Here is a 114,985-nt window from a genome sequence, read left to right as displayed (position 1 = left end):
CACTTTTACCTGCCATCGTCCGTGAAAGCAATCCGGGAAAGGCATCTGATGCCGCGGTGATCTGGCTCCATGGCCTGGGCGCCGACGGCAATGATTTCGCCGGCCTGGTTCCGGAGCTGCATCTGCCGGCAGAGCTGGCTGTTCGTTTTATCTTTCCGCATGCGCCGTCAATACCGGTAACCATTAACCAGGGTTATATCATGCCGGCCTGGTACGACATTGTGGAAATGGACGTGCAGCGCCGTGTTGATGAAAAACAGTTGCGTGACTCTGCGGCGGCTGTGCATGCCTTTGTTGCACAGCAGGTGGCCGCCGGAATCGATAGTCGACGCATTGTTCTGGCAGGATTCTCGCAAGGCGGTGCGGTTGTACTGGAGGCGGGCTTGAGCTGTCCACAGCCATTGGCCGGTTTGCTGTCGCTGTCGAGTTATTTTCCGACGGCAGACAGCGTTCACATAAACGACGCTAACCGGCAATTGCCGATTCGGGTCTGTCACGGCACAGCCGACCCGGTGGTCAACGAGGCGCTGGGCAAGCACAGTGTCAGTGTACTCGAAACTCTGGGGTTCCAGCCGCAATACAGCAGCTACCCGATGCAGCACAGTGTCTGTCTGGAAGAAATTCGTGATATATCACAATGGTTGCAGACGGTGCTGGCCCCGACGCAGACAGATCAGTAGCCGATGCCCCGGGCCATCAGGTAGGCAAGTACAGGGACGATAAGCAATAGTGGAAATGTACTTTTCTGCAGCCGGAGCACAGAAGCAGGCATTGGTTGTGGTGGGCGTGGGCGGCACAAATACCATGCCGGGTAGATCAGCGTCGCCAGCATGACCAGCACGAGAGCGATCTTGGCATGGAACACCGGGTTGTTACTGAAGAATGCAGCCGGTTTGCCAACGACAAGCCATAACATCAGGCCGGCGCCAACTGAGAGCATTACTGCGGCTGCGGTTAAGCCATAAATTTTACGAAACAGCGCAGCCGGATCAGCAGCATCAAGATTGTCACGGTCTGCATTCATACTGCTGGCTGCCAGCGCCGCGACCAGGATGCCCGCGGCCATACCCAGCGCGCCAAGCAGGTGTAGTGAGCGGAACAGAACTTCAGCCATCGCGGTCTCCGGATGTCAGGGTTGGCTGATTGTAACGCCCTGGTTGGCCAGCAGGCTTTGCAGGCGACCAGCACGCGCCGCCGCCTGGGTTTCGGTATAACCACCAATATTCTCACTACCGACAAACACCTGCGGCAGGGTCTGGCTGCCGCTCAGTTGCCTCAGCTCCGCACGGATCTGCTGGTGTACATGGGTGTCAAGGTAAATGCCTGAGTCCAGCTCAATAGTCTGATGAGGCACCCGCATGCTGTCCAGCAGGCTCTTGACGGCATGACAGTACGAACACCAGGACAGTGAGAACACGGTGACTGGTTTCCCGCCGTGTTGCAGAATTGCCTGAGCGCTGGTGTGAGGTGCTTGAGTCGCTGCCATGAATGCCACCTTTGAGAAAATTTGCGCTATTGTGCCATATCCGACTGTGTTAATCTTTAGTGTTGGATGACAAAAGCAGCCTGGTGGTAGTGTGATATATGGCAGCATGTTGTCATTATATTGAGCTCGATGTGACAGAGCATTTTGTCGGAAACAGAAATCCAGCAGGGTTGTAGAAAGCATGGCCGGTGACAATACAGTGCAAACAAATCAGATTAACGATGAGCCTGACCTGGCGTCCATGGGGCTCAGAGAGCGCAAGAAACTGATTCGACTGCAGCGCATCGTGGCTGCTGCACGCCTTCTTTTCATCGACAAGGGTTTTAACACCACAACAATTCAGGATATCGCCGCGGAGGCTGATGTCGGCCTGGGGACCCTGTACCTTTATGCCAAAAGCAAAGAAGATCTGCTGGTCCTGGTGTTCAAGGATGATATTCTGAAAATGATCGATGAATCGTATGCTGCGATTTCCCCTGGCGCGCCATTAATGGACCAGTTGATGGCGTTTTTTGATTGCCATATCAACTATCACCTGAAAGATCAGGCACTGTCGCGAATAGTTCTCAAGGAATTGTCATTTTCCACAACGGAACAGCGTCGCCGGGATATTGATCAGATCATGAACAGCACCTACGCCAAGTTGATGAAGCTTATCGAACGCGCTCGCCGGGACGGGCGTCTCGATAAAGAGATGTATACCGGCACCATGGCCTGGAGCACATTTGCTCTGTACTACCATCTGCTGCAGGGCTTTTTGTGCGGATTCCATACCGAAGAAGAGTTCCGCAAGAGTCTGCGCAATGCGCTGGCAGCGCTGTTGACCTGAGTCCCTCACCGCCCGCTGCACCGTGACCCATACACATACGGCAACCGGCTGTCGCACGCCATCGGCATCCTGTCGCAGCGCCTCAGTATCTGTCTGATTGCGTTTGACTTTGCTTTCCATAGTGATACGATTCGAAACATGAATGGGCTCATTTTTAGCTGAGTACAGTCTCGTGTCTCATTTTTGGGGGCACAAGGCCGTCAGTAGACAGCAAATAAGAAAGCCAGGACATTTTGTTAGTTCAAGGCATCAGTACTTAATTGTTGGAGGGTACAATGATCAGTTGGTTTCAGAACAAGAGTAAGGCCACGGCCTGTGCAGCGCTGACAGCGCTGTCCCTGGCAGTGGGCGCTGGCACAAGCCAGGCCGCCGATGAGCGTGTGGGCGATTTCGCGCTGCTGGACCATGAGGGTTATTTCCACCACATGGCCTGGTATGACAACAACAAGGCGGTGGTATTTCTGGTACAGGGTAATGGCGCAGCGGAAACCCGAGATGCGTTGTCAGCCTACAGCGAGCTGCAGGCACGCTACGCAGACCAGGGTCTGAAGTTCATGATGATCAACCCGCTGGGCGAAGACCGTGCCGCGGTTGCGGCTGACGTTGCCGCCATGGGCGTAGACATGCCCGTGCTGATTGATGATGTACAGGCAGTGTCAGAGTCTATCGGCATCGAAAATATTGGCGAAGCCGTTATTTTCGACCCCAAGTCTTTCCGTGTGGTTTACCGCGGTGCAGTAGGCTCGGAATTTGCTGAAGCCGTCGCCAGCGTCGCCGCTGGTGAAGCAGTAGCGACTCAGTATGTCGCTGCCGAGGGTACCGAAGTGCAGTATCCCGAGCGGGACATCACCGACGTTTCCTATGAAAAAGACGTGGCACCCATCATTGCCGAAAACTGTGCCAGTTGTCACCGCGAAGGCGGTATTGCACCGTTCGCATTGAACAACCATGCCATGGTACAGGGCTGGTCGCCGATGATTCGTGAAGTTCTGATGACCAAGCGCATGCCGCCAGGTCAGATCGATCCGCACATCAACGAATTCCGCAACAGCTATGTCGTGCCTTTTGATGACCAGCGCAAAGTGCTGGACTGGATTGCCGCCGGTTCGCAGAAAGATGGCAGCACTGATCCGCTGGCCATGCTGGAATGGCCACCAACCGAGTGGGCGTTTGGTGAACCTGATTACGTGATCGAAGTGCCCGAGCAGGCAGTTCCTGCTACCGGTGTACTGGATTATCGCTATGAGTTCATCCCCATCAACCTGCCCGATGGCAAAGATCGTTATGTCAAGGCAAGTCAGTATATGGCGGGCGACCGCACTGTTCTGCACCATACGCTGAATGCGTTGTTTGGCCCTGGCGTGCGTCCAAGTGGTAATGGTTTTGTTGCTACGCCCGATCCAAATATGGCCTACATTACGCCGTACATCCCCGGCGCGGCGCCTTATGTTGAAGAGCCAAACACGGGTGGTCTGCTGGAAGATGGTTCTACTATTGCGATTCAGCTGCACTACACAACGACCGGTCGTGAGACTTCCGATGCCAGCCGTATTGGTCTGTGGTTCTACGACGACGATGAAATTCCGGAAGAGCGCATGACGGGCGAGTGTGCCTGTATCTTCACGCCAACCTGGACTGAAATCCCGGCCTATGATCCGAACTTTGAAATGTCGGCTCAGATCGAGATTCCGGCTGATGCCTATCTGCATAGTTTCCTGCCGCACATGCACTTCCGCGGCAAGTACATGCGTTTTGACGCGCATCTGCCAGATGGTACCGTGAAGCCTCTGATTAACATCGCCAACTATAACTATAACTGGCAGATGGAGTACAAGCTGGAAGAATCCATGCTGGTGCCTGCTGGTACGCGTATTGTGGCGACGGGTGCATTTGACAACTCTGAGCAGAACAAGGCCAACCCGGATCCGTCGCGGAATGTGCCTTGGGGTGACCAGAGCTGGGACGAAATGTTCTTCGGTCAGGTTTACTACAAACTGGCTGACCAAAGTGTCTACGCAGCCACTGAAGATGAATCAGCGGACGCCAATCTGGTGAGCGCGGCTCAGTGATTCGTTGATCCTGATTTCGAAGGCAGTATTGCTTCGGGATAAGCGGGGTTAAAAACGATGATGGAAAAGGGAAGCAGCAATGCTTCCCTTTTTTTATGGCGCTTGTATCACCGATCCGGCTGGTGTAAAACAATGCCATGTCTGGCTCCGGGTGTTGAAATTATCATGAACTTATTTGTTATCCGCCGTGTCTACAAGGCTGTGCTCACGTCAGTGAGTATGGCGGTTGCGATGAGTGTGACCGGACCGGTGTTGGCACTGCCACGGGCCGAGCCCGAAGCTTCCGGATTCTCACCGGCGCGGCTGGCACTGATCACCGAAACCTTACAGCACTATGTCGATGCCGGGCATATACCGGGTATCGTGGCCGGCATTGCCCGTCATGGGCAGATCGTTTATCTGGAAAGTATGGGCTGGCAGGATGTGGAACAACAGATCCCCATGCGTCCCGATGCCATGTTCCAGATTCGCTCCATGAGCAAACCCATCGTGTCGCTGGCGGCCATGCAGTTGATTGAGGACGGCCAGCTGAGTCTGCAGGATCCGGTTGCCCGCTATATTCCGGTCTTTTCAGGCATGACGGTATCTGACAACGCGGCCGACCCTGATGCCGTCACGCGAGCGTCCTCGCGGCAGATCACCATCGCTGATCTTTTGCTTCATACCAGCGGTCTGAGTCATCGCAACAGCAGCCTGTATCGGGAGCGTGGCGTGCGTTCGCGTGCAGACACCCTGGCTCAGCTGGCAGAAAAAGTGGCGCAAGTGCCGCTAATCGCAGAGCCGGGGATTTTGTGGAATTACAGTATCTCGACCACCATACTGGGGCGGGTAGTCGAAATAGCCTCCGGGCAGCCGCTGGATGATTATCTGCAGACAGCAATTTTCATCCCCGTGGGCATGCGCGACACTGGCTTTTATGTGCCCGATGATAAAATCGACCAGTTGGTGCAGGTTTATGGGTTAGGCTCCCAGGGCATGCAGCGGCAACCTGACATGAGCGTTCCGATCACGCGCGACCCGCCATTGCTTGAAGGTGCGGCGGGTCTGGTCAGCACGGTGCCGGATTACCTGCGGTTTCTGCAGGTGTTCATGAACGACGGTACACTCGACGGACAGCGAGTGCTCGGCAATGCCGGCGTCGAGCTGATGACCACCAATCAGCTGCCCGCCGACCTGCTGCCAATCGCATTGAATCCGCAACGTCCCATGCGGGATCTGGGTTGGGGGTATGGGTTCAGCGTCGTCATCGATAACACCGAAAGCGGTTTTGCCCGCAACAACGGGGAATTTGGCTGGAATGGCTCTCTGGGGACATTCTCCTGGGCGGACCCTGAAACTGGCACCGTTGCCGTGCTGATGATGCAGATAGAGCCGTCAGGCGCATTTAATTTGTCAGCATTGTTCAAGTCTTTGCTGTCTCAGTCGATAACCCGATAAATTCCGGGAATCAGTCTAATGGTCAGTGTCGTTCGCGCAGCGCAGTTCATCTTCGGCCTGCTGCTGTGGGCGTTGCTCGCAGCCGGGCAAGTGAACGCACAGGCGTTGCCCGCCGTCGACATTAACTTGCAAGATGCAACGCGGTTGGTCGGAATAGCTGAGTTCTCGGTCAGCGACGCTGCGGTGTCGTTAGAGGAAGCCCGGCGTCTGGGTTTCCAGACCTTGTGGCCGACTGACATTTCCCGCGGTCTGACAAATAAAGTGCATTGGCTCCGGTTCAGTGTTGTCAACAGTGCCAGCCAGTCGATGGGCTGGGTATTTCACGGGGACAGTAACTATCTGGATAACATGCAGGTGTATTTTCGTGATCGCGGGGATACCGGCGTTGCCCGCGCTGTCCCTGAGTTCGGCAGTCGTCTGCTGACTGATCAACAGCCTTTCTCGTCCAGAATGCTGGACTATCGCAAACTGGCCTTTGAGCACGACACGCCCGCAGGGGCGGTCACAGACGTTTATGTCGCGCTGAGCTACGAGCAGGCAGATGCCATGAGGCTTGAGTTCTCGATTTATGAGCGACGCTATTTTGATGATCGCAGTCGCGCTGAGTATCTGCTGTTTGGTGCCTGGTATGGCGTATTGTCCGTATTGTTGCTGGGATCACTGATGCTGGCGCTGATCATGCGCCAGCCAAGTGCCGCCTACTACGCGGCGTTTGTTGGCAGCACAATGTTGATGTGGGGCCTGCTCAATGGCGTGGGCTTCCAGTATTTGTGGTCAGATAATGTGTATTTGCAGAACCAGGGGTTCCACCTGGCCTATCTGTTATTTGCGTTCTGCGCCTTTCAGTTTTCGCGACATTTTCTGCGCCTGTCAGATGTAATGCCGCGTATCAACCGTGCGATGTGGTACGCGCAGGCGTTGATGGTGGCGGCTGCTGCGCTGCGTCTGCTTGGCAGTCATGACATTGTGTTGATGCTGTCTTATCTGGCGCTGGCATCGACGTTGTCATTACCCATCGTGGGCCTGCGGGCCTGGCAGCGTGGTGTGAGGCATGCGCGCTGGTTTTGTGTTGCCTGGTTGATGTATTCACTGACGCTGACGCTGGCTGTACTCAATGCGGCGACATCGTTTCCGGGCTGGAGCATGGACGCTGTGTTGGCAATGGTACAGGTCAGCACGTCGGTTGAAGTGCTGTTGTTGATGGTGGCCATTGGCGAGCGCGTCATGCAGATAGACAAAGAGCGGCGCGAGGCGCTGAATCTGGCGCACAGGGACCCGTTAACGGGTCTGGGCAACCGGCGTCTGTTAGTGGAAACGTACCAGCGTCTGGTCAGGCGCTTTGAACAGACCGGTGTGCCGGTTTTTCTGGGGCTGATCGATCTGGATGAATTCAAGAGTGTCAATGATCGATACGGTCATGATGCCGGTGATGTTGTTCTGTGCCGGCTAGCGGATATTCTGCAGCAGCATAGTCGCGGCGATGACACCTGCATTCGCTATGGTGGGGACGAGTTTGTGCTGTTGCTGCAGGCCGACAACGTAGAAACCGTGGAGCAGATTGTTGAACGAATCCGAATCCGCTTCTCCGAGCGGCCGACTCTGTTTGGCGGGCAGATGATTCGTCATACTTTGAGTGCGGGCGTCATAACAGCGATCGATCAGAATGTCAGGTTGTCACCTGCAGAAATCCTGATGAAAGTTGACCTGGCACTTTACGAGGCAAAAGACGCGGGTCGCAACCGGACCATCGTGCGCGCCTGAGGGTTGCTAAACGATTTCCTGAACTGCCTTATTCTGCCTCTTGCTGCTTTGTAATGCCATGGTCTGTCCAGTAAACGCCATTTTTTGCATTTTCCAGACGCAGTGATTTATTTGCCTTCACGGTGGCCGGGTCTTTGTAACCGCGCTTATGATCCAGGTGGATAACAATGGCGTTATAGCGCACGTGTTTGGGCTTGATGCCGAGGTTGATCAGTCGTACACCGAACTCCCGATCGAGTCCTCCCCAGGCCATGCGCTCATCAAAACCATTGATGTCGAGCACATCCTGGCGCCACGCTGAACCGTTGGAGCCTTTGAAGTTGCATCGGGTCGGCGTTAAACGATTGAACCACCTGGCGCGTTTCGGGCCGGCAGTCAGTTTGCTGTTCTTGTAGCTTGCAGGCAGGTCGTGCTGCTTCAGCCATGACAGGTCAAAACAACGGCCACTGAGCACGTCATCGCGGTTGATGCGAGTGCTGGTAGACATGGGGAGCTTGTGATAGCCGCCGGAAAGGTAGTAACCCGGTTCAGCTTCACGGGCGTGTACTGCGAGGAAATCGCAGCGTGGAATACAGTCCCCGTCAGAAAACACCAGATAGTCACCGCTGGCACTGGCGATGGCCTTGTTCAGAATGGCGCATTTACGAAAACCTTCGTCTTGCTGCCAGATATGTTTGATATCCAGGCCGGTTTCAGAGCGCAGCTGGTCCAGCAGGGCGCGAGTCTCAGGTCCTGACCCATCATCTCCGATAATCAGTTCGAAATCCGTGTGAGTCTGCACACTGTAGCCCCAAATGACCTTCTCCAGCCAGGCCGGGGAGTTGTAGGTCGTGACAATAACGGACAGCTTCATGAGTTTTCTCTCTCAGGGTCTGCGGCGATACCGGGCGCCTCTCCGGGTGTCTGCGTTGTCGGTTGAGTCGATAACAAAAAGGCGGAATTCATCCGGTTATGCAGTATACGCCGGTAGCCTCGCTGTTTCAGCAGGGCAAAAATATCTTCCTGCCACAAATGCGGCGAATTTTCGATGATGATGAGTTTTGCCAGTAGCGCAGCGGGGGCATCTCTAAGATAAGGGCACATGGCCTTGTCTTCGGCACCCTCGATATCGATTTTAATAACATCAATGGCATTGATCTGCTGCTCCTGCAGTACGCTTAACAGGGGCTTGCAGTTGATGGTCACCTCAGTCCTGCGCGAATCAGCGTTCCCCAGGCGTGAGCGGTTGTTATTGGTGATGCTGCTGGCGCCCAGATTACTGCTGTCCAGTTGCAATACAAACTGACTGTCAGCGTCAGCGATGCCTATGTCCAGGACAGTCAGAGCGGTGGCATTGGCAGGCGATTTATTTGCTGCGGTATTGAATAATAGGCGTTGTCGCGTCGCCGGGTTGGGTTCAAATGCCAGAACACGGCCGGCTGCACCGATGACCTGCATGGCGCTGAGTGTGTACAGTCCGATATTGGCGCCGATGTCCAGGAAAACGCCATTGGCTGGCAGGCTGTCCTGTAACAGCCTGCGCTCCTGACGGTCGTAGCGCCACGGCGTGAAAACGAATTTTTTCTCGGAATAGTTGTCGGTGAATTGACATCGCAGCTTCATTCCGCCGACGCAGATGTCGACAGGCAATGGCGTCAGTTTTGTCATGATTTTTCGTAGTACGGGTGCCAGCAACCGGCTGCTGCGCGGGCCGTGTTCGCGGTGACACAACGCCAGCAACCAGCCCAATACGGGGTTCGGTCGATAACTGCCGAATGGCTTCAGGTCCTGTCTGACGGGGCTGTTTTCTTGTGTCGGGGTCATCCGGTTTGGCTCTTGTGGTCTGGCCTTGTGGTTTGTTCTGGATAGGGTTCGCGCCAGAGCGGTGTCAATCATGTCAGTGCGCGCTGATATAGTCCAGTTCAGGACAAGTCAGCGCTTGCCTTTGCTCGCCAGTGACTTTAGAGTTTCCCTTTGCGGCGAATTCAACCAGAAGCGGGTCTTGGCGAGGACATTATGCGAGTACAGCGGTACAGTATGTCATTCAAGTTTGTCCTGGTTCTGATTTCTGTGGTGGGCCTGGCGGCGTGCAGCGGCACAGCAGGTTATCTGGCACCGCCGGCAGATGAGCGTCTGGTGCCAGAAATCACTACCGAAGGCACCAAATTTTTTATCCTGCAGCGTGATTATTTGCGACCGGACCAGGGCCGTGGTGCTGCCAGCATGGATCGTACACGCGGGCGGGACGATGATCTGTTGATGGGGGAGCGCTACATCGAACAGCGACTCACGCTGATCATGGAAAGAACAGCGTATTGCCGGGAAGGGTTCTTTGAACTGTACCGGGAACAGACCCTGAACAGCTTTTCGGTAAGGGGAGAGTGCCGGGAAGATGCCACGGAGGCTGATCGGGAGCGTTTCTCGTCGGGCCCCATCCCTCTTTAAATACACGGAATAGACGGAACATGTGATGAGCTTCAGGCGACCCGACAAACAGATTGTGTCCGCATTCATGCTATCAGTGCTATTGCTGACAGCGCCGCAATTGTGGGCGCAGCCAGTGCCGGCGGAACGACCCGCAGGCCTGCAGACCGTGTCCTTTTTCAGTCCGGCAGTGGCGCGGCAAATGAAGTTTGATATCGTGTTGCCACCCGATTACAGCGAATCTGATTCCCGGTATCCGGTTTTGTATCTGCTGCACGGGTATATGCAGAATTACACCGTCTGGGGGCGTAATCTTGGCGCCGCTTTTTATGCGCGTAATTTTTCGGATCTGATCGTGGTGATGCCTGATGCTGGCAATAGCTGGTATATCAACTACGCCAGTAGTGAAGGCCGTCAACGCAACAACTGGGAAGATCATATCGTGCAGGATGTGATTGGCTATGTGGACAGTAATTTTCGCACCCGGGCCCAGCGCGAAGGCAGAGCTATCGCAGGGCTCTCCATGGGCGGGTATGGCGCCATCATGTTGGGGCTTCGTCACCCACAACTGTTTGTGTCGATGGCCAGCACCAGTGGCGCGCTGGCACACGCCCGCAATCGCGCCACCGCGATAGAGGAAGGCCAGCCAGCGCCAGTGCCGCGCAGTGTTGATTCATCGCCGGAGCTGGCGCAGGCCGATGCATTCATTTCGCAAATCATTGATATACCGGGTTTCAGCAGCCAGGACGAGCGGCACCCGCAGGGGCGAGACTTCGAAACTGTCGAGCAGGCCCAGGCCTATGATCCGTTCCATATTATCTACGACGTTGCCAAAAGCCAGCTACCACATATTTATCTGGACAGCGGTACTGATGACAATCTGATCGAGCAGGCGCGGGAGTTTATGCAGATCCTGCTAATCAATGACGTTCCCTTTGACTACATGCAGGCGCGCGGACGTCACAACTCGGAATACTGGCGGCGCTCTGTTGGTCATCTGATGTCAGTACAATATGAAGTCATGCAGCGGGCGCTGGGAAACCGGCCCTGAGCGTCTGGTGCGCGGCTCCATTACCGAAGCGCGCACCTGCTTAGACCTCCTCCCCTTTTTAAAAAGACATTGCCGTGTGGCTTTTCACCGGAATTGCGCCAAAAACGCTACCAGGGAGCACCGGTGATACTGCTGTCGCCGGGCATGAATTGTTTGGCGCTGTCAGGGACCTGATAAAAGCGGGTCAGCATCAACAACACACCCGGTACATCCAGCAATTCGTTCTCTGACAGCACCAGCTTGCCGCGAATGCGCTCGCGCTGCATGAACATGCGACCGTCTTGAGTGTAGACGATGGCCTGGAACGATTCGCCGTCCACGCCCCAGTGCGAGGAAATCATTTCCTGCCCAACCTGGCCATCCAGGCGGGCGAACGGGTAGAACCAGCGTTCATCACGGGCGCCGGCCAGATAGGTGATGATGTGCCCGTCCGGGTAGTACCAGGCTTCATTGATTGTTCTGAAGCTGAAGGTGGCGGGGTTGCCATTGGGCCAATACAGTGTTTGTCCGCCGAGTGCCCAACGGAAAGCCATGACCTGACCGTTGGGATAGTATACGGTGGTATCGCGACCCGGACGCGCGACAAATAACTGCCCGTTGGGGAAATACCAGGCATTGTCGTAGAGGTCCGTCGACACCGCACGCCCATTGCCATAACGACTGCTGAAGCGGGTGTTCTCTGTCAACAGCACCGGCTGGCAGGCCAGGCGATTCAGCTCCTGAAGTGAGACCTGCATATCTGCCATCTGGTGCGGGTTATCGTAATTGGCGGGCAGGGTAGCGTTTACCGCCAGCATCTTGGCCATGAATTCCAGTGTCGCGCACGAGCTGCTGACTGCATCGTTGTCTGCCGCTGCCATGCTGCTGGCGGTAGCCAGTATTGTTGCCAACACAATGTTAAACAGGTGTTTATGGGTCATGTCATCGTCCCTCTGATCCCGGCGCTAACTGAATCCGGTTTGGTGATTGTCAGAGTCAGCGTACGATGCTGTGAATGAACATCTGCTTAACAGGTTCTGCCTTAGCTGCTTCTCCAGCGCAACACGCCGCCGTGAATATTGGCGACCTTGTCGTGGCCAGCCTCCTTGAGCATGCTCACTGCCAGAGACGAACGCTTGCCTGAGCGGCACAACGTCACCACCGGTCTGTCTCTGGGGACTTCGGCAATGCGTTGGCGCAGTTCGCTCAGCGGGATGCTCAGCGCATTGTTCAGAGGCTCCAGACGTTCTTCCTGCTCATCATCCTCTCTGACATCAAGGATGGTCACCGAAGGCTGATTCTGTATCACCCATTCAGGTTCAACTTCGGCGATGCCGGCGAAGGTTGTCCGTATATCGGCCCAGTCCGGTTCGTCGGGCAGGTGGCCATCTTCCGGCATACCGCTGCGCATGTTGGCAGGCAGGGCAGCGTCTATTTTTTTCGGGTGTGGCAACTGCATGGCCTTCATGTATTGCACAAAATCCCTTTCATTGGCACCACCGCCCACACGCGGGTTGAATGCCTTTTCCTCGGCGACGGACGAGCGAGTGCGGCCATGATAATCATGCGCAGGATAGATCGCGCAATCGTCAGGCAGGGTGAAAATCTGTTCGGTGATGGAGCGGTACAGTTGAGCCGGGTCGCCCTGTTGAAAATCACTGCGCCCGCACCCCCGTATCAGCAGCGTGTCTCCGGTAAATGCCATGCTGAGATCGGCAAGCACATATGTAGTGCAGCCGTTGGTGTGTCCCGGCGTCGAGCGCACCTGCAGAATAATGTTGTTGACGCCAAATTCATCGCCGTGCTGCAAGGGAAGGTCAACATGACTGGCGGCGATGGCAGCGGACGAGGCGATACGGCACCCGGTCTTCTGTTTGAGAAGCCAGGCGGCGGTGATGTGGTCAGCATGGGCATGGGTGTCAGCAACAATTTTCAGGGCAAGATTCAGCTCCTGTAGCAGCGCCAGATCGCGTCTGGATTGCTCGAATACCGGATCAATCAATATCGCCTGCCGTGTTTTTTCATCTGCCAACAGATATGTGTAGGTCGAAGACACTGCGTCATACAACTGTCTCAAAATCATGATTTGCTTCCTCTTTTTTGGATTCTGCAGTCTCTGTCGACGAATACGAATTCTTCGTAAGTCATTGATAAATAGTAGTTAAGGCGTGAGGGCAAAAAATTCATTTTTATCCGGTGCTGTCACGATTCTGACATGATCGCTGATCAACAATATCGCACCGCGGTAGTCCGGACCTGGTTAATTTGGATTTTCGGCAGCAAATACCGCTCAGATTTCGATTCGACAGCGACTCGATTGTAAAAACCAATTTCTGGTGCAGGACCATAAAAAGGAGCGATTGTGAACATGAACATCAAGACAATTTTCAGCATCAGCCTGCTGGCAGCGGCCGTAACCGCTTGTGACGGCGGCGGTGTAACACTGGCACCCTCAACCACTGTGTCCAATTCCAACAATACCACCAATGATGGTGGTGGCAACAGCGGTACAACCAATCCCTGCGCCAGCTACACAACATCCGGTCAGACGCTGCAAGGCAGCTTCGATGGCACCAACTGCACCTATTCTTCAACGTTTGTGGCCGACACCCGCCCTCTGACCACTGATCTGGTTATCAACGATCTGCCCAATGATGGCCTGCACATCTTCGAAGACAGCCTGTTTGTGGGTCGCGATGTCAACGCCAACTCCGCCGCTCAGGGCGTACGTATTCCGCAGGATGGTGAAGGTCCCACGCTGACCATTGGTGCTGGTGCCGAGCTTGCGTTCTTTAGCTCCCAGGACTACGTGGTGATTACCCGCGGCGCCCGCATCATTGCGGAAGGCACGCGTGATCGTCCGATTATTTTCAGCGCCGTCGCTGACCTGCGTGATGGCCAGGGTACTCTGTCAGACCGCGGTCTGTGGGGTGGTGTACAGATCAACGGTAACGGTATAACCAACAAGTGCACAGACGCTGATCGTCAGTCCTCTTCCAGTAATCCGCATAACTGCCACGTGGCTGCTGAAGGCAAGCCGAACACTTATGGCGGCAACAACAACGCAGAAAACTCAGGCGTGCTTCGCTACGTGCAGATCCGCCATGCCGGTTTCGAAGTTGTTGACGGTGATGAAGTTAACGGCCTGACTTTCAACGCGGTAGGTTCTGGTACAACAGTAGAGTACGTACAGACTTACACTACGCTGGATGACGGTTTTGAAATGTTCGGCGGTGCGGTCAATCTCAAGTACATTGTCGGCGTGAACGTTGGCGATGATGCCTTCGATTATTCAGAAGGTTGGGCGGGCAACATGCAGTTTGGTCTGTTTGTTTCTCCTCCCGGCACTGGTGGCAACCGCTGCATCGAGGCCGACAACACTGGCGATTCCCGTCCTGATGATATTGGTCCCTTCACCAAAGGCCGTGTATCCAACATGACGTGTATTACTAACGCTGTTGATACTAACCAGGGCACTGCCCCAAGCTCCAAAGGTGATTCAGAAGGTCCTCTGTACCGTGAAGGTACTTACTTCGAAATGTACAACTCCATCATTACGTCCAACGCTGACGGCATGTCCAGCAACGAATGTGTGGAACTTGACAGCGACCAGACGTTTGCCGGCATCAACTCAGGCATTTCTGTTGCAAGCGGCAACGTTGCTGCCTGCTCTGAGTCTCTGAAAGCCAGCGGTTTCGACATTCGCAACTGGTGGGTTAACAGCGGCAACGCGGTAATTGATGAATCTGCCAATCTGCCTGCCAATGTCATTACCGGTCTGGGTTCTGCAAACCCGACTGCGTATGTCACTGCATCCAACATGACAGACGCTAACGGTGCTGCGATCAACGTCACAGTGTTCGACGTGACTCGCCTCAACGACAGCTTCAACGCAGCAGCGGCACCGTCACTGGGTAGCGCAGGAAGCAGCTCTTTCTTTACCGCAGTCGACTTCGTTGGTGCAGTGAAAGAAGGCAATGACTGGGTGTCTGGCTGGACAACCGGTCTGTAACACGCCGATTGTGTCCGCCTCGCGGATGCAGACTCACGGGGATAAGGCCGATGTCGGACTTATCCCCGTTCGGGCTTAAAGATGCTGACAAAATTACAGGTTACGATCATGAAGAAACAAATGGTTTGGCAGAAACGGCAACTGGCACTGGCCGTTGCACTGGCGGTGACAGGTTTCACGGCCGTGCCAGAAACGATGGCGCAGTCCGGTTCTGCGGTGCCGCCACCGCAGATTGAGGAAATTGTTGTCTCCGGGCGACTTCGGGATGCTGCTCGGTCTCTGATTATGGAGCGTATTGAACAACCGTTCGCCGCCGAAGTGGTTGGTGTTGAGCAGATATCGCGCGCAGGTGACTCTGATGTCGCATCAGCGCTGCGTCGGGTGACCGGTCTGACTCTTGTAGACGGGAAATTCATCTACGTGCGTGGTCTGGGCGAGCGCTATTCCAGCGCAACGCTCAATGGCGCCGAGATTCCCTCACCGGAGCTGAGCCGTAACGTCATACCATTGGATTATATTCCTGCGTCTATTCTTGAGTCGGTTAAAATCAGCAAAGCCTATTCCGCTGACCAGCCAGCAGCCTTTGGCGGCGGTAACGTCAATATCCGTACCCGTGGCACGCCAGACGACCTGGTGTTCGACGTCAGTGTCGGCACCGGCTGGAATACCGAAAACTCAGGCAAAGGCCTGCCCAACCTGGGTGATCAGGGATCTCTGCCCGCATCCATCACGCAGGCGCTGAACAAGTATCAGGGTGATATCAGCCCCGCCAATATTACCCGCTTTGAATTCCCGGGTTCAGGTACACCAACGGCCGCGCAACAGGCTGCCGGTGTTGCCATCAACCGCGATCTGATGCTCGACCTGAATCGCAACATCGATATTGATCGGGAGACCGATCTTGATCCGGATACCAACATATCCGTAACCGCCGGCAACGCCTGGGATATCAATAACGATCTGTCTTTTGGTGCGCTGGCCAACGTCTCGATTGGTGAGTCCAGCCGCAACTCAGATCAGTTTGAACAGAACTTCACTGATCCTGATGAATCATTCCGCAACATCCAGCGTACATTCAGCAATGAAAGTACGACGGCGGCGGTAAACTTTAGCCTGAACTATCAAGATCGTCACAAGATCGGCACTAACAGCTATCTGCTTCAGGATGATGAGGATCAATCCTCCATCGTGCTGGGATACAACGGTGACTTTCAGCAGGCTAACGGACGTCAACGCAAGACCAACATCACACGTCTGGAAAAGCGGGAGTTGAAAGTAAACCAGGTAACGGGTGAGCATACGCTGGAGCGTTACGACCTCGATTTTCTGACCATTCCTGCCGTGTTCGATTTCATTACCAGCCTGGACGTTAACTGGTTCTATTCAGACGCGCGTGCCAGCACCGAAGTGCCTAACGCGTCGTCGGTGCAGTCCATTAACCAGCGTGATCCCAGTACAGATGCGCTGCTGGCGACACAGGTGAATACCGGTGCCTCCGCGCAGTTCAGCTTCCTGAACCTGGAAGACCAGGTAGAAAGCTGGGGTTATCAGATTGATGCGCCGTATGATCTCGGCTTTGCCGACGGCACCATCAGTGGCGGCTATAATCGCAGCCGAAAGTCGCGCGACTACCGGGGCTACACCGCCAATATTGTGATGGGTGCGCTAGGCCGTGATGGTACGCCCGCTCAGGTATTCAGCGACGACAACCTGGCCAATCTGGACAACGGTTTCTTCCTGGATATGGGATCAAACTTCGGTACGGAGAGCTATCTGGCCGGTGAAACCAAAGCGGCCGCATTTGGCTCTGTTGATGCCTTCTTCATGGACAACTGGCGTGCCACGGTAGGCGTACGCTGGGAAGATTTCAGCCGCGGTGTTCTGCCGCTGGATCTGCTGGATTACACGGGTCAATCGCTGGACGGCATTATTGAAAACATGCGTGACCCCGATCAGACATTCACTGTCCGAGACGACGACTTTTATCCAGCTGCGGCGCTGACCTACATGCAGGACGGCTTCCTGGGAACGGAGAATTTCCAGGTTCGTCTGGGCTACGGCAAAACAGTGGTTCGACCCGACCTGCGCGAATACGCCAATATCCAGTTTATCGACCCGGAATTAAACGACCGTGTTGCCGGCAACCCCAACCTGAAGTTCTCGGATATCGAGCACATCGATCTGCGTACCGAGCTGTTCTTTGATAATGGTGACAACATCACGGTGTCACTGTTCTACAAGGACATCACTGACCCGATCGAACGCGTTGAGCGTCCGGGGCCGCAGGATGCTCGCCTGCTCAGTTTCGAAAACGCTGAGAGCGGTGAGATATACGGCATTGAATTCGAAGGCCTGAAAGTTATTGGTGGCGGCTTCTTTGTCAGTGGTAACGTGGTACTGAGTGACTCCGAACTGACCTTTACTGAAGCCAGTTCGCAGACCAGTCTGACGCGTCGTCTGACCGGCCACTCGGAGTACGTGGTGAACACCCAGTTGGGATATGACTCCGAAAACGCCAAACATTCAGCGTCACTGCTGTACAACGTGTTCGGCGATCGTGTGTTCTTTGGTGGGCGTTCGCCGTCACCGGATGCGTTCGAAGATCCGTTCCACTCACTGGACCTGACTTACTCGTATTTCCCGACCGACAGCCTGACGCTGCGTTTGCGCGCACAGAACCTGTTGAACGAGAACCGCGAATTCTACCGTGATGATGTACGTATCATCGATGTGGAAAGTGGTGCCAGACTGCGACTTGATCTGCAATGGAACCTGTAACTGTAACACCTGCTCCGTAACCCTACGGAGCAGTCAGACATATCTGAGCGCGATCAGCATATTTGGGAGAGTATACTGAACACGATCTTTCACAAAACTCGACAGAGTTTGGTCTCTGTGCTGCGTCCGGGTCTCACCGCGATAATCATTGTCGCGATGTTGGCCTGGGCCGGACACAGCCTGGCACGACTTTTCTGGTTATTCAATTCCCCGCAACCCTCGGCAGCTGCCGGTCCGGTGGTGCCTGTCGCATCGCCTGTGGCGCGCAATGGGCTGCAGGCGGAGCGGATTGATATTGCCTATCTGCAGGAGAACTTCCGGCTCAGTAATGGTCGTGGTGATCTTGGCCAGAGCACGGGCAATGGCGACCTGCAACAGGCAGCCAATACCCGTTTAAGTCTGGTCCTGCGAGGTTCGATTGCCGGCAGTTCGGCGGCGAACTCCTCAGCCATCATCGCCAGCGGTGACCGGCAGCAGGTTTATTCGGTCAACGACGAACTGGCGCTCACCACCCCCGGCGTCACCCTTGACAGCGTGCATCCCCGATATGTGGTGTTGAACAACAATGGCCGCCTGGAAACGCTGTGGATGTACGACCCCCAGGATTCAACTGATGCGCCGCCGCCAAGAGCTGATGGTTCACGCGCGAACAACGCTGCAGCGCCTCAGGTCAATGGGCAGGTACAGGTCCGGATCTATCGCGAGAACGGCAATGTTCGTGGTTTACAGATCAGGCAAGACAGCGACGCTGGCATGCTGCGGGCGGCCGGGTTGCAGGCTGGAGACATTATCACTGCCGTTGATGGCGTTGCCGTCGATCAGGGCGGCGATCTTTCGGCGCTGACCCGGGAGCTGCAAAACCGCGATCGGATAGATCTGGAACTGATTCGTAACAGCAACACCATGACGGTGACGGTCCGCCGTGATGCCTTTGCATTCTGACGACAATAGCAGGAACCTTTTTTGATGAAACAGCAGGCCATGATGAACAAGCAATCCTTTTCCGGCTCCGCCTGGTGTCGCCTGCTGGGCGTGGCTGTGATGGCACTTGCATTAACCAGTAATGCACTGGCACAGGCACAGAGCTGGACGCCTAACTTTCGCGAGAGCGATATTCTGGAAGTCATACGCGCGGTGCAGGATGTCACCGGCAAAACCATGATCATCGATCCGCGCGTGCGCGGCCAGATCACCGTGATGAGCAGTCAGCCAGTTGATGCGCAGGGCTACTACAGTATCTTCCTGCGCGCGCTGGATATCAACGGCTTTACCGCGGTGGAATCCAGCGACAACATGGTCAGCATCCTGCCAACCCAGGAAGCACGCTCCGCGCCACTGCCGTTCTCCAATTACAATGCGGCGGACAGCAACCGGTATGTCACCGAAGCCATTCAGCTTGATAACGTGTCGGTGGCTGAAGTGCTGCCGGTGCTGCGGCCGCTGGTATCACAGAGCAACGGCCAGATGTCCGCGTACCCGAATGGCAACATGATTGTTCTGGTAGACACGGTCGCCAATATCGAACGTATCCGCCAGATTCTGGAACGTATTGATCAGACATCTATTCCTGAAACCGAAGTGGTACGACTGGAGTTTGCTGAGGCAGCCACCGTAGTCACGCTGCTGCGGGAAATGAACGAAAACCCCGAAGTCGCTGACCAGGAACCCGTTGCTACACGCCTGCAGATCAGTGCCGACCCGCGTACCAATTCGGTGCTGATTACCGGGGGGCAGCGGCAGCGTGACAACATACGGGGTCTGGTCCGCCTGCTGGATCAGCCGCGGGAGCAAAGCGGCAACACGCGGGTGATCTACCTTGAATACGCCGATGCCGAACGTATTGCTGAGGTGCTCAGCTCTGTTGTGCGCAATATGTATGGGCTTAGCGAAAGCGACGATGGCGACAGTCAGACTGCCAGACGCGCGACCATTGAAGCGGACCCGGACAACAATGCGCTGATCATTACCGCGGGTCTGGATATCATCGATTCGTTGATGGACATTGTACAGCGCCTGGATATTCAGCGGGCACAGGTGCTGGTGGAAGCGGTTATTGTCGAGATCAATGATGACGTGGGCCAGAACCTGGGCATACAGTGGCTGTTCCGTGATGAAAGTGGTGCCTTCGCCAGCAGCTTTGACGCTGGCAACAATCTTCAGCAGTTGGGTCTGGTTGTGGATGGCGCGCTAAATGAGGATCGCACCGCCGCTTTGACCAGCCTTGCTGCCGGTCTCGCCGGCAGTGCTGGTCAGACAATCGGTCTGGGTCGGCTCGGTGGCAGCACCGATTTGTTGGCGCTGATCGATATGTTGCAGGCCAACTCCGGCGCCAACATCCTGTCGACGCCAAACATCCTGACCACGGATAACACCGAAGCGGTGATCACGGTCGGTGAAAGTGTGCCGTTTCTGACCGGCTCCTTTACCACCCCAGGTGGCAGTGGCGGTGTCGAAAACCCATTCCAGACCATCAACCGGCAGAATGTGGGTACTACCCTGAAAGTGACGCCACATGTCAATCGGGGTGACCGCGTGGCGCTGGATATCAGCCAGGAGATTTCCAGCATATCACCCAAGGCCGGCGCCGTGGACCTGATTACCAATGAACGCAAGATCGAAACGCGGGTCACTGTTGCGGATGGTGAAACCGTCGTGCTCGGCGGCCTGATTCGTGACAACGTGGTGCAGAGCGAAACCCGCGTGCCATTGCTGGGCAGCGTGCCGGGCATCGGTCACCTGTTCCGCTCGCGCAGCAGTTCAGTGCAGAAAACAAATTTGCTGGTGTTTATCCGCCCCACCATTCTGCGCACCGACGATGCGCTGCGCGGTGCCACCGCAGAAAAATATGAATTGATACGAGACCAGCAGCTGCAACAGACGCCTTTGCACGGTTTCCTGTTCGACGCCGGCGAACTGCCGGTGTTGCCGCCATGGGAAAGCATGTCACGTGGCGCTGCAACAGACTCAGCGAGTGAGGAAACGCCGTGAACGAACAGGCTGTTGCGGACAATGGGTTTGCCATGCTGCCCTATGACTTTGCCGATGCCCACGGTGTCATTGTGGAGGAGGGCGTGGTTTATCATCGCCCTGGACTGACAGTGCCGGTGCTGCTGGAGTTACGCAGAGTGCTGGGTTGTGCGTTTTCGCCGGTCAGCCTGGATGCTGAGACTTTTCAGCAACGCCTGACGCGCCTGTATCAGAGTGGCGCTGACGCCGCTCAGCGTGCTGCTGATGAGCTTGGCGATGATTTTGATCTCGGGGCACTGGTGGATGATATTCCCAAGAACAGCGATCTGATGTCGGGCGCTGATAATGCGCCGGTGATCCGGTTGATCAATGCGGTACTGTCGCAGGCGGTACGCGAAAAAGCCTCTGATATCCATATCGAACCGTTCGAGCACCGGGTCTCGGTCCGCTTTCGGGTTGATGGCGTGTTGCGCGATGTACTGGCCCCCAAAGCCGAACTGGGTCCGGTGCTGGTATCACGGTTGAAAGTGATGGCACGGCTGGATATTGCCGAGAAACGCTTACCGCAGGACGGCCGCATCAGTGTCCGTCTGGCCGGGCACGCGGTTGATATCCGGGTATCGACGATACCATCGTCTTTCGGTGAGCGTGTGGTATTGCGACTGCTGGACCAGGCCGCCGGGCAACTGAACCTGGAGCAACTGGCAATGCCGGCTCAGGTCTTCGAGGCTTTCAGTCGCGCGCTGCAAAAACCTCACGGCATTATTCTGGTGACCGGTCCCACCGGGTCGGGCAAGACCACAACCCTGTATGCAGGGTTGCATCATATCAACAATCGCCATCGCAATATTCTGACCATTGAGGACCCGGTGGAATACCTGTTGCCCGGCATCGGCCAGACCCAGGTTAACGCCAAAGTCGACATGACGTTTGCGCGGGGATTGCGTGCCATCCTGCGGCAGGATCCGGATGTGGTGATGGTCGGTGAAATACGCGATCAGGAAACCGCGGCGATCGCCGTGCAGGCATCGCTGACCGGCCATCTGGTGTTGTCAACGCTACACACCAATACCGCCATCGGTGCTGTCACGCGGCTGCAGGATATGGGCATAGAACCGTTCCTGTTGTCATCCAGTCTTGAGGCGATACTGGCGCAGCGTCTGGTGCGCTGTCTGTGCCAGCAGTGTCGTCAACCTGTCGAGGCAGACCTCAGTGAACAGCAGCGCTTTGGCCTGCCATCAGGCTCGGTAGTTTATCGTGCGCACGGTTGTGATGCCTGTAACCAGAGTGGATATAAAGGCCGGACCGGTATTTATGAATTGATCGAAGTGGATGAAGCGTTGCGCCGGTTGATTCACGACGGCGCCGGTGAGCAGACCATGCTGGCGCATCTGCGTGCTAGCAGTCCGGCCATTGATGAACATGGACGGCAACGGGTGCTGGCCGGTGAAACCAGCCTGGAAGAAGTATTACGGGTAACCACATGGGCATGATTATCAACGTCCACGTGACGGCAGCTGAGGCAGCTTAGTTATGGCCTCATTCACCTATCAGGCGCTGGATGCCGACGGCAAACGGGTCACCGGGGTTATCGAAGGTGACGGTGAACGTCATGTGCGGGCGCAGTTGCGGGCACAGAACGTCAGGCCTCTGGTCATCAGCTCCGGTAAGGCGCCGGCTTCCGCCGCGGGGTTTGCCAGTCTGTTCCGGCGTCAACGTCGTCTGTCGGTAGCAGAATTGTCCCTGGTCAGCCGACAGCTGGCGTCGTTAATCCAGTCGGGTTTACCTCTGGATGAGGCGCTGCAGATCAGCGCCCGTCAAAGCCGCAATATCCGGGTCAAAACCCTGCTGTCACAGGTGCGTTCGCGGGTACTGGAAGGCCACACGCTGGCGCAGGCCATGAGCGAGCATCCGGCGGCGTTCGATCGCATGTATTGCGCCATGGTGCGTGCCGGGGAATCGGCCGGTTATCTGGGTGAGGTGATGGAGCGGCTGGCTGAGTATACCGAGACCGGTCAGCAGTCCCGGCAAAAGTTGCAAATGGCGCTTGTTTACCCGATGGCGCTACTCGGGGTCAGCGTGCTGGTGGTGAGCCTGCTCATGACCTTTGTCGTGCCGCGGCTGGTGAGCATGTTTGCCAGTTCCAGCCGGGAATTGCCGGGGCTGACGCGAGCCCTGATTGTGGTCAGTGATTTCATGGCGTCGGGCTGGGCGTTGTTGCTGTTATTCACGACAGTTGCTGCCGTCATCGGCTTTCGCTGGCGTCTGCGCGACCTAGATGCCCGCAGGCGCTGGCACCAGTTTCTGCTGCATGTCCCCTTGCTCAGCGACATGCTTCGACAAATGGACAGCGCCCGCTTTGCATCAACATTGGCCATCCTGCTCAGTAGCGGTGTGCCTTTGCTGGAGTCGGTGCGGATTGCGGCGCAGGTACTGGATAACGAAGTGATGCGTACAGCGACTGAACAACTGGCGGTACGCGTACAGGAAGGGGGCAGCTTCAGTAAAAGCATGCGGCAGGCAGACGTGTTTCCGCCTTTGCTGGTGCAGATGGCAGCTAACGGCGAAGCCAATGGCACGCTGGCCAGGCAGCTGGCCTACGCTGCTGATAATCAGGAGCGCGAGTTACAGATGCGCCTGGGTACCACCATGGCGTTGCTGGAGCCGCTGACCATCGTTCTGATGGGCGGTCTGGTAACCCTGATCATGCTGGCGGTGCTGTTGCCGATTTTTGATATTAACACACTGATCTGAGCCGGCGGCGACGCCCGATAACTTGTTAACGAGGAAGTGGATATTATGCAAATGCAACAACAACCAGGGCCGGCTAAAACCAGCCAGCGAGGCTTCAGTCTGATCGAAATTCTGGTCGTGCTGGTTATCATGGGCTTGCTGATCAGTATCATCGCGCCCAATGTGCTGGGTCGCGCCGATGAAGCCCGGGTACAAAAAGTGTTCGCTGATTTCAGTGCCATTGAAACGGCGCTGCGCATGTATCGGCTTGACAACTATGCCTACCCCAGCAGTGAGCAGGGACTCAATGCGCTGGTGGAGCGGCCGACGTTGGCGCCGATGCCTGCGAACTGGAAAAGCGATGGTTATCTGGAGTCGCTGCCGGTTGATCCCTGGGGTAATCCCTATCTCTACCTGAGTCCGGGCCAGAATGGTGACTACGATATTTTCACCTATGGCGCTGACGGCACTCGCGGTGGTGACGGGCAGAACCAGGATTATGGCAATTGGCAGGACGCGGAGTAAGTTTCTGGTGCGTGGCAGGGCGCAGGGTTTCAGTCTGATCGAGATGCTGGTGGTGATGGCCATTATGGGACTTATTGTCAGCGTGGTGACGTTGTCGACAGGGTCACTGTCTGCTGTCTTTGGTGGCGGCAATCGCGTTTCGCCGGAATCTGTCTCAGAAGAGTTGATGGTACTAATGGCAGCGGCTTCGTCACAGGCGATACTCAGCGGCGAGCCTGTGGCCCTGGGGTTTACCTCTTCATCGACAGCGCAAGAAGACGGTATTGCCGTTACCTGGTTGCGTTATGGCCGCACCTCGGGTGGCCTGGTTCGCAATCGTCAGGCGACCTGGCAGCCAGTGTCGGCGCACAGTGATCTGCAGGATCTGAATCTGTCACCAGGCCTTGCCAGTAATCTGATGATTGAAGGTGAAAGAGTCAATACCCAGGCACTGACAGTGGACCCTGGTATGCCAGCAGTGGTGTTCTATCCGACCGGAGAAAGCACGGCGTTTGAGTGGTCATTGTCACAGGATGAGCAGGTGGTGACGCTGAGCAACACAACAACCGGTGAAGTGGAAAGGCGGCAGCGATGACAACCGGATTAACAGCAAAAGCACAAGGCTTCACCCTGGTTGAAGTGATGGTGGCGCTGTTTGTTGTAGCGGTGGCGCTGCCTGCGCTGATGTTTCAATTGAGCACCCAGTTGACCAGCACCGGGGTGCTTGAAGAAAAGACACTGGCTTCCTGGGTGGCTCAGGATCAACTGGCTCTTTATGCGTTGCAGACGCCTGACCGGTTGCAGACCGTTGATGGTTCTCAAAGTGAACTACAGGGCGAACGTCTGTTGGCAGGGCGGCAATGGCTCTGGTTATTGTCCACGGAAGCGACACCTGTGCCGGGTATGGTAAGGCAGACGCTGAGTGTCTATCCCGATGCGATAGCGCGACAGCAACAACGTGATGCCTTCGTCGAAATAATGGTATATGCGCGCACAGCGACAGCCAGTGGAGTACGCTGACATGCCTGCACATAATAACCAACGCGGTTTTACTCTGATCGAGCTGCTGATTGCGATGGCCCTGACCGTTTTGATAGGTGCCATGTCGTACCGATTTCTGGATACAGCCATGGCTGTGTCGGAACAGGGCACAGATGTTCTGCAGCAGATCAATGAACTTGAACGTGTCTGGTTGTTGTTTTCGGCTGACCTGCAACAGGCCAGCACCCGGATGGCGGCGAAACCCGCCACCGGCGTTGATAGTCTGGCGGCTACCGATTTTCTGCCCCGCGGCCGCCCTGCCATGCTGAGTCAGGGCGGTGCGGGTCTGTTCCTGCCGGCTTTACTGCAACGGCCGGGCGCGCAGCTATGGTTCGTGCGCACCGGTTGGAGCAACCCCTTACAACAGCAGCGGTCCGGGCTGCAACGAGTGGCTTATCGGGTGGTTGACGGGGACCTGTATCGTGACTATTGGCCGGAACGCAATCAGGGGCTGACCGAGGCTCCTGCCGGCAGTCTGCGGCTGCTGCAGGGTATCGAGACTCTGCGTTTTCGGTTCCTACCGGTTAACGCAGAATCCGTTGCAGAGGCCTGGGCTAGCGAATGGCCAATAGTCATGAACAACAGCTCGGGCGCAGACACAGCAGGCGATGAGGTGCCAGCAGCGCAGGCGATGATAGAGAGGCTGCCAGCGGCCGTAGAAGTGCAATTGCAGATGAGAAATGGCACGCTGGGCACGGTCAGCCGTGTGTTTCTGTTATCGGGGGCGCCATGACACACAGACATGGAAACAGTTTAACCAGGCCGACGCGCAGTCGCGGCAGTGCCTTGATACTGGCGCTACTGGTTGCCGGCCTGGTGGCGGTGCTGGCGATGCAGTTTGGTCAGGCGTTTGTACTGCAGGCCAATCGCACTGAAAATGGACTGCTGCAGGCGCGATTTAACGCTTACCTGCAGGGTGCTGAAGCGCTGGCTGCGCAAGTACTGGCAACAGATGGTGCGGAGTCGCAACTGGATCATCTGCAGGAAGCCTGGGCCACGCAATTACCGCCATTTCCAACCGATGACGGTTGGCTGGAGGTTCAGCTGATTGATGCTCAGGGTTTGTACAATATCAACAATCTGACAGTGAAGGGCCAGTATCATGATGACCTGTCAGCGCCACCGGCACAGCGCTTCAGTGAACAGCAAAAACATTTTATACGGCTGTTACAGAGCTTCAGCGATTACCCGCTGAGTGAGGCGCAGGCGATAGAGATCACGGAAGCGATTATCGACTGGGTGGATGAAGATGATCAGCCTGCTGGCCCGGGTGGCGCCGAGTCGCTGTATTACAGCTCTGAGCCGAGAGTGCTGAATGCTGCCAACCAGGTGATTTTTGATGTCAGCGAACTGACGTTGGTGCGGCACATGACTCCTGAGTTGCTGACAAGGTTGACACCCCTGATCACTGCACTGCCGGTATCCACAGCGCTCAATATCAATACCGCGGTACCGCGGGTCATGGGCATGATCAATGCAACAAATGATCTGACCCCATTGCCAGCGGAGTCGGTGTCGGCATTGGCGCAGTATCGTGAACAGACCCTGTTTAGCGAAACCGCGGAGCTGGCAACGGCACCGGTTCTGCAGGGCATCGGCGACAAAATTGCGTTCAACGAAAACGCTGGTGGCAGTTCAGGAGACGGTTCCGGTGGTACTACTGAAGACACTTCCGGAGACAGCAAGGTCGCGCAGAACCGGCCCTACGGTGTCGCCAGTGAGTACTTTATTGTCCATGCCAGTGCAACCATCGGCGAACGGTCGCGATACATGATGGCCTTGTTGTTTCGTGACGAGAATGGCGTGCGAACGCTATCCAGAAATTTTGCTTTATAGCTTAACAGGAATACACGATGACTGATTTATGGGTCAGACAGATCAGTGGCGATACAGAACAACCGCACTACCGTTGGTTTGTCAGCCAATCCGGTGAGCAGGGTAGCGGTGAGCTGTCAGTGATGGCAGCCCGCTGGCCGGAGGCAACTTTGACGCTGCTGATTTCTGGTGCTGACTGCCCCAGTCGACGCATTAAATTCAAATCCCAGGAAAAAAGGCATTTGGCCCGTCTTGTCCCGTATGAGCTGGAATCCGATCTGGCGCAGGATGTGGCAGGGCTGCATGTTGCGCTGGGATCGCCAATACAGGGCGGAAGCAGCGAGAACCAACCGAACGCTGGCACCACTGCCGAGTCCGACGTAGACGAACCGGCGCTGGTGGCATCGTATATCGACAAACGTGAACTGGCTGACCGGATCCGGGTGCTGGAAGCGATCGGTTTTGATGTCAGGCATTGTTACGCTGAACCCTTGTTGCTGCCAGCCTCTGTCGACAGTTGGGTGCTGCGACTGACAGACGGTCAGGTGGACGTAGCCTGGGGAACCGGCGCTGCCGCCAGTGTCGACCTGTCGATGCTGGGCATATTGCTGGACGCCATGCTGCATTCACCTGCAGCGGCCTCGGTGACGCCACCGAGAGAGCTGCAATTGCAGGCTGTGACACAACCTGAACTGGATGTTCTCGCCGCCCAGGTAAATGCCAGTGCTCTGGTGCAGAGCTGGCAACCCGAGGTCGCCAGTGCCTTGTTGTCAGGGGCCTGGCACGGGATATGCCACACCGGCGCGGGCAGCCACAACAATAAAGTATCGTCAACGATTCCGGATCTGCGGCAGGGAGAGTTTGCCCGGCCGGTACGCTGGCAGAAAGCCTGGCGTCCGGCGCGCCTGCCACTCATCGCTGCATGCTTCGCCGCTGTCACCTTTGCTTTCGTGGCAGTACTGGAAATACAGTTCAATAATCAGCGTTTTCGATCGCTGCAGCAGGACATCGAGTCGGCCTATCGTGAGGTCGTGCCGGCAGGCGTGCTGGTGGATGCCGAACAGCAGTTGAGCTCACAGTTGCGGCAGTTGCGCGGCGACGCCAGCGGCGGCAGTGTGTTGGGTCTGCTTGACCAACTGACACCACAACTGGTGCGGAGTTCGCAGATCAGTATAAACCGACTGAGTTATAACGGCAGCAGCTCGGCGACCGGTCTGGGTGAGCTGCAACTCAGTCTGGAGGCCGCCAGCAACACCGATATCCTGCAATTCAGTGAACAGCTCAATAACGCGGGCCTGCAGGCCCGCGCCCAGAACATGACTCAGTCAGGGAGCCGGCAGCAGGCCAGCCTGATGATTACGGAGACGGTACCATGAGGGACTATAGCGATGAGGGGCAGCAGCAATGAGGATTAAGAGCTGGTTGCTGCAGAAAACTCCCAGAGAACAACTGATACTGCTTGCCGGGCTCGCCGTGGTGCTGATGGTTCTGGTCTGGCAGCTGGCATGGCAACCCATGTTGCAGGCAAGGACATTGTCGGCGCAACGTGTGAGCAATGCTGAACAGTCGCTGCTCGCAGTGCGATCGCTGTCGCAGGAACTTGCCGCTGCGCGTGCAGCGGCAGGCTCGCAAACCAGCGGTACTGGCAATCTGGCGCAATCCCTGGATGAGTCGGCGTCAGCGCTGGGGCTGCGCATCGCCTCGCTGGAGCCGGCAGCGGATAATTCATCGGTCGCGGTGCGACTCAATGACGTCGGCATGGCGTCTGTACTGACCTGGCTGAATGGCATTGAAAGCAGCGGCTCGATGAGCATTGACTCACTGACGTTGTCTCCGGTCACGACACCGGGCAATGTCAGCGTCAGCCTGCGACTGCGCGGACGCTGAGCCATGGTCAGGTGGAAAAAAACCAGGATGACTCTGCTGGTATTGGTGCTCACTCTGGTCTGGATCGTTGTGTTGGCGCCTGCCACGCTGGTAATCAGATTCCTGCCCGTGAACAGCCCGCTGGTGCTGCAGGGGCTGTCCGGTTCGCTCTGGTCCGGCGCGGCGACACAGGCGACATTGGCACCGGCCGGTCAGGCTCTGCTGCACGGTCGGCTGACATGGCGGATCAGGCCGCTGTCAGTGCTGCAGCTGTCTCCCTGCGTCGAACTCGGCTTTGACGGTAGCGGCGTGTCATCCAGGCGCTCGCCAGAACAGCCAGCGACCGTGGCGGGCGTTGCCTGCCTGTCTGTGGCAGGCGAGGTCGGCTTGCGTGACCTGAGCTTTGATCTGCCAGCGGGGATCTTTCTGCGCTCTGCCGACGTGACACTGGGTGGCGATATTTCCGGTCAACTGACAAACCTGACATGGCAGGGCGGAAAGTTGCAGGCGTTAAGCGGACGAGGTCTCTGGAGTGATGCCAGAATTCTGTCTGACGAGCTCAATCTGTCCCTGCAAACGCTGCCATTCACTGTTGGTCGCGAAAGTGACAACAGTCTGACGGTGGAGCTGGACAATGGTGATCTGCTGGCGCAACAGACGGATACTCCCTTACATGTTGCCATGCGTTCGACAGTATCTCTCAACGGCAGCTTTCATACCCGGGCGCAATTGGCCCTGCAGTCACAAGCACCGGATTCAGTTGTTGAACTGCTGGACATCATCGCCGAGCCGCAGGGCGGGGGGCTCTATACGCTGGAAGTGCGCAGCCAGCCCTGAGTCAGAGGTCATGGTTGAACGTTTTAAAGGCAGGCGCGGATTTGAATGCCGGCTTCGTTCAGGCGGTTGTGCAGCGTTCTGGCAAACTTCAACGCTTGCGGCGTGTCACCGTGGATGCAGAGCGTATCAGCAGAAATCGTGATCTGAGAACCATCGTTGGCCATCACGCGTTGCCCGGTGATGATGCTCAACGCCTGTTGCATGGCCTGTTCGGTATCTTCGATGACGGCGCCCGTTTGCGCGCGTGGCACCAGGTTACCGTCAGCCTGGTAGGCGCGATCAACAAAAGCCTCGGCGCAGACGTCCAGTCCGGCCTCTCGACCGGCGTCTAGCAATTGGCTGCCGGCCAGCCCGACAAGTGTTAACGAATCATCGAATGATCGAATGATGTCAGCGATCTGTCTGGCCAGGGTCAGGTCCCGGGCGGCCTGGTTGTAGAGCGCGCCGTGGGGTTTAACAAAACGGATGGCGACCGAGACTTCACTGGCCAGGTTCTGTAGCGACGTTAATTGCTCCAGCAATGACAGTTGTAATTGTTTTGCCGTCATGGCCATGACCTTGCGGCCCATGTTGTTGCGATCCGGATAGGAGGGGTGGGCGCCGATGCGCACGCCGTACTGCTTTGCGGTCAGCAAGGCGGCACGGATGTCGGTAGCGCTGCCAGCATGGGCGCCGCAGCTGATATTGGCTGATGAGACCAGCGTCAGCAGCTCCTGGTCAAAGTCGCCGCCTTCGCCAAGGTCGGCATTCAGGTCAATCTGCATTTCAGATGTCATTGAAGGCCCGCTTCCGGCAAACGACGCTCAAGACTGTCTTCGTAAACTATGCTCAAGGCTGACTCCGTAAACTACGCTCAAGGCTGTGCCCGCCAACGACGCTCAAGGCTGTGCCCGCAAACGACGCTCAAGGCTTTCTCCGCAAAAGACGCTCAAGGCTGTCTCCGCAAAAGACGCTCAAGGCTGTCTCCAGCCAAGCCATAGTTCCAGTTGTTTCAGTTTCAGTGACTGTGTCGCCGCCAGTGCCAGCGCTTCGTCAATGCTAATCTGCATGAAGTTGATAACCGTGCCGGGAGACAGGTAGGCCAGCTGCCAGAGATCGGCCGCGATCACGCTGCCCAACTGCGGATAACCGCCTGTGGTCTGGCCGTCGTTGCCCAGAATGATGGGCTGTCCATCAGGCGGCACCTGAATCGCACCAGGCAACACGCCGCTTGAATGTCGGTCTATATTCTGTTGCAGCTTCAGGCTCTCGCCATTCAGCCGCAGGCCCATGCGATTACTAAGAGGCGTCACTTGCCACTCGGTGTGCCAGAACGCAGACTGGCTGCGATCGGTAAACGCATCGTACTCCGGACCCGGTACAGTCCGCAACGTCATGCTGGCTTCAGCCTGCCTGATACCATGCGACTTGGCACCCTGGCTGGATTGTCGTGCCGAAGCAGCGACCGGTAACATGTCGCCAGCGCGCAGGGTCCGGCCCTGATAACCACCGAAACCGTTGTTCAGATCTGTGCTGCGCGAGCCCATGACCAATGGCACGTCGATGCCACCGGCGACAGCAAGACAGCTACGCTGGCCCGGCTCGGCTGCTGCCTGGCAATGGATGCGGTGGCTGGCAGGGATATCGTGAATGAAACCGGGGGTAAGGTATTTGACAACCTCATGCTTGCCATCCGGCGTCATCAGGCGCGCCCGCATGTCTGCCCCCATCAGCACGATCTGGATGTCCTGATGGGCTTTGAGCCAGGTCGGGCCAAAACTCACTTCGAGCCCGGCCGCGTCAGCTGAGTTGCCCAGCAACAGATTGGCTGCCATCAGCGCCGGCGTATCCATCATGCCTGTCAGTGGCACGCCCAGGTGGCGCAGCCCGGGTCGACCGGTATCCTGCACCGTCAGTAGCGGTGATGCCCGCAATACTTCCATCATGACAGTGTCTCCACGGCAACAAAGCGAAGTCGGTCTCCGGGTCTGAGCAGGCATGGAGGGCTTGCCAGCGGGTCAAACAGCCGGCTTCGGGTCTGGCCTATGATGTGCCAGCCACCCGGCGTGGCAGAGGGGTAAATACCTGTATAAAGCCCGCCAATGGCAACAGAGCCCGCGGGGATACGGGCCGCTGGCGTTTTCTTGCGGGCAATGGCAAGACTCGGGTCCAGTCCGCCAAGATAGGCGAAACCCGCCATGAAACCCAGACACTGAACCAGGTATTCGGGGGCGCAGTGGCGGTCAATGATGTCGTTCACGTCCAGGCCTGTATGACGTGACAGTTGTGGTAGATCGGGTCCGCCTTTGCCGCCATAACAGACCGGAATTTCAATCAGGGCAGGTGTTTCCCGGGTCTGCTCAAGGTCCAGCCATAACGCTTCCGCCTGCTGCAGCACCTGCTCGGCGATCACCTCGCGTTGCATGACCAGCAGCAGATTGCCTGGGCCCGGGACGACTTCCAGCAGCATTTGAGCACTTCCCGGAGCACCGCGCAGCGCCTGGGCCAGCTGACAGATTCGAATCTGCAGGGACTGGTCCGGCTGCGCTGCCTCGCCGGCTTGTCCGGGGGCGCCAAAGCTCAATAGAATTGCGCTCTCGTTGACATAACTTATGCTGGGTTCTGGTATGCTCATAGGGTCACTCTAATCCAGCTTCAGGGGTAATCACAAATGACAAATGAGAAATTTTCACCGGTTGTCAGAATTTTTGTTGTCCTGCTTGTCAGCGTCATGGCGCTGGTCTCTCTATCGGTCTCTTCATCCGTCTATGCACAGCAGTCACTTCTGCCAGCGGGGCAGACCCTGGTCACACTGTCGGTAACTGAACGCGTCAGTGTGGAACAGGATCTTGTTATCGCCAGTTTACGGATCGAGGTTGAAGATGCTGATGCGACGGTGGTCCAGAATCGTATCAATACCGACATGGCAGAGGCGCTGGAACAGGCCCGTGGTGTCGATACGGTCAGTCAGAGCACAGGCTACTACAATGTTTATCAATACGAGCGGCAACCGGAAGGTGGGCGGGCGCAAACGCTGTGGCGCGGATCACAGAGCCTGACGCTGGAAAGCAGGGACGCGCAGGCGTTACTGGCACTGGCCGGCGAACTGCAGGCCATGGGCTTTGTCATGAATCAGGTGTCTTACCAGTTGAGCACAGAGCGTGCCGATGAGGTCAGGGACTCACTGATGGAGGCCGCCATCGTCCGTGCGACAGAGAAAGCGGAGCGCGCCGCAGCTGCTCTCGGCAAGTCGCGTGTCGACATAGCGGTACTGGAGGTGGATACGTCGTCCGGCGCTTCTCAACCGAGAATGATGCGTGCGATGGCGGATACCGGCAGCAGGGAAATGACGCCACCGAGTGCGGAAGCGGGTGAGACCGAGGTGACGCTGACAGTGCGTGTTGAGGCCGTGGCACAATAAAGCAGTAAACCACGCTGACCGAACGGGTGCTCTTCCGTGCTTGCGCTGGGGTCTGTGGCTGTTTATGCTCATGTCGGTGACAGACCATGCCATAACAAACAGAATAACAGGAATAAAGTTTATGCGTATTAAGACCCGGGTTCACACGCCCGCCCGCCGCTTTTTTGTTAACCGTGCCTTGTTTGGCCTGATTGCTGCTGGTTTGCTGGCCGCCTGTTCGGGAGAGCAGGACGCCGCTGTGTCTTCTCCCACCATGACAGACCGGGAGATGACAGCCGGCAGTGAGGCCAGTCGCACGTTTCAGCCGGTTGATCGCGCCCGTGTCGTCAACGCTGCCGGTAACAACAGTGATTGGCTGACGCATGGTCGCACTTACGCAGAAGATCGCAACAGTCCGTTATCACAGATCAATCGCGACACGGTAACAGACCTGGGTATGGCCTGGGATTTTGAACTGGATACCGACCGTGGCCAGGAGGCAACGCCTCTTGTTATTGACGGCGTAATTTACCTGACGTCGGCCTGGAGCAAGGCGTTTGCTCTGGATGCACGCACCGGCGAAGAACTGTGGCGCTACGACCCGGAAGTGCCTCGCGAGTACGCGGTTAATGCCTGTTGTGACGTGGTCAACCGGGGCATGGCAGCCTGGGGTGACAACGTCTATTTCGGTGCGCTTGATGGCCGCCTGATCGCCCTGGACCGGGAAACCGGTGATGTTGCCTGGTCAACCGTCACTGCAGACCCGGAACAGCGTTACACCATTACCGGCGCTCCGCGCATTGTTGATGGCAAGGTCATCATCGGCAATGGTGGCGGCGAGCTGGGCGTGCGCGGTTATGTTTCGGCTTATGATGCTGAAACCGGGGATCAGGTTTGGCGTTTTTATACCGTGCCAGGTAACCCCGCAGACGGTTTTGAGAATGATGCCATGGCCATGGCTGCGGAAACCTGGGCTGGTGAATGGTGGCAGATTGGTGGCGGCGGCACGGCCTGGGATTCCATGGCCTATGACCCGGAGCTGGACCTGCTCTACATTGGTGTCGGTAACGGCAGCCCGTGGAACCATGAAATCCGCTCCGACGGTCAGGGTGATAACCTGTTCCTGTCGTCAATCGTGGCGTTGCGCCCTGATACCGGTGAGTACGTCTGGCATTTTCAGACCACGCCAGCCGAATCCTGGGATTACACGGCAACCCAGCACATGATTCTGGCTGACCTGGAGATAGACGGTCAGATGCGCGAAGTCATCATGCAGGCTCCCAAAAATGGTTTCTTTTATGTGATTGATCGCGCCACCGGCGAGTTCATCTCCGGTGAGAACTACGTTGAAATCAACTGGGCCAGCGGCCTGGATGCCGTCACCGGCCGTCCCATCGAAGCCGAAGTGGTACGTTATCAGCGCGACCCGGCGGTTGTTATTCCCGGCCCGCTGGGTGGTCACAACTGGTACCCGATGTCTTTCGACGCCGACACCGGCCTGGTTTACATCCCGACCCAGAACACCTCATATGTTTACTCCAATCCGGCCGAATTTGTTGAACAGTCAGTTGGTTGGAATCTTGGGCAGGATGCGGCACCAGGCGAACCAGTCAATCCTGAAGAAGCCGAACGGGTACTGCAGATGTCACCGTCGGCCCTGCTGGCATGGGACCCTGTGGAGCAGCGTGAGGTGTGGCGCGTGAATTATCCGGTGTATGGCAACAGTGGGTTGTTATCAACCGGTGGCGGTCTGGTATTCCAGGGCTCGGCAGATGGCTTTTTCCACGCATATACCACCGATACCGGTGAACATCTGTGGTCGCATGAAGTCGGGGATGCCATCCTGGGCGGACCGGTCACCTATGAGCTGGACGGGGAACAGTACGTGCTTGCACTGGCGGGTCAGGGCGGTGCCATACCGTTGACCATGGGGCGTCTGTCAGGCAATTATCCACGTGAGCGAAATGGTCGCTTGATGGCATTCAAGTTGGGTGCTGACATGCAAAGCCCGACAGTAGCGATTACGCCGCTCGAACCACTGGACGTGTCCGCTGCCAGTAGTGAAGGCGATGCCGATTATGGCGCTATCATGTATAACGCCTACTGTTCTGTGTGTCATGGCCCGTTTGGCATGACATCGGGCCCGATTCCTGATCTGCGCTATACTCCAATGTTGTTGACCGAAGCAGGCTTCGCCAGCATCGTACTCGAAGGCAGTCTGGTAGACCGCGGTATGCCAGGGTTTGCTGCTGACATTGGGCCGGCAGAGGCCGAAGGCATTCGCGCTTACCTGCTGGAACTGGCGGCGTCGGTGGCAAACTGAGAGAACAGGCGCGCGAGGTAGTGTCCGGTATGGGATGCTGTTGAGCGCGCCACGTCTTCCGGCGTGCCCTCGGCGACTATCTGGCCGCCACCGTTGCCTCCCTCGGGCCCAAGATCGACAATCCAGTCAGCAGTCTTGATGACGTCCAGATTGTGTTCAATGACCACAATGGTGTTGCCCTGGTCGCGCAGCTTGTGCAGCACGGCCAGTAGCTGACGTATATCCTCAAAATGCAGGCCGGTGGTGGGCTCGTCCAGAATGTACAGCGTCTGGCCGGTATCGCGCTTGGACAATTCCTTGGCCAGTTTTACACGTTGGGCTTCGCCGCCTGACAGTGTTGTCGCAGCCTGGCCCAGGCAGATGTAGGATAGCCCCACATCCATCAACGTCTGCAGTTTGCGGGCAATCGCGGGCACCGGGTCAAAGAATTCCCGGGCGTCTTCAATGGTCATGCCCAGCACTTCACTGATGTTCTTGCCTTTATATTTCACTTCCAGGGTTTCGCGGTTGTAACGTTTGCCGTGACAGATGTCGCAGGACACGTAGACATCGGGCAGGAAGTGCATTTCTACTTTGACCATGCCGTCACCCTGACAGGCTTCGCATCGACCGCCCTTGACATTGAAACTGAAACGGCCCGGATTGTAGCCCCGGGTCCGGGCTTCCTGAGTGCCAGCAAACAGCTCTCGCACCGGCGTGAAAATGCCGGTATAGGTAGCCGGGTTGGATCGGGGTGTTCGCCCAATCGGACTCTGGTCGATGTCGACAACCTTGTCCATCAGCTCCAGGCCTTCGATACTTGCGTGCGGCGCCGCTTCCAGTGTGGTGGCACCATTAAGCCGGGTCGCCGCCACCGGATACAGCGTGTTGTTGATCAATGTCGACTTGCCGGACCCGGAAACCCCGGTGATGCAGGTGAACAGGCCCAGTGGTATTTTTAAAGTTACGTTCTGTAAGTTGTTGCCGCTGGCATCTGTCAGGGTCAGCATTTTTTTGCCGTCAGGTTTATTTCGCTCAGTCGGTATTTCGATGCGGCGCTTGCCTGACAGATACTGGCCTGTCAGTGAATTTTCGGCGGCGACAATATCGACGACCTGGCCTTGTGCCACAATCCGGCCACCGTGCACACCCGCACCGGGACCAATATCAATGACGTGATCGGCGCTGCGGATGGCGTCCTCATCATGCTCAACCACAATCACGGTATTGCCAATGTCGCGCAAATGAAACAGCGTCGACAGCAGGCGATCATTGTCGCGTTGATGCAGGCCAATGGAGGGTTCATCCAGAATATACATGACCCCAACCAGGCCGGCACCAATCTGACTGGCCAGCCGAATCCGCTGCGCCTCTCCACCGGAAAGGGTGTCGGCGCTGCGGCTCAGCGTAAGATAGTTCAACCCAACATCAATCAGAAACTGCAGGCGCTGTTCCAGTTCACGCAGGATTTTGTCAGCAATGGCTGCGCGCGAACCCTGCAATTCAAGATCATGGAAATAGTCAAACGCCTGCACAATGGTCATGCAAGTGATGTCAGGCAGCGTGGTGCCTTCGATATAGACATGACGGGCATCACTGCACAGCCGGGTGCCTTCGCAATCGGGGCAGGCGTGTGAACTGAGGTATTTCGCCAGGTCGTCGCGTACCGTCTGTGATTCGGTTTCGCGGTAGCGTCGTTCCATATTGGGCAGAATGCCTTCAAAGGCATGGCGTCGGACCGTGCTGTCGCCGCGGTCGTTCATGAAACGGAAATCGATGTCTTCGCCATCGCTGCCGTGCAGGACAATAGTCTGCTGGCGCTTGCTCAACTCTTCAAACGGGGTGTCTACTGCAAACCCGTAATGTGCCGCCAGCGAGTTGAGCATCTGGAAGTAGTAAAAATTGCGTCTGTCCCAGCCGCGAATGGCGCCTTCGGCCAGCGACAGCGAGGTATCAGTCATGATGCGTTGGGCATCAAAGAACTGTTTTACCCCCAGTCCATCGCAGCTGTTGCAGGCACCGGCGGGGTTGTTGAAGGAGAACATGCGCGGTTCCAGCTCGGTGATGCTGTGGCCGCACACCGGGCAGGCAAAGCGAGAGGAAAAGGTCAGCTCGTCCTGTGCTGCGTCCTCATCCATGAACGCTATGCTGACCAGGCCATCGGTCAGTTGCAGTGCGGTCTCCAGGCTTTCTGCCAGCCGCGTCTGAATATCCGCACGCACCTTGAGGCGGTCGATAACGGCATCAATCCTGTGTTTCTTGTTCTTCTCCAGTGTCGGAGGGTAGTCCAGTTCAGTAACCGTACCATCCACGCGTGCGCGGATAAAACCGCCGCCGAGCAGCTCCTTGAACACGTGAAGATGCTCGCCTTTGCGATCACGCACCACTGGCGCCAGGATCATGATTTTGCTGCCCTCTGGCAACGCCAGAATCTGGTCGACCATCTGACTGACGGTCTGTGCCTGCAGTTTCTTGTGATGGGTGGGGCAGAAAGGCTCCCCGGCACGGGCAAACAGCAGGCGCAAGTAGTCGTAAATTTCGGTGATGGTGCCGACAGTGGAGCGCGGGTTGTGGGAGGTTGATTTCTGTTCGATGGAAATGGCGGGGGAGAGCCCTTCGATGTGGTCGATGTCGGGTTTATCCATCATCGACAGGAACTGACGCGCGTAGGTCGACAGTGATTCGACATAACGCCGCTGACCTTCCGCGTACAGTGTGTCAAATGCCAGTGATGATTTACCGGACCCTGACAGGCCGGTGATGACCACCAGCCTGTTGCGAGGGATGGTCAGATTCACATTCTTCAAGTTATGGGTTCTGGCACCCCGGATCGTGATCTTGTCCATGTCTTTCCCGCATTTCCCCGCGCCATTGGCGCAACAACAAAACAGGCAATTATGGGCAATATTGGATCATATCGCAAAGCGGATTATGCTTTGTCAGCATTTTGTTGCGATGTCGGCGAAAACGCCGGATTCATGCTATGCTTCAGACACAAGCTCAGTACAACCGGACAGGAGGACAGCACAAGGTGGCAAGTCGCGGCGTAAACAAAGTGATATTGGTAGGCAATGTAGGCAAGGATCCGGAAACCCGCTATTTGCCCAGCGGTGGCGCGGTCACCAATGTGGCGCTGGCCACCAGCGACACCTGGAAGGACAAGAACACCGGGCAGCCGCAGGAAAAGACAGAATGGCACCGTATAGTGTTCTTCAACCGTCTGGCTGAAATCGTTAATGAATATGTGCGCAAGGGCAGCAAGCTTTATATTGAGGGCCGATTGCAGACCCGCAGCTGGGAGCAGGATGGTATTACCCGCTACGCCACTGAAATTGTTGCCAATGAGATGCAGATGCTGGATTCGCGCGGCGGCGCCAGCCAGAATGACCAGTTTGGTCAGGACAGCCGCCAGGAGCCGCAATCCAGCTACGGTGGCTCATCATCAGGTGGTAATGCAGGGCCGGCCCGAGGCGGGCAGCCGCAGCAACCGGCCGGCAACAATCCGTCGCGGCCGGCAGATTTTGATAACTTTGATGACGACATACCGTTCTGACAGGCGGGCCGGAGCAGACACCGCAGGTGAAGCTATTAATTATTGGTGCCGACAGTGGTGTCGGTGTGGAACTAGGCAAACTTCTGGATGAGCGCCAGATCAACTGGGTAGCGCCGGACTCCGCTGCCATGCTGGCAAAAGATCCGCTCAGTGTGGCCAAGGTGATTACTCAGGCAGCGCCGGACCAGGTGATTAACCTGGCCGCTTTTGCTGCCGGCAGTCAACATGCGGTGGTCGAAGCCGAGAATCACAAAGATCAGTGTGAGCTGATCAATGTGAAGCAGGCAGAGCTGGTCGCTCAGGTGTGTGACCACCTGCATATCCCGATGATCCACCTGTCAACGGCGCATGTGTTTGGTGGCGACAAAAAGCTGGCCTACAATGAGCAGGATCTGCCCAAGCCCCTGGGCACGTATGGGCAAACCGCGCTCGCGGCCGAACAGGCCATCGCGTCTACCATCAAGCAGCACATTATTGTCCGTGCCGGCTGGCTGTTCGGCCGCAATCAGGATGAAGTGCTGCGGCATTGGCTGGAAGAGTTGAAGAAAGGCGATGGCAGTGTCACTGTCAATCGCCGCAAATTTGCGCCGACCCCGATAGAAGACCTGGCCAGGGTTCTGCTGGCAGTATGCCAACAGGTTGACTGTAATGCCGACGTCTGGGGTATCTATCACTATGCTGCGCTTGAGCCGCTGCGAGAAAGCGAGTTTGTCCAGCAACTGGTAAAATTTGCCGCTCAGCATGACGAAGCGGTGTATCGGCTGCTGGATCACCTTACGATCAATCTTAGCCGGTCAGAGCCCCCCCAGATTGCCAATGCCACCTTGGCGACCAAAAAGATTTTCGAGACCTTTGGTATCAAGCCGCGGCCCTGGCACGGCAGCCTGCAGCGATTGGTAAAGTCCTGGTACAAGGCGCGTGGTGATGCCTGAGTCAGCAGCCAGTGCACTCATGCCCATCGATGTAGCGCTGACGCAGTTACTGCATGACGCCAGGCAGAGAATTGCCGGTGAGACCGTTGCCCTGTCGCAGGCTGACGGACGCATCGCGCTCGATGCGGTATCGGCAGCCTGCGATGTGCCACCCTGGAATAACAGTGCGATGGACGGGTATGCCGTTGACAGCGCCTGTCTCGAACCTGAAGTGCCTTTATTTGTCAGTCAGCGAGTACCGGCGGGCATAGCGCCAGACAGGCTGCGCGCGGGCACGGTCGCTCGTATCTTCACCGGAGCACCCATGCCCGAGGGCGCTGACGCAGTTGTGATGCAGGAGAACTGCGAGCGTGACGGCGAAAATATCAAGGTCATCAAACCGGTAATCGCGGGAGAAAATGTACGGAACAGAGGCGCTGATGTGCAACAGGGCAGCGTATTGCTGCCAGCCGGGCATCGTCTGCGACCACAGGACATTGGTCTGCTGGCTGCCACCGGGCAGCCAGCAGTCGTTGTCGGCCGGCGTCCCCGGGTTGTGTTGATGGCGACTGGCGATGAACTGGTGGAACCAGGTTCGGCGCTGCGTCCGGGACAAATTTATAACAGTAACGTCTATACTCTGGCAGCGTTGTTGCGAGTGCTCGGCATCGAGCCATTGATTGTCGGCCGACTACCGGATTCACTGGCGGAGACAGAGGCAGCACTGCGCAGCGCAGCAGCCCAGGCTGACTGCATCATCACCAGTGGTGGGGTGTCTGCCGGTGAGGAGGACCATGTGCGGACTGCGTTGCAACGCTGTGGTCAGCTGGCGATCTGGAAACTGGCGTTGAAGCCAGGCAAACCTTTTGCCTATGGCAAGATCAACAACGCCGTACTGTTTGGTCTGCCGGGTAACCCGGTGTCGGCATTTGTCACGTTTCTGTTGCTGGTACGACCTGCGTTGCTGGCGATGATGGGCGCGTCACACTGCAGCCTGCCAGAGCGTCATGAAAAGGCCGGCTTCGCATTGCCCGAGTCAGGAGAGCGGCAGGCGTATTTGCGGGCATGTTTGCACACCGGGGACGGGGACAGGCACCTGCAGTTGCTACCCGATCAGAGCTCGGGTGTGTTGAGCTCGGTTTCCCGGGCTGACGGGCTGGCAATCATACCGGCATTCACGTCGGTTGCCCCTGGCGATCAGTTGAGATTCCTGTCCTTTAGTGACATAGTTTGAATAGATGATTTATTGCACGGCCCCTGTGAGCAACGGTTAAATGAAAATCCGCGAACGCTTTGATGTCAGGTTTATTTTGACCGCCATGCGCCTGTTAACGACGGCGAGCCTGACGCTGGTCCTCGTTAGCTGTGAGTTGGCTCCGCCAGAACGCGAGACCGGCGCCACCGTCGTAGCGGAGTCAGAAACACCGGAAACCATTTCGATTGCCGAGCAGCTCGCTGCCGAAGCCGAGCGCGAAGACGCTGAGCGGCAACGCCGTTATATTGCCGATATTCTTTATGATGGCATGCGGGCATTACGCACTGACAGGCTGATGACACCGGCTGAAGACAGTGCCTATCATTATTTCAGTCGCGTGCTGGCATTTGAACCTGAGAATACGGTCGCCCGTGACGGTATGCGCGATATTGCCCTGCGTTACGTTCAACTGGCAGACACCGCGTCCCGACAGGGTCAGTTCGACAATGCCGAAACCTTCCTGCGGCGCGCCAACAGTGTTGATCCCGAACTGCCTGCCATTGCTGCTGCCCGGCAAACGCTGGCGGCGGCTCGGGCCCAGACACACAGTGTGCACAGGCTAAACAACCGTGAACTGTCGCAGAGACAGCCCGCGGTTGTGCAGCAGCTGGAAGAAATTGCCAGACTGGTGGCCGCGAACAATACCTTTGTTCTCATCACCGCCCCCAATGATGAGCTGGGCAGATGGATCTATGCGCAGCTGCAGACGTCGATGGCACAGGCGCGCCTGCGGGCCGATATAGAAATTGGCGAGCAGGCCTCTGTTCGCCTGGTGTTGCCGCGGTCTTCATGACAGAAAACTGTTGATGAAAAACCTGATCAGGCTTCATCAATCTGACATATTAAACCGTTAAAGTACTCACTATCGGCAGCAAGCGAGGGTCGAGTGACAGGGTAATGACTCTTCGTGGAAGGTGAGTGATTAGCAACGTCAGTTCTTTACCGATTGTAAGTAGTGGTTTTCTTCATATTAGACCGGAATGCGCTGTACTACGGCATTCCGGCTTTTTTTTGCCCGTGCTTTTTGTTCTTGTTAGGAGCCGTTCCTACTTCAGGCGCTTCCTGGTGCGATCAGGCCGGAATATGATCATGAGGTCGCACCCAGTTTTCTGATGCCGGCCAGAATCTGGCGGCAGGTAATCTGTCCGACCAGTTGATTGTTGTCCGACACAACGGGCCTGCGGCGCTGTCCTTTTGCCAGCATGTCGGTGGCGACGTTGATGATATCGTCGCTGATGCGAGCTGAATTGATATTCTCCGAGACCATGTGTTCCCGTACCAGTCCCACAGTGCCCTGACTGTAGGTGGCATCCAGAATGCCGCGAAGGCAGTCCAGCTCTGACAAGATGCCTAGCAGAAAGCCTTCTTCATTGATGACACACAACCCCGACACCCGGCTCGCGGTGATCCGGTCTACAGCCTCCAGCAAGGAAGCCTCGGGCGATATGGTTACCGGTTTCTCCAGCATGTAATCTTTAAGGTCGACGGAACGCAGCATGATTTGTTCTCTTTATGCTCTGTAACTATCTTTGTTATTTTTGATGAAGCGTTTCGCAAAGTGTGGTCAGGGAGGTCAGAATTTGATTGCTTCTGGCAATCTCAGTGTAACCGCCAGTCGGCGCCGATTCAACAATGCCTTTATTTATATGCTGATGGAAGTTCACAGGCGCCGACATCTGGCAGGTGTCCATCATTGGCATAAGCCAAACCGGCTGCTGTCCAGGTGGAAATGATTGGCATGAGCCGCATTGTATTCAGGGCCCAGTGTTGCACCAAAATAACCACAGGCAGCCTCATGAGAGGCGCGCAGGAAAGCCGCTTTAGCAGCAGCGGAGTCACTGTCCCAATCGCGCAGGACATTAACGTCATCGCCGTTTTCCATAGTGAAGCCTGCAACATCCAGTGCTGATGCTGTCGCGTGTTCGCTGCGTCTGCCGGTCTCCCGGCCGTAGACATTGCGACAGGCGAACGTGCCCAGGTGCGCGACACTATCAATTGCGCTGTCCAGATGCGTCAGGGCGAGGGGTTGCAATGCCTGATACTCATACATACTCCAGCGAACCAGCAACGGACATGCGATCGTGACGGGGGAGCTGAACTCAATGCCGGTTCGGGTGATTCGGACAACGTTTCTCAAGGGGCAGTTCTCTACGGGCGTGTAGTCTTCCAGGGGAAGGTAATCCAGGAAGTTGTCGGGCGCAGAGGCCAATACCTCAAGACAGCGCTGTGGAGAATCGTTCAGGCGAGCCAGTTTCCACTTGGTCACCGGGTTCATAGGGTGAGTCAGCGATAGCGGCGACGCCGGGTTCCAGTGGTCAGGAAGATGCTGCCAGGGCTTTAGTACAGTGATCGCGGCTGACAATGTTAAAGCAACCGCCCCGGTAAGCAGCAATCGACGCACTGCCATGATCTGCTCCTGTTGTGAGCTCCCATTATGCCTGTCAGTCGCCTGGTTTTGCGTCTATTTCGTGGACTTTAACATCGCTGGCGTGGTGATTTTTCAGAGTCTCGAGAATATCGCGCTCTCGTGATGCATCAAGTAGCCGGACGAAAAGCAGAATATGACCTTCGTCAATTTGTTGCTGTAAAAAGTCGGCGTCACTTTGATGAATTATTTTACTGGCCAGGGCACCGACCAGACCAACGGCAACAACACCGCTGAGGGCCGCCAGTAAGGCGCCACCAAAAACTGCTGAAGACGCCACAACAGCGCCGGCAGCACCGGTTGTGCCGGCAAAGAAAAGGCTGCCGCCGAGAGAATCCTGCTGTTCATTGGCGGCGTTCTTATCAACAAAAGCGGTTACCGGCGCTTTGTCCGGTTCATGGCTATTGTTGGTGAAGGTATAGAATTCTTCGAGCGACTCGCGAACGGAATGCTCAGTTGCCAACAAGCCCAGCTGTTCACGACTGACGCCTGATGCCAGTAGCGCTCTGACCGCCTGTTTAAGGTTATCCGGGTCAATAAAAACGGCGATAGCTTCTCGAACTTTTGCTTTGTCGTCAGTGTTAGTCATAAGGTTCCTTGTCCTTGGCGGGCACAGAAGGTGACCGACTGCCAAATGGGAATGTGCTTATTTCTTCAACAACAATCTGAAAGCATAACCAGTATGATCGCAAAAATCCAGCCACGTCCAGCTTAGCGGCCGTTGTCCCGGATCAGAAACAGAACGACCCCGAAGTGGCAGCGTTGCTGCCGGCTGTCGGGGTCGTCATAGCGTGGCACTAGCGTGCCACCCATCAGTAATCTTTAAGATATTCGTCGACGTCTTTCTGGGCCTGCTCTTTGTCCTTGCCATAACGCTCCTGAACCATGCCCACCAGACGTTCACGATTGCCGTCGATGCGGTCAAGATCGTTGTCGGTGAATTTGCCCCAGCGCGCTTGCATGGAACCTTTCATCTGCTTCCATTTGCCTTCCAGAATGTCACCGTTCATAACTGAATCCTTTTTAACAGAATTGAAACTTTCAGGCTGTGGCGGCACACCGATGTGTGCCGCTACAGAGACTGTTGCCGACCAACATTTATTCAATGCTGGTGATGGCGTTGTTGCTCATTTTTTCGTCAACAGCATCAACAATCTGCTGGTACTGCTCTTCACCAATGGGTTCAGCGTTAACCACATCTTCATCAGAGAAGTCGGCTTCCGGCAGAACCTGTTTGACGTCTGCAGTGGTGACGGTTTCAGTCGCTGTTTCCTGAAGCTCAAGTGCTGGCAGCGCAGCTTTCAACTCACGCATATCCAGAGTGCCGTTGCTGTCCATATCAGCTTCGCTGAATGAAGGATGGTCGTCGGCGACAGCAAAGGCTGACAGGGAAAACAGGAAAGTTGATGCAATCATAAGTGACTTTTTCATCTTTATATCCTCGCGGTTTTCAGTGGTTGAAATCTGGCTCTACGAACATCTTCTGTTTTAGAGCCTTGCAGGAAGATACGTTGCACAGGGCGTGCCAGTTTTTATAAATACAATAAAAACAAACACTTGTGTGTTTTTCCATCAAGACGAGTGTTGGCAATCTGTCGGGGGCGCAGGACATTTGTCCTGGCCTGTGACCAAGTGCCTGATTTTACGGTGATTGGGTGTATTGCAGACCCAACACCCGACTGACGCTGACGTCTGCCGGGGTGTGGGCGTTGATCAGCGGGTCATGTGTGCAATGGGTCCGGGGTCTGATTTTGCCCCTGATCCGGATACTGGTTCTGGGTAGATTTGCCTTTCACCAATGCGGTCAGGTCTTCCAGAATCAGGTAGAGGGAGGGAATCAGGAACAGTGTCAGTACTGTGCCGAAGGCTATGCCAAAGCCCAGTGACAGTGTCATCGGAATCACCATCTGTGCCTGCATGCTGGTTTCAAACATGATTGGAAACAGGCCCAGGAATGTGGTCAGGGAAGTCAGCAGAATGGCGCGAAATCGACTGGTACCCGCATCTACCACGGCATCCAGCATGGACATGCCATCACGTCGGGCGCGATTGACAAAATCGACCAGAATCAGACTGTCGTTAACAATGACACCGGCCAGCGCGACCAGGCCAAACAGTGACATCATGCTGAGTGTGGTGTCGAACACAATGTGTCCGATCAACGCGCCTATCATGCCAAACGGAATAACCGCCATGACAATGAAAGGCTGCATATACGACTTGAGCGGGATCGCCAGCAAGGCATAGATCAGAAACAGTGCGGCGACAAAACAAATGGCGATTCGGGCGATCAGCTCAGCCTGTTCCTGACTGGCGCCACCCAGGCCGAAGGTTACATCGGGATAGGTAGCGGTCAATTCGGGCACATAATTCTGCATGATGTCCCGTATGACGGCCGCCGATTGCGCAACTTCAGGGTCAACATCCGCCGTGACAGATACGGTTCGTTGCCGATCTATTCGGTTGATGGTTGAAAAGCCTTCGCCAATGGATGCATCTGCGACCTCGGAGAATGGAACTTCGTTGCCATCGCTGGTTCTGATGCGCATGCCCTGCAGGCTGGCAATTGATTCCCGGTCAGCTTCCGGGTAGCGCACCATGACTTTGAGCTCATCTCTGCCACGAAGCAGACGCTGAGCCTCTTCGCCGTAGAATGCCTGACGTACCTGAGTGCCCAGGGTTGATGCGTTCAGTCCCAGTTGCTCGGCATTGGGTTTTATCTGCAGGCGAATTTCTTCGCCACCACGGCTGTACGAATTGGTGACATCGAAGACACCGGTATAACTACCCAGCTTTCTTTCGAGATCGTTGGCAGCCATCTCCAGCTGTGAATAGTTGGCGCCCATCAGTCGCAGGTTAATCGCCGAACCGCCACCTGCGCTGGTGCTGGAGAAAAACCGCAGATCGCGTGCGCCAGGTATTGTTGCCACTCGGGCGCGCCAGCGTTGCTCAATCTCCAGAGCCGTCACCGAGCGCTCTTCAGACTTGGTGAGCTCGACAAGGACCTCGCCACCGCTGTCACCGTTAGTGAAAACCATGACATGATCAACCGGGTTCTCGTCCGGGTATTCTTCATTCAGCGTCAGTATGGCCTGCTCCATTTGTGCCAGGGCATTATTTCTGGCTTCGAAAGAAGAGCCTTCGTTCATGCTGACACTGGCCTGGATGAAGTCGCTGGGTATGTTGGGGAAAAACTCGAAGCGGACCAGGCCGCCTATGATCAGGCCGGCACAAAGAATCAGTGCGGTGATGAATCCGGCGACGGTGGCATAACGATTAGAGACCGCTTTGATCAATGCCGGTTTGTAGGCATCGTTAATGAAACGCGACAGACCACGCGCCACCCATTGCTGATAGCGCTCCAGCGGGCTGGCTTTCTTTGGCTTTATCTTCTTCAGGCGTGTGTGCGCCAGGTGAGCTGGTAGAATCAGTTTGGATTCGATCAGGGAGAAAAGCAGGCACAGAATGACCACCATGCCAATCGCTTCAAAGAAGGGGGCGACCTGACCACCGACCAGCAACATGGGGGCAAACGCCGCGATGGTTGTCAGGACACCGAAGGTCGCCGGTACGGCAACACGTTTTACGCCACTGATGACATTGTCCAGGCTGTGGCCATTCTTGCTGACCTCGGAATGCACGCTCTCTGCGGTGATGATGGCATCGTCAACCACGATACCCAGGACCAGAATCAGACCAAACAGGCTGAGCATGTTTATATCAACAGGGAAGGGACCCATTGGCATCAGAAATACGGCGCCAAAGAAACTGATTGGAATTCCAACCATTACCCACAGGGCAATTTTCAGGCGCAGGAATGTGGTCAGCACCAGAAAAACCAGCATGGCACCCATCAGCAGATTACCCAGCATCATGTTGAGCTGTGCTTTCAGGTAAAAGGCGTTGCTGCCCCAGCTATCTATGCTGACACCGGGCGGGAACCTGCTTTGGTTTTGTGAGATATATTCAGAAACAGCGCGATCGATATCAAGAACGTTTTGTTCCGGCGTTGCCATGACCTGGATGTTGAGCGAGCGATTACCGTCAAATCGGGAAAAATTTTCGGTTTCGACAAAGCCATCAACAATGGTGGCGATATCTTTGACCAGCAGGCGGCTGCCATCAGGGTTGGTGCGCAGTACGATATTGCCGAACTGCTCGCCGGTATATGATTGCTCCTGGGTGCGTAGCTGGATGCGACCGGTATCGGTGCGAATGGAACCGCCGGGGACATCAACTGACGCGTTGCGAATTGCAGCCGCCACCTGACCCATGGTCAGGCTGTATTTGCGCAAGGTGTTTTCTGATACTTCGATGGCTATTTCGTAGTCGCGGTCACCCTGAATCTGGGCCTGACTGACTTCCGGCAAGAGCAGAATATCGTCGCGAATGTCCTGTGCCAGCGTTTTCAGGGCGCGATCATCAAGATTGCCGAAGATGGAGACCTGCAACACTGGCTGGGTGATTTCAATTTCCCTGACCACCGGGCGCTCTGCATCGTCCGGGAATGTTGAAATGCGATCAATCCGGCTCTTTACCTCATTGAGTAGTTCAGCGACGTCATAACTGCCAGAGACTTCCATCATCATGCTGCCAGAGCTTTCGCGCGCCGTGGAGTTGATGCGATTGATACCGCTGAGGCCCTGTATGGCTTCTTCCATCGGCACCACGATGGCGAGCTCCACTTCTTCCGGAGCCGCACCGGGATACGCCATGCTGGCCGTGATCATGCGGGTTTCAAATTCCGGAAACACCTGCACCTTGATAAAGAACACCGATGCTATGCCGGCGCCGATGATGAACAGCATGAGCAGGTTGGCAGCAACCGAGTTGGTGCTGAACCAGGCGATCAAGCCTTTGTGTTTGGTGCGTGGAATGGCTTTCATGATTGGCCTGCATCTGGATTGACGCGCATACCCTCAATGGGGATGGGAACGGGTGACACGATCACTCTGTCGTTGTCGTTAAGCCCGTCGTTGATGTATACCCGATTGGCATCGCTGCGAATGACATTGACCTGACGCTGGCGCAAACGCTGCTCCATATCCATGACCAGCACCTGATCGCCATTGCGCAGGGCCTCGAGCGGAATGTCGAATACACCGGTGATCCGGTTGCCTTCGATCTCGGCATTAACAAAGGATCCCGCCGGCAGTGGCGGTAGATCGCTACCTCCCTGCATGCCATAGGGATCTACCACGCGTGCCACGGCATAATGCATCCGGCTATTGCTGTCGACGACACCTTCGGTGCGCACAATCTCTGCCTGCCAACGATGTTTTTTACCGGCTACGGTTGTGTGTAGCGTAACCTGGGTGGCATTGACAGGCGCCAGTTGTCCCGGCTCCGGAAGTGTCAGCCAGCGACGGTCGCTGTCGCTCAGAGGTAGTCTGATTTCCGCGTAGTCGGTGGCAAAGAGGTTGGCAATCTGTGCGCCAGTACCCAGGTATTGACCGATCTCTGCTGATTTTTCACGTACCAGGGCATCGTAGGGGGCCCGCACGGTGGTGCGATCCAGTTGCCGCTGAGCCCGGCTCAGTTCCGATTCCGAATACAGGACACGGGCTTCCGCCTCGCGCAGGAAAGGGGTGCGCAGCGCCAGGACAGGGGCGTTTTCGCGAGGGCGTCCGGACAGATCCCATTCTCGTGCAGCCTGATCAGCCTGGGCCTGCTGTTGTGCCAGCTGAGCCTCGGCGGTCAGCAGGTTGGCCCGTGCCTGTTCGACCGCGACTTCGTAGTCTGCAGGATCTATGACCAGCATGACTTCGCCGGCACTGAAGAAACCACCGGTGACCAGTTTGTCGGAAACGGAAATGACGCGGCCCGAGACTTCGGCGACGATGGTTGTCTGCGTTCGTGGCGCCACTGTGCCCTGTGAATTGATATTAATATTCATGTCCCTGCTGATGACGGTCAGCGTTTGCACAGGAACGACACGCTCTGCCGTCGGCGTGCTGGGAGGCTGGGGCCTGAACATGATCATGGCGGCGGTCGCGGCGCTGCCAACAGCGATGATGAGAAATGGCAGTAACCACTGTCGACTTTTTTGCCAGAGTCTGGATTTCATGAGGGTTCCTTGATCATGCTGTTGTTCGGATCAGTCTGTTGCCAACGTTGTTTGCTGGTGGTTTCAGACAATCGGGTTATCAATGACTCATTACTCACTGCTGCTTCGCGATAAAAATGTTGCATCTCCTGCAGGCGTTCCTTGGTCTCGCTCAGACTGTCAGGGATGTTCCTGTCAGCGGTTTCAACAATGCTCTGTATATGGCGCATGCGCTGCAGATAAACACTGATCATGCGCAGGAACGGCGTCTTGCTAAGCTGGTAATAATCCTGACGATCACCCGGCATGCTGATTTTTTCAATGAATCCTACGCTAGCCAGTTTGCGGGCATTGGTGCTGATACTGCCGCGACTGACTTTCAATTCTTCGGCCAGCTGGGCAAAGCTCACTGGACCACCATGAATAATAAAATAACCCGCGATGCGGCCGGCAATTCTGGGCATGCCATCTGTCTGCGCGTTGAGGCCCATCTGTTCGACAAAATAATTGATGCCATCAAGGTCGTCATCCTGTCTTGCGGATTGCTGAGACTGGTTGTGGTGGCGCGGGCTTGTGTCTGTCTGCATGCTAAGGTTCGGTAGTGTTTAATTGTGACTGAATAGAATGAATGTTACCTGAATACACACTTCTGTGTCATAAATTGCATGAATGGATGCGATAAACGGCGGCATTGACCGGTCAGTCGGATCGGTTTGAGTTCTCGAATGAGGTTCTGGTGCGCCCGGCCTGGCCTGTTTGAGCAAAAATGCGTGCAAGTCGGCACACAGCGCTGAATTGAATGTGTTAGCGCGCTACAATAACGCCTGCTAACGCGCATAATGGTCGAAAAGACCGGCTTTTTGCCGGCAAACATGGAGTTGAATATGACAGCAAAGCAAGTGACAGACGAATTTTCGGTTGCAGAACAATTGACTGCCGATGATGTAGATGTAATGGCGGCAGCCGGCTACAAGACCATTATCTGCAATCGGCCGGATGGAGAGGCGGTCGGCCAGCCTCCGGTATATCAAATTCAGGGCGCTGCCGAAGACCATGGCCTGACGTTTCGCCACATTCCGGTAGTTTCTGGCCAACTGAGCTTGCAGGACATAGCTGATTTCACTGAGGCACTGGATGAATGTCCGGCGCCTGTGCTTGCCTTCTGTCGTTCTGGTACGCGCTCCATTCAACTGTGGGGCCTGGTCAAAGGCCTGAAAGGTATGCCACCGGAAGAGATTGTCGAGCGCGGCGCAGCGCTGGGTTATGATCTTCGCGGCGTTGCCGGCTGGCTGGCGCAGCAAAAGCAGGAATAGCAGCCTCTGTCTGGATCGCGCCCGGCTCTTTACACGCTACCGGCTTTTTATATGCTACCGGCACTTTACAAGCTACCGGCACTTTAAGCGCTTCAAGCACTATTGATAACAGAGCATTGAACCTATGTCGGTGCGTTATTTGCCCGTTCTGAGCTGGTCCCGAACTTATACCCGTCAGCAATTTGCCGATGACCTGCTGGCATCGCTGATTGTCATGGTGATGCTGGTACCGCAGTCGCTGGCTTATGCCATGCTGGCGGGCCTGCCGCCAGAGATGGGCCTGTACGCCAGTATGCTGCCGTTGATTGCGTACACCTTTTTGGGCAGCAGCCGGGCTTTGTCTGTGGGGCCTGTCGCCGTTATTTCGCTGATGACGGCGGCTGCCATTTCAGGACTGGGCCTCACCGACCCCGCACAACTTATCTCTGCTGCCATGGTTCTGGCGCTGATGTCGGGGCTGATGCTGGTACTGATGGGAATTCTGCGCCTGGGCTTTCTTGCAAATTTCCTGTCGCATCCTGTTATTGCCGGTTTTATTACCGCCTCCGGTATTCTGATCGCGGTTAGCCAACTCCCGGCCATTCTGGGTATCAGCGCGTCGGGTCGCAACCTGCCGGAGCAGCTGCTGTCCCTGCACTCAGCAATCATCACAGCCTGGCCCGGTTTTAATAGTCCAACCCTGGTCATTGGTTTTACAGCACTGGTTTATCTGTTCTGGGCCCGCAGCTGCCTGTCGCCGCTGTTGCGCAGAGCGGGGGTGCCAAAGCGTGCCGCGGTTATTGCGGGTCGACTCAGCCCGATTGTGGCCGTGATTGCCAGCGCCGGTGCTGCCTGGTATTTCAGACTGGGTGATCATGGCCTTGCTCTGGTCGGCGAGGTGCCAGCAGGGTTGCCCGCACTGGGTGTGCCGGTGTTCACGTCGATTCCATGGGCCAGTCTGACGGGGCCCGCCCTGCTGATTGCCGTGCTTGCCTTCGTCGAGTCGGTGTCTGTGGCGCAGGGGCTGGCGGCAAAGAAACGCCAGCGTATTGATCCGGATCAGGAGCTGATCGGGTTGGGGGCCGCCAACCTGGCAGCGGGCTTCTCTGGTGGATTTCCGGTCGCTGGTGGTTTTGCCCGTTCTGTAGTCAACTTCGATGCCGGCGCGGCCACGCCCGCCGCGGGTCTGTTTGCTGCCATTCTGATTGCCGGCGCCACATTTGTGCTGATGCCGTTGTTGGCCTGGCTGCCCACGGCGACACTGGCAGCTATCATTATTGTTGCGGTGTGGTCGTTGCTGGATATCGCTATCGTCAGTAAAGCCTGGCGCTATTCGCGGGCTGACTTTCTGGCAGTCACCACAACCATCGGTCTGACTTTGCTGGCCGGCGTGGAAACAGGCATCGCTGCCGGCATTCTGGTTTCCATTCTGGTGCATCTGTACAAAAGCTCCCGGCCCCATGTCGCGATTGTGGGAGAAATAGCCGGCAGCGAGCATTTTCGCAATGTTGCGCGTCATCAGGTAATTACTCACGCTCACATCCTGTCTTTGCGCATCGATGAAAGTCTGTATTTTGCCAATACCCGCTATTTTGAGGATCTGATCTACAAGGAGGTTTCCGAGCGCACTGAGCTTCAGCACGTGATTTTGATGTGCAGCGCTGTCAATGAAATTGATTTGAGTGCGCTTGAGTCGCTTGAGGCCATTAACCGCAGACTGAACGAGCTGGGGATCAAACTGCATCTGTCGGAAATCAAGGGGCCGGTCATGGATGCCTTGCAGCGCTCAGATCTGATAAGGGATCTGAGCGGCCAGGTATATCTGAGTCAACACCTGGCCGTGCAGGATTTGCTGTAGTCAGTTCTGCAGCACTGTATTAGCGTTCTACAGCAATGGCTACACCCTGGCCACCGCCGATACACAGCGTCGCCAGGCCCTTGTGGACGTCCCGACGCAGCATTTCATGGATCAGAGTGACCAGCACACGACAACCGGATGCACCGATGGGATGGCCCAGGGCAATTGCGCCGCCATTGACGTTGACCTTGTCCATATCCCATTGGAGTTCCTGGCCCACCGCAAGCGATTGCGCTGCAAACGCCTCATTGGCTTCTATCAGGTCCAACTCTGGCAGCGTCCAGCCGGCATTCTCCAGACAGCGACGCGTGGCGGAAACCGGCCCGATACCCATGATTTTGGGGTCGACACCGGCATTGGCCCATGCCTTGATGGTCACCAGCGGGGTCAGGCCAGCGCGCTCGGCAGCGGCCCTGCTGCAGACTACCACTGCCGCCGCACCGTCATTCAGACCTGAGGCATTACCCGCGCTGACGGTACCGTCTTTCTTGAATACGGCAGGCAGTCGCGCCAGTGATTCCGCTGTGGTGCCGCTGCGAGGTCCCTGGTCCCGGTCTACGACAACCGGGTTGCCTTTGCGCTGTGGTATTTCGATACTGATAATTTCGTTTTTGAATCGACCGTTATTGATGGCGTCGTTAGCCTTTTGTTGTGACAACGCGGCAAACGCATCCTGATCGGCACGGCTGATGCCATACTTTTCCGCCAGGTTCTCTGCGGTTATACCCATGTGATAGTTGTTGAATGCATCCCACAGGCCATCGTGCAACATGGTATCGATGGCCTGCCAGTGGCCCATTTTCTGTCCGGTGCGCGAGTTGGGCAGAACGTGCGCGGACTGGCTCATGTTTTCCATGCCGCCCGCTACGATCATATCTGCATCACCAGCCATGATGGCCTGAGCGGCCAGGTGGACAGCCTTGAGCCCCGAGCCACAGACCTTGTTGATGGTCATGGCCGGTGTTTCAACACCCAGGCCGGCATTGATGCTTGCCTGCCGGGCGGTGTTCTGCCCGCAACCAGCGGTCAGTACGTGCCCCATAATGACTTCGTCAATGTCTTCAGGTTTGATGCTGTTGGCGCCCAGCAGGTGTCGGATAACCTGGCTGCCGAGATCGGATGCGCTGACGCCAGCGAGGTCGCCCTGAAATGTGCCGATGGGGCTGCGCCCGGCTGCTACGATAACAAGATCCTGCATAATGGTTGCCTGTAAAATCAGTTGAATAAAATGTGTGTCTGGGCTGCCTTTGAGATCACCGGTTGTGACGGTTGGCTATTAGTTGCTCAACCACTGAAGGATCGGCCAGTGTTGATGTGTCGCCCAGGTTATCAGTCTCATTGGCGGCAATTTTGCGAAGAATTCTGCGCATGATTTTGCCCGATCGTGTTTTGGGCAGGCCCGGTGCAAACTGAATAATATCGGGTCGGGCGAAAGCGCCGATTTCCCCGGCTACAAACGCGACCAGCTCCTTGCGCAAGGCATCAGATTCCTCGACACCCAGCATTAACGTGACATAGGCATAAACAGCCTGACCCTTGATGTCATGGGGAAAGCCAACAACGGCAGCCTCAGCCACTTTCGGATGCAGGACCAGTGCGCTTTCAATTTCGGCGGTGCCCAGGCGATGGCCGGAAACATTGATGACATCATCGACCCGACCAATGATCCAGTAGTACCCATCTTCGTCGCGACGCGCGCTGTCGCCGGTGAAGTAGTATCCCGGGTAGGCGGTAAAGTAAGTGTCTACGCAGCGTTGATGATCGCCAAACACTGTGCGGATCTGACTGGGCCAGCTCTGGGTGATCACCAGATTGCCCTTGCCGGCACCGGTAATGATGTTGCCGTCAGCGTCCAGCAGTTCAGGTTTTACGCCAAAAAAAGGCAGTGTTGCCGAGCCCGGTTTCAGGTCGGTAACACCGGCCAGCGGACTGATCATGCTGGCACCGGTTTCGGTCTGCCACCAAGTATCAACGATGGGGCAGCGCTGCTCGCCGACAACATTGTAATACCACTCCCAGGCTTCAGGATTGATAGGTTCGCCCACTGAGCCCAGCAGGCGCAGAGATTGCCGTGACGTTGCCTGCACGGGTTCATTGCCCATGCTCATCAACGCTCTCAGCGCGGTGGGTGCGGTGTAAAAGATAGTCACCTGATGCTTGTCGATGACCTGCCAGAAGCGCGATGCGTCAGGGTAAGTGGGTACGCCCTCAAAAACAAGTGACGTGGCACCATTGCACAGTGGGCCGTAGACGATGTAACTGTGGCCGGTGACCCAGCCGACATCGGCGGAGCACCAGAATACGTCGCCTTCGTGATAATCAAAAATGTACTTGTGGCTGATGGCTGCGCTCAACAGATAACCGGCTGTGGTATGCAGCACGCCTTTGGGTTTGCCGGTTGAGCCGGACGTATAGAGAATGAAAAGAGGGTCCTCGGCGTCCATGACTTCGGCCGCGCACTGATCGTCGACCTGATCGATGGCGTCGTGATACCAGACGTCGCGTCCCTGTTTAAATGACACCTCGGCATTGGTGCGTTTGACAACAATCACGCTGTGTACGTTGGGACAATTGGCCAGTGCTTTATCGACATTGTCCTTTAACGCGATCACTTTGCCGCCACGTATTCCCTGATTCGCGGTAATCACGCTCTGACAATCGGAGTCGAGAATTCGATCCTTGATGGCGTCCGGCGAGAAGCCACCAAACACGACAGAGTGGATTGCGCCAATACGGGCGCAGGCCAGCATGGCGTAAACCGCTTCGGGAATCATGGGCATGTAAATGCAGACGCGGTCGCCTTTTTTCACGCCGCGCTGTTTGAGCACATTGGCCAGCCGGCACACCGCCAGGTGCAGGTCACGGTAAGTGATGGGAAGGCTGTCGGCGGGGTCGTCACCTTCCCATATCAGGGCAGTCTGATCAGCGCGCTGAGGCAGATGCCGGTCAACACAATTCCAGCAGGCATTGAGTTTGGCGTCTTTGAACCACGATACATCAGCCTTGCTGAAGTCGCCGCTTAGCACTTTGCTCCAGGGCTGAAAAAAGCCCAGAAACTGTTCGGCCTGTTCACCCCAGAAGGTTTCCGGATCGTTGATCGATTGTTCATACATGCGCTGGTATCCGGCCTTGTCGATCAGACTGTGTGATGCCTGCTCAGGATTTACCGGATATACGTGAGATTGCGACATGATGCTCTCCTTATTATTAGGCCCTGTTTACGCCGTCAGGGTGACTTCAATATTATCGATCAATCGGGTCTTGCCGACGAATCCGGCCGCCAGTATCACCAGCCGCTTATTAGCAGCCGTTGCTGGAGCCAGCGTGTCAGCCTGGCAGATGTTGAAATAGTCGGGCTGAATACCGTTTGCCAGTAAAGTCTGCGCGGCTTCCTGTTCCAGCGTGCGATAGTTGTGTTCACCCTGACTGATGCGCTGCGCAGTCAGGGTCAGGGTCTGGTTCAACGACAGCGCTGTCTGTTTCTCGGTACTGCTCAGGTAGCCATTGCGCGAACTGAGGGCGAGTCCATCGGCGTCACGCTCGGTAGCAACGCCAACAATATCTATGTCAAAACACAGGTCCGCTGTGACTTTGCGGATAACCTGAAACTGCTGGTAGTCCTTGAGGCCAAAAACGGCAATGTCCGGCGCTACGATGTTAAACAGCTTGCTGACAACCGTAGCGACGCCGTCAAAATGCCCGGGACGGCTGGCGCCGCAGTGGCGCTCTGAAATGCCGGGCACCTGCACCGTCGTGTGCTGTGCCAGCCCATTAGGATAAATGTCGCTGACCGGCGGTGCAAACAGGCAGTGGCAACCTGCCGTCTGCAGCTTTTCGATGTCGGCATCCGGTGTGTGCGGGTAACTGTCGAGGTCTTCATTCTGGCCGAACTGCATGGGATTGACAAAGATGGTACTGACCACAAAGTCGGCACGTGTCAGCGCTGCTGTTACCAGTTTGATATGGCCCGAGTGCAGATTACCCATGGTGGGCACAACCGCAATCCGTTGACCGCTGCGACGCACGTCGGCGAGCAGCGAGCGCAGTTCTTTGGCATGGTGAGTGATCTGCATTTCAGTGCCCCGGTGTGTCAGTCAAAACTGTGTTCGGCTGCCGGAAATGTGCCGCCCTTGACGGCATCGGTATAGGCCTTGATGGCGCCGGCAATGCCGCTGTCTGATTCGGCCAGGAAGTTTTTCACAAATTTGGGTCGAATGGGGGAGATGCCCAGCAGGTCGTGCAGTACCAGAACCTGGCCTGTGGTATCGGCGCCGGCGCCTATGCCGATGACCGGAATGTCCAGGGTCTCGGTGATACGCCTGGCCAGTGCCGCAGGCACACATTCGAGTAGCAGAATACTGGCACCGGCCTCCTGCAGTTGCAGTGCTTCGTTGACCATGTTTTCCGCCTGAATCGGGTCGCGGCCCTGAACCAGATAACCACCAATGCGGTTGATAGACTGTGGTGTCAATCCCATATGGACACACACCGGGATGCCTCGCTCTGCCAGTAACTGGGTGGAGCTGGCCAGCCAGGCGCCACCTTCCAGTTTCACCATCTCGGCACCGGCACGCATAAGCGCGGCTGCATTCTCCAGTGTCTCGGTTTCCGAGGAGTAACTCATGAAAGGCATGTCGGCCATCAGGAACGCGGTGCTGTTGCCGCGTTTGACACACTGCACATGGTAGACCATGTCGGCCATGGTGACGGGCAGGGTGTTGTCATGGCCCTGCAGCACCATGCCCAGTGAATCACCGACCAGAATGACCTCGACGCCGGCATCATTGAGCAGGCCTGCGAAACAGGCGTCGTAGGCAGTCAGGCAGGCAAATTTTCGCCCGTCAGCACGGATCCTGTTGAGTGTGCTCAGCGTGATATGTTTTTGTGCGGATTGTGAACTCATGTAAAGCCGCCTCCCGAATGTCAGCTTAGCGTGACCGTTGTTGTCACAGCAAGGTCGGTTTGGGGTTGAAGTAATGCACGCCCTGGGGGGCTGTCATGATCTGATTCACCAACTGCTGGTAGTCTTCATCATGTCTCACCAGGTCAAGTTCGGTGCTGTTGACGATGAGCAGCGGGGAGCGATCGTAGTAATGGAAGAACGTGGTATAGGCATCATTGAGCCGACTCAGGTAATCCGCTTCAATGGTCTGTTCGGCGGCGATACCACGCTTCTGAATACGTTGCAGCAGAATCTGGGTCGGGGCCTGCAGATAAATGACAAGCTCGGGCACCGGGGCGTCAATGGTCAGGTGCTGATAGACATTCTGATAGAGCTGGAATTCGTCCGGGTCCAGATTCTGGCGCGCAAACAGCATGTCCTTGTCGATCAGGAAGTCGGCGATACGGACCGGCTCGAACAGGTCATCCTGCTTGAGTTCCTGCAGTTGCTGCGCGCGCTGAAACAGGAAGAAAAGTTGCGTTGCCAGTGCGTGCTGTTTCGGATTGCGATAGAAGCGCTCCAGGAACGGATTGTCTTCGGGTTTTTCCAGCACGATGTCGTAGTTGAAAGTCTCTGCCAGGCGTTTGGCGAGGCTGGTCTTGCCGACACCAATGGGGCCTTCAACGGCAATATAGCGCGGTATGCGGGCCATCAGTCAGCGGACTCCGGTTTGCGTGGTTTGCGTCGACGCTTCTTGCGAGGCGACTTCGCAGGTTGTAATGCATCAATCATAACATGCTGTGCGTCCGCATCTACCTGCTGGAACTGTGTCCACCAGTCGCCCAGGCCGTTCAACTGTTCGCCGGCCGCTTCCCGGAGCAGCAGGAAGTCGTAGGCTGCGCGGAACCGGGGGTGAGTGTAGGCGATTTCGACACTGCGCCGGTTGCGTGGGCTCAGGCGTAACTGCAGTTCCCATATCTCTCGCATCATGGCGGTAAAGCGTTTTGGGATGGCTGTGAATTGCAGTTGTTCAACAATGACCTCACCTGCGCACTCCTGCAGCTGTCCCAGGGTCGGGACTTTGTCGCCACACATCTGTCGGATGTCGTACTGCAGCGGCGGCCACAACAGGGCAGCGTATAAAAATGCCGGTGTCACTGATTTGCCTTCAGCCAGTCGATTGTCGGTATTGCGTAACGCCAGCGTCAGCAATTTACTGTCAACATCGTTGTCATCCTGCAGGCATTCCAGCGTGGGCTGAAACAGATAGTCGGCGACTTTGTAGTGTCGCAACAGGGCAAACGTTTTCTCCGCGCTGCCGTTGGTAAACAGTTTGACGGTTTCATCAAACAGGCGGGCTGAGGAAATTGAATCCAGCAGTGTAGCGAGCCGCGGAATGGGTTCTTCGGTGTTTTTCTCAATGCCAAAATTGAGTTTGGCCGCCAGTCTGATGGCGCGCAGAATACGAACCGGGTCTTCCCGATAACGGGTTTCCGGATCACCGATCATGCGAATCAGACGCTGTTCAATATCGGGCAGGCCGTTCACAAAATCCAGAATCATGAAGTGGTTGGTGGTGTAGTACAGCGCATTGACCGTAAAGTCGCGGCGAACTGCATCTTCGGCAATATTGCCGTACACGTTGTCACGCAGAATCATGCCGGTGCTGGAATGTGCGGAATCCAGGTGTTTGATGTGTTTGCGTGATTCACCTTCAGACACTTCGGTTTCGATTTCGTGGTGCGCGCGAAAGGTTGTTACTTCGATGATTTCACGGCCAAAACGAACGTGAACGATCTTGAAGCGCCGACCGATAACACGGGAGTTGCGAAACAGTTCCCTGACTTCTTCCGGAGTGGCATTGGTCGATATATCAAAATCCTTGGGGTGTCCGCCCAGCAGGATGTCACGAACGCCGCCCCCGACCAGAAATGCCTGAAAACCGGCATCATTGAGTCGATACAGCACCTTTAATGCGCTGGGAGAAATCTCCTTGCGCGAGATGTTGTGTTGTTCGCGAGGCACGACTGTGACCTTGTCGACGTCGATATTGAGGTCAAGTTGACGCAGGTCATCACGGGGGTTGGAGGATTGCTGGTGGCGATCCGGCTTTCTGGCTGATTGCCTGGAGGAGGCGCTTTTTTTGTTTTTTTTGTTTGCTGCTTGTTTGGTCCCGCGTGCGTCGACAGATCTGGCCGGTGCTGAAGATCTTGTGGGCTCAGCGTCATCCGGGGTGGTGTTGCCAAAGAGCAGTCGGGTAAGCTTTTTTAACATCAGATATGTTGTATCCGTTCACATAGCAATCGGCACCGTTGTCAGGTCGACAAAGGCATAAGATCTAATAATACACTGAAGTGCTAGCGCTTTGCAGGGAATTGCAGAGATTTGCAGGGAGAAATGCTCTGGGGGGTGACTCGACCCCCCCGCAAGGAAGGTATTTGATTATTTTTATTATTGTTTCTTTTTGTTCTTGTTCAGGGAGCACCAAATTTGATGCGTGAGTTATAAAAACAGTACCGGTAGCCGTCAGCAAGATGCTGATTCATGTCTACTTGCCCATTTTGATTATTGTTATTGTTTAGTTGCACCTATTTTGATGCGATTTTTATTGTTATCGAGCGTTATTTTTATTGTCTATTTTTATTGTTATTCCTTACCCTAGAGCAGGAAGCGTGCCAGAAATATAATTTGCATATAAAACAATTGGTTATGTTTTTTGGGCGGTGGGCAATGTGACCGGGATCACACAAAGTGTTACTAAATCTCTCTTGCCTTGTGTGTAGATGGGTATCGGTAACAGTTTTGGGGTGAGGGTGTCAGGCCTGTTTCTTCTTGCGTGGCAGGCCAAAGCGCTGGCGCCGCTCCCACAGGCATTTGCGGCTTATGCCCAGCTTCTTTGCCAGCTGGGTCTCATTCATCTGGTCTTGATGCTCGAGCACAAATTTCTGGAAATAGTCCTCCAGGGATAGCTCTTCCGCGGCATCACCATCATCTGCGTCGCCCGGGTTCTCCATGGAGCGTTCCAGCAGGGTCCTGATGGCCCGTTTGCTGCCGCTCAGGTCAATCGCCAGCAACTCGGTGCCTATATCCTCATCCTCCGCCAGCACGACTGCTCGCTCAATCGCGTTCTCCAGTTCTCGGACATTGCCGGGCCACGGATACGTGGCGATGGCCTGCGTGGCCTCCTCTGTGAAGCGCAGCATCGGTGACTTCAGGCGCCTGCAGGTGCGTGCCAGAATCGCGTCGGCCAGCTCCAGAATATCATTGCCACGCTCTTTCAGGGGAGGCAGCAGCAGCGCCATGACGTTGATTCGGTAATACAGGTCTTCACGGAAGTCGCCGTCAATGACCAGTTGTTTCAGGTCTCTGTGAGTTGCTACCACCAGGCGCACATCGACCTTGCGCGACTGCACGGAACCGACTTTGCGTATTTCGCTTTCCTGGAGCACGCGCAGCAGGCGCGCCTGTGCTTCCAGCGGGAGTTCGCCGATTTCGTCCAGGAATAGCGTGCTGCCGCTGGCCGCTTCCACCAGACCGGTGCGATTGGCAGTGGCGCCGGTAAACGCGCCTTTTTCGTGACCAAACAGCTCCGACTCAATCAGATTTTCAGGAATCGCGGCGCAATTGACCGAAATCATCTCGGACTCGTGTCTGTCACTGAGTTGATGAATGGCACGGGCGACAAGTTCTTTACCGGTACCCGACTCTCCATTGATGAGTACGGTTGAGTTGGTCATCGCCACTTTGCGAATGCGGCGGAACAATTCCATCATCTGCGGGCAGCTGCCAATCATGCCGGGGACCGGAGGCTCGGGTGGCGGCTCTAGCGACTTTGCAGCCGGCTGCCGGCTGGCGTTTTCCTCGATGATACGGGCAACCGCCTGCAGCATTTCTTCGTGTTCAAATGGCTTGGGTATATAGTCGACCGCCCCCATTTTCATGGAGTCGATGGCCGAGCGCAGGCTGGAGTAACTGGTCATGATGAGCACAGGAGTGCGAGTGGCCTGGATCAGGTCTGTGCCGGGTGCCCCGGGCAAGCGCAGGTCGCTGATGACAATATCAAATTGTTTGTCGCCCAGTTGCGCAATCGCCTCTTTCACGGAGCCTGCTTCGCTGACTTGATAGTCATGGCGTTCCAGCAACCGGCGCAATGCGGTGCGGATTACCTGCTCATCTTCTACAACCAGAACTTTGTGCTGTGCAGTCATGTGTGTACTCAATTACCGGCGACCGAAGTGGATAAGTCAGCCGTCACGTGTGTTTTCATCATAACAGGGAAAACTCAGGATTACTCGTGTTCCCGGGTAGTCCTGGCGCTCTGAAGCGGCCATTATATCAATATGACCATCAAGGTTTTCAACCAGACTGTAAACCAAGGCAAGCCCCAATCCGGTACCGTCTCCGGGCTCCTTGGTGGTGAAGAAAGGCTCAAAAACCCGGTCCCTGAGTTCATCAGGAATACCGGTGCCTTCGTCGCTGACGCTGACCTGAACAGAGGCTGCGATGCGTTCGCATTCAATGCCAATGGTGCTGCCCTGCGGGCTCGCATCGCGAGCATTGTTAATCAGATTAACCAGAATCTGCAACAGTTGTTGCGAGTCTCCCAGCAGACGGGCGTCGTCGGAACACTGGACGTCAAAGCGAATTTCTTTGCCTTTTTTGTTCAGCGAGACCAGCGTGATCGCCTCCTCGATGCATTCAGTGATGCTGACCACTTCCCGTCGCCGCTCTGTCTTGTTGTAACTGCCACTGTGGGCAAAATTGACCAGTGACTGCACAATTCGCGACGTTCTGTCAGTCTGCTCAATGATCTGTCGGGCCATGGTGCGTAACTCGTCATTCTGCGTCTCGTCACGGATATTCTGCGCCAGGCAGGCGATGCCGGTAATGGGATTGCCAATCTCATGAGCGACACCGGCTGCGAGTCGGCCAATAGACGCCAGGCGTTCACTGTGCGCCAGCTCTTCTTCCAGTAACTCGGTTTCAGTAAGGTCCTCCAATAGCACAATGACGCCATCCTGGCGGATGCGCCGGCTGGCAGATTTTTCAATGACCGCTTTGTGCAGGCTGATGTAACGTTTGTTGCCCTGAACATTGACTGATTGCTTGTGCAGGTGCGCCGATTCGGCACTGCGGAAGTTATTGATCAGGCTGAACCAGGGCTGGCCGATTTCGCTGATGTGCAGGCCAACAGCCTCGTCGCTGTTGAGGCCAGTGAGGGTTTCCATGGCATGGTTCCACATGACTATCTGGTCTTCTGGTCCGAGGGAGCAGACGCCCAATGGCAGCTCCATCAATATCTGGCGATGGTACCGTCGCAGATTGTCCAGATCGGAGGCCATACCCGACAGATTGCTGCGGTAAGCCTCAATGCGACCTTCGATGGTGGTGACGTCGGTGGTGCCGGGTTCGCTGTTGGACGAAAAGGGCAGGAAGCGATCAATCAGGTCATGCGCAATGGCCGGGCCCAGCAACCCTGACAGATTGGCTTCAAGGCGACTGCGCAGTAAGCGCAACGAATGCGGACGCGTGTCCTGTCGCTCCATGTTCAGGTCACGCAGCGCCTGCATGACTTCCCGCGTAGCTGTGCGTTCGCCCAATGGTTTGGTGAGCTGGCTGATAAATTCCTGCGGCGATGATGCGCGCAGGCCGGCACGTCGCTGGCGGCGCAGGTTGTCGACTGAACAGATGTCGGCGGAAATTCGTTCCTCTTTGGAGCTGCGTGTCATCACCGATACCAGCATGAACATAGCGACATTGCAGACCAGAGACAGAGCCACGATTTCGCGGGTGTTGAGGTCGCCCAGGGTGACAAAGTTGGTGCCGGTGATGACCGGCAGAACCAGAAACAGAAACCAGATGGCGGTGCCAAATGCCAAGCCTGCCATGAAACCTTTTTTGTTGCCGCGAGGCCAGTACAGCAATGCGATGATGGCGGGCAGGAACTGCAGGCTGCCGATCAGGCCGATATTGCTGACGGCGCGAATGCTCTGATTGTCGCTGGGCATGTAGTAAAACAGGAATCCGCCCCAGATCAGCGCGGTAATCAGCAGTCGCCGTTTCCACAGCAGCCAGCGATAAATGTCCTGTTTGGCGGTTGGTTGCCATACCGGCAGAATCAGATGGTTCAGGCACATTGTCGACAGTGCCAGGGTGATGACAATAATCAGGCCGCTGGCCGCGGACAGGCCGCCGACAAAACCAATCAGGGTAAACAGTTCCGAGCCATAATCCATGCCCAATGTTACCGTATAGTATTCCATCGGGTTGGCACTGCCGGCTTTGAGTCCGGCCCAGAGAATGGGTAACACCGGCAGGCTGAGCAACAGAAAGTATAGCGGCAGTCCCCAGCTGGCGATGGTGAGGGCGCGGGGGTGATTGTTTTCATGAAAGGTCATGTAGAACATTTGTGGCGTGGCAACAGCGGCGGTAAAAAATACCAGCACCATGACCTGAAACGTTCCCGGTGCAGCGGGTTCCTTTAAGCGTCGAAGCAGCTCTGGTTGTTCCCGAAGCCACTGATCCATAGCATCCATGCTGCCGAACCCGGTGTAGACGGCAAAGCCACCGACCAGCAGCAAAGCGATCAGTTTGACCAGTGACTCGAAGGCGATGGTCATGACCAGGCCTTCATGGCGCTCCCGACCGGAACCTTTGCCGGTGCCAAAGAAAATGGCGAACAGCGTGATCAGGATACAGAAGCTCAAAGCCAGCGTGGTTTGTGACGCATCAGGTGACAGCAGCCCAACAATATTGGCAACCGCTTCTATCTGCAAAGACAGCAGTGGCATCACGCCCATCATCATCACCAGCGTCGTCAGCGTGCCCGCCCAGGGACTGCGATAACGAAACGCGAGCAAGTCTGCCAGTGAACTCAGTTGATAGGTTTTGGTCAGGTTAAGAATGGGGCGCAGGAAAATGGGGGACAGCAGGAATGCCAGCGAGATCCCGATAAACGGTGCCAGGTAGCCGAAGCCATCGCGAAAGGCGTTGCCGGTAGCCGCAAAGTAGGACCAGACACTGGCAAACACGCCCAGAGACAACACATACACGATCGGGTGGCGGACAATTCTTTCAGGAATCCAGCCTTTTTCGGTAATAAACGCGATGCCAAACAGAATGACCAGATAGCCGATCCCGATGGCAAACAGGGTGCTGAGTTCAAAGCTCATCGACGTTCTGTTCCCGATAGGCCCATGCGGCCAGAGCAATGACGGCAAAGCAGATGACAAAGGGTCGATACCAGGCGCCATCGGCATTCAGTGCCCAGTCGACGCTAAGCAGAAACAGCAGGTAGGTAAATACCAGAAATATCAGCGTTGAGGGTGGAATATACATGGTGTCCGTCGTCAGCTGTACGAAGAATTGACAGGGATAGTAGCTAACTTGGGCACATGCTGTATATCCCAGTTTGTTATTGCCCACGCGACCAGTTCTGACGGAGGGGCGTTGCGCAGCCCGAGTGGAGGCTGTTGGTGCAGGAATGTCAGTGCCTGGTAAAGATAATCTGTCGCGCTGTCTCGCTGCAGGGGGCGGGCAAAGTGCTGCTTGCTGAGCTTCTGGCCACTCTGGTTGGTCGCGACCGGGATATGTGCGTAATCTGGCTGCTGATATCCCAGTGCCTGTTGCAGTGCCATTTGCCTGGGTGTTGAATCCAGCAGATCATGTCCGCGCAGGATATCGGTAATGCCCTGCCATTCATCATCCACCACCACGGCGAGCTGGTAAGCGATCAGGCCATCACGCCGACGCAAGACAAAATCGCCGCATTCGTGAATCAGGTCCTGCTGATAATGACCCTGAATGCGGTCGTCGAAGGTGTAGTTCTGTGCCGGTACTTTGAACCGGGTTGCGCTGTTGCCGGCCGGTGGGGATTGTCGGGTGCGGCAGAGATTGTCGTAAATGCCTCCCATTGCCCGGACTCGCTGCCGGGAGCAGTCGCAGGGGTAAGTCAGTCCGCGTTCTGACAGCTCGACCATGGCCGCCTCGTAGGCGTCAATACGCTGGCTTTGATACAGAACGGGTCCGTCCCAGGTAAGGGCAAGATCTTCCAGAATCCGTAAAATCTGATCGGCAGCGCCTTCAGGTTCACGGGCGGGATCCAGGTCTTCCATACGCAGCAGCCATTGACCGCCGCGTGAGCGGATATCGAGAAAGCTCGCCAGAGCGGCGAGCAGGGAACCAAAATGAAGAGCACCACTGGGTGATGGGGCGAACCGGCCGATGATGTGGTCGCTGGCGACTGTCATCTCAGGAAAATCAGGCGCCCCACTGCTTCTCGCGAATTTCGTCCAGGGTTTTGCAGTCGATGCACTTGTCTGCAGTCGGACGTGCTTCCAGACGACGGATGCCGATTTCGATGCCACAGGATTCACAGAATCCGTAGTCATCCTGAGCAATCTTTTCGATCGTAGAGTCGATCTTCTTGATCAGTTTGCGCTCACGGTCACGTGTTCGCAGCTCCAGACTGAATTCTTCTTCCTGGGTAGCGCGATCGGCCGGATCAGGGTAGTTGGCCGCGTCATCCTGCAAGTGATGCACAGTGCGGTCGACTTCTTCCATCAGCTGGTTGCGCCACTGACGCAGAATCATCTTGAAGTGTTCTCTCTGTGGCTCGTTCATGTACTCTTCTCCCTTCTTGACTTTATAGGGAGTGAAGTTCTTGAGAACGGACGCACTAACAGCAGGTGTTTCTTTCTTGGACATGGTGAACCAGGCCTCATACCCTCGCGGGTTTTCCAGAATTCTGACGCCTTATCCCCGGTGATCGCAAACCGGTAAAAGGATCCGGCGTGCGGGCCAGCGTGGCCAGAATTGTACTCTCAACAGTAGCGCGATCCTGCGCGCTTGCCAACAGAAACAGAGCCGAATCATGTGCAGCACGCTCCGGTGCAGACGGGTCTGAGACGGCAAGCGCAGTAAACTACCAGATTATTGGCGCCCAAGCTACAAAAAATGCTATGTTCGCCGCTCTTGAGATCGCTCACCGCTATTCGCGGCTATCGGGCATTATGCAGGGTTAATATGTCAGATTTCAGACCGGAGGCGGCCGACCGAAACCGTCTCATCAATCCCTTTCGTGTCATGGACGTGCTCGAGCGTGCCCGGCAGCTTGAGCAAAGCGGTGTGGATATTGTGCACCTTGAAGTCGGGGAGCCGGATTTTGCCACCGCACCACAGATTGTTGCGGCTGGAGTCAGGGCACTACAGCAGGGGCATACCGCCTATACACCGGCAGCGGGTCTGCCGGCTTTGCGCGAGCGGATTGCCCGATTCTATGCTGACCATCACGGCGTTGACGTAGACCCGTCCCGAATCCTGGTGACTCCCGGTGCCAGCGGCGCTCTGGTGCTGGCTGCCAACCTTCTGCTGAATGCCGGTGACACGGTGCTGATGCCGGATCCATCCTATCCCTGTAATCGCAATTATGTGCACCTGGTGGGCGGCAAGGCGGTGCTGATTCCGCCGGCGTCTCCGGGCCAGCCGGCACCTTCTTTAGCGCAGCTTGACCTGGCCTATAACCCGTCCGTTAAAGGGTTGTGGCTGGCCTCGCCCGCTAACCCGACTGGTGCCGTGATACCGCCGACGGAGGTGCAGGCATTGAGCGATTGGGCGGCAAAACACAGTGTGCATTTGTTGATGGATGAGATTTACCAGGGGCTGGATTACCCTGACAGTCCAGCTGATTCGTGCGCGCTGGGCAATCTGCCCACGGCGTTGCGCTGCCACCCGAATAATCTGCTGGTCAACAGCTTCTCCAAATACTTTGGTATGACTGGCTGGCGGGTTGGCTGGCTGGTGGTGCCACAGTCACTGGCTGCCCCTGCCAATGTGCTGGCGCAGAACCTGTTTATTGCTGCACCGACGCCAGCTCAACATGCAGCCTTGCGCGCCTTTGATGACGATGTGATTGAAGTGCTGGAGCAGCGTCGGGCCGCTTTTCGGCAGCGGCGTGACTTTCTCTGTGACGCACTGCGGTCGATGGGTTTTTCGCTGCCCTGGCAGGCGGACGGTGCATTTTATTGTTACGCCGGCATTGAGCGTTTTGCAGACGACAGTGAAGCGTTCTGTCGCATGTTGCTGGAGGAACACGGTGTTGCGGTAACTCCCGGTACTGATTTTGGTGCCCATAACGCTAACACTTACGTGCGTTTTGCGTTTACCAACGCCATGCCCCGGCTGGAGCTGGCAGCCGAGCGCCTGCAACGGGCCCTGTCCTGATTAACGCCGGAATGGTCAGTCAAATGCGCCCGAGCAGAGCGATGTCATTTTCATTGACCATGATAAAACCATTACCGTTTTCATGCGGAATGGTTTTCAACGACTTGCCTCGGCACGGGCCGGAAATGCACTGACCGTCTTCCACAACAAACAGTGCGCCATGGGTGGCGCACTGTATAAAGGTGCCATCCGGATCCATGAACTGATCTTCCAGCCACTCCAGCGGCGTGCCCAGGTGTGGGCAGTAGTTGTAGTAGACGTAAATGCGGTCATCCTTTTTAACCGCAAAAACATATTTGCCACTGACTTCGAAGCCCTTGGCGCGTCCTTCCTCTATATCGTGATGATGACACAGCGTGATCATGTCCGGGTCTGTCCTCTTTAAATGCTAACTGAGCGCCTGGCTGAAGTCCTGCAGCAGGTCATCGATGTCCTCTATGCCAACCGACAGGCGAATCATGTTATCGCTGACACCCATGGATGCCCGACGCTCTGCACCCATTTCATAATAAATCGTGTGCGCAACCGGTATCGCAAGCGTGCGAGTATCGCCGAGGTTGCTGGACGAGACCACACATTGCAGCCGGTTCAGGAAGTCGAAGCAATCGATATGGTCGGCCAGGTCAATGCTCATGATCGAGCCGTATTTTTTAAAAAGTGAGGTGGCTCTTTTGTGTTGTGGGTGATGTGGCAGACCAGGATAATAGACCTGCTTGATGGCCGGATTTTTTTCGCAGAACTCCGCCAGCGACTGGGCATTGTCGCAGGTACGGTCCATCCGCAGCGGCAGGGTTTCTGAGCCGATGGCGAGATGGTGTGCTGCCTCCGGGCCTAAGGTGGCGCCGAAGTCGCGCAGCCCTTTTTTTCGCACCTGCGTCGTACCCCAGAGCCTGACATCGCCATTGCGATAGTTATCAAAAATGTTGTCGTAACTGCTCCAGTCGAACAGGCCGGTGTCAGTGAGCATGCCGCCCAGGGCGTTGCCATGGCCGCCGATGGTTTTGGTCAGCGAATTGACAACAAAACTGGCACCGACGCTGACAGGCTGGAACAGCCAGGGCGACGTCATGGTATTGTCCACCAGGTAGATCAGCCCGTGCTGCTGGCACAGCTGGCCGATGCCCTCCAGATCGGCGACCTGAGTGACCGGGTTGGCTATGGTCTCGGTAAACACCAGGCGTGTGTTGTCCTGAATGGCGGCTGCCACGGCACTGGCGCTGGTGGTGTCAACAAAGCTGACTTCGATACCAAAATTTCGGAACGAATTGAACAGGCTGTTGGTATTACCGAACAGAAAGGCACTGGCAATCATATGGTCGCCGGCACGCAACAAGGCAAACAGGGTGGAGCCAATGGCTGCCATGCCAGTGGCAAAAGCGGTGCTGGTCAGGCCCTGTTCCATTTTTGTAATGCGTGCCTGCAGCGCGTTGACAGTGGGATTCTGCTGACGGCCGTAGCTGAAGCCGGCCATTTTGCCCTGGAATACTGCTGCCAGGTCGCGGGCGTCGTCGTACGTGTAGGCCACCGACGTATGGATGGGTTTATGCAGCACGCCATGTTCAGGTTTGTCGGCGCGGTCAGCATGCAGGTTGCGAGTGCTAAACCCTTGCTCTTTGTTTTTGCTCATTTTCTGTTGTTCCCTGATAGGCTGTTGCAGCGAGGCGTGAGGGCCTGTTCTGGCTGTTATGGTGTCCCCGCGTCCTGATTTGTGTCCGGACGTGTATAAAGTGGCAGGGCGCTGACTCTGGCCTCGATGGCTTGCAGCCTGTCCTGATACATCGGACTGTTACGGTCGCTGTAATGTTCAGCAAAGGCCTCTTCAGACATGCCATCACCGACACTGTCAGGCTCCGGCATATAGCCCGATTCGGCACGGGCATCTCGCAACCAGATTTGCAGCGCGCGCGCACTGGTTTCGCTTTCTGTAGCGGCCTCGCCGAGAGTCAGTCCCGCGACGTTGGCGGTCATGTCGCTGAAACTGAAACCGCTGGTGTAGCGCGCATCATACACTTCTTTACTGTTCGCCAGAACCTCGGCGATACCGACGCCAGCGGACGCTGTGATGGCTGCCGCGCTTACAAAGTGCCGGCCCAGATCGTGCCGCTGGTAAAGCGTGACACGCAGCGCCGGAGGGGCATACACGCTGTCATCAGGTATGCCGTCCAGTAATTCGCGAACACTGATGTCGTTAACATACAGCGACAGTGCCTGTAAAAGACTGCGATTCTCGGCAATGGCACTGCCGTTGGCTGAGCGTTCACCGGCGCGGGCAAACAGGTCGGGCATGAAGTTGTGCAGCGATACGGTGGAGCCTTCGGGTGCAGCCTGGCGCGCGATATCGCCAATAAAGGTGTAGTAGCCTAGCAGACGCTGACGGTCCTCATCGGTCATGAAAAATTGCCGTGCCTGTGCCCGTAACTGTTCGAGCACGGCGGGTTCCCATTGCAGCGTCAGGTGTAACCGATCATTGCTGAGGGCAACAGAACTGATGCCATGACGCAGCTCAGCCAACTCCTGGTTCACTGCACTGGCTGATTCGAGCCTGTCGCCGAGCATATTTTCGGCGCCACGCATGATTCGTCGCGGGATCGGTAGATAGCCCGCATGCAGGGACATAAGCCTTGCCCGTCCCTGATCCTGAGCAAACTGCGCGTGCAGGTTCAGGTAAACCGTGAAGGGCCCCAGGTGTTGCGGAATACTCATCCATGCCTGAGCCGTGTCATCGTCCAGGCTGAATCTCGTGGCAATGTCCCGCGTCTGTGGCACATTGGCCAGAACAAACGCTGTCAGTAGATTTAACTCGTCGGCATTCAGTTGTAATTGGCGTTCGCCTCGACTGCGAAACTGCTCCGGACTGTTGTCGACGATCAGTTGTTCTATGTTGCGTATATCGCTGCTGCTGAGAGCACCCGGGTGTGGGACGCTGGGGCTCAGGCTAAGCGCACTGAGTACCAGCAACACACCTGCCAGCAGCAACACTGACAGCAAGCGCCAGATGTGTCGCCGCCGTGTGCGAGGTTGCCGGGTACTGGGTGCGGTCATAGTGCAGGGCCTGGGGGTTTGCCGGAGCGTAGGATTCAATATTGAGTCACAATTATAAAGTAATTGCGTATGAATTTTCAGTGCCGTCATCGGTTAGGGTCAGTAAATCAATGGTTTTTGGCTGATTCGTTGTGTGGCACTGGTCAGCGTGACCTCAGTCATTATAAAGTACACGCTGGATTCGATGTATTTGAAGGGTATGCTAATGAATAACTCCTTACATAGACCATTGCGCCTGGGCGGCTTCTTGCGACCACTGCGCCTGAGCGGCCTGGTGTTGCTGCTGGCGCTGTCTGCCTGCGCCGGGCAGCGCGCCGAACAGGAGGCTATGCAGGCCCAGCAGGAGGCTGCAGCGGCTGAAGCGGAGGCTCGTGCCATGGCCGCGCGGGCGCAACAGGCGCAGGAGGCCAGACTGGCCGCTGAGCAGTCAGAGCGAGAGCTGCGAGCAGAGCTTGAGCGGGTAGAGAGAGAGCGTGCTGTGCAGGCAGAGGCCAGAGCCGAGGCGGAGCGTGAAGCGGCCGCCAGGGCGCGTCAGGCGGCAGCCCTGCAAAGTCAGCAGGAAGCTGCGGACCGGGCGCGCATGCTGAGCGAGCAAAATGAGAGAATTGCGGCGCTTGAACGCGAAGTAGTGGAAGCGGATGCCCGAATTCAGCGGCGCGAGCAGGCCAATGCCAAGCTTGCGGAAGCCATTACGGCGGCGGAAGAGCTCCTGCAGATGCTGGCCAGCGAGCAGCTTAAATATGAAAATGTTGATGCACAGGGGCAGACCGTAGAGCCGCTGCAGAAATCGTTGATCTCAGAGCTTGAGGCACGCAAGGACACATTGGTGCGTGAGGCCCGACAGCTGGGAAATTGACGGTCGCGAACGGGGCGTTGGCGGAGCCGCAGGCGCTTTTAGTTGTTGCCACAGGCGCTTTTCAGTCCAGCGGCAGGCGTTCGAAGTGGTACATCAGCCACTGATTCTGTGACTGTTCAGTGCCATCTTCAGGCGACGTCCACACGGTATGAACATTACGGACACACTGATAGATTCGGAAGGAGCGCGTGTTCTCGATAATCAGCCCGCGCACTGACGGGTTAAGCGTATAGTTGGAAATCTCCACCAGCTTCCAGTCGTCTTCCATGGTGCGATCAACGCAGTCATTGCCAGACAACAGGTCCTGATAAGGTAACTCGACCTCTGCCCACGCCTGTGCGGGCACCACCATGTCCAGTTGCAACTTCGCATCTGTCTGCTCACCGGTTTCGTCACGAAACAGGATGCTTTCCAGTCTGATGGCTGATTCGCTCTGGTTTTGTGCCACAACACGAAGCCCGGCGTTACTGTTAAGATGCCAGGCGGCCGAGTAGATCGCGTACTTGACCGGATTTTCAAAGCTTTCCTGGGCTGCCGCCAATGGATCGATGGATTGCGCCTGGACGCCCAGCGATGTGATCAAAGAGCCCAGTAATCCCAGCCCGGCCCAGCGGCAGGTTTTGGTTGCTGCGATAGCAGCCAGCCCTCTGAGAAGGTTTGGGAAACGATATTCAGACATGATGTGAGGATCCATTAATGCAGTCAGGCCTATCAGGCGCTTAATAGAACATGGAATACGGCCCGAGATCAAGTTTCAATCGTGCCGCCGCGGTGATGCCCGTGTGTCGCGGGCGGGTCTGTAATCAAGTCTTATGGTATATAGCAGGAGCCTTTTACGCGTGGATAATCTTTCTAAAATCAAGCACATAATTTGTATCGCATCGGGCAAGGGAGGTGTCGGGAAATCCACCACTGCCGTCAACCTGGCGGTGGCGCTGCAGCAGCAGGGGTTCCGTGTCGGTCTGCTGGATGCTGACATATACGGACCGAGTCAACCCACAATGCTGGGCGTGGCTTCAGGCACCCGGCCAGAAATTGTCGACAAAAAATACATGCGACCCATCCTGGCCTGTGGTCTGGAGACCAACTCCATGGGGTATCTGGTTGAGGGCAGCACCGCTATGGTCTGGCGTGCACCGATGATCGTGGGTGCCTTCAATCAGATGCTCAAGTTTACCCTGTGGTCAGAACTGGATTATCTGCTGATTGATATGCCTCCCGGCACCGGTGACATCCAGCTCAGCCTGTCACAATCGGTGAGTCTGACCGGCGCTGTGATTGTGACCACGCCACAGGATGTGGCGTTGCTGGACGCGCGCAAGGGTATCGAAATGTTTCGCAAAGTGGATGTGCCGTTGCTCGGTGTCGTGGAAAACATGGGAATCCATATCTGTTCCAATTGCGGACATGCTGAAGCGATTTTCGGTGAGGGCGGCGGTGAGCAACTGGCGCAGGACTACGGGGTCCATGTTATTGGCTCTCTGCCACTGGACCTGTCCATTCGCGAACATACCGATGCCGGCACACCCATCCTGGTGTCCCGGCCCGATGGCGACGTTGCCAGGGCTTACCATAAACTTGCTCAACGCCTGGTGGCTCAGGTTACAGAGATGGATGCGGCCAGGCAGACCGCACCAACTATCAGTGTCTCTGACGACTGATTTCAGTTCGGCAGGCGAATCTCCTCAACCATATCCTGTACCGCTTTTGGTGGTGCCGGATAGAAGCGGTTGACGGTCAATGCCACGACGGTATTGACCAGCGTGCCCAGTGTGCCGATGCCCTCTGGAGATATACCAAGCCACCAGTGCTCGGCATTGCTGCTCTCCGGAGAGATGAACTTGAAATACACGATGTACGCTGCGGTAAAGAAAAAGCCCGCCAGCATGCCGGAGATCGCGCCTTGCCGGTTCATGCGTCGATAAAATATGCCCAGCACGATGGCTGGAAAGAATGATGCAGCGGCAAGACCAAAGGCAAATGCCACGACTTCGGCAACAAAACCGGGCGGATTGATACCAAAATAACCCGCGATAAGAATGGCAACAAAGATGGCAAGGCGTGCATATAGCAGCTCCTGCTTTTCCGTGATGCCAGGCATCAGGCTACGCTTGAGCAGGTCATGGGATACCGCGGTCGAGATGACCAGCAGCAATCCGGCTGCGGTCGACAGCGCCGCCGCCAGTGCGCCGGCAGCCACCAGCGCCACCACCCAGTTGGGCAGGCCGGCAATCTCTGGATTTGCCAGCACCATGATGTCACGGTTAACGGTCAGTTCATTAACCCCGGGATCACCCGAGTATTGCACGATACCGTCCGCGTTGCGGTCATTGAATTCGATAAGCTGGGTTGTTTCCCAGGTGCCGAACCAACTGGGAAGCGCTTCATAACTGGCGTTGTTGACGGTGTTTAACAAATTGGTTTTGGCAAACGCTGCCACTGCCGGTGCCGTGGTATACAGAATGGCAATAAAAATCAGCGCATAAGCGGCCGATTTGCGCGCGTCACGTACACTGGGCACGGTGAAGAAACGGATGATGACGTGCGGCAGACCGGCAGTGCCAAACATCAGCGCTGCCGTGATAAAAAACACGTCCTGGGTCGGACGCAGGCCTTCCGTATACGCGGCAAAGCCCAGGTCTGTGCTCAGGTTGTCGAGCCTGTCCAGCAGGTAGCCGCCGCCGTATTCCGGCGTCAGCTCTGAGCCAAAACCAAGCTGTGGTATCGGGTTGCCGGTCATCATCAGAGAAATAAAGATAGCTGGCACCAGATAGGCGAAAATAAGCACGCAGTATTGCGCAACCTGCGTGTAGGTGATGCCCTTCATGCCGCCCATGACGGCGTAGAAAAACACGATGGTCATGCCGATAATGACACCGGTGGTGATATCCACTTCCAGGAAGCGGGAAAAGACGATGCCGGCGCCCTGCATCTGGCCGCAAACATAAACGAACGATACAGAAATGGCACAGAAAATGGCGACCAGGCGCGCGCTGTTTGAGTAATAACGATCACCAATGAAGTCGGGGACGGTAAATTTGCCGAACTTGCGCAGGTAGGGTGCCAGCAGCAGGGCCAGTAATACGTAACCGCCGGTCCAGCCCATCAGGTAAAAGGCACCGTCGCGACCGAGAAAGGAAATCAGTCCGGCCATGGAAATAAACGACGCCGCGGACATCCAGTCGGCCGCCGTTGCCATGCCATTGGCCAGTGGATGCACGCCGCCGCCAGCGACATAAAAATCATTGGTGGAGGCGGCGCGTGACCAGATGGCGATGCCGATATAAAGACTGAAGGAAAGAAAAACAAATATATAGGTCCAGATCTGAACACTCATGCCTGATCCTCCTGAGTGTCAGTCGTCTGACCGGATTTGTTTTTGTCACGCGTGTATCGCGCATCAAGTCGGTCCATCCACACCAGGTAAACAAGAATCAGGATAACAAAGACGTATATGGAGCCTTGCTGTGCGATCCAGAAGCCAAGTTTGAAACCGGCAAAGCGGAAGTTGTCGAGAAAGTCGGCGAGCAGGATGCCGCAGACAAATGAGATAAAAAACCAGACGCTCATCAGGATGGTTAAAATCCGGACGTTGGCTTTCCAGTACGCTCGTGCATGTTCGTCGCGCATGCCTTACCCTCGGTTTTTATTGATTTTTTTTGATGGTAGCACTAAACACCAGATGTGCATAGCAGGGGCGTGCAGGCCGTTAATCAACTAGTCTTCCAGTGTTGTTTTCAGGCCTTGTGCCGCCAGAGGAGCTACCAGACGGCCCATGCGAAGTGCCTTGTCGCTGGACGCATTGCCATCAAGTCCGCGCTTGTAGACACCCTGCAGAATCGCTGCCAGCCGGAAAAAGCTGAACGCCAGGTAGAACGTCCAGTGGGCCGGTTTATCGATGCCGCGTACGTCGCAATAGTGCGAAATAATGGCATTTTCGTCGGGAATGTTCAGCGCTGTCAGGTCTTCCCCATGTAATCCCTGCATTTCACCACTGCGCGGCAATCGCAGTGCCATGCAATAGTAAGCCAGATCGGCCATGGGGTGCCCCAGCGTAGCCAGCTCCCAGTCCAGTACGGCGCGAATTTTTGCCTCACCACGATAAAAAATAACGTTGTCCAGCCGGTAGTCACCATGAATGATGCTGCATTGGCCGTCATCCTCGGGCAGATGCTGCTGCAGCCATTGAATCAGGGCATCCATTTGTGGCAACTCCGATGTTGCCGACGCCTGGTATTGTTTGCTCCAACGTGACAATTGACGCTCGTAATAATTCCCCGGGCGTCCGAAATCGTCCAGGCCCAGCGCGTGATAATCGACCCGGTGCAGTCGGGCCAGCGACTCCACCAGCGCACGATAATAATCGTAGCGTTGGGCAACTGGCGTTGTTGGCAGACTGGGGTCCCACAGGATATCGCCGTCCTCATAACTCATCAGGTAGAACATGCTGCCGATGACATTGTCGTCTTCGCACAATGCGACCGCTGTCGGCACTGCCACATCGGTGTGCTGCAGGGCGCTGATCAGTCGGAACTCCCTGTCTACTGCATGTGCTGATGCCAGCAATTCACCTGCGGGTTTTCGTCTCAACACATATTTGTGAGTGCCGGTGTTGAGCAGAAAGCTGGGGTTGGATTGACCTGCAGCGAATTTTTCCAGATCAAAATGCCCGGTGTAGTCTGGCAGCGTTTGTTGCAGCCACTGGTGCAATGCCGAATGCTGCGCCGGCGTGAGGGAGGACTGATTGTTGTTTGAGGTTTCTGCTGACATGGTCGGGAAGTGCCTTTTTTTATTGGGTGAATTGGCCGGCCTGAATTCAGGAGTGGTTCTGGAGCGACTCAAGTGTAGCTTAGCGCATCCATACGTCCCGGTTGTTGCAGGTGTGCCAGTGCATTAAAACCTGCCAGCTGAAACCCGCGTTGATTGTAGAACAGATGATGAACGCCGGTATTGCGGGTTTGCATGTTGAGGTTGATCAATGTGTCTACGCCGCAATGCAGTACCTGGCTCAGCACCATGGCCATGGCGCCGCCGGAACTGACGGCAAGCACGGTTTCGTCCTGTTCGCGCGCGATCAGTTGTTGCAGGGCGTCATGGACGCGGTCGTGAAACTGGTCCCAGGTTTCCAGAGCCAGGTCGCCGGGTTCACTGTCAACTGCATGCAATTCGCCGCGTGACCAGGCAATCATGGCTTTACGCAGCATCTGAAAAAATTCGCGTCCGCCGTTGGCCGTGCCCGGCACAGGAATTTCACTGAACCGGCAATAAATTCTGGCCAGACCATGAAAATCAAATTCGTTAAAACCCTCGTCCACGTTCAGGGGCAGAGACTGAGCATTGCCGTCAAGTATGGCCTGCGCCGTTTGCTGCTGTCGTGAAAGACTGCCGGTGACAACCCGGTCGAATTGAATATTCAGAGCCCGGAAATGTTCGCCCAGCCACTGAGCCTGCTGGTAGCCCAGTGGTGACAGCTGATCATAATTGGCGGCGCCGAAGGAAGCCTGTCCGTGACGCACCAGATAAAGCTGACTCATGTAAAGTTTTCCAGTTATTGATTTGTATTATCGATTTTTTTAGCTATTATTCATGAAACGAATAGGACATGGAAGAAATCGGCTGTAAAAAGTCGTCTCTCTGGTTATTTGCGGGGAAAATTCACCACACAACGTCATCGGCGTGAGGTAGGACGTTCTGAAAAAAATTGATCTGAATCTTTTTCTGGTCTTCGACACCATCTATACCGAGCGCAATCTGACGCAGGCGGCAAAATCGCTGGCGATCACTCAGCCGGCGGTGAGCAATGCGTTGTCACGCCTGCGCCGGGTATTCAATGATGAGCTGTTTGTGCGGACCTCAAAAGGCATGCTGCCGACGCCGGTTGCTGATGGTATCGCGCAGAATGTGTCTGCCGCGTTGGGCCTGTTGAATGCCAGCGTACTTGAGCGCGAAGAGTTCAGTCCGGATTCGGCTGACCGGACCTATCACTTCAGTATGACCGATCTCGCCGAAGCCGTAATTCTGCCGAGGCTGTTCCCGTTTTTTGAGCTCAATGCGCCACACCTGGTGCTGCAGAGTTACTATACTAAGCGGCATGAACTGGTCAGGCATCTGTCGCGAGGTGAACTCGATTTTGCCATTGATGTGCCGTTGATCGAAGACACGCAAGTGTCGCATCAGTCCCTGATCAGTGATCACTATGTCTGTGCGATGCGCCCGGGGCACCCGCTGGCAGACCAGGAGCTGACACTGGAAGCGTACCTGAACCTGCGCCATATTCATGTCTCAAGCCGCCGCAAAGGCCTTGGTCAAGTCGATATGGCATTGCTCAAGCATCAGGCCGAGCGTCGCATTCAGTTGCGCGTGCAACATTACCGGGTGGCTGCGGAGGTGGTCAGTGGTACCGATCAGGTGTTGACGGTACCTCGATTCCTGGCTTCCCAGTACAACCTGACGCTGCGGCCGCTGCCCTTTGATGTTCCTCCTCTGGACCTGCACCTCTACTGGCACCGTCAGTCGGACAGTGACCCTTCGCATCGCTGGCTGCGCGAAAGCCTGCTGGCATTATTCAAGTCAGACTAGGGCTGTTGACTGATGCGACGCTGCGGTTTGCTGCTATTGCTGAGCGTATTGTCTGGATGTCTGCAGTCGCCGTCTGCTTCATCGCTGGAATCGACCGTTGTCCCCGACCCCTATCAGTGGCTGGAATCACCTGTCACCCGTCCCCGGGTCAGCGCGTGGCTGACGCAGCAGGCACAACAGGTCCGTCACTGGCAGCAACAGCACCAGGCCTTGTACCAGGCTACACGGGAACGCCTGCGGGCAGCGTGGGATCACCCGAAATGGCAGGTCGTTGATATTATCGGGGAACAGGTGTTGTTTTATTACAATAGCGGGCTGGAACCACAATACAGCCTGTACCTGCAGTCTTATCAAGAGTTTGTTGGGGACCGGGCCCAAAACGCCGCACCCGGCGATGGCGCCCGACTGTTGATTGACGGCAATGTTTTTACCGACAACACCCGTCCGGGTGAAATATCAATCAGCCCGGACTTACAATGGCTGGCGTTCCAGATCAATCAACAAACGCGCGCCGGCGACTGGCAAATCAGATGGTATCTGCTGTCATTAACGGCAGCCTCCTCAGAGCCACGCCTGTTAAGTGTCAACCATGAGGGTTGGACGCTGCCGGCGGAGCAACTGGCCTGGAGCGAGGCCGGTGACACGTTGCTGTTTGCTGTGTCAGTGCCGCCCGCGCAGCGGCAATCACAGGCCGGCAAGGTCAGTGGGGCTGACTGGCATTCGCGCATTTATCGCATTGCCGTCAATAACTCGCCGGGCGCAGCTGAAGCAGTCTTTATTGCCGCTGACGGGCAAACCATTGAGCAATTGCGCATCATCAAACCTGATGCCGCAACGCAGGAACACAGGGCGCACGACAATCATCTGCTGATGCAGATAGCAGGGGTGCCGGGAGTCGACGCAAAGGGTGTGAGTAGTCAGTCCAACGCAACAACGCTGCGATGGTCCAGAGTCGATGTGGGCACAGGCGTAGCGACGGGGCTGGTACAGTCGGGCCAGGACGCCGGCCATTTCGTTGCGATGGTCAGGGGCATTCCGGCATTTTTGACCCTGGGTGATCGGGGTACTGGTGCCATCACACTGGCAGATGAACAGCGGGCGCGTACGCTGGTGCCCGAGTCGGAGGCGCCGCTGCTTTCGGCGCGGCGGATCGGGGAGAGACTGCTACTGGAGTATCTGGTGCACGGCACGTCGACGCTGAAAATGGTTGACCTGGATGGCCGCCCGATTGTTGGAGACTGGATGCCGGCATTACCCGCACCTGTCAGGATTGATGCCATCCGGGCAGCGGGTCAACACCAGGCCCTGGTTTCTTTTAGCGGGATAGTGACGCCACCGCGCAGTGAGCTGGTCGATTGGCAGAGCCGGCAACAAACGATTCTGACCCAGGATCAGCCTGATCTGGGCGTCGGAGATTTGCAGGCCCGACTGGTTTTTGCCCGCGCTGATGATGACGCTCGGGTGCCAGTCTGGCTGGCGGGTAAGGCAGATAGGGAGGGTAGGTATTTCGGTCCGATGCTGCTGGAAGTGTATGGCGGGTTCGCCGCTCCCATGGAGACCTCATTCTCAATCAGTCGTTTGCAATGGATGGCCAGTGGCGGTTCATATGCCGTTGCCGGCCCCAGGGGCGGCGGCGATTATGGCGAGCAGTGGCATGCCGCTGGTAGCGGGGCGTATCGAAACAACAGTATAACCGATGTCCTTGCCGTCACTGCCAGTCTCCGGCGTGAGAGGCTGGCAGAGCAGGGCGGGGTCGCGATCAGTGGTCGTAGCCATGGCGGCCTGCTTGCTGCGGAAGCGGTGCAGCGTTCGCCGGACGCGTTTGCTGCATTGCTGACTGATGCAGCCTTGTTTGATCTGAAACGCCTTGATGCGCTTGGTGGCGCCAGTTTCTGGCAGCAGGAATATCGTGACGGTAGGTCCTTTCCGTATCAGGCATTGTTGAACGGTGATCCCGAACTGAAGCAACACCCACCAGCGCTGCTGGTTGTGCGCGATCGCGATACGGTGGTCGCGCCGGCTCACAGTTTCAAATACCTGCAGGCGCTGCAGACGCATCACGATAAACACAGTGACGCTGAGCCGGTCACCCTGCTGTCGGTCACACCTGGTCAGGATCATGACGCCAGCGTCCGCATTGATCATCTGCTTGACGACTACGCACTGCGCTGGACGTTTCTGAAGAGTTCTCTAAAGCCTTCTCTGAAGCCTTCTCTGAAAACTGTGCCGGCAGCAAACTGAACACCCCTTGCCGGCTGTCAGTCGATACAGGTCTTGATGTAATCGAGCAGGCGGCGACGCTGGATCTTGGCCGGTTCGCTACTTTTTTCTTCTTCTGCTTCGCTGGCGGTTGTTGCCAGTTGGCTATATCGGCGCAACAACTGGCGCAGGGTCTGGCGCTCAGCACTGGGCCAGGTTTCGACAAAGGCCTGAACGTCGCTTTCATCGCCATTGAGCAGGCGCTCACCCCACTGTTCGATATCCTGACCACGGCGAATCTCCTGACGATCCGGCGTGCGTAATTTTTCCAGCGCCAAACGGATACTTTCATGGTCACTGCCACGCATCAGTTTGCCGATGAACTGCAGTTGGCGTCGTTTGGCTTCGTGACGGTTGGGCAGGCGCTGGTACTCGCGTAATGCCGCCAGCAAAGGCTCGGGCACCTCGATCTGCTCCAGTTGCTTTTTGTTCAGGCTTAACAGGTCTTCACCCATTTTCTGCAGTTCGGTCGAGCGCTTTTTGCGTTGCGTTTTGCTCTCTTCGCCTTCGTCAGCAATATCGCCAGGGCCATCATCAGGCCCGGGCTGCTCAATCCGGGCGCGCCGGTTCAACCGGGGTTCTTTCATGTCACTCGCCTTCTTCAAAACGGTTGTTCACCAGGTCCTGGATGGCCTGGAGTGCATCGGCTTCATCGTTGCCATCAACGATAATAGTGAGCACCGTGCCCTTGCTGGCCGCCAGCATCATCAGGGACAGAATGCTTTTGCCATCAACCAGTTTCTCGTTACCGATGCGAACGCTGCTATTGAACTGCGAGGCGGTTCCGACCAGTCGGGCAGCGGCACGGGCATGCAGGCCTGCCTTGTTGCAGATAGTGATGGTGGCTTCAATCATGACTGTTGTGCAGCCTCCTTGCGTGAGAGTTCCCGGTGCACAACCTGCAGGTTACTGATACGGCCGGTAAATGCCTGCTTCAGACGTTCACACAGGTACACGGATCTGTGTTGGCCGCCGGTGCACCCGATGGCCACAGTCAGGTAGCTGCGATTGCTGCGCTCTATGCGTGGCAACCACTTTTCCAGAAACTGAAAAATATCAGTCTGCATGGCGTTGACGTCGTCCTGGCTCGACAAATACTGGCTGACCGGCTCATCCAGTCCGCACAACGGTCGAAGTGCCGGGTCCCAGTAGGGGTTAGGCAGGCTGCGGGCATCAAAAACAAAATCGGCATCAATGGGAACGCCATTTTTAAAGCCGAATGATTCGAACATCAGTGCCAGCGACGAATCTTTCTTCTCAACCACGCGCGCTCGTACGGTGGCACGTAATTCATGAACCGACATCGTGCTGGTGTCGATGGAAAGACCTGCCAGTGCCGCAATTGGCTCCAGCATTTCACGCTCTTTGTTGATGGCTTCACGCAGGCCGATGCTTTCGGTGGTCAAGGGATGTTTGCGTCTGCTTTCACTGAAGCGTTTGATCAAGGTGGGGCTGTTGGCATCCAGAAAAATAATTTCGGTGTCAATTCTGGATGCCTGCAGATCAACAATAATCTGAGGCACTTTCTTCAGGTCATCAGGAATATTGCGGGCGTCGATGCTGACTGCAACGCGAGGCAGGGCCACAGTTTCGCTGGAGATTCGCGTGATAAAGGCCGGCAACAAACTGGCGGGCAGATTGTCGATACAGTAGTAGCCATGATCTTCCAGCATGTTTAATGCGGTGCTTTTGCCGGAACCGGAGCGGCCGCTTACGATCAGGAGTCTCACAATTGCTCGCCTGCCTTAATTAGGTCTGGATTTGATTTTGCTGTCAGCGGATTGCGACGACCGGGCCCTGACGGTGCTCAGCTTTGAGATTGCTCGCTGAAGCGTATCGCCGTCTGGTAAAGCTCATCGCTACTACTGGCATCGCGCAGTGCCTGACAAAACGTTTCCTGGTGGAACAGTCGCGCCAGGCCACTCAGCACACGCAGGTGTTCGTCGGTTTCTTCAGCTGGCACGATCAGCACGAACAGCAGATCCACCTGTTGCGAATCAATGGCATCAAAATCAATGCCTTCGTCCAGTTGTACCAGTGTGCCGATAATCTGCGTGCACTCCTGAACCCGGCAATGAGGTATGGCAATGCCATTGCCGATGCCCGTGCTGCCCAGTTGCTCGCGCGCCAACAAGGCATTATAGATGGCGTCTGCTGACAGGCTGCTGCTGCTTTCTGCGATATGTTCACTGATGGATGTCAGAAAACGTTTTTTACTGACACCCGGCATATTACAGACGGTGCGTTCAGGGCTAAGAATTGTGCTCAGTTGCATCAGGGCTTCCTAATCTTCCGATGGCTGCCATTCTAGAACCTTGGCCTGCCGCTGGCAATGCGCTAGACCAGTCGTTTTCGCTCATTGGACGGCGGTATAGACAACGATTCCCGGTACTTGGCGATGGTTCGTCGGGCGACGTTGATACCCTGTTCTTCAAGCAACTGCGTGATTTTGCTGTCGCTCAATGGTTTACGTGGGTTTTCCGCCACCACCAGCTTTTTGATCAGGGCACGAATGGCCGTGGACGAACACTCCCCGCCACCGGCCGTGCTGACATGGCTGGAGAAAAAATATTTAAGTTCGAAGATACCACGCGGTGTGTGCATGTACTTCTGTGTGGTCACCCGGGAAATGGTTGATTCGTGCATTTCCACGGCTTCTGCGATGTCATGCAGGACCAGGGGTTTCATGGCCTCTTCGCCTTTCTCCAGGAAACCCTGTTGGTGCTCGACTATGCGGCTGGCAACCTTGAGCAGGGTTTCGTTGCGGCTCTGCAGGCTTTTCAGAAACCAGCGTGCTTCCTGCAGGTTGTCGCGCAGGTAGTTATTGTCTGTGCTGTTCTCCGAGCGTTTTACCAGAGAGGCATAGTCCGCATTGATGCGCAGTTTGGGAGCCGTTTCGGGGTTCAGCTCAACGCGCCAGCGGCCACTGCGCGGGTCCTTGGTGACAAACACATCCGGCACAATGTAGGTAGCGGAGGAGGGCGCGATGTCGGCGCCGGGTCGCGGATCCAGCTTTTCGATGATGGCGATGGCATCACGGAGTTCGGGTTCCTTGAGCCGGGTCAGGCGCATAACCTGGGCATAGTCGCGGTTGCCCAGCAGAGGCAGGTGGTCCTTGACCAGCGTGCGCGCATTGCGAATGGCGTCGTTGACCATTGTCTCTGGTACCTGATTGAGCTGGATCAGCAGGCATTCGGATAAATCGCGGGCAGCCACACCCACCGGGTCAAAGTGCTGGATCCGGTGCAGTACCGCCAACACTTCGTCTTCTTCAATCTCCAGATGCTCCTGCAGCCCCTCCAGAATGGAGTCCAGACTGGCGCTGAGCTGGCCGTTGGCATCCACTGCGTCGATGATGGCCATGGCGATGAGCCGATCGGTGTCTGACATGGTGGTCAGATTCAACTGCCAGAGCAGGTGGTCCTGCAGCGATTCGGAGGCGGCATCACGGGACTCAAATTCATCATTGTCCGGGGCCGGGCTGCCGCTGGTGTAGCTGTTCTGATAGATGTCATCCCAGTTGGTGTCAACAGTCAGCTGCTCCGGGATACTGTCTTCCCAGTGCGATTCGTCGCCGCTGGCTTCGTAAGACGCATCGGAAGATGACTGTTCGGCGAAGCTGTCACCGGTGTCATCTGAGTTATTGCTGGACTTGTCCTTGCCGCTGTCCGACTGGGAGTTTGACTCGCTGCTGTCGTTGTCGAAGCTGGCGTCACTGCCATCGGCGTCCTGGGATTCGTCAACCTCCAGCATGGGGTTGGACTCCAGCGCCTGATGAATTTCCTGTTGAAGATCCAGAGTGGATAGCTGCAGAAGCCGGATTGCCTGCTGCAGCTGGGGAGTCATGGTCAGCTGTTGACCAAGCTTTAGCTGGAGCGAAATTTTCATGGCATCAGATACATCTTTGTTGCTCGGTTGTCGCGGGATCGCTGATTGATGCGCCGCTTTGGCAGCGACACGTTTAGGTTTGCTTTTTTACTAGGCTAAGCAAGCATCATGCCGATGTGTGGATTATTTTGCAATAATTTTGTCTGGGAAAATTTCGCCGATGCTGTACTTGTCTCTGTCCGGCTGCGATGCGTGAGGTCAAATCCGGAATTTCTCGCCCAGATAGACATCACGAACCTTCTGATTGGACAGTATCTGTTCGGCGCTGCCCTCGGCAATGATGCCGCCTTCACTGACAATATAGGCCTTCTCACAGATATCCAGTGTTTCCCTGACATTGTGGTCTGTCAGCAGAACACCGATACCGCGCATTTTCAAGTGTTCGATGATTGATTTTATGTCGCTAACCGATATCGGGTCGACGCCGGCAAATGGCTCATCAAGCAGGATGAAGCGCGGATCATTGGCCAGGGCACGGGCAATTTCGGTTCGTCTGCGCTCACCACCGGACAGGCTCATGCCTTTGTTGTGACGTATGTGGGTGATATGGAACTCCTGCAACAGGCTTTCCATTTTTTCCCGGCGCTGTGGCGGGCTGAGATCCTTGCGGGTCTGCAGGATCGCCATGATATTGTCTTCAACGCTGAGGTTGCGAAAAATCGATGAGTCCTGTGGCAGATAGCCAACACCCAGACGGGCCCGTGAATAGATCGGCAGGCCGGAGAGCTCGGTGTCGTTAAGCTGGATATTGCCGGCGTCGGCCTTGACGAGGCCAACAATCATGTAGAAACACGTGGTTTTACCTGCGCCATTGGGGCCGAGCAGACCAACTATCTGTCCACTGTTGACGCTGATGGAAACATCGCGAACTACCTGTCGGCCTTTATAAGATTTGGCCAGATGTCTGGCTGCCAGAGTATCCATCAGTCTTCGCTGTCGTCCGTCTGGTCGGCCTGTGCGCTGGTTGGGGCCAACAGACCACTGCAGGGACCCGGGGAATCAGTGGCGCCGGATTCAATGATATGTTTGATGCGTGTGCACTCGAATGCCGTGCGTCCGCGATTGAAACTGGCACTTCCGATGAACTCTACAACTGAAAGCTCAGTGCTGTTCAGTGTCTCGTAATAGTATTCAATGGACTCGCTGTGTCCGGTAATAGTATCCGTGCTGGTTTCTCCCGAACGGATAAAACGTGCCGGGTCACCTTCAACAGTGACCTTGATCAGATCGCCCGTCACGATATCCTGTTCCAGGCGGGCGGTGTCGCCAAAAATCTCAATCAATCCCTGGCGAAATCGAACGCTGTCGCGGAATGTCGCAATACGGATGTTCCCTGAGGATTCTATGCTGCTTGCGCCAGCGGCATCAACAATCAGAACATCTTCGTTGGTATCAGTCTGCGTGCGCACTGGGTCCTGGTTTACGGAAGCCGTATCCTCTAATGTCAGGCTTGCGTCAACTGACTCACCGGAGGCAGCGTCAGAGGGCACGGCGACGTTCTGCGCCAGCGACAAGGGATTAAAAATCAGTGCTGCCAGCAGAATACTTTGACGTATTGCGCTTCCAGGTATATCAATTGTCAACACGATAATAGCGACCCTGTATATCTGATAAAAAGGTGATGGTGTCTGCATTGAGGTCAGCGTGCATGCCCTGGGACGTCTGTTCCAGGCCATCGCCGCTGACCGTGACCCGGGCGTCAGTGAACATGGTTTGCGTCGGCGGTTCCACGGTAAGCCTGCTGCTGGTCAGGCGGACATTGCTGTCTTCCTCGCTGCGCCGCAGAATCTGCACGGCATCGGTCAGTTGCAGTTCCAGAATATCCCCACCACTGCTGGCCTGAATTCTGCCTGAAGCCGCGGAGATATTCCAGCGTTCCTGGCTGCCTTCAAACATTTGCATGACCGGCTCAGTCAGTTCTGTCACCTGACCCGGAAAAAGGCGCTGTTCGCTGGCGGACAGGGTGTAGGCTCTGAGTCCGTTATCATCATAGATGACACTGCGTATGCCCCGCCCAAACCCGTCGTAGCTGGTTTCCGGGTTCAGCGCCATGTCGACGCTGTTATTCTCCAGAGGGGACACCCCCGTGCGCTCAGTCAATAACCAGGCAATCAGAATTGCCGGGATCAGTGCCAGTAGCCATCGGTATTTCAGTCGTTTCATGTCTGTTCTACAGCGTTAATAGGATTCGGGTTCAGGTTCAGAGCTGGCGGCCGGATTGCGCTACGACGGCGTGTCACATGAATGCGCCTACGGCTTCGTCGTATTTACCCTGGGCGCGCAACAGAAAATCGGCAACGTCCCGTACGGCGCCTTCACCACCGGCGCGAATTGTGCAAAGTGCCGCGCAATGATGCACGCTTTCGTGAGCATTGGGGACTGCAATGGGTAGCCCGATGCGTCGCATTACCAGCAGATCTGGCAGGTCGTCGCCGACATAGGCGATCTGGTCCAGCGGGCACGGATGCGACTGCAGCAGCTCATCCAGTGCATTGGCTTTGTCCTCGCGCCCCTGTGCCATCAGCGTGATACCCAGTGCCGTCGCGCGCTGCAACAGCGCTGCTGACTTGCGGCCGCTGATGATGCCGACCTGAATACCGTTTTGCTGCAATAACTTGATACCCTGACCGTCCAGGGTGTTGAAGGCTTTCAGTGCTTCCCCGTGTTCGCCGTAATACAACTGGCCATTGGTCATGACGCCATCCACGTCCAGCAGCAAAAGACGGATGGTTTCGGCGCGTTTCAGGACCTCATCGGCAGTGTCATAATATTTCATGCATTGGTGCTCCGGCGATGATCACAATACTCGTTGCAAATGGATCAAATGAGATGAGCCTGGCTGCTGCCTGCTGACGGTAGCCAGCAGCAGCCGGGATGTAAGCACAATCAAATAACATTGGCCTGTAGCAGGTCGTGCATGCGTATGATGCCGCTCATGCGCGATTCCTCGTCGGTCACCACCAGTGTGTAAACCCGGTTATCTTCCATCAGTTTTGCAGCTTCGGTGGCCAGGGCCTGCGCTTTGACGGTTTTGCTGTTACGGGACATCACGTCCTGCATGCGCGTGGTCAGAATGTCGCGGCCGGCATCCAGCGCACGGCGCAGGTCACCGTCGGTAAAAACACCAACGAGCATGCCGTCGTGATCTACAACCGTGGTCATGCCCAGTCCTTTGCTGCTTATTTCGTACAGCGCGTCTTTCAGCGGCGTGGTCTCCTCAACGCGCGGGATGGCAGCGCCGCCGTGCATGATGTCGGCGACTTTCAATAACAGGCGTCGACCCAGGCGACCGCCTGGGTGTGAAATGGCAAAATCTTCCTGGGTAAACCCCTTGGCTTCCAGCAAGGCCATGGCAAGTGCATCGCCCAGCACCAGCGCTGCCGTTGTACTGGATGTAGGCGCCTGGCCCAACGGACAGGCTTCTTCATCAACGCTGGCATCCAGATTGACATCGGCACTGTGTGCCAGCATCGAATCAGGGTTGCCGGTCATGGTGATAAAGGGCACACCTTTACGTTTGAACAGAGGCAGTATATTGATCAGCTCTTCTGTGGTGCCAGAGTTTGACAGTGCCAGCACCACGTCCCGGTCTGTAATCATGCCAAGGTCACCGTGGCTCGCCTCGGCCGGGTGCACAAACATGGCGGGGCTGCCGGTGCTGGACAGGGTGGCTGCGATCTTGCGTGCGATATGGCCGGACTTGCCCATGCCGGTGACCACAATCCGGCCATCGCATGCCAGCATGAGCTCACAGGCGCGGGCGAAGGAGTCATCAATCCTGTGCGCCAGAGCGGCAATGGCCTGATGTTCGATACGTATGGTGCGCAAGGCACTGTTGATCAGCGATTGCCTCTGTTCCATGGTCACCTGTATCCGTTACTAATTGATCTGAAGGTACATTATGCCGAACCAGCCGGCATAAAGCAGTACGAATGCAACACCACTCAGGCGGCCGATCTGTTTGCCGCGGCGAATGGCGAACAGGCAAAGCGCTGCCAGCAACAGTGTCATGACCATCATGGCGGTGTAGTCGCGATAGAACAGGTCGCTATTGAAGCTTCCTGCCGCCAACAGGCCGGGAAATGGCAGAACCACCAGGATATTCAGAATATTGGAGCCAATGATGTTGCCAATCGCGAGTTCGTGATGACCGCGCAAGGCACAGGTCACCGTCGCGGCCAGTTCAGGCAGGCTGGTGCCCAGTGCGACCAGGGTCAGGCCGATGATGCCAGAGGAAACGCCAAGCGTACCAGCAATCGAGATGGCGCCCTTGACCAGTGCCTCGGCGCCAATGATCAGCAGGAACAGGCCCAGGGACAGAAATCCGACTGCGCGCCAGGTGGAGGTCTGTTCAGGTAATTCGGTGTCGTCCTCTTCGAGCCCGGAGGCCCGGCGAGTAAACAGGTGGTAAATGAAGTAAGCGACCACACCAATCAGAATCAAACCGTCAATAGGGCCCAGGTAAAGATTTGCCATCAGCAGGCCACAGACAATGCTGACCAGAAGCAGGGCGGGCATCTCTTTGCGTGACAGCGAGCAGGGCGGCGTAATGGGCTTGATAATGACGGCAACGCCCAGCGCTATGCCAAGGTTGAAAATATTGGAGCCGATGGCGTTGCCGATGGCCAGTTCCGGCTCGCCAGCCAGCGCAGATGCCGCAGAAGAGAAGATCTCCGGTGCAGAGGTGCCAAACGCAACAATAGTGAGGCCGATTACCAGCGGTGAAATGCCCAGATTGCGGGCCAGAGCCGAGGCACCGAAGACAAATTTGTCAGCGCCCCAGATCAGGCCGACGAAACCCAGGCAAATAATGAAGACATCTAACAGCATAATATCCAGTACAGGGTCATGGTTGGGCTCGTCGCGGGTCGCTCATTAGACGGATGATTGTTACGGCTTGCAAGTAGTAATTTATCGGCCGTGTTAATTGAGGTACACTGCATCGGTATCCCGAATGATCGACAGATGTTACCGTTATTCTCAGTTAATTGCATCTGCCGTCAACATCGGTCCGCCGTGGCGGTATTCTCCCGCCAGGCCTGATTGGAGTTGTAACCATATGAAATATATAGCCAAGTTAATTTCCCTGAGTGTTGTTCTGATGCTGGCGTCGCTGACCCCGGTTCAGGCTCAGCCACCTGCCCTGTCGGCAGTGGAGGCCGCCGAGCAGTCAATTACCCAGTTGCTTGAACGCGTTGAGGAGTTACGGCCGTATTTTGAGACCGACAAGGACAGGTATTACGCTGGTATCGAAGAAGAAGTGGGCAAGTTTGTGGATTTCTATCAGGTGGCGACCGGCGTCATGGCGCGCTATTCCGAAGATGCCACATCCGAGCAGATTGAACGCTTTGGTGAAAAGTTGCGCTCCACACTGACCAGTTTCTACGGCTCAGCGCTGGTCCAGTACGGCGGACAGGAGCTTAATTACATGCCGCCGCAAAACCCGCCTGAAGATCCTGAAGCGCCGACCAATGTGCGCATGCAGATTGTCTCGGACGGCAGCCGTATCGAGCTCCAGTATGCCCTGTTCCTGAATGACGACAGGGAGTGGAAGCTTCGCAATCTTTATGTCGGTGGTATCAATCTGCGCCGTCAGTACCATACCCAGTTTGCCGCGCTGATGGCCCGGCACAACAATGATATTGATGCCGTCATTGAAGCCTGGCAGTGAGACGTGGTTGCCGCAGCAGGCAGCCTTTGCAGGATGTAGGTGGAGAATTTGAATGACAGATGTGACTATTGACGCCCCCTATCTTGAGGGCATGCTACAGAGCAGCTTCCCGGGCTGCGAAGTCCGGGTCGAGGGTGGTGGCGGAAAATTTCAGGTGGCCATGGTAGGTGATGCCTTTGCCGGCCTGAATGCGGTTAAACGCCAGCAGCTGGTTTACCAGCAATTAAATGCACATATACGCTCGGGTGCAGTTCACGCGGTATCAATGAACCTGCTTACACCCGACGAGTCAGCAACAGCCTGATTCATCAGACCCATCCAGCCCACCCGGTACCAGGATCATACATGGACAAGCTTTTAATTCAGGGTGGCGCCCGCCTGAACGGAGAAATCCGTGCCGCTGGCGCCAAGAACTCGGCCTTGCCTATTCTGGCCGCAACACTGTTGACCCGGGATACGGTTCAGATTCGCAATCTCCCGCACCTGTTCGATATTACAACGATGCTGGAGCTGCTGGGTTGCATGGGTGCGCAGCCCATTGTGGATGCCAAGCTTAATGTGGAAGTGACCAGTGACTCGATCACCCAGTTCAGTGCGCCATACCATCTGGTCAAGACCATGCGTGCGTCTATTCTGGTGCTGGGGCCGATGCTGGCGCACTTTGGTCAGGCCGAAGTGGCTTTGCCCGGTGGCTGTGCCATCGGCAGCCGACCGGTCAACCTGCACATAACAGCACTGCAGAAAATGGGCGCCAATATTGTCGTTGAAGACGGCTACATCAAGGCCTCGGTTGATGGCCGTCTTAAAGGCTGTCATATCTTCATGGATATGTGCACGGTTACCGGTACCGAAAACGTACTGATGGCGGCAACACTGGCAGAAGGGCAGACAGTCATTGAAAATGCCGCGCGTGAGCCCGAGGTAGTTGATCTGGCCGAGTGTCTGATTGCCATGGGCGCTGATATACGTGGCCATGGCACCGACACCATTGTTATCAACGGTAAGCCCAGTCTGCATGGCTGCAGCTACTCGGTCATGCCTGATCGCATCGAAACCGGGACCTATCTGATTGCCGCAGCCGCTACACGTGGCAAAATCAAAATAAAAGACACCCGGCCCGATATTCTGGACGCTGTGCTCAGCAAGCTGGAAGAAGCCGGTGCCGACCTGCGTATTGGTGAAGACTGGATAGAACTGGATATGCACGGCAAGCGGCCAAAAGCGGTGTCATTGCGCACAGCTCCGTATCCTGCTTTTCCCACGGACATGCAAGCCCAGTTTACTGCCATGAATGCCATTGCCCTGGGTACCGGTTCGATTGTGGAAACCGTGTTCGAAAATCGCTTCATGCACGTGCACGAAATGAACAGAATGGGCGCCTCCATGCAGGTGCAGGGCAATACCGTTATCGTTAACGGTGTGGAAACGCTCAAGGGCGCACCCGTCATGGCTACAGACCTGCGTGCATCGGCAAGCCTGGTCATTGCCGGGCTGGTGTGTGACAACGAAACCCTGATTGATCGCATTTATCATATCGACCGGGGTTATGAATGTATCGAAGAAAAAATGCAGTCGCTGGGCGCCATCATACGGCGTGTGGCGTCCTGAATCGGGCGGGCAGGGAATAAAACATGTTGGAAATGCAGACTCAGCCTATCGTGATGGCGCTGACTAAAGGTCGTATCCTGGAAGAGGTCATGCCTTTGCTGGAGCAGGCCGGCATCCATCTGCTGGAAGATGTCAGCAAGAGCCGTAAACTAATTTTTGATACCAATTTGCCGGGCCTGCGCATAATGATTGTGCGCGGATCCGATGTGCCGACCTATGTTGAATTTGGCAGTGCCGACCTGGGTGTCGTCGGTAAAGACCTGTTGATGGAATACGGCGAGGGCGCATTTTATGAGCCGCTTGATCTGGGCATCGCCCGCTGTCGCTTGATGACCGCTGCACCGGTTGGCGCCAGACCACCACGAGGGCGTGTCAGAGTCGCCAGCAAATTTGTTAATATCGCCCGTCGCTACTTCGCTGAGCAGGGGTTGCAGACCGATATCATCAAACTGAACGGTGCGCTCGAGCTTGCCCCATCCATGGGGTTGGCTGACTGGATTGTGGATATTGTAGACAGTGGTAATACCTTGCGTGCGAATGGCCTTGAGCCTCTGGAGCTGATCGCGGATATCAGTTCACGTATCATCGTTAACAAGGCTGCCATGAAAATCAAGCACGCCGAGCTCAGTGAATTGCTGGCCGGTATCGGATTGGCGGTCAGCGCCCGGCAGGCAGAGACAGCCACCGTTTGATCGCGCTTCCAGGCGACAAAACTGCAACGAGGCTGGATATGACTGACAATGTAGTAATGACAAGACTGAGCACAGAACAGGCTGATTTTAGCGAGGCACTCGATGCATTGCTGGATCGGCGCATGATTGAGGATCCGCAAACCAGCAAGATTGTCGCCGACATCCTGCACGATGTGCGCAGCCGTGGCGATGACGCCGTGGTGGATTACAGTCGTCGTTTTGATCGTTTTACCGGTAGCCTGGTCAGTGAGCTGGAAGTGAGCAAGGCTCAGATGCAGGCCTCGCTGGACAGTCTGGATGCCTCGCTGGCGGACGCGCTGCATACGGCAGCCGAGCGCATTCGTCACTATCATGAACACCAGAAACAGCCATCGTGGCAATATGAAGAAGATGATGGCTCGGTTTACGGCCAGTATGTGGTCGCGCTGGAGCGCGTTGGTATTTACGTGCCCGGTGGTAAAGCCAACTATCCGTCTTCCATGTTGATGAACGCCATTCCGGCCAAAGTGGCAGGCGTTGATGAAGTCATCGCAGTGGTGCCAACACACTACGGCGACGATGCGGGTGGTGCCGGGCGGCTCATTTTTGCTGCAGCAGCGATTGCCGGTGTTGATCGTCTGTTTACCATTGGTGGTGCCCAGGCAATTGCCGCGCTGGCTTTTGGTACGGATACCATTCCCCGTGTAGACAAGATTGTTGGACCGGGCAATGTTTATGTAACTGCTGCGAAAAAACAGGTGTTTGGCGAAGTCGGCATCGACATGATTGCCGGGCCATCAGAGCTTACGGTTGTCTGCGATGGCAAAACCGATCCCGACTGGATTGCCATGGATCTGTTTTCACAGGCAGAGCATGACGAACAGGCACAATCGCTTCTGATAAGCACCGACAAAGAGTTTCTGGATCAGGTGGCCGCCAGCATTGATCGCCTGCTTCCGACCATGGAGCGGCGTGACATCATTCGTAGTTCACTGCAAAATCGTGGCGCCCTGATTTTTGCGCCGGATCTGGATGCAGCCATGCGCATCAGCAATCAGATTGCGCCGGAGCACCTTGAGTTATCCGTGGCAGAGCCTGAATTGTGGCTGGAAAAAGTGCGGCACGCCGGAGCAATATTTCTGGGGCGTCACACGCCTGAAGCGCTGGGTGATTATTGTGCCGGGCCTTGCCATGTGTTGCCTACATCCGGTACGGCACGATTCTTTTCACCGCTGGGTGTGTACGACTTTCAAAAACGCAGTTCGATTATTAATTGTTCGCCGGCCGGTGCGGCGAGATTGGCGCCGGTGGCAGAAACGCTTGCGCAGAACGAGCACCTGCAGGCGCATGCCCTGTCAGCGGCATGGCGAATTCCCGGTCGCAAATAACGTTGCGTGATGGTGGCGCGTCAGCGCCGCCTTTTCAGTCCAGTCCATTTTCGGGAATGCGGGCATTGTCATTGAACTGGGTGCGGTACTGGGCAGTACCGGTGCCCAGTGTCACCGAAATAGTCTGATACTCGCCGGTGCGAAAAATGGTCAACTCAACAAACTGACCGGGCGCTTTCCTGTTAATCTGTTCAATGGCGCCGATGACGCTGCTGATGGCACTGCCGTCGATTGCTACCATGACATCACCGGCCTGGATGCCGGCCTGTTCGGCCGGGCTGCCGTCGTCAACCTGTTCGATTAATAGTCCCTCGATATCAGGGTTGCCAAAAAAAGTGCGACTTGTCTCTTCGGTTAACAATTCACCTGTGATGACGCCAAGGTAACCCGGCGTGACAACGCCATGCTGAATCAGTTGCTCAACAATGATCATAGCCTTGTTAATGGGTACAGCAAATCCGATGCCGTCTGAGCCACCTGACTCGGAATAGATAAAGGAATTAATTCCGATCAATGCGCCTTCGGCATTAATCAGCGCGCCGCCCGAATTGCCATAATTCATGGCTGCGTCAGTCTGTATATATTGCACAATGGGCAGCCCGTCCCGGGGAATACCAAGCGCACTGACAATGCCGAGTGACACTGATTTCTGGTTCATCAGATCGCGGCGCGGATAGCCAATAGTCAGAGCTGAATCGCCGACACGTATGCCATCCGAACTGCCGATGGGCACGGGAGGCGGCAACGCCGTGCTTTCGACTTTCAACAGCGCCAGATCGGTACTGGTGTCGGATCCGATTAATTGTGCTCGTGCGTTTACGCTGTTGCCCTGGGTATCCGTGAAATGGACTTCAATATCTTCAGCGCCTTCAATTACGTGAAGTGCGGTCAGAATATGGCCTTCATCGGTGATGGCAACGCCGGAGCCCAGGCTGTCCCAGAGGCGCTCGGAGGGAATTGTTTGCAGCAGTTCCCGGAATGCAGAAGGCAACTCGTCGGCGGGAGGCAGCTCTATCTGTTCGCGAATGGTTGAGTGAATGCTGACCACAGATTGCGCTGCGCGCTCGACCGCGTCAGCATAGGAGCGGGCAGCGGCAGCGGCGGGCGCCACCGCATTTGTCGGCGCCTGCGCAGTGTCTCGCGGTGCCTGGGTGATCTGTCCGGACAGGTCCTCTAGCTGCTGGTACTGCAGTAGTACAACCGCGAGTAGTACACCGGTCATGATTGGCCAACTTATAAACTGCAGAAATTTCTTCATAGGGCCGCTGTCGTTCAGGTGAATTGCTATAATCGTCGACTTCTTTGATACTCGATCACAACTGAGTCAGGTGCGTTTTCTTGCACCTGCTTTTTACTCAGGCATTATGCGAACTATTGTGACTTATGTGAAGGTAAATCGGTATGACTGTCGGATTGGATGAGTTGATGGCGGCGCTTACGCGTGAGCTGAGGCCGGAACAGTTCAAGGACTATTGTCCTAACGGATTGCAGGTTCAGGGTCGGGACAGAGTTGAGCGCCTGGTCACCGGCGTCACCGCGTGCCAGGCGTTAATAGATGCTGCCATCGAGCAGCAGGCTGATGCGATTCTGGTGCATCACGGCTATTTTTGGCGTGGCGAAGACGCGGCGCTGACCGGCATCAAACGTCAGCGGATTAAAACGCTGATGGCGCACGACATCAGCCTGATTGCTTATCATCTGCCTCTGGATGCGCATCCGGAGCTGGGCAACAATGTGCAGCTGGCAAAGCTGCTCGGGTTGTCCCCGGGGGATGCCCTGTCACGACAGAATAACCATGATATGGGCCTGGTGGCGCAACTGCCGGAGCCTGTCTCGGGGGCTGATTTTGCCGCATTGTTGACGGACCGTCTGCATCGCAAACCGCTGCATATTGCGGGCACTGATGCGCCCATTACCAGAGTGGCCTGGTGTACGGGTGCGGCGCAGGGTTATATCGAAAAAGCGGTGGCTGCGGGTGCCGATGCCTATGTGTCAGGCGAGATATCCGAACCGACAGTTCACAGTGCGCGTGAGCACGGCATTCATTATTTTGCCGCCGGTCATCACGCCACTGAGCGGTATGGTGTGCAGGCGCTGGGCAAGTTGATTGCCCAGCGTTTTGATCTGCAGCATCAGTTTATCGATATCGATAACCCGGTGTGACTCTTTTTGCGCTTTCTCGCTCTCTCATGCGCTTTCTCGCTCTCTCATGCGCTTTGCTGCTGCGTTTGTCGGAGCAAGAAAGCGTTTAGCTGCCCTTGATGATGCCTTTGTCCTGCATCAGGGCCACAACCTTGTCCAGGCAGTCTTCAACTGACAGGCTTTCGGTATCCAGCTCCAGATCCACCTTCTCCGGTGGTGCATAAGGGAACGATATGCCCGGTATATCGGCCGAGCCGGTCGATTCTGCGGCCGCATAGATACCACTGGGGTCGCGTTGCTGACAGGTTGCAATGGGCGGGTTCAGATAGATGATGTGGCAATTGTCTTTGCCTATCACACTGACGGCGTGCTCGCGAGAATCCGGATTGGGTGCGACAAATGCCGCGCAGCAGATCATGCCCGAATCATTCAGGAAGCGGGCAATATGGGCACTGCGGCGCAGATTCTCTGCCCGGCCCAAGGCATCGTGGGGCAGGTCCTTGCTGATGCCCAGACGCATGGCCTTACCATCGAGCACCGTGCTGACCCGGCCCAGGTCGAACAGGCGTCGTTCCAGACCGTGTGCCAATGTGGACTTGCCGGCACCGGACACGCCAATGAACATGATGGTCGCTGGCGTCTGGCCGTAACGTGCTGCTCGCTCTTCGCGCGTGACATGGGTGGCACTGCTGCGGGCCTTGCGGCGGCGGGCGGCGGCACTTTCCAGATTTATCATGCCGGCACCGACGGTGACGTTGGTCAGGCGATCGACGACAATAAATGCGCCGGTGCTTCGATTCTTTTCATAACTGTCGATGCACACAGGCTGATCGACGCTGATTTCACACAAACCGATTTCATTGAGCTCAAGGCCGGGTGCGGGTTTCTCTTCCAGCGTGTTGACATCAATCTGGTATTTCACCGTATTGACACGGCCGCTGACGGTTTTGCTGCCCAGTTTAAAATCATAAAGCTTGCCTGGTAGCATGGCGGCATCAATCATCCACACCACTGTCGCATCAAACTCTTCAGTGATTGTGGGCAGGTTGTCGCGGTGCGCAATCAGGTCGCCGCGGCTGACGTCGATTTCATCTTCCAGCGTCAGAGTGATGGCCATTTCTGCATGGGCCAGCTCCAGCTCTTCGTCAAAGGTCACAATGGATTTGATACGGCTCTTCTTGCGCGAAGGCAGTACCATGATTTCATCGCCCTTGCGCACAACACCGGACGCAACCGTGCCGCAGAAGCCACGGAAATTGAGGTTGGGTCGATTGACATACTGCACGGGATAACGGAAATCGTCGTAGTTTCGGTCTTCCGCAATCTGTACATTTTCCAGCAACGACATCAGGGTCGGGCCGTCATACCACGCCATGTTGTCGCTGGGGTTGACCACGTTGTCGCCGTCGAGTGCGGACATCGGAATAAAGTGGAACTCAGCATCGCGCAGCTTTTCGCTGAACTTGAGGTAGTCCGCCTTGATTTTGCTGAACACATCTTCGCTGTATTCCATCAAATCCATCTTGTTGATGGCAACAACGATATGCCGGATGCCCAGCAGCGAGGTGATAAAACTGTGACGACGGGTCTGCACCTGTACGCCGTGGCGGGCATCTATCAGGATGATTGCCAGATCGCAGGTTGAGGCTCCGGTGGCCATGTTGCGTGTGTATTGCTCATGACCGGGGGTGTCGGCAATGATGAATTTGCGCTTTGCCGTTGAAAAATAACGATATGCCACATCAATGGTGATGCCCTGTTCGCGCTCTGCCTGCAGGCCGTCAACCAGCAGCGCCAGATCAAGTTTGCCGCCGGTGGTGCCGGATTTGACGCTGTCGGCTGTGATCGCGGCGAGTTGATCCTCATAAATCATTTTGGAGTCGTGCAGCAGACGTCCGATCAGGGTGCTCTTGCCATCGTCAACGCTGCCGCAGGTGAGCAGTCGCAGCATTTCCTTGCGTTCATGTTGTGCCAGGTAGGCGGTAATATCGGTGCTGATAAGCTCTGATTGGTGTGACATGTCAGAAGTACCCTTTGCGTTTCTTTTCTTCCATGGAGCCGGCCTGATCCGAATCGATCAGTCGTCCCTGGCGTTCGGAGCTGGTGGTCAGCAGCATTTCCTGAATAATGTCAGGCAGCGTGGTCGCAGTGGACTCCACCGCGCCGGTCAGTGGGTAGCAGCCCAGTGTGCGGAAGCGCACCATCTTGTGCTGGATATCGGTGCCGGGTGGAATCGGCATGCGGTCGTCGTCGACCATGATGTCAATGCCATCCATGTTGACCACCGGACGTTCTTTAGCAAAATACAGCGGTGAGATGTCGATATTGTTCAGGTAGATATACTGCCAGATATCCAGCTCGGTCCAGTTGGAGAGCGGAAACACGCGGATGCTTTCGCCGCGATTGACCTTGCCGTTGTAGATGTTCCACAGTTCCGGGCGCTGATTTTTCGGATCCCAGCGATGATTCTTATCGCGGAAGGAAAATACGCGCTCCTTGGCTCGGGATTTCTCCTCATCACGGCGACCGCCGCCAAAAGCGGCATCAAATTTGTGTTTGTCCAGTGCCTGTCGCAGGGCCTGTGTTTTCATCACGTCGGTATGTTTCTCGCTACCGTGTGTGAAGGGGCCAATGCCAGCATCAACACCTTCCTGATTGATATGCACAATCAGGTCCAGACCCAGCTTTTCCATCTGGGTGTCGCGGAATTCGATCATTTCGCGGAATTTCCAGGTGGTGTCGACATGCATCAATGGAAAGGGCAATCGGCCAGGATAGAATGCTTTCAGCGCCAGGTGCAGCATCACTGACGAGTCCTTGCCAATCGAGTACAGCATGACCGGGTTGCTGAACTCCGCCGCGACCTCTCTGATGATGTGTATGCTTTCTGCTTCCAGTTGTTTCAGGTGTGTCAGGTTGTAATCAGCCATGATGTTTGTGTACCGGGTGCTGCAGCACAGCCGTCTTAACGGTGCTGCGGAGGTTCTAAAGGGTTCGGGGTGAGTCAGTCTTCGTTGACGGCCTGCTTGTGGTCTCTGTTTTTGTCTGCACTCGTGTCCTTATCCGGACTGTTGCTCGCGTCCAGACCAAAGTTTTCCGCCAGCGCGCCAGATTGACCAGGAGCTTTTTTGGGGGCGTAATCTTTGGGCGCTTCGAGCTCGTCATCGTCCACATGGTAGAACATTGATTGTTCCGTTGCGGGCAGTAGTTTGCTGGCGACATCGCCTGTACAAAGATCCTGTGCGCCGCCTGCCAGGTGCTGATAGACATCGCGGTAGCTCTCGGTCATGTGCTGCACCAGTTCTGCCGTGGTATTAAAATGCTCACTGACATTCTCTCGATACTGAGCGTGATGACGCTGCAATTCCTGCACCCGTGCCTCCAGCTCGGAGACTTTGGCAGGATTGCTGCCGCTGATTCGCTTGGCAATAAGCAAACCCGCTACCAGGCCGACAGCCAGGCAAACGATACCGGTTAACCACAACATATTAAAACTCTTCCTTCGCTTGAATAGGCGCAAGTATAACGCGAATACGACCGGATGGCCTGACGCTATTCTAGCATGATGTCGCTCTCGTGTTGAATGACGGGTGTAGCGATAACATCGTCGGGCACTGAGCGCAGCCGGCGCGGGTATGTGTCCCGCTTCCTCCGGCCCCTTAAAGGAGGCTAGAATGCGGGGCTTTGAACACACGCCGGTGTTGCGACAATGACCCCCATACAACGATATCAGGATGACCTTGCCCGTGGTGTGCTGCAGCCCGATGCGGCACAGGCGCAGGCCTTTGTCCATGTGCAGCGCGTCTATGATGATGTGCTGGCGGCAGATCGGAGAGCCGGCAAAGGTTCGGCCCTGAGCCGGCTGCTGTCACCGGCAGGCTGGGGAGGGCTGTTTGGCGGAACAACGCCGCCGCTGGTTAAAGGCCTTTATTTCCATGGCGGTGTCGGACGCGGCAAAACCTACATCATGGATACGTTTTATGAATGTCTGCCTTTAGAGAACAAACACCGGACCCACTTTCACCGTTTCATGCAGATGGTGCATGGCCGCCTGACCGCACTCAAGGGTCAGAAAAATCCTCTGGAGCAGGTGGCTGCTGATATCGCTGACAGTGCGCGGGTATTGTGTTTTGATGAGTTTTTTGTCTCTGATATCGGCGATGCCATGATACTGGGTCGATTGCTGGAGCATTTACTGGAAGCGGGGGTGGTGCTGATTGCAACCTCCAACATCCATCCGGACGGGCTGTATGCCAATGGTCTGCAGCGCGAACGCTTTCTACCGGCAATCGCCCTGTTGCACAAGCATACCGAGATTGTTGAGCTGGAAGGCGGAACTGACTATCGCCTGCGGGCATTAAAGCAGGCCTGTCTTTACTTCTCGCCGCTGGGTGCCGAGGCTGAACAATCGCTGCAGTCGGCGTTCACCCGGCTGGCGCCGGAACATGCCGATGCCCAGATTGGCGGTGAAATCGGTGTGCTGGGCCGATCGCTGCCAGTCAGGCAGGTAGCTGATGACGTGGTCTGGTTTGATTTTGATGAGCTTTGTGATGGTGCTCGTAGTGCTTACGACTACATAGAGCTGGCCAAGGTGTACCATGCTGTGGTGCTGGGAAACGTGCCCCAGATGGATTCGGCGCAGGATGATGTCGCACGCCGATTTGTCAGTCTGGTCGATGAGCTGTATGATCGCCACGTGAAATTGATTTTGTCCGCCGCTGTGCCACTGCCTGATTTATACATCGGGCAGGGTTTGGCGTTTGTGTTTGAGCGCACCCGCAGTCGACTGCTGGAGATGCAGTCAGAAGATTATCTGGCCCGCGAACACCGCCCGTGATCAATTTAATACTTTCTATCCATAAAATGCTTGAATAATGACAGGCGCTTCGGTAGTATTCGCGCTCCCTGAAGATAATGCCCGTTCGGTGACGTTACATGAAGACTTTTAGTGCAAAACCACAGAATGTAGAACATAACTGGCTGCTCGTTGATGCAGAAGGCCAAACGCTTGGGCGTATGGCAACTGAAATCGCAAGCCGCCTGCGTGGAAAACACAAACCTGAGTACACGCCTCACGTGGATACCGGTGACTTTATTGTTGTGGTAAATGCTGAGAAGGTCCGGGTAACCGGCAAGAAAGCAAAAGACAAGATGTATTACAGCCACTCGGGATACCCGGGCGGTCTGAAGACTTTCAGCTTTGAAAAACTGATCGACCGCTCTCCGGAGCGCGTGCTCAAGCTGGCTGTGAAAGGCATGCTGCCGCGCACACCACTGGGTCGAGCGATGTTCAAGAAGCTCAAGGTTTATGCTGGTACTGAGCATCCTCACGCGGCCCAACAGCCGCAGGCACTGCAACTGTAAGAATTTACAAAGGATTTACGAGGCTCACTGAATTCCTATGTCAACAACTCAATACTACGGCACTGGCCGACGTAAAACAGCGACTGCTCGCGTGTTCATCACCAAAGGCAGTGGCAACATTTCGGTCAACCAGCGCACACTCGACGGTTTTTTCGGTCGTGAAGTTGCCCGCATGATTGTCCAGCAGCCGCTTGAGTTGCTGGAAATGTCAGGCAAGTTCGACATCAAGGTCACTGTGAAAGGTGGCGGTAGTTTTGGTCAGGCAGGTGCTATTCGCCACGGTCTGACCCGTGCTCTGATCGCGTATGACGAAGAGCTGCGGTCGCCGTTGCGTAAAGCTGGCTTTGTGACCCGTGATGCCCGTGAGGTTGAGCGTAAGAAGGTTGGTCTGCGTAAAGCTCGTAAGCGTCCTCAGTACTCCAAGCGTTGATTGGTCCGGGTGTTATCCCGGTCACATCAGCCCTTGATTCGCAAAAAAGCGCTGTTGCCGAGAGGCAGGCGCTTTTTTTGTTTTTATTTAAAAAATAAATTCCTTTTTGATTCAGGCGCTTAAGTGCAATGATAGTGATCGTGCGCTTGAAAAAAATCGTAAAATTGACTACCATTCTGCCCGTTTGCCGGTTTGCGCCTTTCAGCCAGTACTAAACATTGTCAGACAGCAGGGACTGCAGTTGTCGATCCGGAGCGCGTGTCAGCTCCTGAGACAAGAGGCCAGCATAATAATAAGCGCAGCAACGCAGCATTAGCAGATTTTTCGCCCACTCCGGCTCTGTGCCGGGGCAGGCACTACTCTTTTTTGTAGACGACAAAGCTCAGGAGAAAACACGGTGAGTGAAGACGGTACTGATTCTGGCCGCAGACGGTTTTTATTGGGTTCAACTTCGGTCGTAGGGGCTGCCGGTGTGGTAGGGGCAGTGGTCCCCTTCGTCGGCTCCTGGAACCCCAGCGCCAAAGCGCGCGCAGCGGGTGCGCCGGTCCGGGTGGACATCAGTCGTATCGAAGAGGGCTCCATACTGGGTCCTATTCCCGCCTGGCGCGGTCGACCCATTTTTGTAGTACGTCGTACCCAGGAAGCACTGGATGCACTGGCGACACTCGACTCGGATCTTCAGGATCCGAACTCGGAACAACCGGAACAGCCCGAGTACGCGGACAATCAGTACCGTTCGCGCAACCCTGAAGTCCTCGTGCTGATTGGTTTGTGTCCACACCTGTTCTGTTCACCGACGCCGCGCCTGGCGATCAGGCCTGAGCCGTTTGAACAGGACTGGAAGGGTGGTTTTTATTGTCCGTGTCACGGTTCCAAGTTCGACCTGGCGGGGCGTGTGTACATCGGCTCCCCGGCGTCGCGCAACATGGAAGTGCCTCCCCATTTCTTTGAATCCGACAATATCCTGGTGATTGGTGAAGACGGGGTGAGTGCATAATGAGCGATTCTAAAAAACAAGGCTTTATCGTTTCTTCCCTGGCAGGGTTACGTGACTGGACTGATGAGCGCCTGCCCATCGTTACCGCCTGGGAAAAGCATATGAGCAAGTACTATGCGCCCAAGAACTTCAACTTCTGGTATTTCTTTGGCGTGTTGTCCCTGGTCGTACTGGTTATTCAGCTGGTATCAGGTATTTTCCTGACCATGCATTACACCAACAGTGCTGAGAGTGCCTTTGCATCTGTTGAATACATCATGCGTGATGTGGAATTTGGCTGGTTGCTACGATACATCCACTCAACCGGGGCTTCGGCATTCTTTGTTGTGGTGTATTTGCACATGTTCCGTGGCCTGATGTACGGATCGTACAAAAAACCGCGTGAACTGATCTGGGTCTTTGGCATGGCCATCTATCTGGTGCTGATGATGGAAGGTTTCATGGGTTATGTACTGCCCTGGGGCCAGATGTCCTACTGGGGAGCCAATGTTATTGTGTCTCTGGTTGGTGCCATTCCGGTCATCGGCGAAGACCTTCTGATCTGGGTGCGCGGCGACTTCCTGATCTCCGGCGCAACCCTGAACCGTTTCTTTGCACTGCACGTCGTGGCTCTGCCTATTATCCTGATTGGTCTGGTGGTGCTGCATCTACTGGCCTTGCATGAAGTGGGTTCCAACAACCCTGATGGCATCGACATCAAGAAGAACAAAGGCCCGGACGGCAATCCTGTTGATGGCGTGCCATTCCATCCTTTCTACACCGTACATGACCTGGTAGGTATCACTGTCTTCCTGTTTGTGTTCTGTTTCGTGATTTTCTTTGCGCCGGAAATGGGTGGTTACTTCCTTGAGCCGCCAAATTTCCAGGAAGCCAACCCGCTGGTAACGCCTGAGCACGTTCCGCCGGTCTGGTACTTCACGCCGTTCTACTCAATGCTGCGCGCAGTGACTGTGCCTTTGTTTGGTATCGACGCGAAATTCTGGGGCATGATTGTCATGTTTGGCGCCATTGCCATTCTGTTCGTGCTGCCCTGGCTGGACCGCAGCGAAGTACGATCAATTCGTTACAAGGGCTGGTATAGCCGCGTAGCGCTGCTGATCTTTACCGCCAGCTTCCTGATTCTGGGTTATCTGGGCACACTGGGTACCAGTGCGCCGCGGATTGCGCTGGCTCAGTTCTGTACGGTGCTGTACTTCCTGTTCTTCTTCCTGATGCCCTGGTACACGAAGAAAGAAAAGACCTTTGTTGAGCCTCAGCGCGTAACAGGTCGCTGGATCAGCAACAAACAGCTGGCCATCACCCTGGCACTGCTGGCAGCCTTGATATTCCTGCCGCTGAAAGCAGTGGGCGCGGAAGTGACCGTGGACCTGGAGCCGGTAGACATGGATTTGCGTGATGAAGCGTCTCTGCAGCGCGGCTTTACGTCTTACATGAACTACTGCCATTCATGCCATTCTCTGCAGTACGCTCGTTATCAGCGTACTGCAGACGACCTGGGCATTCCGGTCGAACTGGTCATGGACAACCTGGTGTTTGGTGATGCGGCCATCGGTGATCTGATGGAAAACAACATGGATGCCGATGACAGCAATAACTGGTTTGGTAAAACACCACCTGACCTGACCCTGGCCGGTCGCCTTCATAGCCCGGCCTGGCTGTATGGTTACCTGCGCTCTTTCTACACAGATGAGAGTCGGGTATGGGGTGTTAACAATACTGTATTCCCGAACGTAGGCATGCCCAATGTACTGTATGACCTGCAGGGCGACGTGGTGTGTACCAACAATGCTGATGCGCCGGAAGACTGTGAGCTAAGCCATGTTGCAGGTACCGGGGAAATGACACCTGAAGAATTTGATGCATTTGTCTATGACATGGTCAACTTCCTCTACTACGTCGGCGAGCCTGTGCGACTCAAACGACAGGAAATTGGGGTCTATGTCCTGGGTTTCCTGGCTATTCTGTTTGTGTTAACGACACTGCTCAATCGTGAATATTGGCGGCGTATCCACTAAGGAGCGCCGTGCAGTGACAAGCGCGTGATGTAGCGATCAGGCTAATTCGATTTTTTGAGGTAAGGTTTATGGGTGTTGTAGCAAAGCGCTCCTCCATGACGTTTTATTCAGATGGCAGCTCCCAATACAGTCATCGGGTAAGAATTGTGCTGGCCGAGAAAGGGGTTACCGTTGAAACTGTCAATGTTGACCCGGCGAACACTCCAGAAGATCTGGCTTCGTTGAACCCCTATAACAGTCTGCCCACGCTGGTCGATCGTGATCTGGTGCTGTATGAAGCCAATATCATGATGGAATACCTTGATGAGCGCTTCCCGCATCCGCCTTTGTTCCCGGTTTATCCGGTGGCAAGGGCGCAGAGCCGCCTGTGGATGTATCGTATTCAGCGCGACTGGTGCCAGGTTGTTGATGATCTGATGGCCGGAAAAGGCACTGCCGCCCAGCAGGAAAAGATGAAAAAGGAATTGCGCGAGAGCCTGATTTCGATAGCCCCTATCTTCTCCGAAAAGCCGTTTTTCATGAGTGATGAGTTCACTATCGTTGATTGCTGTGTGACTCCCATTCTTTGGCGTTTGCCATCGCTGGGCATAGATCTGGGCAATCACAAATCCGTTCAGCCGCTGTTGCAGTACCGGGCGCGGCTGTTTTCCCGTGATTCAGTCAGAGCCAGTCTGTCGGATCAGGAAAAAGAGATGGTGTAAGTGTGAGCATGACCTCGAGTCGCCCGTATCTGTTGCGTGCTTTGTACGAGTGGATACTGGAAAATCAGTGTACCCCGTACATTGTAGTAAACGCATACGCCAATGACGTGATGGTGCCGCAGGAGTATGTCAAGGATGGGCAGATTATCCTGAATATTTCTCCGACAGCAGTACACGCGCTGGAGATGAATAACGAAGCGGTCAATTTCAGTGGCCGCTTTTCTGGTATACCAACGCCGGTTTATGTGCCCGTGACGGCGGTCATGGGTATTTACGCACGCGAGAACGGGCAGGGCATGGTGTTTGAGACGGAGAGCCCGAGTCCCGAGCCACCCCCCCCATCTGCACCGAAATCGGTAAAAAGCGATGGCAAAACTGACAAGCCGTCAGCTTCTGAATCCAAAAACCGGACCCGTCCGTCATTGCGAGTGGTAAAGTAAACAGACGGGTCAGCTACAGTTGCAGGGTGGGCCGATCATGCTGATCATGCTGGCTGCCCCACCCGTCTTACTTACTGATCCTTCCTCACAGATATTCGAAGACATTCACCACGCGCTGCACGCCACCTACGCTGCGCGCCAGTTGTGTGGCCCGGTTGCCCTCATTTCGATCCACGATGCCCATCAGATAAACCGTGCCGTTGTTTGCCACGACCCGCATCCGATTGGCATTGATGCCATCGTTGGCGGTCAGCTGGGTACGCACTTTGGTGGCGAGCCAGGTGTCATTGCCCCGTGAAAGCAGGCTGCGGCGCCCGGCCACTTCCATTTCGTTGTGCACCCGACGCACATGAACGCTGGCTTCAGAGGCGATCTGGGTCGCTTCGTTCTTGAGGTTGTCTGATTGTACCTGGCCGACCAGCAGGACCACGCCGTTGTGACTGACCACGTCAAAACTGGCGTCACGGAACGCTTCATTCTGGGACCGCATGTTCACCGTTACTTTGGTTTCGATGGATTCATCTTCCACCACGGTGCCGGCTGTGCGCAGATAAGGGTCTTCCCGGATACCGTCTTCGCCCGTGGTTTCAGTGAGAACGGTAGTACACGCTGTGGTGCTCAACAGCAACGCAATAATCGATAGTCGTTTGATGCTCACAACTCTTCTCCAAAAATATCAATGTCGATCAGATCACACAAACAATGAATAAGGACCAGGTGAACTTCCTGGCTTCGGTAAGTGATACGGGCTGGTACCCGTATTTCCAAATCTTCGTCCTGCAGCATCTCTGCCAGGTTGCTACTGTCATCGCTGCTCAGCAACACCACGGCAATGTCGCGATCATACGCAGCTGTCATGGCTTCGCGCAAGTTTGCGCTGCTTTTGCCTGCCGCCATCACAAAAAGTATATCGGGAGGTTGGGCAAGGGCACGGATTTGCTGGGCATAACCTGTTTTATATTGCTGATCGGTAGCGATGATCGACAGGCATACGGCGTCAGCAGACAACGCCAGGGCGGGTAGCCCGGGTCTTTCCCGGTCAAAACGATTGATGAACAGGGCGGACATGTATTGTGCAAAGGCTGCAGACCCACCGTTACCGCAGATCATTATCTTGCCGCCCTGAACCAGTGCGGTGGCCATTCGATTAGCGGCGGCGCACAACACATCCGCCTGGGTCGCCAGGGTTTCGCGCAGCGTCGCAATATTATGCTGCATGTGTTGTTGTACGCGTTGTTGCGGTTCCATGATGACATCCGGTACAGATAAGTACCTGCAGTTTACTGCAAAGCGCCGGGCTTGTGTTGACTGTAAGATGTGATCAGTAATGTTGTTGGATGGCGTCTTTTATCCATCTGAACTCTGGGGCGTCGAGCGCGTTGCCATGACTGATGCCAAGCACATCAATCCGGCAGGCCACTTTATCGGTAAGTCCACGGTATTTGAGGTAGAGCGCAGCGCTGCGCAGCAGCTTTTTCTGTTTGCGGGAATCCACGCTGGTCACCGGGTCCAGAAAGTCGGCGCGGGTTCGGTAGCGCACTTCCACAAAGACCAGCGTATCGCCGTCCTTCATGATCAGATCGATTTCGCCGACACGGCAATTGAAATTGCTTTCCAGCAGTACCAGGCCTTGTTGTGACAGGTAGTCGGCCGCACAGGCTTCCTGTGCCAATCCGGTTTCGCGCCGTTTGCCGGGAGCAACGGGGTTTGGTTTTCCATTCATGCGCAGATGTCCTTTTCTGCCGGTGTATGGTTAAGTCTGCCGATGCACGCTTATGGGTTGCCTCCTGGGTTGTCAGGGATGCCGGAAGAGGCAATGTCAGGGTTGAGTACGGAGATACTGCCCTCTACGAACTGTGCCCCGATCAGCTCACGCATGATGCTGCCATCCTCGCGCATAGACAGAACACCGGTTGCGCCCTGCAGGCGGATACCAGGAAAGTTTTCGAGCTGCGAAATGCGCGCATAGAGTCGGAAGCTGTCAATACCCATCGCGCGCAATCGTTGCACCGGGCCGGTAGCCTGCGACCATACGGCAGCAGTGCTGGCGCGCAAGGGGTCGTCATTGCCGAGCACCCAGGGTGCATCAACAAAGGTGATGCCATTGAGGTCCCGGTTGCCGGTTGCATCAGTGCGACCATCGTAGATCGCCGGCATGGCGTAGACCGGCACGTCCCCGACAAAGTGGAATGCCATGGTGGGTTTCAACTGACGGCCTTCTGCCGGATTGGCGAGCATGAAGATGAAATCGATGTCCTGACGTCGTCTTGGCGTAAACTCAATGCTGTTGCGGGGCAGGACTTCCCGCAGCCGCTGTGCTCTGGCTTCGCTGGTATCAATGTTCATCATTTGCCGGATGATGTCCGAATAGCCTGATGCACTGGCGAAACTGGCCTGGCTGGCAACCTGGCCGCCCAGCGCCAGCCAGTATTCAACGAATCCGTCCTGTATCCGGCGATAATCCTCGCCGGCAGGTGTCAGCACGGCGGCATTGCGGTGACCTGCCTGCCATGCCATGCGAGCCGCCTGGCGAATTTCATCTTCGGGGGCCAGACCGAACTGATAAAACCCCGTCGGGCTGATGCGCCAGTCATCGCCATAGTTCAGTGCCAGCGTGGGGATCGGTAACTGAGGCATGCTCTGCAGTTGTCTGACGGATTCCTTGAGCAGTGGTCCGATGACCATGTCGACGCCAAGTTCTACAGCCTGCTGATATAGATTGGTGATGTCGCGGACGCCAGTGGTGTCGATGACTTCAACTTCCGGAACATCCTGATTTTGACTGACAGCATTGTAGTAGGCCGCCATAAAGCCTTCATGAACTGCTTGTCCGGCTGCGTCACCCAGCGGCAGCATCAGCGCTATATGTTGCGGGCGATTGTTGAGAATTTCCACAACAAAGTCCAGCGCCTCAGGTAGCACCGCAGCGGCTGTGTGCCGGTTCCAGCGATTCTGCCAACGGGTGATGGCAGCAACCTGCCGTTCGATATTGTTCTGTTCGCTGTTGACGACATTGATCAGTTCCAGCCAGCCGCGCAGCTCGTAGGAATCAACCAGAGCGGACTGCATGCTGAGACTGCCAGCGGGCGCGGCGGTGAGAATCTGCCAGATGCGATTATTGTTGTCAGCGATCTGGTCCGGCCGGGTCAGCGTGTCTGCCAATTGTGTATGCTCGCGCGCAGCTGCCAGATACTGCTCCAGCTCAATGTAGGCTTCTGCGCGCAACTCAAACAGCGCACGTTGTGAGTCGGCCGGGAGCGCCGACACACGCTCCAGCAGATCCGTGTTTGCAAAGGTCAGTGCGTCACGTGCGTCGTTACGGGCAAGCGCCAGTTCCGCCTTTTGTCGGGTTGCTTCGAAGACCAGTTCGGCGGAAAGGTCATCGTTGATCACGACATTGGCCAGGATCGCGGCTGCGTTGTCAGTGTCTCCGGCAGCCAGCGCGATCGCGCTGGCCTGCAGGGTATAATCTTCTGCCAGCGGGGAGTCTGCGTCTGCCGCCAGTGCCAGCAGGTCATTGACCGTGCGTGTGCGATCGGTTGTCACGCTGACATTGCCTTGATCTGCTCTGTTTGTATTACGCACGTCCGGAGCGGAGCTGCCGCAATAACTCAACACGAGGGCCATGCCCGTCAGGAATACATACCGGCTAATGTTTTTCACGGGTCTCACAAACCTCACATGTCGTACGTGACTCACATGTCTCACATGATTCGCAAATTGAACGTTCTGGTTTGAGCTCGGTGGTCTGAACTCGTTATTCTATTGTAGATCATAGCAGGCGGCTTATGTTGTTGCGACTGCGAACAAACCGGTATCATGCTGTTCCATTCAGGTACATCGACAAAGCCGCGGCCGGGCCCACGACATGACTCAGACCTTTACCGACACTTCGATTGTTCGTCCAGCGCTCTATGTTGTGGCGACTCCCATCGGCAACCTGGGAGACCTGAGTCAGCGCGCCGTTGATACGCTCAAGGGAGTTGACCTGATTGCTGCTGAGGACACCCGGCACAGCGCGCGCCTGATGCAGCATTTTGCGATTGCGACAAGGCTGGTTTCGTATCATGAGCACAGCGGTGCTGCGCGCGAAGACGGAATATTGCGCGCGCTGGGCGAAGGCAAGGCCGTTGCGCTTATTTCCGATGCCGGTACGCCACTGATATCGGATCCCGGCTACGGGCTTGTTGTGCGCGTGCGTGCGGCCTCATACCCGGTGGTGCCGGTGCCCGGCGCCAGTGCCATTACCGCCGCCATCAGTGCCGCAGGTCTGCCCAGTGATCGCTTCTGTTTCGAAGGGTTTCCACCGCACAAAGCCGCTGGTCGTCGCCAGATGTATGAAGCCCTGGCTGATGACCAGCGCACGCTGGTGTTTTATGAATCCCCACACCGTATCAGCGACTCAGTGGCGGATATGGCGCAGGCCTTTGGCGGTGACAGGCAGGCGGTGATCTGTCGGGAGCTTACCAAGACCTGGGAAACTATTCACGGTGACTCGCTGGCAGGTCTGTGTGAGTGGTTGCAGCAGGATGACAACAACCGCCGTGGCGAGTTTGTGGTGGTGGTGCACGGCGCGGCCAAAGCGGCGCCGCAGATCTTGAGTGCCGAGGCTGAACGTACATTAAAAATTCTGTTGCGCGAACTGCCGCTAAAAACGGCGGCAGCATTGGCCGCCGAGATTACCGGCAATAAAAAGAATGCGCTATACAAACGCGGGCTGGAACTGGCAGAGGACGCTGGCTGACCGCTGATATCCCCGGGGATGTCAGGGCTTGCGAACCCAGCGACCATCAGCGTCCTGCACAAAATGACCTGAACGCGTGGCTTCCACTGCGCGCGCGTATGCAAGCTGTGCAACCGCATTGACCGAGATGTCATTGTCCCGGGCAATCTGCTGGTAGCGCTCCCGTCGCTGGCGATTCACTTCATTGACCAGCTCTGTCAGTGCCTGTGAGGCATCCGGCTGTACCAGCCCGATATAACCATCTCTTTTTTCGCCGATCAGGCCGTCTGCTTTGGCCTGGTCCAGCGTCTGCGCCGTTGCCAGGCTGGCGAGCAGCAGAAACGTGATGGCAAACGCTCTGGTGAAAAACTTTATGCCAGTATTGTGCTTCATATCCGTGTCCTCAATTTGCGCTTGGTGGGCGCCTGGCGGCGTCAGAACAATCCGCTGTCGGCGGAAAAAATGTCATCCAGTTCCCGGTCAACCCTGACGCGAATTTCGTGCTCAATGCGTACGTTCAGGTTAATGGTAATGGGCTCGGTTGGCGCTTCCACCCGGACTGTTGGCGTGCAGCCGATCATGCCTGCGAGCATGACCGGCAATGCCAGTGCCAGGCCGGGCAATGTCAGCGTGCGGTGCGGTCTGGGGGCGGTGAGTGTTCTGCGACTTGCCATGATACTCAACTCTACTCAATTGGGTTGATGACTTGAATCAGCAACGGGTTTGCGATTGTCGTTAGCGTCACTATAACAGAATGCGCTGAATAACGGCTTAACGTGTCTGGCTTTTGCAGACAGCGTTGAGCATGGCCGGACATGATCGGGTTTTAGCCAGCGGCGTGTTCAGGGACTGGTCTCTGTGCGCCGCGCATCCAGTCGCGACTGGACACTGTCGCTGACCGAGCGGGCGGCCTGCAGACTTTGCAGCAGGGCCGGAACATTGTCATTGATATTCAGATTAAGATTGATGCGCTGACCGCCATTGAGAGCCGGGCTGACGCCTTCCATGCGAATCGACAGGTCGAGTTCGCCGCTCGGTTGGCCGCCTGGTTGATAGTCGATCTGAGTCTCCATCAGGTTGTATCGATAGTGTTCCAGGGCCTGGTTTACCAGAGTCAGGTTCTGGTTAGAGTTAGCGCCTGCTCCGCCGATGCCCGCGTGGTATCGTATGGAGCCGCCCGGCGGCAGCGCTGCCAGCGTACCGCCGCTAATGCTGGGGCTCAGACCCTGCAGGCGTACCGGCAATTCGCCGCTGACCAGCCCGGTGGCGCTGACCCCCTCGTATGCGCTCAGCGCAAGTATCTGACTCAGATCAATTCGGTCCAGTTCAACGATGAAGCGACTGTCATTGTCCTGCAGGCGGTAGTTCAGTTGATTGCTGCTGACCGTGCCGCCGAACACGGCGACGCTGGCGTCAGTCAGTACAACTGATCCGCTTTCCGAGTCGATGCGGTAGTTGCTGCTCAGGTCGGTGAGTTCCAGACCGACGTCCAGCGATGCCAGCATGAATGATGCGCTGCGGGTGCTGCGCAGGCGCCACGCGGGCAGCAATTCGGCGGCAAAGTCGGTGCTCAGGCGCAGGAAGGCGATTTCATTCAGGTAGCCACTTAGCTCGTTCAACGTCACCTGCACAGTGCCCGTGACGACGGTATCGGATGCGTCGGGCTGCCAGTCAAGTTGTGTCAGTGCGCTGACGGACCCCGCGACAATGTCGGCCTGTAAGGGTAGTGGTGTCCACAAATCGGACAGTTTGTTGGTGTTGTTGTCAAATTCGATGCCTGGAACCTCAAGCGTGCCGCTCCCCGCACCTGTGGCGACACTGTGACGCAGGTCATTGGTCAGTATACGCTGGTCATTCTTCAGGGTATGACCGGTCAGCCGAAGGTTTTCCTGCTCCCAGGTGAGGTGCTGACGCGATTGCATTGATCCGAGATCGACGCCTGTCGCATCAGTGTAGGGTTCAGAGAGCGTCATTTCCGCGTGAGCAGTAACAGCGGCAGCATCAAAGCGCCCGGATGACAGTGTTTGAGACAGGTTCAGACGTGCAATGCTGATGACAACACCGCTGAGTGAGTCGGCGGCACGAATCTCGGGTAATGTCAGGGTTGATGACCGGTTCGCTATTTGCAGAGTGTTTGTGGTTGCCTCAAGTGTGACCTCGACAGGGGAGCCGGACTCAAAGGTGATTCGTTGCAGGTCGATGTTGTCAGGGGCATTGCCAACCTGCAGAGAGTTCAGGCTAATCCCGGTGTCGGCGCTGAGGCGACACTGGCTAAGCCGGCAGTCAATGTCGAGCGAACGCAAGGTGGCAGAAAAACCTTTGAGCCCGATCTCACCCATGGTGAGCTCATTGGCAGTGACTTGTAATAGATCGATTCTGAGGCTGTTGAAAGGTACAGAATTTATTATGTCGCTCGCCAGCGCGGACGAATTGCTATCTGTGCCAGAGCTTATTGAGGGCTGGCTGATGTTGCCGGCGGTGGTCGCTGACGGTAGTGCCGGGATGTTGATCTCGGCGGCGGCGATTGCAACGCTGTCGAGTCGACCCCGGAGCAGCCCGGTGGCGCTATAATCTATTTGCAGGTCCTGCAGTATCTGTTGCGAATTGCTGGCCTGGTGTCGCAGGACCACGCGCCCCGCCTGCAGCGAGGAGGCCGACAATTGCAGATCCTGCAGCATCTCAAGGCGCAGGTTGTAGGGCTGTAGTGTCGTATTGACCAGTTCGATTGCCACAGAAACCCGGTGTTGATAGGCGTAACCGACCAGGCCCGCTGTAATCAGTGCCAATACGGCCAGTGACACAAGCCAGCGCCGGTGTCTGGGGGGGCGTAGTTGATGTGATTTTGCAGGCTGTGTGTCCATGCCGGCAGTTTGACATGACCGGTGGGGATAAATCACTTGTCTTTGCAGCCAGCCTCGCTTAATCTTGCCGCCGAGTCGGCCAGGCAGTCGCTGCCAGATCTGCGTCTATTACCGTTCAGACGGTGAATGAGGCACCTGGTGGAGGAAAGTCCGGGCTCCACAGAGCAGAACGCCAGGTAACGCCTGGGAGGCGAAAGCCTACGGAAAGTGCAGCAGAGAGTAGACCGCCAACCCCGGCTCAGGCCGGGCGGTAAGGGTGAAAGGGTGCGGTAAGAGCGCACCGCGCGACTGGTAACAGATCGTGGCACGGTAAACCCCGTTCGGAGCAAGGCCAAATAGGGATCCAATGGTGCGGCTCGCACTGGATTCGGGTAGGCTGCTTGAGGCCAGTAGTGATGCTGGTCCCAGATGAATGACTGTCCCCGACAGAACCCGGCTTATCGGCCGACTCGATTATTTTGATTTTTCCCGTCACGGGAGAATCTGCAGTTGGCGCCGCACGGCCGCCAAGGCCTGAAGGCAGACTTTTTGACTCGGCGGTCACATCCTGAACCGCCAGTCGCATCACCTTTCTTATAAATCACTTTAAGTAATTTTCTTACCTTGCTGATAACTATTTCGTTTGTCAGCGCACTTCGTTTGCTTTCTCAAGATTGAGCAATTTTCCCTGTAATTTCAGGCGCTTTAGGTGCTGAAAAAGTGCAAATAGTGCTTGCGCTTGCTTATGCCTGTGCATATAGTGTCGCAAAGTGGCGTGAAGTGGATATATATGCACTAAAGTGGGTTTGAGGGTGGCGACAGTGGTAAGTCGGGCCCAATACTCCGGAGCAGCAACGTGTTCAGAGGTGTCAATACAATCAATCTCGATGCAAAAGGGCGCATGGCCATGCCGGCGCGTTATCGAGAGCTATTGACTGAAAAATATGGCGGTCGCCTGGTGGCGACGGTCGATTTTACGGGCCGTTGTCTGTTGCTGTACCCCATTGACGAGTGGGAGGTGATTCAACAGAAGGTTGAGAGTCTGTCCAGTTTTGATGAGGCCAGTCGTCGCGTTCAGCGCATGCTGATTGGTCACGCGCATGATCTGGAGATGGACGGCAGTGGTCGTCTGTTGTTGCCACAGATTCTGCGAACACGCGCGCAGCTGGACAAGCACCTGGCGCTGGTTGGTCAAGGGATGAAATTTGAGATCTGGAGTGAAGAGAACTGGAACGAACAGGCAGACAGCTGGTTCGCCGGTACAGCAGGCGAGGCGGAGTTGCCGCCAGCATTGTTGAGTCTGTCGCTGTAAGTTTGTTGTTACTTGAAAAGAACAGGGCGTCAGTCTTCTCGGAACGGAGCGTTATGGCTACACAGGCTCATGAAAAGCAATCTCATGAAACAGTCATGCTGCACCCGGCTGTGGATGCGCTGCTGACCGACCCGGCTGGTCTGTATGTCGACGGCACATTCGGCCGTGGCGGCCACTCTCGTCTTATTCTGCAGCGACTCGCCGGGACCGGAACGCTACTGGGAATTGACAAGGATCCGCTGGCGATTGATGCCGGCAGGAAACTGATGCAAGAGGATAAGCGGTTCACCATTCGGCAGGGTGCCTTTGATGAACTTGATGTGATGCTTGCCGACACGCAGTCCGTTGGTAATGTGGATGGTGTGTT

General features: G+C 55.8%; 109 protein-coding genes, 1 other RNA gene and 1 pseudogene (2 of these 111 running past the window's edge). 52 read left to right on the top strand and 59 right to left on the bottom strand.

Going from position 1 to position 114,985, the window contains the following annotated elements; all coding sequences use genetic code 11:
• Positions 1–680, top strand: the 3' portion of a protein-coding gene (locus PHACT_RS15515) for an alpha/beta hydrolase (protein ID WP_070119247.1). Its footprint begins 4 nt before the window's first position; only the last 680 of its 684 coding nucleotides appear in the window; its start codon lies beyond the left edge, outside the window; its stop codon occupies positions 678–680.
• Here the strand turns inward: PHACT_RS15515 and PHACT_RS15510 are convergent.
• Both PHACT_RS15510 and PHACT_RS15505 read right to left on the bottom strand, forming a co-directional pair.
• The gene (locus tag PHACT_RS15510; protein WP_070119175.1) at positions 674–1,114 is read right to left on the bottom strand and encodes a DUF2214 family protein; all 441 of its coding nucleotides are present in this window, start codon (positions 1,112–1,114) and stop codon (positions 674–676) included. The two genes, PHACT_RS15515 and PHACT_RS15510, sit on opposite strands and share 7 nt — an antisense overlap.
• Positions 1,115–1,129: 15 nt before the next feature.
• A complete protein-coding gene (locus PHACT_RS15505; protein WP_070119174.1) occupies positions 1,130–1,486 on the bottom strand; it encodes a glutaredoxin in 357 nt (118 codons plus the stop codon).
• Between the two features lie 199 nt (positions 1,487–1,685).
• Between PHACT_RS15505 and PHACT_RS15500 the strand changes: the two genes are divergently transcribed.
• The 4 genes from PHACT_RS15500 to PHACT_RS15485 all read left to right on the top strand — a co-directional run bounded on the left by PHACT_RS15500 (position 1,686) and on the right by PHACT_RS15485 (position 7,582).
• A complete protein-coding gene (locus tag PHACT_RS15500) occupies positions 1,686–2,315 on the top strand; it encodes a TetR/AcrR family transcriptional regulator (protein ID WP_169819497.1) in 630 nt (209 codons plus the stop codon).
• Between the two features lie 275 nt (positions 2,316–2,590).
• Positions 2,591–4,384 (top strand): thioredoxin domain-containing protein, encoded by a 1,794-nt coding sequence (locus PHACT_RS15495; RefSeq protein WP_070119172.1) that lies wholly within the window; start codon positions 2,591–2,593, stop codon positions 4,382–4,384.
• 165 nt (positions 4,385–4,549) lie between these two features.
• Complete coding sequence (locus PHACT_RS15490) at positions 4,550–5,821, top strand: serine hydrolase domain-containing protein (RefSeq protein WP_169819496.1); 1,272 nt, start codon at positions 4,550–4,552, stop codon at positions 5,819–5,821.
• 18 nt (positions 5,822–5,839) lie between these two features.
• Complete coding sequence (locus PHACT_RS15485; protein ID WP_070119170.1) at positions 5,840–7,582, top strand: sensor domain-containing diguanylate cyclase; 1,743 nt, start codon at positions 5,840–5,842, stop codon at positions 7,580–7,582.
• A 28-nt stretch (positions 7,583–7,610) separates the two neighbouring features.
• Here the strand turns inward: PHACT_RS15485 and PHACT_RS15480 are convergent, their stop codons facing one another.
• The gene (locus PHACT_RS15480) at positions 7,611–8,435 is read right to left on the bottom strand and encodes a glycosyltransferase family 2 protein (protein WP_070119169.1); all 825 of its coding nucleotides are present in this window, start codon (positions 8,433–8,435) and stop codon (positions 7,611–7,613) included.
• Positions 8,432–9,385 (bottom strand): FkbM family methyltransferase, encoded by a 954-nt coding sequence (locus tag PHACT_RS15475; RefSeq protein WP_070119168.1) that lies wholly within the window; start codon positions 9,383–9,385, stop codon positions 8,432–8,434. The genes PHACT_RS15480 and PHACT_RS15475 overlap by 4 nt, the downstream gene beginning before the upstream one ends.
• Before the next feature lie 213 nt (positions 9,386–9,598).
• Between PHACT_RS15475 and PHACT_RS15470 the strand changes: the two genes are divergently transcribed.
• The gene (locus tag PHACT_RS15470) at positions 9,599–10,006 is read left to right on the top strand and encodes a hypothetical protein (RefSeq protein ID WP_070119167.1); all 408 of its coding nucleotides are present in this window, start codon (positions 9,599–9,601) and stop codon (positions 10,004–10,006) included.
• Positions 10,007–10,031: 25 nt separating this feature from the next.
• Positions 10,032–11,036 carry an alpha/beta hydrolase gene (locus tag PHACT_RS15465; protein WP_070119166.1) on the top strand — a complete coding sequence of 335 codons (1,005 nt, stop codon included), beginning with the start codon at positions 10,032–10,034 and terminating at the stop codon, positions 11,034–11,036.
• Positions 11,037–11,143: 107 nt separating this feature from the next.
• Here the strand turns inward: PHACT_RS15465 and PHACT_RS15460 are convergent, their stop codons facing one another.
• Positions 11,144–11,956, bottom strand: coding sequence for a hypothetical protein (locus tag PHACT_RS15460; protein WP_070119165.1), 813 nt, complete (start codon positions 11,954–11,956; stop codon positions 11,144–11,146).
• A gap of 101 nt (positions 11,957–12,057) precedes the next feature.
• The gene (locus tag PHACT_RS15455; protein WP_070119164.1) at positions 12,058–13,098 is read right to left on the bottom strand and encodes an MBL fold metallo-hydrolase; all 1,041 of its coding nucleotides are present in this window, start codon (positions 13,096–13,098) and stop codon (positions 12,058–12,060) included.
• A gap of 285 nt (positions 13,099–13,383) precedes the next feature.
• Between PHACT_RS15455 and PHACT_RS15450 the strand changes: the two genes are divergently transcribed.
• The 14 genes from PHACT_RS15450 (at position 13,384) to gspN (ending at position 29,568) form a co-directional block, all read left to right on the top strand.
• Entirely contained in the window at positions 13,384–15,027 is a 1,644-nt protein-coding gene (locus PHACT_RS15450) for a hypothetical protein (protein WP_070119163.1), read from the top strand.
• Between the two features lie 108 nt (positions 15,028–15,135).
• A complete protein-coding gene (locus PHACT_RS15445; RefSeq protein ID WP_070119162.1) occupies positions 15,136–17,805 on the top strand; it encodes a TonB-dependent receptor domain-containing protein in 2,670 nt (889 codons plus the stop codon).
• A 117-nt stretch (positions 17,806–17,922) separates the two neighbouring features.
• Positions 17,923–18,747, top strand: coding sequence for a type II secretion system protein N (locus PHACT_RS15440; RefSeq protein WP_070119161.1), 825 nt, complete (start codon positions 17,923–17,925; stop codon positions 18,745–18,747).
• Positions 18,748–18,771: 24 nt separating this feature from the next.
• A complete protein-coding gene (gspD, locus tag PHACT_RS15435) occupies positions 18,772–20,793 on the top strand; it encodes a type II secretion system secretin GspD (RefSeq protein WP_083264743.1) in 2,022 nt (673 codons plus the stop codon).
• Between the two features lie 32 nt (positions 20,794–20,825).
• Entirely contained in the window at positions 20,826–22,265 is a 1,440-nt protein-coding gene (gspE, locus tag PHACT_RS15430) for a type II secretion system ATPase GspE (RefSeq protein WP_083264774.1), read from the top strand.
• A 40-nt stretch (positions 22,266–22,305) separates the two neighbouring features.
• Positions 22,306–23,526: a type II secretion system inner membrane protein GspF gene (gene gspF, locus PHACT_RS15425; RefSeq protein WP_070119159.1), complete on the top strand. Its 1,221-nt coding sequence runs from the start codon at positions 22,306–22,308 to the stop codon at positions 23,524–23,526.
• Between the two features lie 51 nt (positions 23,527–23,577).
• On the top strand, positions 23,578–24,030 hold the full coding sequence (gene gspG / locus PHACT_RS15420; protein ID WP_245730833.1) for a type II secretion system major pseudopilin GspG: 453 nt from the start codon (positions 23,578–23,580) through the stop codon (positions 24,028–24,030).
• Positions 24,005–24,604 carry a pilus assembly FimT family protein gene (locus PHACT_RS15415; RefSeq protein ID WP_070119157.1) on the top strand — a complete coding sequence of 200 codons (600 nt, stop codon included), beginning with the start codon at positions 24,005–24,007 and terminating at the stop codon, positions 24,602–24,604. The genes gspG and PHACT_RS15415 overlap by 26 nt, the downstream gene beginning before the upstream one ends.
• Positions 24,601–25,029 carry a type II secretion system minor pseudopilin GspI gene (gspI, locus tag PHACT_RS15410; protein ID WP_070119156.1) on the top strand — a complete coding sequence of 143 codons (429 nt, stop codon included), beginning with the start codon at positions 24,601–24,603 and terminating at the stop codon, positions 25,027–25,029. Before PHACT_RS15415 ends, gspI begins: the two co-directional genes overlap by 4 nt.
• 1 nt (position 25,030) lies before the next feature.
• Positions 25,031–25,783, top strand: coding sequence for a type II secretion system protein GspJ (locus PHACT_RS15405; RefSeq protein ID WP_169819498.1), 753 nt, complete (start codon positions 25,031–25,033; stop codon positions 25,781–25,783).
• Positions 25,780–26,886 (top strand): type II secretion system minor pseudopilin GspK, encoded by a 1,107-nt coding sequence (gene gspK, locus PHACT_RS15400; protein WP_070119154.1) that lies wholly within the window; start codon positions 25,780–25,782, stop codon positions 26,884–26,886. Before PHACT_RS15405 ends, gspK begins: the two co-directional genes overlap by 4 nt.
• Before the next feature lie 17 nt (positions 26,887–26,903).
• Positions 26,904–28,241 carry a type II secretion system protein GspL gene (gene gspL / locus PHACT_RS15395; RefSeq protein WP_070119153.1) on the top strand — a complete coding sequence of 446 codons (1,338 nt, stop codon included), beginning with the start codon at positions 26,904–26,906 and terminating at the stop codon, positions 28,239–28,241.
• Positions 28,242–28,269: 28 nt separating this feature from the next.
• Complete coding sequence (gene gspM, locus PHACT_RS15390; protein WP_070119152.1) at positions 28,270–28,752, top strand: type II secretion system protein GspM; 483 nt, start codon at positions 28,270–28,272, stop codon at positions 28,750–28,752.
• 27 nt (positions 28,753–28,779) lie between these two features.
• The gene (gene gspN, locus PHACT_RS15385) at positions 28,780–29,568 is read left to right on the top strand and encodes a type II secretion system protein N (RefSeq protein ID WP_070119151.1); all 789 of its coding nucleotides are present in this window, start codon (positions 28,780–28,782) and stop codon (positions 29,566–29,568) included.
• A gap of 23 nt (positions 29,569–29,591) precedes the next feature.
• Here gspN and pxpA read toward each other — a convergent pair whose 3' ends face one another.
• The 3 genes from pxpA to pxpB form a co-directional block, all read right to left on the bottom strand.
• Positions 29,592–30,344, bottom strand: a complete 753-nt coding sequence (gene pxpA / locus PHACT_RS15380; RefSeq protein WP_317622296.1) for a 5-oxoprolinase subunit PxpA — start codon at positions 30,342–30,344, stop codon at positions 29,592–29,594.
• Positions 30,345–30,521: 177 nt separating this feature from the next.
• Positions 30,522–31,493, bottom strand: a complete 972-nt coding sequence (locus PHACT_RS15375; RefSeq protein ID WP_070119150.1) for a 5-oxoprolinase subunit C family protein — start codon at positions 31,491–31,493, stop codon at positions 30,522–30,524.
• Complete coding sequence (gene pxpB / locus PHACT_RS15370; RefSeq protein WP_083264734.1) at positions 31,490–32,182, bottom strand: 5-oxoprolinase subunit PxpB; 693 nt, start codon at positions 32,180–32,182, stop codon at positions 31,490–31,492. The genes PHACT_RS15375 and pxpB overlap by 4 nt, the downstream gene beginning before the upstream one ends.
• Positions 32,183–32,218: 36 nt before the next feature.
• Between pxpB and PHACT_RS15365 the strand changes: the two genes are divergently transcribed.
• Positions 32,219–32,968 (top strand): SIMPL domain-containing protein, encoded by a 750-nt coding sequence (locus PHACT_RS15365; RefSeq protein WP_070119149.1) that lies wholly within the window; start codon positions 32,219–32,221, stop codon positions 32,966–32,968.
• Positions 32,969–33,089: 121 nt separating this feature from the next.
• Positions 33,090–35,270 (top strand): PQQ-dependent dehydrogenase, methanol/ethanol family, encoded by a 2,181-nt coding sequence (locus PHACT_RS15360; protein WP_083264732.1) that lies wholly within the window; start codon positions 33,090–33,092, stop codon positions 35,268–35,270.
• Here PHACT_RS15360 and uvrA read toward each other — a convergent pair.
• Positions 35,234–38,095 (bottom strand): excinuclease ABC subunit UvrA, encoded by a 2,862-nt coding sequence (uvrA, locus tag PHACT_RS15355; RefSeq protein WP_070119148.1) that lies wholly within the window; start codon positions 38,093–38,095, stop codon positions 35,234–35,236. The two genes, PHACT_RS15360 and uvrA, sit on opposite strands and share 37 nt — an antisense overlap.
• A 137-nt stretch (positions 38,096–38,232) precedes the next feature.
• On the opposite strand from uvrA, the gene ssb reads away from it, so the two are divergent.
• Genes ssb through PHACT_RS15335 form a run of 4 tightly spaced genes read left to right on the top strand, consistent with a single transcriptional unit; the run spans position 38,233 to position 41,761 of the window.
• On the top strand, positions 38,233–38,802 hold the full coding sequence (gene ssb, locus PHACT_RS15350; RefSeq protein WP_281201758.1) for a single-stranded DNA-binding protein: 570 nt from the start codon (positions 38,233–38,235) through the stop codon (positions 38,800–38,802).
• A 26-nt stretch (positions 38,803–38,828) separates the two neighbouring features.
• Positions 38,829–39,734, top strand: coding sequence for an SDR family oxidoreductase (locus PHACT_RS15345; protein ID WP_070119147.1), 906 nt, complete (start codon positions 38,829–38,831; stop codon positions 39,732–39,734).
• Positions 39,727–40,947: a molybdopterin molybdotransferase MoeA gene (locus PHACT_RS15340; protein ID WP_070119146.1), complete on the top strand. Its 1,221-nt coding sequence runs from the start codon at positions 39,727–39,729 to the stop codon at positions 40,945–40,947. The genes PHACT_RS15345 and PHACT_RS15340 overlap by 8 nt, the downstream gene beginning before the upstream one ends.
• 40 nt (positions 40,948–40,987) lie before the next feature.
• Positions 40,988–41,761, top strand: coding sequence for a hypothetical protein (locus PHACT_RS15335; RefSeq protein ID WP_070119145.1), 774 nt, complete (start codon positions 40,988–40,990; stop codon positions 41,759–41,761).
• Between the two features lie 294 nt (positions 41,762–42,055).
• Here the strand turns inward: PHACT_RS15335 and PHACT_RS15330 are convergent, their stop codons facing one another.
• The 8 genes from PHACT_RS15330 to PHACT_RS15295 all read right to left on the bottom strand — a co-directional run bounded on the left by PHACT_RS15330 (position 42,056) and on the right by PHACT_RS15295 (position 50,026).
• A complete protein-coding gene (locus tag PHACT_RS15330) occupies positions 42,056–42,466 on the bottom strand; it encodes a CBS domain-containing protein (RefSeq protein ID WP_070119144.1) in 411 nt (136 codons plus the stop codon).
• Between the two features lie 192 nt (positions 42,467–42,658).
• Entirely contained in the window at positions 42,659–43,375 is a 717-nt protein-coding gene (locus PHACT_RS15325) for an extensin-like domain-containing protein (RefSeq protein ID WP_070119143.1), read from the bottom strand.
• Positions 43,376–43,409: 34 nt separating this feature from the next.
• Complete coding sequence (locus tag PHACT_RS15320; protein ID WP_070119142.1) at positions 43,410–43,982, bottom strand: hypothetical protein; 573 nt, start codon at positions 43,980–43,982, stop codon at positions 43,410–43,412.
• A 223-nt stretch (positions 43,983–44,205) separates the two neighbouring features.
• Entirely contained in the window at positions 44,206–44,403 is a 198-nt protein-coding gene (locus tag PHACT_RS15315) for a CsbD family protein (protein ID WP_070119141.1), read from the bottom strand.
• Positions 44,404–44,491: 88 nt separating this feature from the next.
• Positions 44,492–44,824, bottom strand: a complete 333-nt coding sequence (locus PHACT_RS15310) for a hypothetical protein (RefSeq protein WP_070119140.1) — start codon at positions 44,822–44,824, stop codon at positions 44,492–44,494.
• A 290-nt stretch (positions 44,825–45,114) separates the two neighbouring features.
• Positions 45,115–48,279 carry an efflux RND transporter permease subunit gene (locus PHACT_RS15305; protein ID WP_070119139.1) on the bottom strand — a complete coding sequence of 1,055 codons (3,165 nt, stop codon included), beginning with the start codon at positions 48,277–48,279 and terminating at the stop codon, positions 45,115–45,117.
• Complete coding sequence (locus tag PHACT_RS15300) at positions 48,276–49,460, bottom strand: efflux RND transporter periplasmic adaptor subunit (protein WP_070119138.1); 1,185 nt, start codon at positions 49,458–49,460, stop codon at positions 48,276–48,278. The genes PHACT_RS15305 and PHACT_RS15300 overlap by 4 nt, the downstream gene beginning before the upstream one ends.
• Positions 49,457–50,026, bottom strand: coding sequence for a GbsR/MarR family transcriptional regulator (locus PHACT_RS15295; RefSeq protein ID WP_070119137.1), 570 nt, complete (start codon positions 50,024–50,026; stop codon positions 49,457–49,459). Before PHACT_RS15295 ends, PHACT_RS15300 begins: the two co-directional genes overlap by 4 nt.
• A gap of 297 nt (positions 50,027–50,323) precedes the next feature.
• Here PHACT_RS15295 and PHACT_RS15290 point away from each other — a divergent pair, with 297 nt between their 5' ends.
• Both PHACT_RS15290 and PHACT_RS15285 read left to right on the top strand, forming a co-directional pair.
• Complete coding sequence (locus PHACT_RS15290; protein ID WP_070119241.1) at positions 50,324–50,752, top strand: TIGR01244 family sulfur transferase; 429 nt, start codon at positions 50,324–50,326, stop codon at positions 50,750–50,752.
• A 124-nt stretch (positions 50,753–50,876) separates the two neighbouring features.
• Positions 50,877–52,589, top strand: a complete 1,713-nt coding sequence (locus tag PHACT_RS15285) for a SulP family inorganic anion transporter (protein ID WP_070119136.1) — start codon at positions 50,877–50,879, stop codon at positions 52,587–52,589.
• 19 nt (positions 52,590–52,608) lie between these two features.
• Here the strand turns inward: PHACT_RS15285 and PHACT_RS15280 are convergent, their stop codons facing one another.
• The 11 genes from PHACT_RS15280 to dksA all read right to left on the bottom strand — a co-directional run bounded on the left by PHACT_RS15280 (position 52,609) and on the right by dksA (position 66,177).
• Complete coding sequence (locus PHACT_RS15280) at positions 52,609–53,787, bottom strand: acetyl-CoA C-acetyltransferase (RefSeq protein WP_070119135.1); 1,179 nt, start codon at positions 53,785–53,787, stop codon at positions 52,609–52,611.
• Between the two features lie 55 nt (positions 53,788–53,842).
• Positions 53,843–55,780, bottom strand: coding sequence for an acetate--CoA ligase (gene acs, locus PHACT_RS15275; protein ID WP_070119134.1), 1,938 nt, complete (start codon positions 55,778–55,780; stop codon positions 53,843–53,845).
• A gap of 27 nt (positions 55,781–55,807) precedes the next feature.
• Complete coding sequence (gene panC / locus PHACT_RS15270) at positions 55,808–56,662, bottom strand: pantoate--beta-alanine ligase (protein WP_070119133.1); 855 nt, start codon at positions 56,660–56,662, stop codon at positions 55,808–55,810.
• 17 nt (positions 56,663–56,679) lie between these two features.
• Positions 56,680–57,492, bottom strand: a complete 813-nt coding sequence (gene panB / locus PHACT_RS15265; RefSeq protein WP_070119132.1) for a 3-methyl-2-oxobutanoate hydroxymethyltransferase — start codon at positions 57,490–57,492, stop codon at positions 56,680–56,682.
• Positions 57,493–57,535: 43 nt separating this feature from the next.
• Complete coding sequence (locus PHACT_RS15260) at positions 57,536–58,183, bottom strand: deoxynucleoside kinase (RefSeq protein ID WP_070119131.1); 648 nt, start codon at positions 58,181–58,183, stop codon at positions 57,536–57,538.
• Positions 58,183–59,745 carry a polynucleotide adenylyltransferase PcnB gene (pcnB, locus tag PHACT_RS15255; RefSeq protein ID WP_083264727.1) on the bottom strand — a complete coding sequence of 521 codons (1,563 nt, stop codon included), beginning with the start codon at positions 59,743–59,745 and terminating at the stop codon, positions 58,183–58,185. The genes PHACT_RS15260 and pcnB overlap by 1 nt, the downstream gene beginning before the upstream one ends.
• 542 nt (positions 59,746–60,287) lie before the next feature.
• Positions 60,288–61,679 (bottom strand): sigma-54-dependent transcriptional regulator, encoded by a 1,392-nt coding sequence (locus tag PHACT_RS15250; protein WP_070119130.1) that lies wholly within the window; start codon positions 61,677–61,679, stop codon positions 60,288–60,290.
• 36 nt (positions 61,680–61,715) lie between these two features.
• Positions 61,716–64,643 carry a sensor histidine kinase gene (locus PHACT_RS15245; protein ID WP_070119129.1) on the bottom strand — a complete coding sequence of 976 codons (2,928 nt, stop codon included), beginning with the start codon at positions 64,641–64,643 and terminating at the stop codon, positions 61,716–61,718.
• Positions 64,633–64,809, bottom strand: coding sequence for a hypothetical protein (locus PHACT_RS16395; protein ID WP_169819495.1), 177 nt, complete (start codon positions 64,807–64,809; stop codon positions 64,633–64,635). Before PHACT_RS16395 ends, PHACT_RS15245 begins: the two co-directional genes overlap by 11 nt.
• 11 nt (positions 64,810–64,820) lie before the next feature.
• Positions 64,821–65,720 carry a tRNA glutamyl-Q(34) synthetase GluQRS gene (gene gluQRS, locus PHACT_RS15240; protein ID WP_070119128.1) on the bottom strand — a complete coding sequence of 300 codons (900 nt, stop codon included), beginning with the start codon at positions 65,718–65,720 and terminating at the stop codon, positions 64,821–64,823.
• Positions 65,721–65,730: 10 nt separating this feature from the next.
• Positions 65,731–66,177, bottom strand: a complete 447-nt coding sequence (gene dksA / locus PHACT_RS15235; protein WP_070119127.1) for an RNA polymerase-binding protein DksA — start codon at positions 66,175–66,177, stop codon at positions 65,731–65,733.
• Between the two features lie 318 nt (positions 66,178–66,495).
• On the opposite strand from dksA, the gene PHACT_RS15230 reads away from it, so the two are divergent.
• Positions 66,496–67,692, top strand: coding sequence for an aminotransferase class I/II-fold pyridoxal phosphate-dependent enzyme (locus PHACT_RS15230; RefSeq protein ID WP_070119126.1), 1,197 nt, complete (start codon positions 66,496–66,498; stop codon positions 67,690–67,692).
• 19 nt (positions 67,693–67,711) lie between these two features.
• Here the strand turns inward: PHACT_RS15230 and PHACT_RS15225 are convergent, their stop codons facing one another.
• From PHACT_RS15225 to PHACT_RS15215, 3 genes are read right to left on the bottom strand one after another with little or no spacing between them, the layout of a single operon-like run.
• The gene (locus PHACT_RS15225; protein WP_070119125.1) at positions 67,712–68,056 is read right to left on the bottom strand and encodes a Rieske (2Fe-2S) protein; all 345 of its coding nucleotides are present in this window, start codon (positions 68,054–68,056) and stop codon (positions 67,712–67,714) included.
• A 24-nt stretch (positions 68,057–68,080) separates the two neighbouring features.
• Complete coding sequence (locus PHACT_RS15220; protein WP_070119124.1) at positions 68,081–69,319, bottom strand: cystathionine gamma-synthase family protein; 1,239 nt, start codon at positions 69,317–69,319, stop codon at positions 68,081–68,083.
• Positions 69,320–69,375: 56 nt separating this feature from the next.
• Positions 69,376–70,734, bottom strand: coding sequence for a hypothetical protein (locus tag PHACT_RS15215; protein WP_070119123.1), 1,359 nt, complete (start codon positions 70,732–70,734; stop codon positions 69,376–69,378).
• 205 nt (positions 70,735–70,939) lie between these two features.
• Between PHACT_RS15215 and PHACT_RS15210 the strand changes: the two genes are divergently transcribed.
• Entirely contained in the window at positions 70,940–71,590 is a 651-nt protein-coding gene (locus tag PHACT_RS15210) for a hypothetical protein (RefSeq protein ID WP_139141596.1), read from the top strand.
• A gap of 61 nt (positions 71,591–71,651) precedes the next feature.
• Here PHACT_RS15210 and PHACT_RS15205 read toward each other — a convergent pair whose 3' ends face one another.
• Positions 71,652–72,269 carry a hypothetical protein gene (locus PHACT_RS15205; RefSeq protein WP_070119121.1) on the bottom strand — a complete coding sequence of 206 codons (618 nt, stop codon included), beginning with the start codon at positions 72,267–72,269 and terminating at the stop codon, positions 71,652–71,654.
• A gap of 160 nt (positions 72,270–72,429) precedes the next feature.
• Between PHACT_RS15205 and apbC the strand changes: the two genes are divergently transcribed.
• On the top strand, positions 72,430–73,251 hold the full coding sequence (gene apbC / locus PHACT_RS15200) for an iron-sulfur cluster carrier protein ApbC (protein ID WP_070119120.1): 822 nt from the start codon (positions 72,430–72,432) through the stop codon (positions 73,249–73,251).
• A gap of 2 nt (positions 73,252–73,253) precedes the next feature.
• Here apbC and PHACT_RS15195 read toward each other — a convergent pair whose 3' ends face one another.
• The 4 genes from PHACT_RS15195 to PHACT_RS15180 all read right to left on the bottom strand — a co-directional run bounded on the left by PHACT_RS15195 (position 73,254) and on the right by PHACT_RS15180 (position 77,124).
• Positions 73,254–74,927: a sodium:solute symporter family protein gene (locus PHACT_RS15195; protein WP_070119119.1), complete on the bottom strand. Its 1,674-nt coding sequence runs from the start codon at positions 74,925–74,927 to the stop codon at positions 73,254–73,256.
• Complete coding sequence (locus tag PHACT_RS15190; protein WP_070119118.1) at positions 74,924–75,220, bottom strand: DUF4212 domain-containing protein; 297 nt, start codon at positions 75,218–75,220, stop codon at positions 74,924–74,926. The genes PHACT_RS15195 and PHACT_RS15190 overlap by 4 nt, the downstream gene beginning before the upstream one ends.
• 87 nt (positions 75,221–75,307) lie before the next feature.
• Entirely contained in the window at positions 75,308–76,360 is a 1,053-nt protein-coding gene (locus tag PHACT_RS15185) for a phosphotransferase family protein (protein WP_070119117.1), read from the bottom strand.
• Positions 76,361–76,428: 68 nt separating this feature from the next.
• Positions 76,429–77,124: a histidine phosphatase family protein gene (locus PHACT_RS15180; RefSeq protein ID WP_070119116.1), complete on the bottom strand. Its 696-nt coding sequence runs from the start codon at positions 77,122–77,124 to the stop codon at positions 76,429–76,431.
• Positions 77,125–77,281: 157 nt separating this feature from the next.
• Between PHACT_RS15180 and PHACT_RS15175 the strand changes: the two genes are divergently transcribed.
• Together PHACT_RS15175 and PHACT_RS15170 are read left to right on the top strand one after the other, a co-directional pair.
• Positions 77,282–78,169, top strand: coding sequence for a LysR family transcriptional regulator (locus PHACT_RS15175; RefSeq protein ID WP_070119115.1), 888 nt, complete (start codon positions 77,282–77,284; stop codon positions 78,167–78,169).
• Positions 78,170–78,181: 12 nt separating this feature from the next.
• Complete coding sequence (locus PHACT_RS15170) at positions 78,182–80,410, top strand: prolyl oligopeptidase family serine peptidase (RefSeq protein ID WP_070119114.1); 2,229 nt, start codon at positions 78,182–78,184, stop codon at positions 80,408–80,410.
• Positions 80,411–80,427: 17 nt separating this feature from the next.
• Here the strand turns inward: PHACT_RS15170 and yjgA are convergent, their stop codons facing one another.
• The 11 genes from yjgA to PHACT_RS15115 all read right to left on the bottom strand — a co-directional run bounded on the left by yjgA (position 80,428) and on the right by PHACT_RS15115 (position 89,146).
• Positions 80,428–81,015 (bottom strand): ribosome biogenesis factor YjgA, encoded by a 588-nt coding sequence (yjgA, locus tag PHACT_RS15165; RefSeq protein WP_083264723.1) that lies wholly within the window; start codon positions 81,013–81,015, stop codon positions 80,428–80,430.
• A gap of 1 nt (position 81,016) precedes the next feature.
• Positions 81,017–81,283, bottom strand: coding sequence for an HPr family phosphocarrier protein (locus PHACT_RS15160; RefSeq protein WP_070119113.1), 267 nt, complete (start codon positions 81,281–81,283; stop codon positions 81,017–81,019).
• Complete coding sequence (gene rapZ, locus PHACT_RS15155; RefSeq protein WP_070119112.1) at positions 81,280–82,158, bottom strand: RNase adapter RapZ; 879 nt, start codon at positions 82,156–82,158, stop codon at positions 81,280–81,282. The genes PHACT_RS15160 and rapZ overlap by 4 nt, the downstream gene beginning before the upstream one ends.
• A 77-nt stretch (positions 82,159–82,235) precedes the next feature.
• Entirely contained in the window at positions 82,236–82,703 is a 468-nt protein-coding gene (gene ptsN, locus PHACT_RS15150; RefSeq protein WP_070119111.1) for a PTS IIA-like nitrogen regulatory protein PtsN, read from the bottom strand.
• A 62-nt stretch (positions 82,704–82,765) separates the two neighbouring features.
• Positions 82,766–84,316 carry an RNA polymerase factor sigma-54 gene (locus PHACT_RS15145; protein ID WP_070119110.1) on the bottom strand — a complete coding sequence of 517 codons (1,551 nt, stop codon included), beginning with the start codon at positions 84,314–84,316 and terminating at the stop codon, positions 82,766–82,768.
• Between the two features lie 198 nt (positions 84,317–84,514).
• A complete protein-coding gene (lptB, locus tag PHACT_RS15140) occupies positions 84,515–85,240 on the bottom strand; it encodes an LPS export ABC transporter ATP-binding protein (protein ID WP_070119109.1) in 726 nt (241 codons plus the stop codon).
• Complete coding sequence (locus tag PHACT_RS15135; RefSeq protein ID WP_070119108.1) at positions 85,240–85,902, bottom strand: LptA/OstA family protein; 663 nt, start codon at positions 85,900–85,902, stop codon at positions 85,240–85,242. Before PHACT_RS15135 ends, lptB begins: the two co-directional genes overlap by 1 nt.
• The gene (gene lptC, locus PHACT_RS15130; RefSeq protein WP_070119107.1) at positions 85,889–86,479 is read right to left on the bottom strand and encodes an LPS export ABC transporter periplasmic protein LptC; all 591 of its coding nucleotides are present in this window, start codon (positions 86,477–86,479) and stop codon (positions 85,889–85,891) included. The genes PHACT_RS15135 and lptC overlap by 14 nt, the downstream gene beginning before the upstream one ends.
• Positions 86,480–86,552: 73 nt before the next feature.
• Positions 86,553–87,092: a KdsC family phosphatase gene (locus PHACT_RS15125; RefSeq protein ID WP_070119106.1), complete on the bottom strand. Its 540-nt coding sequence runs from the start codon at positions 87,090–87,092 to the stop codon at positions 86,553–86,555.
• A gap of 110 nt (positions 87,093–87,202) precedes the next feature.
• Positions 87,203–88,177, bottom strand: coding sequence for a KpsF/GutQ family sugar-phosphate isomerase (locus tag PHACT_RS15120; RefSeq protein WP_070119105.1), 975 nt, complete (start codon positions 88,175–88,177; stop codon positions 87,203–87,205).
• 18 nt (positions 88,178–88,195) lie between these two features.
• On the bottom strand, positions 88,196–89,146 hold the full coding sequence (locus PHACT_RS15115) for a calcium/sodium antiporter (RefSeq protein ID WP_070119104.1): 951 nt from the start codon (positions 89,144–89,146) through the stop codon (positions 88,196–88,198).
• A gap of 229 nt (positions 89,147–89,375) precedes the next feature.
• Here PHACT_RS15115 and PHACT_RS15110 point away from each other — a divergent pair, with 229 nt between their 5' ends.
• The 5 genes from PHACT_RS15110 to hisD are packed head-to-tail and all read left to right on the top strand — an operon-like array spanning position 89,376 to position 93,654.
• Complete coding sequence (locus PHACT_RS15110; RefSeq protein WP_070119103.1) at positions 89,376–89,987, top strand: MlaC/ttg2D family ABC transporter substrate-binding protein; 612 nt, start codon at positions 89,376–89,378, stop codon at positions 89,985–89,987.
• A 52-nt stretch (positions 89,988–90,039) separates the two neighbouring features.
• Entirely contained in the window at positions 90,040–90,291 is a 252-nt protein-coding gene (locus tag PHACT_RS15105; RefSeq protein ID WP_070119102.1) for a BolA family protein, read from the top strand.
• A 41-nt stretch (positions 90,292–90,332) separates the two neighbouring features.
• Entirely contained in the window at positions 90,333–91,595 is a 1,263-nt protein-coding gene (murA, locus tag PHACT_RS15100; protein ID WP_070119101.1) for a UDP-N-acetylglucosamine 1-carboxyvinyltransferase, read from the top strand.
• Positions 91,596–91,627: 32 nt separating this feature from the next.
• Positions 91,628–92,287, top strand: coding sequence for an ATP phosphoribosyltransferase (gene hisG, locus PHACT_RS15095; RefSeq protein ID WP_070119238.1), 660 nt, complete (start codon positions 91,628–91,630; stop codon positions 92,285–92,287).
• Between the two features lie 38 nt (positions 92,288–92,325).
• Complete coding sequence (hisD, locus tag PHACT_RS15090) at positions 92,326–93,654, top strand: histidinol dehydrogenase (RefSeq protein WP_070119100.1); 1,329 nt, start codon at positions 92,326–92,328, stop codon at positions 93,652–93,654.
• 34 nt (positions 93,655–93,688) lie between these two features.
• Here the strand turns inward: hisD and PHACT_RS15085 are convergent, their stop codons facing one another.
• Positions 93,689–94,912, bottom strand: coding sequence for a S1C family serine protease (locus tag PHACT_RS15085; RefSeq protein ID WP_070119099.1), 1,224 nt, complete (start codon positions 94,910–94,912; stop codon positions 93,689–93,691).
• A 143-nt stretch (positions 94,913–95,055) separates the two neighbouring features.
• Between PHACT_RS15085 and PHACT_RS15080 the strand changes: the two genes are divergently transcribed.
• Positions 95,056–95,817 carry a Nif3-like dinuclear metal center hexameric protein gene (locus PHACT_RS15080; RefSeq protein ID WP_070119098.1) on the top strand — a complete coding sequence of 254 codons (762 nt, stop codon included), beginning with the start codon at positions 95,056–95,058 and terminating at the stop codon, positions 95,815–95,817.
• An 85-nt stretch (positions 95,818–95,902) separates the two neighbouring features.
• Here PHACT_RS15080 and cysN read toward each other — a convergent pair whose 3' ends face one another.
• The 3 genes from cysN to PHACT_RS16390 all read right to left on the bottom strand — a co-directional run bounded on the left by cysN (position 95,903) and on the right by PHACT_RS16390 (position 99,283).
• The gene (gene cysN, locus PHACT_RS15075; protein WP_070119097.1) at positions 95,903–97,816 is read right to left on the bottom strand and encodes a sulfate adenylyltransferase subunit CysN; all 1,914 of its coding nucleotides are present in this window, start codon (positions 97,814–97,816) and stop codon (positions 95,903–95,905) included.
• A 1-nt stretch (position 97,817) separates the two neighbouring features.
• On the bottom strand, positions 97,818–98,726 hold the full coding sequence (cysD, locus tag PHACT_RS15070; protein WP_070119096.1) for a sulfate adenylyltransferase subunit CysD: 909 nt from the start codon (positions 98,724–98,726) through the stop codon (positions 97,818–97,820).
• A gap of 74 nt (positions 98,727–98,800) precedes the next feature.
• Entirely contained in the window at positions 98,801–99,283 is a 483-nt protein-coding gene (locus PHACT_RS16390) for a YhcB family protein (RefSeq protein WP_070119095.1), read from the bottom strand.
• Positions 99,284–99,505: 222 nt separating this feature from the next.
• On the opposite strand from PHACT_RS16390, the gene zapE reads away from it, so the two are divergent.
• The 8 genes and pseudogenes from zapE to PHACT_RS15030 all read left to right on the top strand — a co-directional run bounded on the left by zapE (position 99,506) and on the right by PHACT_RS15030 (position 105,743).
• Entirely contained in the window at positions 99,506–100,633 is a 1,128-nt protein-coding gene (gene zapE, locus PHACT_RS15060; protein ID WP_070119094.1) for a cell division protein ZapE, read from the top strand.
• A gap of 98 nt (positions 100,634–100,731) precedes the next feature.
• Positions 100,732–101,160: a 50S ribosomal protein L13 gene (gene rplM / locus PHACT_RS15055; protein WP_070119093.1), complete on the top strand. Its 429-nt coding sequence runs from the start codon at positions 100,732–100,734 to the stop codon at positions 101,158–101,160.
• A 37-nt stretch (positions 101,161–101,197) separates the two neighbouring features.
• Positions 101,198–101,590 carry a 30S ribosomal protein S9 gene (gene rpsI / locus PHACT_RS15050; protein WP_070119092.1) on the top strand — a complete coding sequence of 131 codons (393 nt, stop codon included), beginning with the start codon at positions 101,198–101,200 and terminating at the stop codon, positions 101,588–101,590.
• A gap of 397 nt (positions 101,591–101,987) precedes the next feature.
• Positions 101,988–102,587: a ubiquinol-cytochrome c reductase iron-sulfur subunit gene (gene petA, locus PHACT_RS15045; protein ID WP_070119091.1), complete on the top strand. Its 600-nt coding sequence runs from the start codon at positions 101,988–101,990 to the stop codon at positions 102,585–102,587.
• A gap of 38 nt (positions 102,588–102,625) precedes the next feature.
• A pseudogene (locus tag PHACT_RS16720) lies at positions 102,626–103,855 on the top strand (cytochrome b); the annotation flags it as partial.
• A 27-nt stretch (positions 103,856–103,882) separates the two neighbouring features.
• Positions 103,883–104,602, top strand: coding sequence for a cytochrome c1 (locus PHACT_RS16715; RefSeq protein ID WP_397389524.1), 720 nt, complete (start codon positions 103,883–103,885; stop codon positions 104,600–104,602).
• 68 nt (positions 104,603–104,670) lie between these two features.
• Entirely contained in the window at positions 104,671–105,303 is a 633-nt protein-coding gene (locus PHACT_RS15035; RefSeq protein WP_070119090.1) for a glutathione S-transferase N-terminal domain-containing protein, read from the top strand.
• Between the two features lie 8 nt (positions 105,304–105,311).
• Positions 105,312–105,743, top strand: a complete 432-nt coding sequence (locus PHACT_RS15030; RefSeq protein WP_070119089.1) for a ClpXP protease specificity-enhancing factor — start codon at positions 105,312–105,314, stop codon at positions 105,741–105,743.
• An 85-nt stretch (positions 105,744–105,828) separates the two neighbouring features.
• Here the strand turns inward: PHACT_RS15030 and PHACT_RS15025 are convergent, their stop codons facing one another.
• From PHACT_RS15025 to PHACT_RS15010, 4 genes are all read right to left on the bottom strand, one after another.
• Positions 105,829–106,401, bottom strand: coding sequence for a BON domain-containing protein (locus PHACT_RS15025; protein WP_070119088.1), 573 nt, complete (start codon positions 106,399–106,401; stop codon positions 105,829–105,831).
• On the bottom strand, positions 106,398–106,991 hold the full coding sequence (locus tag PHACT_RS15020) for an SIS domain-containing protein (RefSeq protein ID WP_070119087.1): 594 nt from the start codon (positions 106,989–106,991) through the stop codon (positions 106,398–106,400). The genes PHACT_RS15025 and PHACT_RS15020 overlap by 4 nt, the downstream gene beginning before the upstream one ends.
• A gap of 73 nt (positions 106,992–107,064) precedes the next feature.
• Positions 107,065–107,466, bottom strand: a complete 402-nt coding sequence (locus PHACT_RS15015; protein WP_070119086.1) for a YraN family protein — start codon at positions 107,464–107,466, stop codon at positions 107,065–107,067.
• Between the two features lie 50 nt (positions 107,467–107,516).
• Positions 107,517–109,406, bottom strand: coding sequence for a penicillin-binding protein activator (locus PHACT_RS15010; protein WP_139141594.1), 1,890 nt, complete (start codon positions 109,404–109,406; stop codon positions 107,517–107,519).
• A gap of 205 nt (positions 109,407–109,611) precedes the next feature.
• On the opposite strand from PHACT_RS15010, the gene rsmI reads away from it, so the two are divergent.
• Entirely contained in the window at positions 109,612–110,487 is an 876-nt protein-coding gene (gene rsmI / locus PHACT_RS15005; protein WP_070119084.1) for a 16S rRNA (cytidine(1402)-2'-O)-methyltransferase, read from the top strand.
• A gap of 21 nt (positions 110,488–110,508) precedes the next feature.
• On the opposite strand, the gene PHACT_RS15000 is transcribed toward rsmI, so the two are convergent.
• The 3 genes from PHACT_RS15000 to PHACT_RS14990 form a co-directional block, all read right to left on the bottom strand.
• Positions 110,509–110,859, bottom strand: coding sequence for a YdbL family protein (locus PHACT_RS15000; RefSeq protein ID WP_070119083.1), 351 nt, complete (start codon positions 110,857–110,859; stop codon positions 110,509–110,511).
• Positions 110,860–110,900: 41 nt separating this feature from the next.
• Positions 110,901–111,059, bottom strand: coding sequence for a YnbE family lipoprotein (locus tag PHACT_RS14995; RefSeq protein ID WP_070119236.1), 159 nt, complete (start codon positions 111,057–111,059; stop codon positions 110,901–110,903).
• A gap of 249 nt (positions 111,060–111,308) precedes the next feature.
• Positions 111,309–113,267 (bottom strand): intermembrane phospholipid transport protein YdbH family protein, encoded by a 1,959-nt coding sequence (locus tag PHACT_RS14990; RefSeq protein ID WP_070119082.1) that lies wholly within the window; start codon positions 113,265–113,267, stop codon positions 111,309–111,311.
• Between the two features lie 131 nt (positions 113,268–113,398).
• Here PHACT_RS14990 and rnpB point away from each other — a divergent pair.
• The 3 genes from rnpB to rsmH all read left to right on the top strand — a co-directional run.
• Positions 113,399–113,783, top strand: an RNA gene (gene rnpB, locus PHACT_RS14985) — RNase P RNA component class A.
• 379 nt (positions 113,784–114,162) lie between these two features.
• Positions 114,163–114,618 (top strand): division/cell wall cluster transcriptional repressor MraZ, encoded by a 456-nt coding sequence (mraZ, locus tag PHACT_RS14980; RefSeq protein ID WP_070119081.1) that lies wholly within the window; start codon positions 114,163–114,165, stop codon positions 114,616–114,618.
• A 53-nt stretch (positions 114,619–114,671) separates the two neighbouring features.
• Positions 114,672–114,985, top strand: the 5' portion of a protein-coding gene (gene rsmH, locus PHACT_RS14975; RefSeq protein ID WP_070119080.1) for a 16S rRNA (cytosine(1402)-N(4))-methyltransferase RsmH. 634 nt of this gene lie beyond the right edge of the window; the window shows 314 of its 948 coding nt (coding positions 1–314); it begins with the start codon at positions 114,672–114,674; its stop codon lies beyond the right edge, outside the window.

It is taken from the genome of Pseudohongiella acticola (assembly GCF_001758195.1).
GTDB lineage: Bacteria > Pseudomonadota > Gammaproteobacteria > Pseudomonadales > Pseudohongiellaceae > Pseudohongiella > Pseudohongiella acticola.
The sequence above is the reverse complement of the archived record's forward strand: the minus strand, read 5'-3'. Positions and strand labels throughout refer to the sequence as shown.

Bases quoted from the DNA above. Each gene is read 5' to 3' on its own strand.
- PHACT_RS15460 (WP_070119165.1), bottom strand. From the start codon at position 11,956: ATGACCCATAAACACCTGTTTAACATTGTGTTGGCAACAATACTGGCT.
- PHACT_RS15180 (WP_070119116.1), bottom strand. From the start codon at position 77,124: ATGAGTCAGCTTTATCTGGTGCGTCACGGACAGGCTTCCTTCGGCGCC.
- rpsI (WP_070119092.1), top strand. From the start codon at position 101,198: ATGTCAACAACTCAATACTACGGCACTGGCCGACGTAAAACAGCGACT.
- gspD (WP_083264743.1), top strand. From the start codon at position 18,772: ATGAAACAGCAGGCCATGATGAACAAGCAATCCTTTTCCGGCTCCGCC.
- PHACT_RS15405 (WP_169819498.1), top strand. From the start codon at position 25,031: ATGCCTGCACATAATAACCAACGCGGTTTTACTCTGATCGAGCTGCTG.
- zapE (WP_070119094.1), top strand. From the start codon at position 99,506: ATGACCCCCATACAACGATATCAGGATGACCTTGCCCGTGGTGTGCTG.
- ptsN (WP_070119111.1), bottom strand. From the start codon at position 82,703: ATGCAACTGAGCACAATTCTTAGCCCTGAACGCACCGTCTGTAATATG.
- PHACT_RS15105 (WP_070119102.1), top strand. From the start codon at position 90,040: ATGACAGATGTGACTATTGACGCCCCCTATCTTGAGGGCATGCTACAG.
- PHACT_RS15470 (WP_070119167.1), top strand. From the start codon at position 9,599: ATGTCATTCAAGTTTGTCCTGGTTCTGATTTCTGTGGTGGGCCTGGCG.
- PHACT_RS15185 (WP_070119117.1), bottom strand. From the start codon at position 76,360: ATGTCAGCAGAAACCTCAAACAACAATCAGTCCTCCCTCACGCCGGCG.
- ssb (WP_281201758.1), top strand. From the start codon at position 38,233: ATGCTTCAGACACAAGCTCAGTACAACCGGACAGGAGGACAGCACAAG.
- PHACT_RS15145 (WP_070119110.1), bottom strand. From the start codon at position 84,316: ATGAAAATTTCGCTCCAGCTAAAGCTTGGTCAACAGCTGACCATGACT.
- PHACT_RS15115 (WP_070119104.1), bottom strand. From the start codon at position 89,146: ATGCTGTTAGATGTCTTCATTATTTGCCTGGGTTTCGTCGGCCTGATC.
- PHACT_RS15280 (WP_070119135.1), bottom strand. From the start codon at position 53,787: ATGCAGGATCTTGTTATCGTAGCAGCCGGGCGCAGCCCCATCGGCACA.
- lptC (WP_070119107.1), bottom strand. From the start codon at position 86,479: ATGAAACGACTGAAATACCGATGGCTACTGGCACTGATCCCGGCAATT.
- pcnB (WP_083264727.1), bottom strand. From the start codon at position 59,745: ATGTTAAAAAAGCTTACCCGACTGCTCTTTGGCAACACCACCCCGGAT.
- PHACT_RS15315 (WP_070119141.1), bottom strand. From the start codon at position 44,403: ATGAACGGTGACATTCTGGAAGGCAAATGGAAGCAGATGAAAGGTTCC.
- murA (WP_070119101.1), top strand. From the start codon at position 90,333: ATGGACAAGCTTTTAATTCAGGGTGGCGCCCGCCTGAACGGAGAAATC.
- PHACT_RS15190 (WP_070119118.1), bottom strand. From the start codon at position 75,220: ATGCGCGACGAACATGCACGAGCGTACTGGAAAGCCAACGTCCGGATT.
- PHACT_RS15455 (WP_070119164.1), bottom strand. From the start codon at position 13,098: ATGATTTTGAGACAGTTGTATGACGCAGTGTCTTCGACCTACACATAT.
- PHACT_RS15030 (WP_070119089.1), top strand. From the start codon at position 105,312: ATGACCTCGAGTCGCCCGTATCTGTTGCGTGCTTTGTACGAGTGGATA.
- PHACT_RS15335 (WP_070119145.1), top strand. From the start codon at position 40,988: ATGAAAATCCGCGAACGCTTTGATGTCAGGTTTATTTTGACCGCCATG.
- panC (WP_070119133.1), bottom strand. From the start codon at position 56,662: ATGCAGATCACTCACCATGCCAAAGAACTGCGCTCGCTGCTCGCCGAC.
- PHACT_RS15205 (WP_070119121.1), bottom strand. From the start codon at position 72,269: ATGTCTGAATATCGTTTCCCAAACCTTCTCAGAGGGCTGGCTGCTATC.
- gspK (WP_070119154.1), top strand. From the start codon at position 25,780: ATGACACACAGACATGGAAACAGTTTAACCAGGCCGACGCGCAGTCGC.
- cysN (WP_070119097.1), bottom strand. From the start codon at position 97,816: ATGTCACACCAATCAGAGCTTATCAGCACCGATATTACCGCCTACCTG.
- PHACT_RS15160 (WP_070119113.1), bottom strand. From the start codon at position 81,283: ATGATTGAAGCCACCATCACTATCTGCAACAAGGCAGGCCTGCATGCC.
- PHACT_RS15000 (WP_070119083.1), bottom strand. From the start codon at position 110,859: ATGAAGCACAATACTGGCATAAAGTTTTTCACCAGAGCGTTTGCCATC.
- gspG (WP_245730833.1), top strand. From the start codon at position 23,578: ATGCAACAACAACCAGGGCCGGCTAAAACCAGCCAGCGAGGCTTCAGT.
- PHACT_RS15320 (WP_070119142.1), bottom strand. From the start codon at position 43,982: ATGACTAACACTGACGACAAAGCAAAAGTTCGAGAAGCTATCGCCGTT.
- yjgA (WP_083264723.1), bottom strand. From the start codon at position 81,015: ATGAAAGAACCCCGGTTGAACCGGCGCGCCCGGATTGAGCAGCCCGGG.
- PHACT_RS15485 (WP_070119170.1), top strand. From the start codon at position 5,840: ATGGTCAGTGTCGTTCGCGCAGCGCAGTTCATCTTCGGCCTGCTGCTG.
- panB (WP_070119132.1), bottom strand. From the start codon at position 57,492: ATGAGTTCACAATCCGCACAAAAACATATCACGCTGAGCACACTCAAC.
- hisG (WP_070119238.1), top strand. From the start codon at position 91,628: ATGCAGACTCAGCCTATCGTGATGGCGCTGACTAAAGGTCGTATCCTG.
- PHACT_RS15295 (WP_070119137.1), bottom strand. From the start codon at position 50,026: ATGCAGACAGACACAAGCCCGCGCCACCACAACCAGTCTCAGCAATCC.
- PHACT_RS15495 (WP_070119172.1), top strand. From the start codon at position 2,591: ATGATCAGTTGGTTTCAGAACAAGAGTAAGGCCACGGCCTGTGCAGCG.
- PHACT_RS15465 (WP_070119166.1), top strand. From the start codon at position 10,032: ATGAGCTTCAGGCGACCCGACAAACAGATTGTGTCCGCATTCATGCTA.
- PHACT_RS15015 (WP_070119086.1), bottom strand. From the start codon at position 107,466: ATGAATGGAAAACCAAACCCCGTTGCTCCCGGCAAACGGCGCGAAACC.
- PHACT_RS15415 (WP_070119157.1), top strand. From the start codon at position 24,005: ATGGCAATTGGCAGGACGCGGAGTAAGTTTCTGGTGCGTGGCAGGGCG.
- PHACT_RS15480 (WP_070119169.1), bottom strand. From the start codon at position 8,435: ATGAAGCTGTCCGTTATTGTCACGACCTACAACTCCCCGGCCTGGCTG.
- PHACT_RS15080 (WP_070119098.1), top strand. From the start codon at position 95,056: ATGACTGTCGGATTGGATGAGTTGATGGCGGCGCTTACGCGTGAGCTG.
- PHACT_RS15285 (WP_070119136.1), top strand. From the start codon at position 50,877: ATGTCGGTGCGTTATTTGCCCGTTCTGAGCTGGTCCCGAACTTATACC.
- PHACT_RS15505 (WP_070119174.1), bottom strand. From the start codon at position 1,486: ATGGCAGCGACTCAAGCACCTCACACCAGCGCTCAGGCAATTCTGCAA.
- PHACT_RS15230 (WP_070119126.1), top strand. From the start codon at position 66,496: ATGTCAGATTTCAGACCGGAGGCGGCCGACCGAAACCGTCTCATCAAT.
- PHACT_RS15250 (WP_070119130.1), bottom strand. From the start codon at position 61,679: ATGACTGCACAGCACAAAGTTCTGGTTGTAGAAGATGAGCAGGTAATC.
- gspE (WP_083264774.1), top strand. From the start codon at position 20,826: ATGCTGCCCTATGACTTTGCCGATGCCCACGGTGTCATTGTGGAGGAG.
- PHACT_RS15490 (WP_169819496.1), top strand. From the start codon at position 4,550: ATGAACTTATTTGTTATCCGCCGTGTCTACAAGGCTGTGCTCACGTCA.
- lptB (WP_070119109.1), bottom strand. From the start codon at position 85,240: ATGGATACTCTGGCAGCCAGACATCTGGCCAAATCTTATAAAGGCCGA.
- acs (WP_070119134.1), bottom strand. From the start codon at position 55,780: ATGTCGCAATCTCACGTATATCCGGTAAATCCTGAGCAGGCATCACAC.
- PHACT_RS16395 (WP_169819495.1), bottom strand. From the start codon at position 64,809: ATGTATATTCCACCCTCAACGCTGATATTTCTGGTATTTACCTACCTG.
- gspN (WP_070119151.1), top strand. From the start codon at position 28,780: ATGACTCTGCTGGTATTGGTGCTCACTCTGGTCTGGATCGTTGTGTTG.
- PHACT_RS15330 (WP_070119144.1), bottom strand. From the start codon at position 42,466: ATGCTGCGTTCCGTCGACCTTAAAGATTACATGCTGGAGAAACCGGTA.
- PHACT_RS15300 (WP_070119138.1), bottom strand. From the start codon at position 49,460: ATGAAATCCAGACTCTGGCAAAAAAGTCGACAGTGGTTACTGCCATTT.
- PHACT_RS15170 (WP_070119114.1), top strand. From the start codon at position 78,182: ATGCGACGCTGCGGTTTGCTGCTATTGCTGAGCGTATTGTCTGGATGT.
- pxpA (WP_317622296.1), bottom strand. From the start codon at position 30,344: ATGACATCTGAAATGCAGATTGACCTGAATGCCGACCTTGGCGAAGGC.
- PHACT_RS15325 (WP_070119143.1), bottom strand. From the start codon at position 43,375: ATGGCAGTGCGTCGATTGCTGCTTACCGGGGCGGTTGCTTTAACATTG.
- gspI (WP_070119156.1), top strand. From the start codon at position 24,601: ATGACAACCGGATTAACAGCAAAAGCACAAGGCTTCACCCTGGTTGAA.
- PHACT_RS15085 (WP_070119099.1), bottom strand. From the start codon at position 94,912: ATGAAGAAATTTCTGCAGTTTATAAGTTGGCCAATCATGACCGGTGTA.
- PHACT_RS15260 (WP_070119131.1), bottom strand. From the start codon at position 58,183: ATGGCCCGCATACCGCGCTATATTGCCGTTGAAGGCCCCATTGGTGTC.
- gspF (WP_070119159.1), top strand. From the start codon at position 22,306: ATGGCCTCATTCACCTATCAGGCGCTGGATGCCGACGGCAAACGGGTC.
- hisD (WP_070119100.1), top strand. From the start codon at position 92,326: ATGACTGACAATGTAGTAATGACAAGACTGAGCACAGAACAGGCTGAT.
- PHACT_RS15365 (WP_070119149.1), top strand. From the start codon at position 32,219: ATGACAAATGAGAAATTTTCACCGGTTGTCAGAATTTTTGTTGTCCTG.
- PHACT_RS15215 (WP_070119123.1), bottom strand. From the start codon at position 70,734: ATGACCGCACCCAGTACCCGGCAACCTCGCACACGGCGGCGACACATC.
- PHACT_RS15245 (WP_070119129.1), bottom strand. From the start codon at position 64,643: ATGAGCTTTGAACTCAGCACCCTGTTTGCCATCGGGATCGGCTATCTG.
- PHACT_RS15340 (WP_070119146.1), top strand. From the start codon at position 39,727: ATGCCTGAGTCAGCAGCCAGTGCACTCATGCCCATCGATGTAGCGCTG.
- PHACT_RS16390 (WP_070119095.1), bottom strand. From the start codon at position 99,283: ATGTTGTGGTTAACCGGTATCGTTTGCCTGGCTGTCGGCCTGGTAGCG.
- PHACT_RS15210 (WP_139141596.1), top strand. From the start codon at position 70,940: ATGAATAACTCCTTACATAGACCATTGCGCCTGGGCGGCTTCTTGCGA.
- PHACT_RS15220 (WP_070119124.1), bottom strand. From the start codon at position 69,319: ATGAGCAAAAACAAAGAGCAAGGGTTTAGCACTCGCAACCTGCATGCT.
- PHACT_RS15305 (WP_070119139.1), bottom strand. From the start codon at position 48,279: ATGAAAGCCATTCCACGCACCAAACACAAAGGCTTGATCGCCTGGTTC.
- PHACT_RS15120 (WP_070119105.1), bottom strand. From the start codon at position 88,177: ATGGAACAGAGGCAATCGCTGATCAACAGTGCCTTGCGCACCATACGT.
- rplM (WP_070119093.1), top strand. From the start codon at position 100,732: ATGAAGACTTTTAGTGCAAAACCACAGAATGTAGAACATAACTGGCTG.
- PHACT_RS15110 (WP_070119103.1), top strand. From the start codon at position 89,376: ATGAAATATATAGCCAAGTTAATTTCCCTGAGTGTTGTTCTGATGCTG.
- PHACT_RS15310 (WP_070119140.1), bottom strand. From the start codon at position 44,824: ATGAAAAAGTCACTTATGATTGCATCAACTTTCCTGTTTTCCCTGTCA.
- gluQRS (WP_070119128.1), bottom strand. From the start codon at position 65,720: ATGACAGTCGCCAGCGACCACATCATCGGCCGGTTCGCCCCATCACCC.
- PHACT_RS15195 (WP_070119119.1), bottom strand. From the start codon at position 74,927: ATGAGTGTTCAGATCTGGACCTATATATTTGTTTTTCTTTCCTTCAGT.
- gspL (WP_070119153.1), top strand. From the start codon at position 26,904: ATGACTGATTTATGGGTCAGACAGATCAGTGGCGATACAGAACAACCG.
- PHACT_RS15475 (WP_070119168.1), bottom strand. From the start codon at position 9,385: ATGACCCCGACACAAGAAAACAGCCCCGTCAGACAGGACCTGAAGCCA.
- PHACT_RS15035 (WP_070119090.1), top strand. From the start codon at position 104,671: ATGGGTGTTGTAGCAAAGCGCTCCTCCATGACGTTTTATTCAGATGGC.
- pxpB (WP_083264734.1), bottom strand. From the start codon at position 32,182: ATGAGCATACCAGAACCCAGCATAAGTTATGTCAACGAGAGCGCAATT.
- PHACT_RS15445 (WP_070119162.1), top strand. From the start codon at position 15,136: ATGAAGAAACAAATGGTTTGGCAGAAACGGCAACTGGCACTGGCCGTT.
- cysD (WP_070119096.1), bottom strand. From the start codon at position 98,726: ATGGCTGATTACAACCTGACACACCTGAAACAACTGGAAGCAGAAAGC.
- PHACT_RS14995 (WP_070119236.1), bottom strand. From the start codon at position 111,059: ATGCTCGCAGGCATGATCGGCTGCACGCCAACAGTCCGGGTGGAAGCG.
- PHACT_RS15290 (WP_070119241.1), top strand. From the start codon at position 50,324: ATGACAGCAAAGCAAGTGACAGACGAATTTTCGGTTGCAGAACAATTG.
- PHACT_RS15375 (WP_070119150.1), bottom strand. From the start codon at position 31,493: ATGATGGAAGTATTGCGGGCATCACCGCTACTGACGGTGCAGGATACC.
- PHACT_RS15360 (WP_083264732.1), top strand. From the start codon at position 33,090: ATGCGTATTAAGACCCGGGTTCACACGCCCGCCCGCCGCTTTTTTGTT.
- PHACT_RS15020 (WP_070119087.1), bottom strand. From the start codon at position 106,991: ATGGAACCGCAACAACGCGTACAACAACACATGCAGCATAATATTGCG.
- PHACT_RS15450 (WP_070119163.1), top strand. From the start codon at position 13,384: ATGAACATCAAGACAATTTTCAGCATCAGCCTGCTGGCAGCGGCCGTA.
- rsmI (WP_070119084.1), top strand. From the start codon at position 109,612: ATGACTCAGACCTTTACCGACACTTCGATTGTTCGTCCAGCGCTCTAT.
- gspM (WP_070119152.1), top strand. From the start codon at position 28,270: ATGAGGATTAAGAGCTGGTTGCTGCAGAAAACTCCCAGAGAACAACTG.
- PHACT_RS15125 (WP_070119106.1), bottom strand. From the start codon at position 87,092: ATGAAATATTATGACACTGCCGATGAGGTCCTGAAACGCGCCGAAACC.
- dksA (WP_070119127.1), bottom strand. From the start codon at position 66,177: ATGTCCAAGAAAGAAACACCTGCTGTTAGTGCGTCCGTTCTCAAGAAC.
- uvrA (WP_070119148.1), bottom strand. From the start codon at position 38,095: ATGGACAAGATCACGATCCGGGGTGCCAGAACCCATAACTTGAAGAAT.
- PHACT_RS15510 (WP_070119175.1), bottom strand. From the start codon at position 1,114: ATGGCTGAAGTTCTGTTCCGCTCACTACACCTGCTTGGCGCGCTGGGT.
- PHACT_RS15225 (WP_070119125.1), bottom strand. From the start codon at position 68,056: ATGATCACGCTGTGTCATCATCACGATATAGAGGAAGGACGCGCCAAG.